This window comes from Paucibacter sediminis, assembly GCF_030254645.1.
In the GTDB taxonomy this organism is placed as follows: domain Bacteria; phylum Pseudomonadota; class Gammaproteobacteria; order Burkholderiales; family Burkholderiaceae_C; genus Paucibacter_B; species Paucibacter_B sediminis.
Genome location: NZ_CP116346.1, coordinates 4,605,447 through 4,717,407 on the forward strand (window position 1 = coordinate 4,605,447; position 111,961 = coordinate 4,717,407).

Consider the following 111,961-nt stretch of genomic DNA (forward strand, 5'->3'; position numbering starts at 1 on the left):
CCCCCATCGTCTGGGCCGATGTTGGACTTGCTGCGCACCAGAATGCGCCGATCCTCGCCGCCGTCCTGCCCCTTCACCTTGGCGGCGCACAGCACCACACGCGCCACCGCGCCGAAGGCCATCGAGCCCACCACCCGCTCGGTCGGGTCGCGCCCGCTCGATCCCTTGCTGAAGTGCGAGATGCCCAGCACCGCCGCGCCCAGCGCTGCGCCAAGATCCACCAGGGGCTGCAGAGCGCGCCGGACCTCGGTGTTCTTGTGGCTGTCGCCGGCCACAGTGGAAACAACCGGGTCAACGATCAGCAGCCGGACATTACCGATGCGCTCGGCCTCAGCCAGCAGTTGGGGCATGTCTCGCGCTGGGTCGAAAGGCAGCACCTCGCCAGCGACATGGGAACCCGTCACAAAGAACACCCGCGCAGGATCTGCCCCCATGGCCACCAGGCGCGGCAGCAGCGTATCGGCGGGGTCATCCTCGCCGCTCCACATCAGGACAGCGCCTGCATCGCAGCGGGAACCATCTGGCCAGCGGCCGGCACTGGTCACGGCCGCCGCCATCGCAAGGGCCAAGGTTGTCTTGCCCTGACCGGGTGCGCCAGCCAGCACATGGAACTTGCCCAGCGCCAGCCAGTCACGCCAGAGCCAGCGCACCGGCTCGGGCTTCAGCGTCGCGGCACAAGTTAGGATCACCCCATCCTCGGGCGGCATCGCTGCCTGGGGCTTCGCATGAGCGGCCAGCACCTTGGCGCGGTCGGCATCCAGTCTGCGCCAATCGGGTTTGTCGATAGCGCTCATGCGGTCGCCTCCAGCATTACGCCCTGAATCGTGCGCGCAGCCTCGATCACTCGTTCCCGATCTGCGGGGTCTTTGATCGCATCGGCTGCAGCCAGCGCCGTGCAAACGATCAGCCAGGCCTCGGCCTGCACTAGCTTCAGCGCGGCGGCGGGGGATAGCGTGGTCTTGCGTGCTGGCTGGGCCGGCTTGCCGTCACCCACGGTTGCGCCCAAGGCTTCGGCCGCCTCAATGAACTCCAGGCCGTGCCACTGCATGACGTAGGCCAGCACATCCCCGCCTTTCTGGTCGCAGGCCATGCAGACCCACGCACCGCTGTCGGTGTTGATGCGCATGGAGTCGCTGCCGCCGTGGAACACGCAGCGGGTCGTTTTCCATCGTCCAGGCCCCTTGAGCGTCAGGCCCTCGCCCTCAAAGAACGCCACAGGATTAGGGAGCATGTCGCGCTCGTATCGCTTGCCCATCATCGGCCCCCGATCTGTGCGAGCAACTGCGCGGCCTGAGTGATGCCGTCGACTGTGCGCGAGTAGCCCCAGCGCTCCACCAGCAGCAGGCCATCGGTCAGGCGGTGCAGCGCATAGCCCTGCAACGCGAACGCGGCTTGTAGGCTGGCAAAGGCCTTGCGCTCGGTGTTCACGCTGGCAAAATCTGTGCGGTCTGCTGATCGCTGTTCACCGAAGCCCTGCACCGCTGCAACGGTCGGGGCTTCTGTCTTTTGTGTTCTCATGCACGCCCCCTCAGCAGCGAATACACGCCGATGCGATGGCATTCGCCGGACTCGGTTTGGACAACGCGCCAGGTCGTCAGCACCGCATAGCCCTGCTTTACAAGGTCCAGCTTGCGGGCGCGAGGGTCGTACAGGTCAAGATAACGTGAGGCTTCGAAGGTGGTGCAGTGCCCCAGCGTCTGCAGAGCCTCCAGCAGGCGGGCGCGCTGCGGCGCCGATGTGTCGCCCTGATGCCGATCACGGATCGCGTGCAGCGCCTTGATGCGCTCGGGTGGGGTCTTCGCCATCATTGCGCACCCCCTTGTGCCCTGATCCAGTCGCGCACAGCAGCAGCCGGCCAGCGGGTACAGCGTCGGCCAAGGCGGACAGGCTCGGGAAAGTCGCCGGATGCTAGGCGGCGATAGATGCTCGGGCGGCTGAGGCCGGTCATGGCCTCCACCGTTGCCATCTTCAGCAAGGCGTCAGGCAGGGTGCCGGCCTCGATGGGCTGGCGCTTCTCAGGTTGTCGCGTGGGGTGCATGGTGCGCTCCATGAGTGAACATGAGCGCATGGTGTCTAGCTGGCAGGTTCAGGGCGAGGCATTTGCTAGCAACGCAAATGCCTTGACGTTAGTCACCGTTTTGCCTGCGGCGACGCTGCGCGACCTTCTTCCGGAGTGTCTCTGGCTCCATCCCATATGCTTCGGCAAGCCTCACAAAGTCCAAACTTTTCGGGCCGCTTCTGTTCCGGGCCAACAGGTCGTTTATCGCCTGAATTGCAGATACTTCTCGGTCACTAAGCGCCGGCTTGCCCGTGCCTCTGCCAACATGAGTCGCCCACTTGGAGACGCTACCGCCCACCCAGTCTGGACGCGTTATCAGTGCCCGGACAATCCGAAGCCTCAACTCTGAGTCATCTGGTAGCGGGTGAAATGAAGTTGGGTTCCCCTGACCATCCGTTGTTGCTGGCGATAGCAGCAACTCAAGCAAAGGGTGAGCGTTGCCACCAGCGCAATGGATCAGAGCGTTTTTCCAGCTCTGATGTGCCCCACCGTCCAGCTCCTGATTCTGATTCTGAGAGTCACTTGAGTCCATGCGCCCCTCGCGCACCCCTGGGCAAAAGGTGCCGCGCCAGCCCGCCAGGGAAACGGGTTTTCGGGGATCAGCCTAGGCGCGGCGGAATAGGTGGAGGAACTAGGTCTGCACCCGCTCAAGTTCGCCAACGGCGATTCGCAGTGCGCGCGCTCTTTTTTCGAGGTCCGCGCACGGAGCATCAAGTAGCCCGCCCAGCAGAGCCGCCGCCGCAGGGATGCTCCACCTAACCCCATCAGCGGCACGAAATTCAAGCAGTTGCGAGCCGTCGAGCGCCCAACTCACACCAAGCCAAGAAACTGGGGCGACCAAATGCAATGATGTGTCCATGCGTCCTCCACTTTCAAAGGCCGAGGGCTACAGCCCCGCCCAACCCCAATTGCCAGCATCCGGCTGACGCGGACTTGCTCAGGCGGCCTTGAACTCGATCACCTTCGCGCCGGCCCGGAGCTGGTCGAGGTAGTCAGCCCAAGTCTGCATTAGGACGCGCCGCTGCTCCATGTATTCGGCGCGGTCATAGGCCATGCCGAGCGGGCCGCTCTTTCCATGCGCGAGTTGGGCCTCGATCACGTCCACCGGGATACCTGGCAGGCGCTCGGCGATGATGGTGCGTGCCATTGAGCGGAAGCCGTGAGCCGTCATGTCGTCCTTGCCGTAGCCCATGCGGCGCAGCGCGGTGTTCACGGTGTTCTCGCTCATTGGCCGCTCACCGGTAATCAGTGAAGGAAACGCGAACCGGCCATGCCCAGTAAGTAGCTGCAACTCCTTGAGGGCCTCCACAGCCTGCTTAGGCAGCGGCACAAGGTGCGGGCGCCCATTGGTCTTGCCATGCACCGTCCGCTTCATCTTGGCGGCCGGGATGGTCCAGAGCGCGCCATCAAGGTCCAACTCGGCCCACTCCATCATGCGGACGTTCGCCGGCCGCTGAAACAGCAGTGCGGACAGCAGCAGCGCCACGCGCGTGCTCGGCTGGCCCGGGTAGCCGGCAATGGAGCGCATCAACTCGCCGGCTTTGCCGGGCTCCAGCAGCGCGGCCATGTGCTTGACCGTCACGGGCTGCAGCGCGCCATGCAGGTCCGGCGCCGGGTTCCGCTCGCAGCGGCCGGTGGCGATGCCGTAGCGGAACACCTGGCCGGCCGTCTGGCGCAGGGTGTGCGCCGTCTCCCGGGCTCCACGAGCCTCGACCCTGCGCAACGTCTGCAACAGCAGCGGCGCGGTCACGTCCGTGAGGGGCAGGCTCCCAATCCAGGGGAACAGGTCTTTCTCCATCCGCTCAAGCCAACGCTCAGCGTACAGGGCGCTCACCGCTCCCTTGCGGGTGCCGTGGTACTCGCGGGCCACCGCCTCAAAGGTTATTGCGCTGGATGCTGCCGCAGCCAGCTTCTTGACGCGGCGGGCCTGAACGGGATTGGTTCCTGCCTGGCGCACCCTGCGCGCCTCATCGCGCGCCAGACGGGCCGCCTTCAGCGTCACCTCGGGGTAGCTGCCTAGGGCTAGGCGGGATTCCTTGCCGTCCGGGTAGAACTTCCAGAACCAGCGCTTGGCGCCGGCCGGCGAAACCTCAAGGTAGAGGCCAGCCGCGTCAGTCAGGCGACGGCGCTTCAGCTCAGGCGGGCAGGAGGCGTTCTTGCAGGCAGCTTCGGTCAGCATGGCAGTGTTCCCCGGTGTCCAGGCCCGGAAAAACCGGGGAACAAGCACCCCGATTTACCCCGGTCTCCCGGTTTATTCCCCGACATGTTCCCCGGTTTTAGGCAGGCTGTAAAGAGCGCTCCTGACTCAACATGGCACAAAAAAGGCCGCTAAGCCTTTGATTTACTTAGCAGCCTGAGCCATCTTGATACTATCTGAAATACCGATATGGCCTGCCCGGAGGGACTCGAACCCCCGACCTGCTGCTTAGAAGGCAGCTGCTCTATCCAGTTGAGCTACGGGCAGTGTGTGTGCGAACAAGGCCTGCGTTCCCACGCAGGCCTTGCCCTTGATGCCCTTGAATTGTGCCATGGGCCTCAGGCAGGCCCAGCAACGGTCAAGAAGGCCGATCAGCCGATCAGCACGTTCACGATGGCGTTGCCGATGCCCATCAGCGCCGCGCCCGAGATCAGGCCAGCGCAGATCGGCTCGCAGCCTTCCACCCAGCGCTTGTAGCCGGCGCTGCGGGCGTCCTTGAAGCGCTTGGAGAGCAGCCAGAAGATCAGCGCGCCCAGCCACATGGCCAGGGTCGACTCGGGCGGCAGCACCACGCCCAGGCCCACCGAGACGGCGGAGAGCTGGAACCGACCCTTGCTGGCGATGCGCGCCACTTCCAGGATGATGGCGCTGACGACCGCGAAGCCCATCGCGATCAGGGCCGAGCTCGGCAGGCCCTTGAGGCCCTTGGCGATGATCTCGGCCACGCCCTTCCACTGGATGGCGGCGGGCATCGCGAACTGCTCGGACACCAGGGTGGCGACCGAGCGCACGCCGTTCACATCCGGCGGCAGGAATAGCAGGAAGAACAGCGGCACGCAGGCCAGCACGCCGGCGATGATGCCGATCAGATGGCCCACCACCTGGTGGCGCGGCTTGCCGCCCAGCATGTAGCCGGGCTTGATGTCGGACAGCAGGTTGGCGGCGTTGGAGGCGATCTCCGAGGTCATGCCCGCGGGCAGCAGATTGCTGGCCGGGTTGGAGCTGTCGATCGCGCCCATGGTGAACTGGGTGATCTTGGAGAGCGAGCCGGTGGGCGTCCACGAGGTCAGCGCCATCGAGTTGGTGCAGATCACCGTCAGCACGAAGATCAGCGGCAGCGAGACCAGAGCCAGCAGTAGGGGCACGCCAAAGAACTCATGCGTGATCCAGGCACCCAGCAGGCCGAACACTGGCACGCCCACGTACGAGACCCACAGCGGCACCTCGATATGCGCCAGCAGATCGGTGCCGGCATCGGCCTTGGTCTTCTTGCCCGTCACGGACTTGAAGGCGGCGGTGAACAGCTCGGGCTTGGCGGCTAGGCTCACCAGCGAGCCCGTCACCATCATCGCCACACCCCACCACATCGACCATTGGTTGACGATCTCGGCACGCGAGATCGGCACGATGGCACCGCTGGGCGCAACGCGCTGCACGATGTCGCCCGCCTGGATCATGATGGGGGCGAGGATCACGAAGTTGATGAAGGCGCCCAGCAGGCAGCTGGTGGCCACGGCAATGCCCATCAGGCCGCCCACGCCCAACATCGCGGCGTCGAGCGTGAAGCGCAGGCCGAGGGCGCGGAAGTCGGTGCCGAGGATCTTGGGGATCCACAGGTCCGCCTTCACCGCCGCCTGGTAGTAGTACTGATCGAGGCGCTCGTGGAAGGTCCAGGGCTCCTTCATGCCGGCCCACTGGTCCATGCGCAGCAGCTTGAACTGCAGCAGCTTCATCCAGCCGTCGCTGACGATGGCCTGGTAGGTGGCGGTGAGCACCGCCACCTTGGCGAGCAGGCGCGCCTTGTACATGCCCTCGCCGGCCTCGCCGGTGTAGAGCGAATCCAGCACCACGCCGCAGGCACGCCCCTCGGGGAAGGGCAGCTGGTCTTCGTTGATGAAGCGGCGCTTCATCGGGAAGGCCACCAGCACGCCCAGGGTGGAGATCACCGCGATCCAGATCATCAGCTGCCACCAGGGGATGATCTTGCCGCTCACCAGCATATAGGCCGCCATGCTGGAGAACAGCGGCGAGACCACATAGCCGGCGGCGGTGGCGATGGACTGGGTGCAGTTGTTCTCCAGCACCGTGTAGTCCGAGGCCCAGCCCGCGGCGTGCATCATGCGGAACATCGCGAAGGCCAGGATCACCGAGGTCAGGCCCACGCCGATGCCGATGCCGGTCTTGGCGCCGATATAGAGGCTGGTGGCGGCCAGCACGCCGCCCAGCAGGAAGCCGGTCAGGCCCGAGCGCAGGCTCAGCTGCGCCATGTCGCCGCGGTAGATGTTCTTGAACCACCACTCGTCTTTCTGGGCGCGCGTCCAGGTGTGGATCTGTTCTTCGCTGAGCTGTTGTATCGCCATGCTGTATCGATCTGTTGAATCTCGGGGGCAGGCCGCGCGCCGGCTTGTGGCCAGGCGGGCGACCGCGCTTGTCGCGGTGCGCGCGGATTGTCCCAGCCGCGGTCAACGCTGGCTGTCCGGGTTGACCTGGGGGCGCAAGCTCGGCGCGGCCCTTTTCAAAAAGCAAAACCCGCTGGGGACGGCGTCCGCAGCGGGTTGGCATGGTGTAAAGACATGGTCGGGGCGGCGGGATTCGAACTCGCGACCCTCTGCTCCCAAAGCAGATGCGCTACCAGGCTGCGCTACGCCCCGACTAAGCCGGCCATTGTAGCCCGGATTTCAGCCCCGCCCGAAAAACAGTTTCAGCCCACCTCGATCAGGCGCCCCTGGGCGGTGATGAAGGCGCTGCGCACCGGCTCGCCCGGCTGCAGCCGCTGCACCGCGGCACGATAGACGCGCAGCTGCTCCAGATACTCGGGCTGGCGCTGTGGCGCGTCGTTGAGCTTGTAGTCCAGCACCCACCATTCCGGCCCGCCGCCCTCGCTAGCGCGCTGCACCAGGCGGTCCAGCCGCAGGTCGCTGCCCTCGTGGCTCACCGGCACCTCGTTGCCGGCCCACAGCAGGGTCGCCGCGTCGAAGAAGGGGGCGCAATCCGCGCTGCCCAGGATCGCCTGCACCGCGCGCGCCAGGCGTTCGCTGCGCTTGGCGTCGAGGCCGTACATCTGCGCCGCCGCGCCAAGCAGCGCTGGCAAGACCTGACCCCGTGCCTGCCCCTGCCCTTGCCCATTTGGGCCGCTGGCCCATTCCAGCACCCGGTGCATGGCCTCGCCCAGGGCGGCCATCTCGTCCAGCTCGGCCGTCCGCACCACCAGTTCGGCAGGCTCGGGCGTGGCCGGCCGGGCCGCGGCGGGCGGCAGCTGGGGCAGCTCGAGCAGGCGGACCTCGGCGCTGCCCAGGTCGGCAGCGGCCGCTGCCGCAGGCACCCAGGCGGGCGCGAGCGCCTGCAGGCGGGCCCACCAACTGCCCGCCGGCCCGGCCTTGGCGGAACGGCTGCGGCTCAGCACCAGGCGCGCCTTGGCGCGCGTCATCGCCACATACAGGGCATTCAGCTCCTCGCGCTGGCGTTCCCCCTGCTCGACGCGCATCAGCTCGGCCAGGGCCGGCGGCGGGCGGCTTTCCGAGCCGAGGAAGGCGACGCGCCGCGGCCAGGGTTGCTGCACCGGCCAGTCGACCAACAGGGTCGCATGATCGGCGCGCGCCGCCACGGCATCGCTGTCCATCAACACCACCACGCGGGCCTCCAGGCCCTTGGCGCCATGCACGGTCAACAACTGCACGGCATCGGCCTCGCTGTAGGCAGGCAGGTTCAGCGCGCGCTGGCGCAGGGCCCGCACAAAGCCATAGACGGTGACATAACGCCCGCCGTCCAGGTCCAGCGCCAGGCCCAGCAGGGCCTGCAGGGCATGCAGGCGCGCGCGCCGCTCGCTGGGCGGCACGCGCGCCGCCACCCGGGCCAGCAGATCGCCCTCGTGCAGGATCTGGTCCAGCAGCTCCTGCGGCGTGCATTGCTGCACGCGCTCGCTCCAGGCCTGCAGCAGCCGGCGCGCGCGCTGCAGCGCCGGCTCCAGCGCCGCCTCGTCGGCGGCCAGCAAGGCCTGCCAGAAACTGCTGCGGACCCGCTCCTGATTCTCCTGCCCGCCCTCCACGTCCTCCACGTCCGGCACGGCATCGCTGAGGCGGCGCACCGCACCGGCGGCGCGCGAGAGCTGCAACAGCCCCGCCTCGCTGACGTCGAACAGCGGGCTGCGCAGCGCGTGGGCGAGCGAGAGGTCATGCGCGGGCGAGGCCAGCGCATCCAGCAGGGCCAGCAGGTCGCGCACATCGGGCGCGTCCAGCAGGTTCTGTTCCTCGGGTGCCACATGCGGGATGCCCAAACCCTTGAGCGCCTGGGCCAGCACGCGCAGCGGCTCGCGCTTGCGCGCCAGCACGAAGACCTCGCCGGGCTTGAGACCCTGGCCATGGATCAGCTCGGCCAGGGCCGCCGCAATGCGCCCGGCCTCGGCGGCACGGCGCTGCAACTCGGGCTCGTGACGCGCCTCGCGCAGGCTGGGGCGCCAGGCCGCGTCGGCCGGGGTAGCGCTGGCGTCCGCGTCGTCTGCATCCTCCGCGCCCCCCTCTTCCGCGTCCAGGCGCAGGAAGCCCTCCAACGCGTCGGCCGCGCCGACCTCGGTGGAGTGCGCGCGGAAGTTCTCGTACTCGCCCAGTCGTTGCGCCTCGGACAGGGCGGCATTCACCGCCGCCAGCACCACCGGCGCATTGCGGCGCGTGTGGTCGCAGGCCAGCACCGCGCCGCCCAGGCCATCGCGCACGAAGTCGCGCGCCGCCGCGAACACGCGCGGCTCGGCGCGCCGGAAGCGGTAAATGCTCTGCTTGGGATCGCCGACGATGAAGACCGACAGCGGGCGCTGCCCACTGCCGCCACCGCCCGCGCCGCTGTAGCCGGACAGCCAGGCATAAAGGGCCTGCCACTGCAGCGGGCTGGTGTCCTGGAACTCATCGATCAGCAGATGGCGCAGCTGCGCGTCCAGGCGCTCCTGCACCCAGCCCGCCAGCTCGGCATCGCCCAGCACGGCCAGGGCGCCGCGCTCCAGGTCGTTCATGTCCACCAGGCCGCGGCCGTGCTTGAGGCGATCGAAGCTGGCAATCAGCTGCAGGCTCAGGCGCGCCAGGCGCTGATGCAGCGCACGCGCACGCTCCTGCTCCAGGCCGCGCAGCACCAGCTCCACCTCGTCGGCCAGGGCCACGGCCAGCGGGCTGCTGGCCAGCGCCTTGACGGGCGTGTTCGACTTGGTCAGCAGCTTGCCGCGCACCAGCTCGAACAGCGCGGCCGGCGCCAGCTGCGCGCTGAGCGCCTGCTCGATGGCGGTGGCGGCCTTGCGCATGGTCTCGTTGCGGCCCTGGCCGAGCTCGATTGCCAGGGCCTGCAGCTGCCCGCGCAGGGCGGCAAACACCTCCAAGGGTGCGGCCGCGGCGAAGCGCGGCGACACCTCGGCGGCGCCACCCACGCTCTCCATCAGCAGGCCCTGCGCCTGCGCCAGGCGCAGCTCCACGCGCTTGTCAAAGCCCGCCAGCAGCCAGCGCAGCACCGTGCTGCGCCCGCACTCGTCGATGAGGGCCTGGTAGTCCGCCAGCAGGTCGGCATCGGCGAGCACCTGCGCATGGAAGCCGCGCCAGATCTCGGGCATCAGCTCGCTCTCGTCCTCCAGCAGCTGCAGCTCGGGCGCGATGCCCAGCTGCTGCAGCAGGGCCATCGGCGCGGCGCGCAGCAGCTGCGAGAACCAGGCGTGGAAGGTGCGTATCTCCACCGGCCGGCCGCCCTCCAGCAGGCGCTGCTGCAGGCCCTGCAGCGCCGGCGCGGCGGCGCGCGCCTCGGCCTCGGCCATGCCCCGCTGCATCAGCGCCTCGACGCGCTGCGCCTCGCTGCCACGCGCAAATTCGGCCAGCCACTCGGCCAGGCGCTGGCGCATCTCGCCGGCGGCCTTGCGCGTGAAGGTGATGGCCACGATCTGCTGCGGATCGACCCCGTCCAGCAAGGCACGCAGGATGCGCGAGACCAGCATCCAGGTTTTGCCTGCGCCGGCGCAGGCCTCGACCACCACGCTGCGGCGCGGGTCGCAGGCGAGCTCGTAAAAGCGCTCGCGCGGCTGCAGCTGGCCGTCGATGGTGTAGGCGGCCTGCCGGCCCTCGTTCATGAGCATCTCCGCCGGCATCAGACCGCGCCCTCCCACCAATCGTCCTTGCGGCACAGGCCGCGCACCGCGCAGAAGCCGCAGGCCTTGCCCTCCCCCAGCGCCGGCAGCGCCGCACCGGCCTGCAGCTCGGCCAGGTCGGCCTCCAGGCCCTGGCGCAGCAGCTCGGCCGTCTGCGCCACCTCGGGGTGCTCGATCATCTGCAGGCCCTTGCTGTCGTCCAGCGCCAGATAGGCGGCGCCCAGCTGTGCCGGCTCGGCCCCATCCACGTCATCTTTCGCGTCATCTTCCGCGCACAGCAAGGCATAGACCGCCAGCTGCGTGTCCTCCAGCGGTCGCTTGAGCTTGGCCTTGAGGCCCTCCACCGAGCCGGTCTTGTAGTCCAGCAGCAGGCGCCGGCCGGGCTGGCCGTCGCGGCGGTCCAGCCGCCCCTGCAGGCTCAGCGCGCGCAGCGCCTGGTGCGTCCAGGGCTGGCACTCGCGCGCCTCTTCGCCGGCCTGGTAGCGCCAGCCCTCGGCCTCATGCGTGTCCAGCCAAGCCAGATAGCGCGGCAGCAGGCGCCGGAAGCTGGCGATATAGGGCAGGAATTCCGCCTCCGAAAGTCCCATGCGCGCGCGCTCGGCCTCGGCCGCGGCCAGCAGGTCGGCCATGCGCGGAGCGCCGGCTTCCTCGCCCTGCGCCAGCCGCTGCTGGTGGAAGCGGTACAGCACGGCATGCAGCCAGTTGCCGTAGTCGCGCTTGTCCAGCTCCTCGCTGAGCTCGTCTTCCTCGCGCAGGCCCAGGATCTGCTGGGCGAAGAACTGGTAGGGGCAGTTTCTCAGCGCATCCAGGCCGCTGGCGCTGAGGCGACGCGGCAACTGGCCCGCGGCCAGGGCCTGGGCCCGGTGCGCGGGCTGGGCCTGCAGCGAGCGGCTGGGCCGCGCGTCGTCCCAGCGCGGCAGCGGCCCGAGGCCGGCGCGCTCGCGCGCGGCCGCCAGGCGCTCCAGCAAGGGGCTGGCCGCCAGCGGCTCGGCCCCGGCAAAGCCGCAGCGCAGCAAGGTCAGCGCGGGCGCGCGCAACAGCTGCACGAAGCCGGCCGCCAATTGCGCGCGACGCGTCGCCTGCTCGGCCATGCCCAGGCTGCGCAGCAGCCGATCCGGCAGCAGCACCGGCCCGGCGGCCACCGCGCCCAGGGTCTGCGCATCCGCGCCGGGCAGCACCACCGCGGCAAAGGGGCGCAGCATGGCACGCGACAGCGGCGTGATCAGCACCTGCAAGTCCTGCGGCAGGGGCGGCACGAACTGCTGCGCCTCCAGCGTCTCGTTCACCCAGGCCAGGAAGTCGGCGCTGCCCAGCTGCGTGCCCTGCAGCGCCAGCTCGTGCGCGGAATCCGGCCAGGGCGCGCGCTGCAGCCACAGTGCCGCCAGCAACTGGCGCCCGCCGGGCTGCTCGTCCAGCCAGACGCTGGCCTGCAAGCGCTCCAGCAGCCAGCCCAGTTGCTCCAGCCATTGCGCCAGGCTGCGCTGTGCGGTGCCGGCGCGCAGCAGGGCCAACTGCTCCTGGGCCTCCCGCCACAGGCCTGCGGCGGCGCCCTTGAGCTTGTCGGCCTGCACGGCGCCCGCCTGCACCCAGCCGAGGCGCCGGCACTGCGCCTCCAGCTGATCGACGGCGGCGGCGCCGCAGCGCTCGCGCAGGCTGCGGCCCAGCGCCCCCTTGAGCCACTGCAGCAACTCGTCCACCGCGGCGCGCGGCTGGGCGGCGCGCAGCAGCCCCATCAGCTGGGCGGCCTCGGGCGTGGTCGCCAGGGTCCAGCCGGTTTCATCGCCCAGGCGCACCGCCTGGCGCTCCAGCAGGGCGCGCACCCGACGCACCAGCACACGGTCCTGCGCGATCAGGGCCACGGGCGCCTCGCGGCGCCCGAGATGTGCCAGCACGGCCGCGGCCGTGCACTGGGCCAATTCCTCGCGATCCTTGCAGACGGCCTCCCGCAGCGCAGCCGGCGGTGCCTGCAGCTCCTCCAGGCTGGCATCGGCATCCAGCAGCAGGCAGGCGACGCCCTGGGCTTCGGCCTCGCGCAGCAAGGCATCGCTGAGCGCATCGGCACCACCGGCACGCAGCAGCAGCCAGGCGCTGGGGCGCAGCCCGAACAAGGCGTCCGCGGCCGGCACCCGGCCGTCACTGGCGGCCCATTCCAACGCCACCAGGCTCAGCGCCTGCTCCAGCTCGGCCGGGCCGCCCGGCTGCCCACCGTTCAGCCCGCCGTTCAGCAGGGCCTGGCGCGCCTGCGGCCAGAAGGCGGCGCGCCCGCCCGGCCCCAAGGTCTGGGCATGGCGGGCGAAGGCCTGCGCCGCTTCCACCAGATGCTGCAGGGCCAGCTGATAGGCACGCGGATCGCGCTGGCGCAGTGTCTCGGCCCAGCTCTGCCCGGCCAGCAGCTGGCGCGCATTGAGGGCATCGATGGCCGCGTCGAAGCTGATCTGCAGGCCTTGCGAGAGCGGGCTGGGGCCCAGCGATGAGGCCAGGCTGGTGGTGGTCTCGATGCGGGGCGGCCAGCTCGCCAGCCGCATCCAGGCCCGGCGGGCAGGCGCGAGATGCTGGGCAAAGGGCAGCAGCAACACCGCGTCACGGCTGGCCAGCCCCTGTTCGGCGAGCCATTGCTCGCCCGCTTCGGCCACGCGCAGCCAGAATTGATCTGCCGCATGGCGCGCGTCCAGCGGCAAGCGCATCGTCTGCATGAATTCCCTCGGTCTTCGGATGGCCCGTGCGGCCCTTGAATCGCCCATCCGCCCGCAGGCCTGCAGGCTTTGTGTCAGAATCATTGTGCACTGATCTCAGACCTCGCCAGCCCGTGCAGACGGCGGCACGAGGTCAACCCTTCAGGCCCAGGCGGCCGTCCGGCCTGCCGACCAAGGACCCATCCATGAGCAGCGAACTGATCAAACACATTTCCGACGCGTCCTTCGAAGCCGACGTGATCCAAGCCGACAAGCCCGTGCTGGTGGATTACTGGGCCGAATGGTGCGGCCCCTGCAAGATGATCGCCCCCATCCTGGACGACGTGTCCAAGGAATATGGTGACCGCCTGCAGATCACCAAGATGAACGTCGACGAGAACCGCGAAGTGCCCGCCAAGTTTGGCATCCGCGGCATCCCGACGCTGATGCTGTTCAAGGGCGGCCAGCTCGCCGCCACCAAGGTCGGCGCCCTCTCCAAGGCCCAGTTGACGTCCTTCCTCGACGCTAACCTATAATCCCCTCAACTGCCGGGCGCGCCTCATACGAAGAGCGCCCGGCAGCAGACTAGCCACCACGCCCGGCCTCACCAGGTTTTGGCGCGTGGACTCGGCACCAAGCTCCCAAGTGTTTTGTTGACGTGCCCCTCGCGCAGATGCGCGAATCCATCGGGCACAGGGCTCTGGTTGCCGCAGTTTGTGTCCTGGGTTCTTGGCTGGCCCTGGACGACCCAACCGGGTTTCCCCCATGCATCTTTCTGAACTGAAAGCGCTTCACGTCTCCGCCCTCATCAAGATGGGCGAAGAGCTGGAGATCGACAACGTCGCACGCCTGCGCAAGCAGGAACTGATGTTCGCGATCATGAAGAAGCGCGCCAAGGCTGGCGAACAGGTCTTCGGCGACGGTGTGCTCGAAGTGCTGCCCGACGGCTTCGGCTTCCTGCGCTCGCCCGATGCCAGCTATATGGCCTCGACCGACGACATCTACCTCTCGCCCAGCCAGATCCGCCGCTTCAATCTGCACACCGGCGACATGATCGAAGGCGAGGTGCGCGTGCCCAAGGACGGCGAGCGCTACTTCGCCCTCGTCAAGGTGGACCGCGTCAACGAGCTGACGCCGGAGGAGAGCAAGCACAAGATCATGTTCGAGAACTTGACGCCCTTGTTCCCCAAGGAGCAGTTCAAGCTGGAACGCGAGATGAAGGGCGACGAGAACATCGTCGGCCGCATCATCGACCTGATCGCACCCATCGGCAAAGGCCAGCGCGCCCTGCTCGTCGCCCAGCCCAAGACCGGCAAGACGGTGATGATGCAGCAGCTCGCGCATGCCATCACCGCCAACCACCCCGACGCCCACCTGATGGTGCTGCTGGTGGACGAGCGCCCCGAGGAAGTGACCGAAATGCTGCGCACCGTGCGCGGCGAGGTCATCAGCTCGACCTTCGACGAACCCGCCGCGCGCCACGTGCAGGTGGCCGAGATGGTGATCGAGCGCGCCAAGCGCCTGGTGGAGCTGAAGAAGGACGTGGTGATCCTGCTCGATTCGATCACCCGCCTGGCCCGCGCCTACAACAACGTGCTGCCCAGCTCCGGCAAGGTGCTGACCGGTGGTGTCGACGCCAACGCCCTGCAGCGCCCCAAGCGCTTCTTCGGTGCGGCGCGCAACGTCGAGGAAGGCGGCTCGCTGACCATCATCGGCACGGCCCTGATCGACACCGGCAGCCGCATGGACGAAGTGATCTACGAAGAGTTCAAGGGCACCGGCAACTGCGAAATCCATCTGGATCGCCGCATGGCTGAGAAGCGCGTCTACCCTTCGATCCTGATCAACAAGTCCGGCACGCGCCGCGAGGAGCTGCTGCTCAAGCCCGAGATCCTGCAAAAGAGCTGGATCCTGCGCAAGCTGCTCTACAACATGGACGAGATCGAGGCGATGGAGTTCATCCTCGACAAGATGAAGGCCTCCAAGAACAACCACGACTTCTTCGACATGATGCGACGAGGCGGCTGAGTCAAAAACATTGCTATAATCCGCGGTTTTCCGCTGTCGGAAAGTGCGCCACATGGTGTGGCCTGGCTCCCGGCACTGCAGCGAGAGGTTCTCCATGAAAGACGGCATTCACCCCAACTACCGCGAAGTGGCCTTCGTGGACCAATCCAACGGATTCCAGTTCGTCACGCGTTCGACCGTGCAGACCAAGGACAGCGTGGAACTCGCGGACGGCCGTAAGCTGCCGCTGGTCAAGCTGGAAACCACCAGCGAATCGCACCCCTTCTACACCGGCCAGCAAAAGAGCATCGACAACCTGGGCGGCCGCGTGGAGAAGTTCCGCACCAAGTTCGCACGCCTCGGCATCAAGAAGTAAGACCAGCGTCGACTCGGGTCGATTCAACATCGACTTGCACAAAGGCAGCCTCGGCTGCCTTTTTTCATGGCGCCTTCATGGTGATTCAGGGTCCGGCTCAGGCATCATGCGGACCGCAACCCCAACGAACAGATCCGCGTGTGACCCTGCCCACCCCTGCCATCGTTCCCGAGCGCGGCGCCCAGCGCATCCCGCGCTGGATCCTGCTGTTGTTCTGCGCCGCCTATGTGTTGCCCGGCCTGGTGGGGCGCGGCCCCTGGCGCAATGCCGATCTGAGCGCCTTTGGCTTCATGGCCAGCGTGGCGCAGGGGCATGCGCCCTGGCATGTGCCGGCGATCGCGGGCATCCCGGCCGAAGGCGGCCTGCTGCCCTACTGGGTCGGCGCGCTGGCGATCAAGCTGCTGCCCTTTCTCTCAGCCGATCTGGCGGCCCGCCTGCCCTTCGGCATGGCGCTGGCGGGCGTGCTGGCCCTGGTCTGGTACGCCACCTTCCATCTGGCACGCACCGAGGCCGCCCAGCCGGTGGCCTTTGCCTTTGGCGGCGAAGCCCATGCCACCGACTATGCGCGCGCGCTCGCCGATGGCGCCCTGCTGGCCCTGATGGCCAGCCTGGGCCTGCTGCAACTGGGCCACGAGACCACGCCCGAGATCATGCAGCTGCTGGCCACGGCCCTGTATGCCTATGCACTGGCAGCCGCGCCGTTCCGGCCGCGCAAGAGCCTGCTCACCAGCCTCGTGGCGCTGCCCATGCTGGCGATGAGCGGTGCGCCGGCCGTGGCCCTGGGCCTGGGCCTGGCGGGCGCGCTGGTATGCCGTGGCAGCCACTATGAAGCGGTGCGCAAGCTGCTGCCCTGGCTGCTGTTGTCCAGCGCCCTCGCCGCGCTAGCCGCCTGGCCGATGGAAGGCTGGGCCTGGCGCCTGCGCGCGCATTGGGCCTGGGAGCTGCTGCCGCGCTACCTCAGCCTGCTGGGTTGGTTCTGCTGGCCGGCCTGGCCCTTGGCGGCCTGGACGCTGTGGCGCTGGCGCGGCCACCTGACGCGCCGCCATATCCGCGTGCCCCTGGTGATCGCGGCCGTGCCCCTGCTCACCAGCCTGCTGATGAACGCCTCCGACCGCGCCATGATGCTGGCGCTGCCGCCCATGGCAGTGCTGGCGGCCTTTGCCCTGCCGACGCTGCGCCGCGGCGTCTCGGCGGCGATCGACTGGTTCTCGGTGTTCTTCTTCAGCGCCGTGGTGCTGTTCATCTGGCTCTACTACCTGTCCATGCAGACGGGCTGGCCGGCCACGCCCCTGGCCAATATCCGCCGCCTCGCCGATGGCTTCGAACCGCAATGGAGCGCCGCCGCCCTCGCGCTGGCCCTGCTCGGCAGCCTGGCCTGGCTGGCCCTGGTGCGCTGGCGCACCGCGCGCCACCAGCATGCGCTCTGGAAGAGCCTGGTGCTGCCCGCCGGCGGCGTGGCGCTGGGCTGGCTGCTGCTGATGACGCTGGGCCTGCCGCCGATCGACTATGCGCGCAGCAACCTGCCCCTGATGCAGCGCCTGGCCGCGCATCTGCCCAGGCAGGCGGGCTGCGTGGCGGCGCCCGGCCTGCCCCTGCATGTGCTGGCGGCGATGGAGTTCCAGGGCGGCTGGGCGGTTGACGCCAGCAAAGCGCTGGCGCAAAGCGATTGCGCCTATGCGGTCGTCAGCGTCGACACCGCCACTCGCGCCGACGCCAACTGGCAGGCGATCGGCACGGTGAAGCGCCCGACCGAGCGCAACGCCAGCCTGGTCGTGCTGGCACGCCAGGCCCAGCGCTGAAGCCTCAGCGGCCTGCGGGCGCCATCGCGGCCTCGGCGCCGATCGCCAGATCGTCGTTCAGCCGCACCCTTGCGGCCGGGAACACCAGCCGGAAGCGCGAACCGGCGCCCAGCTCGCTCTGGATGTCCAGTTCGCCGCCATGGCGTTGCAGCACATGCTTGACGATGGACAGGCCCAGGCCGGTGCCGCCGGTGTCGCGCGAGCGGCTGCCGTCCACGCGGTAGAAACGCTCGGTCAGGCGCGGCAGGTGCTCGCGCGCGATGCCCGGGCCGTTGTCGCTGACGCACAGCTCACCCGAGCCATCCGCCTGGATGCGCCAGCCAAGCGTGATGGCACCGCCCTCCGGCGTGTAGCGCACCGCATTGCTGAGCAGATTGCTCACCGCGCTCAGCACCTCGGCCTCCACGCCGGCCAGCTCCGCATGCTGTTCACCGGGCAGGGTCAGCTGATGGCGGCCCGCCGACAGCGCCAGGGCGTCGGCGCCCACGCGCGCCAGCAGCTTGTCCAGATTGATCCATTGATCGGCGGCCGGCCGCGGGCTGCCTTCCAGCTGGGCCAGGGTCAGCAGATCGCTCACCAGGCTCTGCATGCGATGGGTCTGCTGGCCCATCAGCTGCAGCACGCGGCGGCGTTCGGCCTCGGTGAGGTTGAGCGAACTCATGGTCTCGATGAAGCCGGCCAGCACCGTCAGCGGCGTGCGGATCTCGTGCGAGACATTGGCGACGAAATCGCGCCGCATCGCCTCGGCGCGCTCGCGTTCGGTGACGTCCAGCGACAGCACCAGGCGCATGCCCTCGCCGTAGCCGCGCACGATCACCTGCAGGGTGGCACGGCCGCGCGCATTCGTCAGGGTCAGGCCTTGCGCATACTGGCCCGATTGCAGATGCGCGACGAAGGACGGGTAGCGCACCAGGTTCGTGATGCGCTGCTGCCGGTCGCGCACCGGGTCGAGCGAAAAGTGATCGGCCGCGACGCTGTTGCACCAAAGGATATGGTCCTGCGCATCCAGCAAGAGCACGCCGTTGGGCGAGGCTTCGATGGCGGACAGGAACTGGTCCAGCTGCAGGCGCTCACGCTGCAGCAGGCGCTCGCGGTCGCGCAGCGCGCGCTCGAAGCGGTAACCCAGCTCGCCCCAGAGCCCGGTGTCGCGCGGCGCCTCGCCGTCCTGCGCGCCGCGCAGCCACTGGATCAGGCGATGGGCGCGCACCGCGTCCAGCATCACCAGGGCGCCCACCGCCAGGGCCGCGCCCAGGAGATGCGAGAGCAGCGGAATCCCCAGCCACTGCCCGACCCACAGGCCCAGCAGTCCACCCAGGGCGGCCACGATGGCCGAGACAATGATGCGAGGCAGCAGCCAGGTCACAGCGTGCTCAGGCCGACAGCGCGCCGGCCTGCTGCGTGAGCCGGTAACCGGCGCCGCGCACGGTCTCGATCATGCGCTGGCACTCGACCTTCTCGAGCGCCTCGCGCAGGCGCTTCACATGCACGTCCACCGTGCGCTCCTCGATGAAGACATGGTCGCCCCAGACACGGTCCAGCAGCTGCGAACGGCTGTGCACGCGCTCCGGGTGGGTCATGAAGAAGTGCAGCAAGCGGAACTCGGTGGGGCCCAGCTTCACTTCCACACCCTCGCGGCCGACGCGGCGCGTGCCCGGGTCCAGGCTCAGGCCGCCGACCTCGACCACGCTGTCCAGCGCCTCAGGCGCCTTGCGACGCAGCACCGCGCGGATGCGCGCCAGCAGCTCGTTGGTGGAAAAGGGCTTGGTCAGGTAGTCGTCGGCGCCGGCATCAAGACCCGACACCTTGTCGGTCTCCTCGGCGCGCGCCGTCAGCATGATGATGGGCAGCTCGCGGGTGCGCGCCTGGCCACGCCATTGACGCGCCAGGGTCAGGCCCGAAGCGCCGGGCAGCATCCAGTCCAGCACCACCAGATCAGGCAGCACCCGGTCCACTTCCAGCTGGGCCTGGTCGGCGCTGCCGGCCAGGGTCACGTCGAAACCTGCGTGGCGCAGGTTGATGGAGATCAGCTCGGCAATCGCCGATTCGTCTTCGACCACCAGTACACGACTCATGCGTTTCTCCTCTCCTCGCGGCGCGCCTCAGCGCACCATGTTCTCGACGGCGTCGGGCGTGTTGTGCCGCACGTCCGTGCCCTTGACCACATAGATGATCACTTCGGCCAGGTTCTTGGCGTGGTCGCCCACGCGCTCGATCGCCTTGGCCACGAACACCAGATCGATGCTGGAGGAAATCGTGCGCGGGTCTTCCATCATGTAGGTGATGAGCTTGCGCATCAGGCCCTCGAATTCCTTGTCGATCTGGTCGTCCTGCTTCAGCACTTCCAGCGCGCGCTCCACGTCCAAGCGCGCGAAGGCGTCCAGCGCCTTGCGCAGCTGCGCGATCGCCAGCTCGGCCTCGTAGGAGAGGTCCGACATCGGCAGGCGCAGCCGGCTCGAGATGCCCGAGTTCACCAGGCGCTGCACGGTGCGCGCGATGCGCGCGGCCTCGTCGCCCACGCGCTCGAGATTGGCAATCGTCTTGGAGACGGCGATCAGCAGGCGCAGATCGCGCGCGGTGGGCTGGCGGCGCGCGATGATGGTGGAGAGATCGCGGTCGATCTCCACTTCCATCTGGTTCACGCGCTCTTCCTGCTTGAGCACGGCATCGGCCAGCTCATTGCTGTAGGTGGTGAGTGCCTCCACCGAATGCGCCACCTGGGCTTCGACGATACCGCCCATTTCCAGCACACGGGTGGAGATGCCGCTGAGTTCGGCGTCGAACTGGGTCGAGAGATGCTTGTCAACCATGGGGTGATCCTCCTCTTGATTCAGCCGAAGCGGCCCGTGATGTAGTCTTCCGTGTCCTTGCGCTTGGGCTTCATGAAGAGCTCGGCGGTGGGGCCGAATTCGATCAGGTCGCCCAGGTACATATAGGCCGTGTAGTCCGAGCAGCGCGCCGCCTGCTGCATGTTGTGGGTCACGATGGCCACGGTGTAGTCATTCTTGAGCTCATGGATGAGCTCCTCGATCTTGCCGGTGGAGATCGGGTCCAGCGCCGAGCAGGGCTCGTCCAGCAGGAGCACCTCGGGCTTGATGGCGATGCCGCGCGCAATGCACAGGCGCTGCTGCTGGCCGCCGGAGAGGCCCGAGCCGCTCTGGTTGAGCTTGTCCTTCACCTCGGTCCACAGCGCTGCCTTCTTCAGCGCCCATTCCACGCGCTCGTCCATCTCCACCCGCGGCAGGGTCTCAAACAGCCGCACGCCGAAGGCGATGTTGTCGTAGATCGACATCGGGAACGGGGTGGGCTTCTGGAACACCATGCCCACCTTGGCGCGCACCAGCGAGACATCCTCGCCGCTGGAGAGGATGTCATTGCCATCGAGCAAGATCTGACCCTCGGCGCGCTGCTCGGGGTAGAGCTCGAACATGCGGTTGAGCGTGCGCAGCAGCGTGGACTTGCCGCAACCCGAGGGGCCGATGAAGGCGGTGACCTTCTTCTCGGGGATGTCGAGGTTGATGCTTTTGAGGGCGTGGAAATTGCCGTAATAGAAATTCAGGTCGCGCACCGAGAGCTTGGCTTTCTCACTCACGGGCAGGTCAACTTTGGCGTCCATGGTCGGATCTCGCTTCAGTGCTTGTTCTTGAACAGGACGCGCGCCAGGATATTCAGCAGCAGCACGCCCATGGTGATGAGGAACACCCCCGCCCAGGCCAGCTTCTGCCAGTTCTCGTAGGGGCTCATCGCGAATTTGAAGATGGTCACCGGCAGGCTGGCCATGGGCTCGCTGAGCGAGCTGGTCCAGAACTGGTTGGACAGGGCGGTGAACAGCAGCGGCGCGGTCTCGCCCGAGATGCGCGCCAGCGCCAGCAGGATGCCGGTGATGACGCCGGCACGCGCCGACTTCAGGGTGATGGAGAGAATCACCTTCCACTTGGGCGTGCCTAGGGCATAGGCGGCCTCGCGCAAGGCATTGGGCACCAGGCTCAGCATGTTCTCGGTGGTCCGTATCACCACCGGGATGACGATCAGGGCCAGCGCCAGCACGCCGGCAAAGCCCGAGAAGCTCTTCAGCCGCGCCACCACCACCGCATAGATGAAGAGGCCCACCACGATGGAGGGTGCGGAGAGCAGGATGTCGTTGATGAAGCGCACCGTGCTGCCCAGCCAGGTCTTCTGGCCGTACTCGGCCAGATAGACGCCGGAAAGGATGCCGATCGGCGTGCCCAGCGCGGTGGCCAGGCCCACCATCACGATGGAGCCGAAGATGGCATTCGCCAGGCCACCGCCCTCCGCCTGCGGCGGCGGGGTCATCTCGGTGAAGGTGGCCAGGTTCAGGCCGTCAAAGCCCAGGCGCACCGTCTCGAACAGGATCCAGAACAGCCAGAACAGGCCGAAGGCCATGGCGGCCAGCGACAGCGTCAGCGCGATCGCGTTGACGCGTTTGCGCTTGGCATGCATGCGCAGGCGCGAGGCGGAGATGGTGGCACTCATGCGCGCGCTCCTTCGCTCTTCTTGAGACGGGCCAGCAAGACCTTGGAGCATGCCAGCACCACAAAGGTGATGAAGAACAGCACCAGGCCCAGATAGATCAGCGAGGCCTGGTGCAGGCCCTCGCCGGCTTCGGCGAACTCATTCGCCAGCGCCGAGGTGATGCTGTTGGCGGCCTCGAACACCGAGAGCGAATTCAGCTGATTCATATTGCCGATCACGAAGGTCACGGCCATGGTCTCGCCGAGCGCCCGGCCCAGGCCCAGCATCACGCCGCCCATCACGCCGGTCTTGGTATAGGGCAGCACCACGCGCGAGACCACCTCCCAGGTGGTGGCGCCCAGGCCGTAGGCGGACTCCTTCAGCATCGGCGGCGTGACCTCGAACACGTCGCGCATCACCGAGGCGATGAAGGGAATGATCATGATGGCCAGGATGATGCCGGCCGACAGAATGCCGATGCCCACCGGCGGGCCCGACACCAGGGCGCCCAGATAGGGCACGCCGCTCAAGAGGCTTTGCAGCGGCTGCTGCACATAGGTGGCGAGGATGGGGCCGAACACCAGCAGGCCCCACATGCCATAGACGATGGAGGGCACGGCGGCCAGCAGCTCGACGGCGATGCCCAGCGGGCGCTTGAGCCAGCTGGGTGAGAGCTCGGTCAGGAACACGGCGATACCGAAGCTCACCGGCACCGCGATCACCAGGGCAATCAGCGAGGTCGTGAGGGTGCCGTAAATCATCACCAGGCCGCCGAACTTTTCCTGCACCGGGTCCCAATCGCTGGTCCAGAGAAAGCTCAGGCCGTACTTCTCGATCGCCGGCGCCGCGCCGAACAGCAGCGAGACCAGGATGCCCACCAGCAGCGACAGGGTCAGCCAGGCCGCCCCCTGCGCCAGGGTGGCGAACAAGGCATCGGCCCAGGGCGCCACCACCTTGCGGGTCGGTGGGTTGCCCTGGGGCCGTACGCGCTCCAGGCTGGGGTCACTGCTGATCGGGTTGGCTGGGAGTATGGCGGCCACGGGACCTCCGCTTAGGAAAACAAAGTGGCGCCGTGGTGGCAGCAGGGGCCTTGCGACCCGTCTGCGGGCACCCGGCGCCCGGACATCACTTGAAGCTGACGGCCTTGCCGGCGGCATCCTTCAGATTGTCGGCCCAGAGCTTGCGCACCAGTTCCTTCACCGAGGCCGGCAGCGGCACATAGTCCATGTCGTCGGCGGTCTTGTCGCCATTGGCATAGGCCCAGTCGAAGAACTTCAGCGAGTTCGAGGCATTGGCCGGCTTGTCCTGCTGCTTGTGCATCAGGATGAAGGTGGCACCGGTGATGGGCCAGCTGTCCTTGCCGGGCTGCTCGGTCAGCACCTGGTAGAAGCTCTTGGTCCACTCGGCACCGGCGGCGGCGGCCTTGAAGGCGCTGTCGGCGGGCGCGACAAAGTTGCCGGCCTGGTTCTTCAGCAGCACATGGGACATCTTGTTCTGCTTGGCATAGGCGTACTCGACATAGCCGATCGAGTTGGGCAGGCGCATCACGAAGGCCGACACGCCCTCATTGCCCTTGCCACCCGCGCCGGTCGGCCAGTTGACCGCCGTGCCCTCGCCCACCTTGCTCTTCCACTCGGTGTTGACCTTGGAGAGATAGTTGGTGAACAGGAAGCTGGTGCCCGAGCCATCGGCGCGACGCACCGGGGCGATCGCAGCGTCGGGCAGGGCGACGCCGGGGTTGAGCGCCGTGATGGCCGCATCGTTCCACTTCGTGATCTTGCCCAGATAGATGTCGCCCAGCACCTGGCCGGTCAAGCGCAGCTGGCCGGGGGCGATGCCCTTCACATTGACCACCGGCACCACGCCGCCAATCACGGTGGGGAACTGCACCAGGCCATCCTTGGCCAGCTCTTCATCCTTCAGCGGCGCGTCGGAGGCACCGAAGTCCACCGTCTTGGCCTTGATCTGGCGAATGCCTGCGCCCGAACCGACCGACTGGTAATTGATGCGCGCACCGCTGGCCTTGTTGTAGGCATCGGCCCACTTGGCATAGATAGGTGCTGGGAAGGAGGCGCCAGCACCGGTGACGTCCTGCGCCTGCGCTGCAGGCAGAGCCACGGTGCAAGCCGCAAAGATCAAGCCGACTCGGAGTTGGTTCAAGGTCATACAGGTCCTATCGCAAGGGGTTGGTTGGCGATGGAGCGGATGCTATGACCCCAATATGACATGCCAGTGACAGGCCTGTCACCCGGCGCATCGCGGCGCCAAAGCGTCACATTCGGTTCACGGGCCTGTCACAAAGCCTGCATAAGCTGGCCGCGAAGGGGAAGAAGCGGGGGAATGGGCCCCTGTCAGAACCCGTTTAGCCGAAGGAGACCCCTCATGAACCAGCTTTACCGACTTGCCGCCGCCGCACTGGCCTGCCTGCTCGCCGCCTGCGCCAGCACGCCTGCGCCCGCCCCCCTGGCCGACACCCTGGCCCGCAACCCGCAACTCAGCACCTTCAACCGCCTGGTGCAGCAGGCCGGCCTGCAGGAGCAGCTGCGCGCCGCCGGCCCGCTGACCGTGTTCGCCCCCTCCGACGAGGCCTTCAAGGCCGTGCCGGCCAAGACCCTGGATGCCCTGGCCGCCAACCCCGCCGAGCTGAAGGCGGTGCTGAGCTACCACCTGCTGAACGTCAAGCTGGCCGCCGCCGATGTGCAGACCGGCAACGCCAAGACCGTGCAGGGCGCCCCTGTGGCGCTGGCGCGCGCCGGCGAGTTCGTGACGGTCGAGGACGCGATGGTGCAACAGGCCGACATCATGGCCACCAACGGTGTCGCTCATGTGATCGATCGCGTGCTCACGCCGCCGAAGAAGTAAAGAAGACACCCATGCGAAAGGGCCACCGCAAGGTGGCCCTTCTCGATGCAGTGAGGCGCTCGCTCAGGCGCGCACGGCGTCCACCAGACGCTCGGCGCAGCTCCTGGCCAGCGAGGCGTCGCTGGCCTCCACCATCACGCGCAGCAGCGGCTCGGTGCCCGAGGCGCGTATCAGCACTCGGCCACGCGAGGCCAACTCGGCCGTGACCTCGGCCTGCGCCTGGGCCAGCGCACCATTGCTCTTCCAGTCCTGGCCGGCCTGCAGGCGCACATTGATGAGGGTCTGCGGGAACAGGTCCACCCCCTGCAGCTGCTCGGCCAGACTGCGCCCGGTGCGGCTGATGGCTTGCAGCACCAGCAGCGCGCTGACGATGCCGTCGCCGGTGGTGTGCTTGTCCAGCGCCAGCAGATGGCCCGAGCCTTCGCCGCCCAGTTGCCAGCCGCGTGCGCTGAGCTCTTCCAGCACATAGCGGTCGCCCACCTTGGCGCGCACGAACTCGACGTCGCGGCTCTTCAGCGCCAGCTCCACCGCCATATTGGTCATCAGCGTGCCCACCGCGCCCGGCACGCGCAGGCCCTGGTTGAGGCGGTCGGCCACCATCACATACAGCAACTCGTCGCCGTTGTAGAGCCGGCCCTGCGCGTCCACCAGCTGCAGGCGGTCGGCATCGCCGTCCAGCGCCACACCGTAATGCGCGCCATGCTCCTTGACCGCCTTCACCAGCGCCGCCGGTGCCGTGGCGCCGCAACCGTCGTTGATATTGAAGCCGTCGGGGCTGCAGCCGATCGAGATGACCTCGGCACCGAGCTCATGGAACACATCGGGTGCCACGTGATAGGCCGCGCCATTGGCGGCATCCACCACGATCTTCAGGCCCTTGAGGGTCAGGTCCGAACCGAAGCTGTTCTTGCAGAACTCGATGTAGCGGCCACGTGCATCCTGCAGGCGGCGGGCCCGGCCGAGGTTGGCCGAATCCACCCAGCTCGGCGCCTCCTCCAGCGCCTGCTCCACCGCCAGCTCCCAGGCATCGGGCAACTTCTCGCCCTTGGCGGAAAAGAACTTGATGCCGTTGTCGGCGAAGGGGTTGTGCGAGGCCGAGATCACCACGCCCAGATCCAGACGCAGTGCGCGCGTCAGGTAGGCCACGCCGGGCGTGGGCAGCGGGCCGGTGAGCAGCACGTCGACGCCGGCCGAGGCGAAACCCGCCTCCAGCGACGACTCCAGCATATAGCCCGAAATCCGGGTGTCCTTGCCGATCAGCACGGTGGGCCGGCCACCGCCCTTGCGCAACACGCGGCCAACCGCATGGCCCAGGCGCAGCATGAAGTCCGGCGTGATGGGCGACTGGCCCACGGTGCCACGGATGCCATCGGTTCCGAAATACGTACGGCTCATTGCGAGCGTCCTCCTGAAATCTCTACGGCTGGATTCTCGCCGATCACCGGACCGGTACTGCCACCGGCCACCCCCCAAACCTTGAGGGCATCGACCGTGGCCGCGACATCGTGCACGCGCAGCACGCGCGCGCCCTGCGCCACCGCGGCCAAGGCGGCGGCGATGCTGGCGGCCAGGCGTTGCTCGACCGGCCGGCCGGTGATGGCACCCAGCGACGATTTGCGCGACCAGCCCACCAGCAGCGGATAGCCCAGCTTCAGCAACCGCGCCTGCTCGCGCAGCAGCTGGAAGTTCTGATCCACCGTCTTGGCGAAGCCATAACCCGGGTCCAGCAGGATGCGCTCGGCGGCGGCGCCGAGTTGGCGCAGATGGGCAGCGCGCGCTGCCAGGAACTCGGCCACCTCGCCCGTGATGTCGCCATAGCCGGTCAGGCCCTGCATGCTGGCTGGGTCGCCGCGCATATGCATCAAGCACATGCCGCAACTCGGATGGGCGGCCACCAGTTCGGCCGCACCAGGCAGCTGCAGGGCCTGGATGTCGTTGACGATATCCACCCCCAGATCCAGCGCGCGCTGCATAGTGCTGGGCTTGTAGGTATCGACCGAGACCGGCACCCCCAGGCGCAGCGCGGCCTTCAGGACCGGCTCGACCCGCGCCCACTCTTCCTGCGGGCTCAGCGTCGGCGCCCCCGGGCGGCTGGACTCGCCGCCGATGTCCAGCAGATCGGCGCCTTCGGCCAGCAGCTGCTCGCAATGCGCGATCGCCGCATGCGCCTCGCCATGCTGGCCCCCATCCGAGAAGGAATCGGGTGTGACGTTGACGATGCCCATCACCAGGGGCTTGTCGAGCGCGATGCGAAAGCGGGTGGTCTGCCAGTGAGCCATGCGGTGAGCCATGAAAAAGGGGCCGGTCCTTGCAGACGGCCCCATCGGGAATGTTGATGTTTCTTGCGTCAGGCCGCGGCGTGCGCGTTACCGGCGCTCAGGGCGGCGGCATTGCCATCGCTCTTGCCGCCACTGGGCGGGGTCCAGTCCTTGGGCGGGCGCGGCGGACGGCCGTCCATGATGTCGTCGATCTGGTCGGCATCGATGGTTTCCCATTCCAGCAGGGCCTTGGCCATCGCGTGCATCTTGTCCATGTTTTCCTCGATGTGCTTGCGGGCAATGCCGTATTGCTCATCGATGATGCGGCGCACGACCTGGTCGACCTTGCGCATGGTCTCTTCCGACATGGTGGTGGTCTTGGTGACCGAGCGGCCCAGGAAGACCTCGCCCTCGTTCTCCGCATAGACCATCGGGCCCAGCTCGTCGGTCATGCCGTAGCGCGTCACCATGTCGCGGGCGATCTGGGTGGCGCGCTCGAAGTCATTGCTGGCACCGGTGGTCATCTGGTTCATGAACACCTCTTCGGCGATGCGGCCACCGAACAGCACCGAGATGGTGGAGAGCATGCGCTCCTTGTCCATGCTGTAGCGATCACCTTCCGGCAACTGCATGGTCACGCCGAGGGCACGACCACGCGGGATCACCGTCACCTTGTGCACCGGATCGGTCTTGGGCATCAGGCGCGCCACCAGGGCATGGCCGGCCTCGTGATAGGCGGTGTTCTTGCGCTCTTCCTCGGGCATGACCATGGACTTGCGCTCGGGGCCCATCATGATCTTGTCCTTGGCCTTCTCGAAGTCCACCATCTCCACCACGCGGCCATTGCGGCGTGCGGCAAAGAGGGCAGCCTCGTTGACCAGGTTGGCCAGATCGGCACCCGAGAAACCGGGCGTGCCACGGGCCAGGATGTCGGCACGGATGTCCTGTCCCACCGGCACCTTGCGCATGTGCACGTTGAGAATCTGCTCACGGCCGCGCACGTCCGGCAGAGTCACATAGACCTGGCGATCGAAACGGCCGGGACGCAGCAGGGCGGGATCCAGGATGTCCGGACGGTTGGTCGCTGCCATCACGATGACGCCGAGATTGGTCTCGAAGCCATCCATCTCCACCAGCATCTGGTTCAGCGTCTGTTCGCGCTCGTCGTTGCCGCCACCCAGGCCGGCACCACGGTGGCGGCCGACGGCATCGATTTCGTCCACGAAGATGATGCAGGGTGCACTCTTCTTGGCCTGCTCGAACATGTCGCGCACACGGGCCGCGCCGACGCCAACGAACATCTCGACAAAGTCGGAGCCCGAGATCGAGAAGAACGGCACCTTGGCCTCGCCGGCGATGGCCTTGGCCAGCAGCGTCTTGCCGGTGCCCGGAGGGCCGACCAGCAGCACGCCGCGCGGAATGCGGCCGCCCAGCTTCTGGAATTTCTGCGGATCCTTGAGGAAGTCCACCAGTTCCTTGACCTCTTCCTTGGCCTCGTCGCAACCGGCGACGTCGGCGAAGGTGGTGGAATTGTTGGCCTCGTCCAGCATGCGGGCCTTGGACTTGCCGAAGCTGAACGCTCCGCCCTTGCCTCCGCCCTGCATCTGACGCATGAAGTAGACCCACACGCCGATCAGCAGCAGCATCGGGCCCCAGCTGACCAGCAGGCTCATCAGCAGCGAAGGCTCTTCACGCTGACGCACATCGAACTTGACGCCGTTGTTGATCAGATCGCCCACCAGGCCACGGTCCAGATAGGTGGCCGTGCTGCGCAGCTTCTTGTCGTCATTGGTGGTGGCGATGATCTCGGTACCGCCATTGCCCTCTTGCAGGGTCACCTGCTTGATGCGACGCGCTCTCACCTCTTCGAGGAAATCGGAGTAACCGATCTGGTTCCCCTGGGCCGCGCCCCGATCGAACTGCTTGAAGACGGTGAACAGCACCAGGGCTATCACCATCCAAACAGCTACTTTCGAGAACCACTGATTGTTCACCGCGACTCCTTATTCGATGTCACACCGACCGTCACTGTGCGATCGATGCCCGGCATATGGGGTTGATTCTATTGCAGTCAAGCCCCGAAGCCTGATTGGCTTTCTCAAGCTTGACCATAGTCATGCACAAGCTGCGTGACTATTTGAGGCCTATGCCCACCAGAAAGGTTTCCGAGGAGCGGTCGCGCGAGGCCTTGGGCTTGATCGGCTTGACCTTTTTGAAGTTCTGCTTGAACAGCTCGACCAGCTCGTTGTAGCCGGCGCCATGGAAGACCTTGGTCACCAGTGCCCCTTCGGCCTTGAGGTGATTGCGCGCGAAATCGATGGCCAGCTCGATCAGATGCTCGATCCGCGCCGCATCGGTGGAAGCGATGCCGGACAGATTGGGCGCCATGTCAGACACCACCACATCCACCGCGCGCCCCGCCAGCGCCGCCTCCAACTGCTGCAGCACCTCGTCCTCACGGAAATCTCCCTGGATGAAGTGCACGCCCTCGATCGGCTCCATCTCCAGCAGGTCCAGTGAAATGATGGTGCCGTTGAGCTCGCCGACCGCCGCGCCGCCCACGCCGGCCTCCTTGGGGGCAAAGCGGCGCCGCAGGTATTGGCTCCAGGCGCCCGGCGCCGAGCCCAGATCGACCACAACCTGGCCCGGCCGGAAAAGCTTCAACTCCTCGTCGATCTCCTTGAGCTTGTAGGCGGCGCGGGCCCGATAGCCCTCGCGCTGCGCCAGCTTCACATAGGGATCGGAGATGTGGTCGTGCAGCCAAGCCTTGTTGATCTTCTTGCTTTTGCTATCGATTTTCATGATGTCTGGCGCGAGACGCGATAATGCGACTATGCCTGCGATTCAATTGACCCCTGCCCAGCGCAAGGAAAAACGTTCCGACGCCCATCATCTGGACCCCGTGGTGATGATAGGCGCGGACGGACTCACGCCCGCCGTCGTGAAGGAAACCAACGCAGCCTTGAACGCCCACGGGCTGATCAAGGTGCGCGTGCTGTCTGACGACCGTGCGAACCGCGAGAGCATTTTCGCGGACCTGGCCGACCAGCTCAGCGCGGCGCCCATCCAGCACATCGGCAAGCTGCTGGTGCTGTGGCGCCCGATGCCCGAGAAGGAAGAGGCCGAGCGCGACGACTCCAGGCGCGGCCCCAAGGTCGTGAAGATCGTCAAGTTCTCCAAGAGCGGCAACCACCGCCCGCAGATCAAGAAGGTCCAGGTGCTGGGCAATCAGCGCGTCGCACAAGGCGGCGAGATCAAGCGCGCCAAGCGCCGCATCACCAGCGTGAAGAAGACGGTCGCCGACTGAACTTCTCTTCAGGCCGGCGCGCGGGACGCGCGCCAGGCCAGCAGCAGCACCGCCAGGGTCTTGAGCCCGAACAGCAGGCTGGAAACCGCGTGCAGCGCACCGAAGGACCAAGCCCCCTGCCCTGCGCGCGCGGCCTCCAGCAGCGGCTGCAGGCCGTAATAGCCGGCCACCACGCAGAACAGGGCGACCAGGGGCAGCAACAGCTCAGGCGTGAACACCCGGCCGGGCACGCGGGCGTCGCGCTGCAGGCGGCGCTCCATCATCAGCAGCAAGAGCCCCGCGGCCAGGCCGATCTGGGCATCCAGCTCGAACACGCGCCCCACCAGCTTGCCGGCCTGGGCCCGTTCCAGCACCGCAAACGCACTGGGCGCGGCCACGCCGGCCACGCAAAGCAGAAGGCCGCCCCAGAGGGCGGCCAGCAGCGCGCGAGCGCGGTACAGCATCTTCATCCGCTCAGACGTAGCGGACTTCAACGATTTCGTAGCGCTTCACGCCACCGGGCGCCTGCACCTCGGCCACGTCGCCGGCCTCCTTGCCGATCAGGGCACGCGCGATCGGCGAGCTGATCGAGATCAGGCCCAGCTTCAGATCGGCCTCGTCGTCGCCGACGATCTGGTAGGTCACCTCGGCGCCGCTGGCTTCTTCTTCCAGATCGACGGTGGTGCCGAACACGATGCGGCCGCCGGCATCCACCGAGGCCGGATCAATGACCTGGGCGGCGGCCAGCTTGCCCTCGATTTCGAGGATGCGGCCTTCGATGAAGCCCTGCTTGTCCTTGGCCGCTTCGTACTCGGCGTTCTCGGACAGATCACCCTGGGCGCGGGCTTCGGCAATGGCGTTGATCACGGCGTGGCGCTCAACCGACTTGAGTTGATGCAGTTCTTGCTTGAGCTTTTCGGCGCCGCGTACGGTCAAAGGGATCGTGGCCATGTGTAAACCTTGAGAGACAAAACAAACCGCCGCAGCCGCTCAGGAAGCCTGAGCCGCGGCGGCGGAATCTACTGACGGAGCGGAGTTTAGACGAGTTCCGCGTGCAGTTCCTGCAGGGATTGCACCAGCAGGCCATCCTTGTGCTTCATGCCCTCCACGGCGGCCTCGCAGCCGGCCATGGTGGTGTAGTAGGTCACGCGGTTGGCGAGTGCGGCCTGGCGGATGTGGCGGCTGTCGGCGATCGCGGTGCGGGTCTCGTCCACGGTGGTGAACACCAGCTGGATGTCGCCACCCTTGATCATGTCGACGATGTGCGGGCGGCCGTCCTTGACCTTGTTGACCACGCGCACCGGCACGCCGGCCTCGGCGATCGCCGCCGCGGTGCCCTTGGTGGCCACGACGCCAAAGCCCAGCGCCGCCAGGTCCTTGGCCACGGCCACGGCACGGGCCTTGTCGGAGTTCTTCACCGTGATCAGCACATTGCCCTGGCGCGGCAGGCGCGAGCCCGCGCCCAGCTGGCTCTTCAGCATCGCCTCGCCAAAGCTGCGGCCTGCCCCCATCACCTCGCCGGTGGAACGCATTTCCGGGCTCAGGATCGGGTCCACGCCGGGGAACTTGTTGAAGGGGAAGACGGCTTCCTTGACGCTGAAGTAAGGCGGAATCACCTCGGCCGGCACACGGCCCAGGCGGTCGCGCTGGTCCTTGAGCTTCTGGCCCGCCATGCAGCGCGCCGCGATCTTGGCGAGCTGCTGGCCGGTGGCCTTGGACACGAAGGGCACGGTGCGCGAGGCACGCGGATTCACCTCCAGCACATAGACGGTGGCGGCCTCCAGGCCCTTGGTCACATCGCCCTGGATGGCGAACTGCACATTCATCAGGCCGACCACCTTGAGCGCCTTGGCCATCGCCGCGGTCTGGCGGCGCAGTTCGTCCTGCAGCGCCTTGGACAACGTATAGGGCGGCAGCGAGCAGGCCGAGTCGCCGGAGTGGATGCCGGCCGCCTCGATGTGCTCCATGATGCCGCCGATTATCACGTCCACGCCATCGCTGATGCAGTCGACGTCGACCTCAAGCGCATCCTCCAGGAAGCGGTCCAGCAGCACCGGCGACTTGTCGGAGACGCGCACCGCTTCGCGCATATAGCGCTCCAGGTCCTTGTCGCCGTGCACGATTTCCATCGCGCGGCCGCCCAGCACATAGCTGGGGCGCACCACCAGGGGATAGCCGATTTCCTGCGCCAGTTGCAGCGCGGCCTCTTCGGTGCGCGCGGTGCGGTTGGGCGGCTGCTTCAGGCCCAGCTCGTGCAGCAGCTTCTGGAAGCGCTCGCGGTCTTCGGCGATGTCGATGCTGTCGGGCGTGGTGCCGATGATGGGCACGCCGGCGCGCTCCAAATCCAGCGCCAGCTTCAGCGGCGTCTGGCCGCCGTACTGCACGATCACGCCGACCGGCTGTTCCTTGGCCACGATCTCGAGCACATCCTCCAGCGTCACCGGCTCGAAATAGAGGCGGTCGCTGGTGTCGTAGTCGGTGGAGACGGTCTCGGGGTTGCAGTTGACCATGATGGTCTCGTAACCGTCTTCGCGCATCGCCAGCGCGGCATGCACGCAGCAGTAGTCGAACTCGATACCCTGGCCGATGCGGTTCGGGCCACCGCCCAGCACCATGATCTTCTTCTTGTCGGTGGGCTCGGCCTCGCACTCCTCGTCATAGGTGGAGTACATATAGGCCGTCTCGGTGGCGAACTCGGCCGCGCAGGTGTCCACGCGCTTGTAGACCGGGCGCACGCCCGCGGCCCAGCGCTTTTCACGCACCAGATGCTGGTTGGTAGCCAGCAGCTTGGCGATGCGCCGGTCGGAGAAGCCCTTGGTCTTGAGGAAACGCAGCTCGTCGGTCGAGAGGCTCTCTAGCGCGCGGCCAGCGATGCTCTTCTCGATCTGCACCAGTTGCTCGATCTGGGCCAGGAACCAGGGGTCCACGGCGGTCTCGTCGAACACCTCTTGCAAGCTCATGCCTATGCGGAAGGCGTCCGCCAGGAAGAGGATGCGCTCGGGGCCGGCTTCGCCGATCTCCTGCACGATCTCTTCGCGATCAGTGCTGCGTTCGGTCAGGCCGTCGATGCCGGTCTCGAGGCCGCGCAAGGCCTTCTGGAAGCTTTCCTGGAAGGTCCGACCCATCGCCATCACCTCGCCCACCGACTTCATCTGCGTGGTCAGGTGCGAGTCGGCCATCGGGAACTTCTCGAAGGCGAAGCGCGGGATCTTGGTGACCACATAGTCGATCGAGGGCTCGAAGGACGCCGGCGTCACGCCGCCGGTGATGTCGTTCTTCAGCTCGTCCAGCGTGTAGCCCACCGCCAGCTTGGCGGCGATCTTGGCGATCGGGAAGCCGGTGGCCTTGGAGGCCAGCGCCGAGGAGCGCGAGACGCGCGGATTCATCTCGATCACCACCATGCGGCCGTCGCGCGGGTTGATGGAGAACTGCACGTTGGAGCCGCCGGTGTCCACGCCGATCTCGCGCAGAATCGCGATCGAGGCATTGCGCAGCAGCTGGTATTCCTTGTCGCTGAGGGTCTGCGAGGGCGCCACGGTGATGGAGTCGCCGGTGTGGATGCCCATCGGGTCGAGGTTCTCGATCGAGCAGACGATGATGCAGTTGTCCGCCTTGTCGCGCACCACTTCCATCTCGTACTCCTTCCAGCCGATCAGCGACTCCTCGATCAGGAGCTCGTTGGTGGGCGAGAGGTCGAGGCCGCGCTTGCAGATCTCTTCGAATTCCTCGGGGTTGTAGGCGATGCCGCCACCCGTGCCGCCCAGCGTGAAGCTGGGGCGGATGACCATCGGAAAGCCGTCGCCGCCGATCTCGGCATGGATGCGCTTTTGCACGCCCCAGGCCTCTTCCAGCGAATGCGCGATGCCGGACTTGGCCGAGTCCAGACCGATCTTGGTCATCGCGTCCTTGAACTTGAGGCGGTCCTCGGCCTTCTCGATAGCCTTCTCGTTGGCGCCGATCATCTCGACCTGGTACTTCTCCAGCACGCCATGCTTGTGCAGATCCAGCGCGCAATTCAGCGCGGTCTGGCCGCCCATGGTGGGCAGCACCGCATCGGGGCGCTCCTTGGCGATGATCTTCTCCACCACCTGCCAGGTGATGGGCTCGATATAGGTCACATCCGCCGTGTCCGGGTCGGTCATGATGGTCGCCGGATTGCTGTTGACCAGGATGACCTTGTAGCCTTCCTCGCGCAGGGCCTTGCAGGCCTGGGCGCCGGAATAGTCGAACTCACAGGCCTGGCCGATGATGATGGGGCCGGCGCCGATGATGAGGATGCTCTTGATGTCTGTGCGTTTTGCCATTTTGTGATCTCTACTCCATCCGTGCCGGGTCAGGCCTTGGCCATCAGACCGATGAAGCGGTCGAACAGATAAGCGATGTCATGCGGGCCGGGGCTGGCCTCGGGGTGGCCCTGGAAGCAGAAGGCCGGCTTGTCGGTGCGCGCCAGGCCCTGCAGGGTGCCGTCGAACAGGCTGACGTGCGTGGGGCGCAGGTTCGCGGGCAGCGAGTCGGCGTCCACCGCAAAGCCGTGGTTCTGGCTGGTGATGGAGACGCGGCCGTTGTCCAGATCCTTCACCGGATGGTTGGCGCCGTGGTGGCCGAACTTCATCTTGAAGGTCTTAGCGCCCGAGGCCAGCGCCATGATCTGGTGGCCCAGGCAGATACCGAAGGTCGGGATGCCGGCCTCGATCAGCTGTGCCGCCGCCTTGATGGCGTAATCGCAAGGCTCCGGATCGCCAGGGCCGTTGGACAGGAAGACGCCGTCCGGCTCCAGATCAAACACTTCGGATGCGGGCGTCTGCGCCGGCACCACGGTGATCTTGCAGCCGCGCGAGGCCAGCATGCGCAGGATGTTGCGCTTCACGCCGAAGTCGTAGGCCACCACGTGGAAGCGCGGGTTGGCGAGCTCGCCATAGCCCTTGCCCAGGGTCCATTCGGTTTCGGTCCAGTTCAGGCGCTCACCGGTGCTCACCACCTTGGCCAGATCCTGGCCCGCCATGCTGGGCGCGGCCTTGGCCTTGGCAATCGCGTCGGCGATATGCGCCTCGGTGATGGCTTCGCCGGCGGCCAGCGCCAGGATGCAGCCGTTCTGGGCACCGGTGGTACGCAGCACGCGGGTCAGGCGACGGGTGTCGATGTTCGAGATCGCCACCGTGCCTTCGTCCTTCAGGTACTGGGCGAGGGTGCGGGTCTTGCGGAAATTGGAGTCAAGGATGGGGGCCTCCTTGATGATCAGGCCAGCGGCAAAGATCTTCGTGGCCTCGACATCCTCGTCGTTGACGCCGTAGTTGCCGATGTGCGGATACGTGAGCGTCACGATCTGCCGGCAATAGCTGGGGTCGGTGAGGATTTCTTGGTAGCCGGTGAGCGAGGTGTTGAACACCACTTCGCCAACCGTGTGGCCAGCAGCGCCGAGAGAGCTGCCTTTGAAGACCGTGCCGTCTGCCAGGGCGAGGATCGCGGCAGGCGCCGCATTCATGAATTGAGGCAGGTCGGGCAGCACGGGTAACTCCGTTATTGTGCGCGCGCCCAGCTCTGCTCCTGTACCCACGGCAGATGCCATGGAAGAGCCTGAATCCGGTGGGGGAAACGGGGGAGTTTCGCTAGGTGCGGTGGGTTGCGGGTAAACCTGTTGAGTATACCCGACCAGGGTAATCACCGAGAAGATTTTGCGCAAAGAATCTCGGCGGGCTTGTCATGCCCGCCATCAGCCGCCCTGGCCCGGTCGCCTCAAGCCAAGGCCGCAATGCCCGCCTTGGCGATCTGCGCATCCTCGATGGACTTCACGCCGCTGACGCCCACCGCGCCCACGCAATGTCCATCCACCAACACCGGCACACCGCCCTCCAGCAGGCCGTCGAGGCCCGGCGCGCTCAGGAAGGAGGTGCGGCCCTGGTTGATCATGTCCTCGTAGACCTTGGACTCGCGGCGCCCCAGCGCCGCGGTGCGCGCCTTGGCGGGTGCGATCTGGGCCGATATGGCGGCCGCGCCGTCCAGGCGCTGCTGCCACAGCAGGTGGCCACCGTCGTCGACGATGGCAATGCTCACCGCCCATTGGTTGGCCAGTGCCTCGGCTTCGGCAGCGGCGGCGATGCGCTTGACATCATCCAGGCAGAGATAAGGTTTGGTCTTCATGATCGGGCTTGAAATTGGAGTGGAAGCCACCACTTTACCGACAGGCGTAGCTCGATTCGGTGGCCGCGGCGCAAAACTGTTGCGCGCGCGAAGCCGCCTAGAATTGCGCCACCCAAGGTCCGGAGGACTCCACGATGAACGACAGCTTGAATACCCACTACGGCACGACATTCGGTACCGGCCTGGCAGCCGATCGCCAGCGCGTGCTGCGCAACACTTACTGGCTGCTCGCCCTGTCCATGCTGCCCACCGTGCTGGGCGCCTGGATTGGCGTCAGCACCGGCATCCTCGCCAGCATGGGCACCGGGATGAGCATGATCGTGTTCTTCGCCGGCGCCTACGGCCTGATGTTCGTGATCGAGAAGACCAAGGACTCCAGCACCGGCGTGGCCGCCCTGCTCGCCTTCACCTTCTTCATGGGCCTGATGCTCTCGCGCCTGCTGGCCGCGGTGCTGGGCTTCAAGAACGGCGGCTCGCTCATCATGACGGCCTTTGCCGGCACCGGCGCGATCTTCTTCGCCATGGCCAGCCTGGCCACCGTGATCAAGCGCGACCTCTCCAGCATGGGCAAATTCCTCTTCATCGGCGCCATCATCATCATGGTGGCCGGTATCGTGAATGCCTTCGTGCAGTCCTCGGCGCTGATGCTGACCCTGCTGGTGCTGTGCATGGCGGTGTTCTCCGCCTTCATGCTCTATGACATCAAGCGCGTCGTCGATGGCGGCGAGACCAACTACATCAGTGCCACGCTGGCGATCTATCTGGACCTCTACAACGTGTTCCAGAGCCTGCTGTCGCTGCTGGGCATCTTCGGCGGCGAGCGCGAATAACGAGCCGCGCCAGCACCAAGAATCAACGGGGCCAGCGGCCCCGTTTTCATTTCCGTCGCTATTTCAATCAGTCGCGCTCGAACACCGCGATCGACTCCACATGCGAGGTGTGCGGGAACATGTTCACCGCACCGGCCGACGTGCAGCGGTAGCCCGCTAGATTCACCAACAAGCCGGCATCGCGCGCCAGCGTTGCCGGGTTGCAGCTGACATAGACGATGCGCCTGGGCGGCGTCCAGCCGGGCGCCAGCGAGGGATCCTGCACGACATCGGCCAGGGCCTTGGAGAGCGCAAACGCCCCCTCGCGCGGTGGATCCACCAGCCAGCGGTCCGATTGCCCATCGGCCACCAGAATCTCCGGCGTCATCTCGAACAGATTGCGTGCCACGAAACGGGTCTTGTGGTCCAGCCCGTTGCGCTTGGCGTTCTCGCGCGAACGCGCCACCAGGGCCTCGCTGCCCTCGATGCCCAGCACCTCGCGCGCCTGTGTGGCCAGCGGCAGGGTGAAGTTGCCCAGGCCGCAGAACCAGTCAATCACGCGCTCGCCCGGCTGCACCTGCAGCAGACGCAGGGCGCGCCCGACCAGGGCCGTGTTGATATGGTGATTGACCTGGGTGAAATCGGTGGGCTTGAAGGGCATCACGATACCGAATTCCGGCAGCGTGTAGGCCAGCTCGGGACCACCCTCGTCCAGCAGATGCACCGTGTCCGGCCCCTTGGGTTGCAGCCACCATTGCACGTCGTACTGTGCGGCGAAGGCGCGCAGGCGCGCCTTGTCCGCATCGCCCAAGGGCTCCAGATGGCGCAACACCAGCGCGATCACCAGCGTGCCGCTGGACTCGCCAATGGCCAGCTCGATTTGCGGCAGACGGTCGCGCTCGTCCATGCTGGCGATCAGCTCGCGCAGCGGCACCAGCATGTCGCTGACGCGCGGCGGCAGCACCTTGCAGACCTGCATGTCGGCCACATAACGGCTTTTGCGCTCGTGGAAGCCCACCAGCACATGGCCCTTCTTGGCCACATAGCGCACCGACAGGCGCGCGCGATAGCGATAGCCCCAGGCCGGCCCCTCGATCGGGCGCAGCATCATTTCGGACTTGACCTTGCCGAGGTGCCAGAGGTTGTCCTCCAGCACACGCTGCTTCACCGCCACCTGCGAGGCCACATGCAGATGCTGCATCTTGCAGCCCCCGCAAGCGCCGGCATGCAGACCGAAGTTCGGGCAGCCGGGGCGCACGCGCTGCGAACTCTCGCGCCGCATCGCCACCATCGCGGCCTGCTCCCAGTTGTTCTTCTTGCGGCCGACCTGGACCTGGACCTCTTCACCGGGCAGGGCGCCCTCGATGAATACCACCTTGCCCTCTTCGTTGTGGGCCACACCTTGGGCTTCCAGGTCCAGCGATTCGACCTTGAGCCATTCAGATACTTGCGTCATGGGGCGGCATTATCCCAGCCCCGCGCCCGGACTCACGGCCTCAGAAGATCGCGTCGCGGCTGATGCCGTGACGCATCATGTTGCGCTTGAGCTTGTTGAGCGCCTCGATCTGGATCTGGCGGATGCGCTCGCGCGTGAGTCCGAGGCGGATGGCCAGCACATCCAGGGTCTCGGGCTCGCGGTCGGCCAGGCCATAGCGCCCCGCCAGCACCTCGCGCTCGCGATCGTTCAGCGCCGCCAGCCCATGGGCCAGCAACTCCTCCAGCTCATGGCTGAGCCGCAGGCCCATCGGATCCACGGCCTGCTCGTCGGCCACCAAATCCATCATCGACTCGCCGCCCTCACCGTTGCGGTCCACGGGCGAATCCAGCGAACTCGGCAGCTCGGCATAGGCCAGCAGCTCGGAAACCTCGCTGAGCGGCCGCCCCAGCGCCGCGGCGACCTCGTCGGCACGCACCTGGGCCTCGCCACCATTCTGGCTGGCCAGGGCCTCCAAAGCGCGCCGCGCCTTCAGCACCTGGTTGAGCTCACGCACGATGTGCACCGGCAGGCGCACCAGCCGCGCCTGATGCATCAACGCACGCTCGATGCTCTGGCGTATCCACCAACTCGCGTAGGTAGAAAAGCGGAAGCCGCGCTCGGGCTCGAACTTGCCGATCGCGTGCATAAGGCCGAGATTACCCTCCTCGATGAGATCGCTCATCGGCAGGCCGCGGCCAAGGTAGTTCTTGGCAATGCTGACGACCAGCCGCAGGTTGTGCTGGATCATCGCCTGGCGCGCCGCGAACTCGCCGGCACGCGCACGCACGGCCGTGTCGTATTCCTGTTGCGGCGTCAGCAGCGGCGTGCGGCGAATGTCGCGCAGATAGGCCTGCAGCGCATTGCCAAGTTCGACATCGGCACCATTCGTGATCGGCAGGCGCAGCGCCTGCACGTCATCGTCATCCGGCGCCGGCTTGGCGTCGGCATCAAACTCGGCCAGGTCGATGGGCGGCCGGGTCGGGCTGGTAGAGGCAACGCGATGCAGTGACATGACGCGGCGCCTCCATCCATCAACGGGCCGGCAAGAGCTTGGCCGGGTCTATGGGCTTGCCCTGCTTGCGTACCTCGAAGTGCAGCTTGACCTGGTCCGCATCGCTGGAGCCCATCTCGGCAATCTTCTGGCCCTTGCGCACCGGCTGGTCTTCCTTCACCAGCAGGGTCTGGTTGTGGGCATACGCCGTCAGGTAAGTGGCGTTGTGCTTGATGATGATCATGTTGCCATAGCCTCGCAAACCAGATCCTGCATACATCACGCGGCCGTCGGCGGCGGCAAGCACAGCATCGCCGGCCTTGCCCGCAAAGGCAAGACCTTTGTTCTTGACCTCGTCGAAGCCCGTCAGAATGCCGCCGGCGGCAGGCCAACCGAACTGCGGCTCATCGTCCCCCTCCTTGGCCGCCGCCACGGCCGGCGCTGTCGACTGAGCGGGCGCAGCGGCGCTGGCCGCCGCGGATGCCGCACTTGCGGCAGCCGCAGCCGGCTTGCCGTCCAGTGGCTTGGTTTCGACCTTGGCCGAACTGACCGGGCGGGCATTCACGCCCGCTGCGTCCACCCCTGGCGCCACCACACGCAAGACCTGACCCACCTCGATCAGATTGGGATTCTCCAGGCCGTTCCACTTCACCAGATCACGCCAGCTCTGCCCGTTCTCCAGGGCGACGCGAATCAGGGTGTCGCCCGGCTTGACCGTGTAGTAACCGGGCTTGCCGGCGTTCTCGCTGCCGGCCGGCAGCTTGCCCTCGGGTGTCGTGCTCGCGGCCGTGGTCGGCGAAGGCGTGGCCGCCGGCTTGGCAGGCGCACCCACGGCGCGCTCCTCGACGGGCGCGCGGTGGCTGGGCGAGGCACAGGCGGCCAGCAAAAGCACCAGCGCGCCGGCCGCCAGGGAGGTCCATCGACGATTCAAGATCTGTTGCATGCGCTCTCGATTGCAAAGGCTGAGGGGCAAGACTGAACCAGGGCCCGCGTGGGCTCGGTCAGCGGCCTACAAGACACCGGATTTTAGGGGCACGAAAAGCACCGACTCCTGCAGGCTTCGTATGAATTGGCTAACGCCGGCTTCCACCAGATGGTCCACCACCACCAGCACCTGGCCGCGCCCGCTGGGTGCCGTCATCGGCGCCACCAACCGGCCACCGGGGGCCAACTGGGCCAACCAAGCCGCAGGCAGATCGTCGCCACCGGCGGCGGCGATGATGCTGTCGTAAGGCGCCGCCGGCGCATGCCCCAGCATGCCGTCGCCATAGAGCAGGCGGATGTGCAGCGCCTTGATGGCGGCGAGATTGACGCGGGCCTTGTCGTGCAGGGGCCGCAGCCGCTCGATCGACACCACCTGCCTGGCCAGTTGCGCCAGCACGGCCGCTTGATAGCCGCAGCCGGTGCCGATCTCCAGCGTCTTGCCCAGATGGCCGCGCTGCTGCGCGCCGGGCGCGGCCAGCATCAACTCGATCATGCGGCCCACCACCGATGGCTTGGAGATCGTCTGACCATGCCCGATGGGCAGGCTGGTGTCCTCATAGGCCTGGGTTGCCAGTGCGGTGTCCACGAATTCGTGACGCGGCACTTGCGCCAGCGCGGCCAGCACCCGCTCATCACGCAGGCCATCGAGGCGCAGGCGCTGCACCATGCGCTGACGCACGCCGGCCGAATCCAGGCCAAGCCCGCTCGGCGTGGTCAGGCGCGCCGCATCGGCAGCGGCCTGCTGCAAATGCCGCTGTGGCATCAGCACCTCGCGCGCCACGCCGCCGCCGGCGCGGGCGCCGACCTTGTCGAGCGCCAAAGGAAAGCGCTTGCCGCGGGCTCCGGGCGAGTTCAAGTACGCGCTCCGCCGTTCGACGCCAGGCTGGCGCGCCAGGCAGGCAGCGCCGCATGATCGGTGAGATCAACCTGCAAGGGCGTGATGGAAACGGCGCCCGCCGCGGTGGCATGAAAATCGGTGCCCGCGCCGGCCTCGCGCGCGTCACCCGCCGGCCCGATCCAGTAGATGGGCTCGCCGCGCGGGCTCGATTGCTTGATCACCGGTTCGCTGGCATGGCGACGCCCAAGGCGCGTCACCAGGCGGGGCAGGGCCACGGCATCGGCACGATTGGGGATGTTGACGTTCAAGAGGAAGGGGCGGCCCAGGCCTCCCGCCACCACCTGCTGGATCAGTTCGCGCGCCAGAGCGGCGGCGGCGTCCAATTCCCCCCAGCCCTTCTCCACCTGGGAAAACGCGATCGAGGGGATGCCGAACAGAAAGCCTTCGGTGGCCGCAGCCACGGTGCCGGAGTACAGCGTGTCGTCGCCCATATTGGCGCCATTGTTGATGCCCGAGAGCACCAGATCCGGCTTGTAGTCCAGCAGCCCGGTCAGGGCCACGTGGACGCAGTCCGAGGGCGTGCCGTTCACGTAGCGGAAGCCGTTCGACGCGGTGAACACCGACAAGGGCCGCGTCAGCGTCAACGCATTCGAGGTGCCGCTGGCATTCTGCTCGGGGGCAATCACCTCGATCTGCCCCAGCCCTTCACAGGCTTTCACCAGGGCCTGGAGGCCGGGGGCCAAATAGCCGTCATCATTGGCGATCAGTATGCGCATGCGGCGCATTGTAGGCAGGCGCGGCGTCACCTGAGCGACCACCGGCGTTGCCGCGCCTGCCTATGATCCGCCGTCCCATCATCGAGGAGTGAGCCATGCAAGCTTGGTTGTGCGAGAACCCCACCGGCGTCGACGCCCTGCGCTGGACCGATATGCCCGCGCCCGAGCCACAAGCCGGTCAGCTGCGCGTCGCCATCAAGGCCGCCAGCCTGAACTTTCCGGACCTGCTGATCGTCCAGAACAAGTACCAGATGAAGCCGCCGCTGCCCTTCGTGCCGGGCACCGAATTCGCCGGCATCGTCGAGGCCGTTGGCGATGGCGTGAAGGGTTTCAAACCCGGCGATGCGGTGGCGGCCTTTGCCGGCACCGGCGGCTTCGCCACCCATGCCTGCATCCCCGCCGCATTGGCGATGCCACTGCCTCCGGGCTTTGCGTTCGCCGATGCCGCCGCCTTCATCTGCACCTATGCCACCAGCCATCATGCGCTGATGGATCGCGCGGCCCTGCAGACCGGCGAAACCGTGCTGATCCTGGGCGCCGCGGGCGGTGTCGGCACGGCCGCCATCCAGATCGCCAAGGCCGCGGGTGCCCGCGTCATCGCGGCCGCATCCAGCGACGAGAAATGTGCCCGCTGCATCGAACTGGGAGCAGACGCCAGCATCAACTACAGCAGCGCCAGCCTGCGCGACGAACTGAAGGCACTCACCGGCGGCAAAGGCCCCGATGTGATCTACGACCCGGTGGGCGGCAGCCTGGCCGAGCAAGCCTTCCGCTCCATCGCTTGGCGTGGTCGCTACCTGGTGGTGGGCTTTGCGCAGGGCGAGATCCCTGCCCTGCCCTTGAACCTGGCCCTGCTCAAGGGCGCCTCCATCGTGGGCGTCTTCTGGGGCGAATTCGCCAAGCGCGAACCCGAACGCAATGCGCGCATGCTGGGCCAGTTGGCTGAGTGGTACGCGCGCGGCCTGGTGAAACCGGTGCTCGACCGGGTACTGCCGATGACACAGCTGCCCGCAGCCTTCGAGCGCATGAGTTCGCGCCAGGTGGTGGGCAAACTTGTGGTTACCAACGACTGAACGCGGGCTGCCGGCGGGCGGGGGAGAATGACTTCGAAGCAACACCCCCTCCCTTCTTCACGGGGCATGCAAGCCTGGCCATGTGCGCTAGGATCCGGCAACCAGCTCAATCTCAGGCCATGGCAGTCAAAGTACTCATCATCGAAGACAACCCGGTCGCGCGCAGTTTTCTGTGCCGCGTGGTGCGCGAGAGCTTCAGTGATGCCATGGAAATCATCGAGGTCGGCGACCTGGAGGGCGCTCGCCGTCAGGTCGCCAAGCTGAACCACGAGAATTCCGAGCTCGGCTTCAAGCTGATTCTGGTGGACCTGGAGCTGCCGGATGGCAATGGCATGGAGTTCCTCGCCGAGTTGGTGGGCACACCGGCGGTGAAGATCGTGACCACGCTCTACTCCGACGACGACCACCTCTTCCCGGCACTGCAATGCGGCGCCGATGGCTATCTGCTCAAGGAAGATCGCTTCGAGGTGCTGGTGGAGGAATTGCAGCGCATCGTGCGCGGCCAACCGCCGTTGTCACCCGCGATCGCGCGCCGCCTGCTCTCGCACTTCCGCCCCGGATCCACCGGCGACAGCGGGCCGATGGGCCTGAACTCCGGCTTTGGCAGCCTGTCTTCCAGTGCCGCGACCCACAGCAACCGCGGCGTGGTGTTGGACCCCGCACCGGAATGGGAGCGCCTGACGCCCCGTGAAAACGAAGTGCTGACCTATCTCAGCAAGGGCTTCACCATCAAGGAAATCTCCAACCTGATGGGCATCAAGTGGTTCACCGTGAACGACCACATCAAGTCGATCTACAAGAAACTGAACGTGTCGAGCCGCGCCGAGGCTGCCGTTCTGGCCAGCAAGCAAGGCCTGGTCTAAAGGCGCTCACCCGATCCATCGGCCTGCGCCTGCAGGACCACCAGGTGGCTTGAACCCTCGGTCTGCGCCATGTGCGCCTCTTGCCGCCCCTCGTGCGGATCGAAGACGCCGCCGCACAGCCCCAGCAGCGTCACCACCGCAATCAAGCTGATCCAGTTCTGCGGATCCTTGGCCAAGCTCGCCAGGGAGATCAGTTTGCCCAGTTTCACTCGCACTTGCATCATGTCGCTCCAACGCTAGAGCGGGCCGGCAGCCCACTCGACTTGCCAGGCGGCAAGCATGGATACGAATGTACTGTATAAACGTACAGTGACGCAAGTCCGCAAATTGAGGCGTTGAAACCGCCAATGCAAAAGACCCCGGGGCTTGCGCCGCGGGGCCTTTGAATTATTTGGGGTGGCTGATGGGACTCGAACCCACGACAACAGGAATCACAATCCTGGACTCTACCAACTGAGCTACAGCCACCGCAGAGCCTACGATTATAGGCCGATTTAAATCTTCTTGGGAAGCACTATTTTCAATTGCTCGCCGCGGAGGCTGCCGCCGCTACGGCCGAGACCTTCAGCGTCGCCTTGTGGTGCGCTTTCAAGGCGCCATAGAAGGCCTGGCCCTCGGCGGCGGTCCAGGCTTGCGTGTACTGCGCCTGGGCGCGCTTGGCATCCACCACGGCCGGATCACGCGCCTCGATCTTGCTGATGCGCACCACCAGATAGCTGCCGTCTTCCGTGTCCACACCCACATGGGTCGGCAACTTGCTGACGTCGGCGCGCAGTACCGCCTCAAGGGCCTTGCCACTCAGCTTGCCCGGTTGGGCGCGCGACACCAGCATGGCGGCATCCAGGCCGGCCACATCGTCCGCCTTTTGCAGGGCCGCCAGACGCTCCTGGCCCGCCTTGGCCGCCAGTTCGCGCGACAGCTTGCGCAACAGTTGTTCGCGCACCTGCGGCAGCACATCCGCCAAGGCCTGCAGGCGCGCCGGGTTGTGCTGCACAACGCGCGCAGAAACCAGTTGGCTGGAGCCCGTCTCCACCGCTTCGGTATTGCGCTTGTTGCGCAATGCCTCGACGCCAAACACGGCCTCAAGCAGCTTGGCCGAGGCAAGCGGGCCGGTCGCGCCGGGCGCCGGGCTGCGCTGCACCGTGGCCGTCTGGATCGTCAGCTTGAGCTTCTCAGCCACCGGCTTGAGGCTGTCGGATTGCTCGTAGGCGGTGTTGCTGAACTGCTCGGCCACCTCGGCATAGCGTTTCTGCGCCAGCGCCTTGCGCACCTCGGCCTCGACCTCGGCCCGCACCGACTCGAAGCTGCGCTTGTCGCCACCGCGCACGCCGGTGAGATGGATGATGTGATAGCCGTAGTCCGTCTCGATCACATTGCTGATCTCGCCCTGCTTGAGCGCGAAGGCCGCGTCCTCAAACGGCTTGACCATGGCGCCACGGCCGAAGAAATCGACATCACCGCCGCGCGTCGCCGAACCTTCGTCCTGCGAGTTCGCCTTGGCCAGATCGGCAAAGCCGGCCGGGTTCTTGCGCGCCTGCGCCAGCAGAGCCTCAGCCTTTGCCTTCGCCTTGGCGCGCTCGTCAGCAGCGGCCGACTTCTCGGCCTTGATCAGGATGTGACTGGCGCGGCGCTCTTCCGCCACGCTGTAGCGCGACTGGTTCTCTTCGTAGTACTTGCGCAGATCTTCTTCGCTGAAGCTCGCACCCGCCTTCAGCGCCTCGGCATCCAGCACCACGTATTCGATGTTGGCGCTCTCCGGCAGCTGGAACTGCGCAGAGTTCTTGGGATCCTTGTAGAAGGCTTCCAGTTCCGCGTCGCTGGGCGCCAGCTTGGCCGCGAAATCCTTGGGATCGAAACGCTGCACCTGCACCTCGCGGCGCTGCAGCAGCGCATCGAAGGCCAGTGCGGCGCTGGCGTTGCCGCCCAGGCCGGAAGCGCTGATCGGCTGCAGCACCTGGCGAAGGGTCAGGTCTTGCCGCAAGCGGTAGGCGAAGATCTCGGAGTTCATGCCCTGGGCGGCCAGCATGCCCTTGTTGACGCTGCCGTCCGGGTTGCGCAGAAAAGCGAATTGCGGGTCGCTGCGGAACAGGCTCTGCAGGCGCTCATCGCTGATCACCAGATGTTGTGCCTGGGCGGCAGCCTGCAGCACGCGCTCTCGCACCAGGCCCTCCAGCGCTTCCTTGCGCACCTCGGGCGCATCCAGCAGCTTGGGATCCACATTCGGCGACTGGCGCCGGATGCGCTCGACCTGGTCGCGGTGCGCGGCATCCCACTCCACCTGCGTGATCTTGCGGCCGTCGACGCTGGCCACCCCCGCATTCGAGCCGTCCATGAAGCGGGTGTAACCCTCCACGCCCAGCAGCACGAACGACGGCAGTATCAGTATCAGCAACAGGAACTGAAACAGTCGGTTGTGCTTGCGTACGAAATCAAACATCGAGAACCTCTGACAGGCTTAGCGCCTACGCGTTCAAACGCTGAGTAAACATGGCCCAGGATCGACTGACGGCAGCCAACAGCACCGCCCTCGCCCGGCCTCAAACACGACAAAGGCGAACCATGGTTCGCCTTTGCGTCGGGTGACATTCTAGCCACTGCCCATGCCCGCAACTTGTAGGCATGACTGGTGGGCGCTGACGGGCTCGAACCGCCGACCTACTCCGTGTAAGGGAGCCGCTCTACCAACTGAGCTAAGCGCCCGGTATTCCGGGAATTGCAGCTGACCTGTCGATCAGTTCACCGCGTCCTTGAGCGCCTTGCCAGGGCGGAACTTGGGCACCTTGGCCGACTTGATCTTGATCGTGTCGCCGGTACGCGGATTGCGCCCGCTGCGTGCGGCACGCTTCGTGACGCTGAAGGTGCCGAAGCCTACCAGAGAAACCGAGCCATTCTTCTTCAACGTGGTCTTCACACCACCAATCAGCGCCTCCAGCGCACGCCCCGCCGCCGCCTTGGAAATGTCGGCCTGCTTGGCAATGTGCTCGATCAGTTCGGACTTGTTCACGAAGGTACCCCCTCAGTAGGTTTCACTGCACGACGCGACCGGCTTGCACCACGACGGCGCCATCTCGGCGCACATCAGTCAGCGAAGAGAAATGTCTTGCCCACGGGCTCCGGCACCCGGCAACTGCACGCACGCAGCGCCTGCGAAGCGACGACCGAAACCACCGCGGGAAGCGGATTCTAGACGCAATCAACAGCCCCACCGAGCAGGGAAAAGCCCCGATACAAATCATGGGGGAGGCGGGACTTTTGGCACAGTCGGACGCGGCCAGAGGCGCCGTCTCAGCGCATCACCAGCCGCACTCCCAGGGCGCTCAGGCCCATACCCAGCACCACCGCCCAAGCCAGACTCTCGCCGAACCAGAAATGCGCAATCAGGGCGGCACAGGGCGGGGTCAGAAACATCAGGCTGCTGACGCGCGTGGCCGCGCCATGCTTGAGCATGATGAAGAGCAGCGAGCTACCGCCCAGAGTCAGCACCAGCACCGACCACAGCATGGCCGCCACCAGATCGCCATGCCATTGCATCGACTGCGTCTCGAAGGGCAGCAGCGGCAGGCTCAGCAGACAGGCCGCCGCCAGCTGGATGCCCATGGCGCTGCGCGTGTCGCAGGGCGCCAGAAAGCGGCGCTGATAGATGCTGCCCGCCGTGATGCCGCACAGGCCCAGCAAGCCCAACAGGATGTTGGCCGCCGAGGCCTCGCCGGCGCCGAGCTTGCTCGACACCACCACCAGCACGCCCGCAGCCCCCAGCAGCAGACCCAGCCACTGGCGCGGCCCCAGGCGCTCGGCGGCATCGGCCGACGACAGCGAGAACCAGAGCGCCGTCAATAGCGGCTGCATGCCGGCGATCAGCGCCATCGTGCCCGCCCCCAGCCCGAGCTTGACGGCACTCCAGGAGGACAGCAGATAAACCCCGTGCACGAGCCCACCCACCACGGCCAGATGCCCCCATTGCGCCCGCCCGCTCGGCCATGCCGCGCGGCCCAGCAGCGCCCAGAGGCCAAAGCACAGTGCCGAGAGCGCAAAACGCAGCGCCAGAAAACTGGCGGCAGGCGCGTGGGGCATGCCCAGCCGGGCGGCCACGAAGCCGGTGCTCCAGATCGCCACGAAGACGGCAGGCACATAGGCCTGCCAGCGTTCAAGCCGCGCGTCCATCGCGATCGCGCCAGCGCCTCATCGTGCCTTGGCGCGAATCTCGGGCAGGGCCTTCTGCAGGTAGTAGACCATCGACCAGATCGTCAGCACCACCGCCGCCAGAATCAGGGCGGTGCCCCAGACATGGGTGTTGATCACGCCGAACAAGGGGCCATCGAACAGCAGGAAGGGGATGGCCACCATCTGCACCGTGGTCTTGAGCTTGCCCACCATGTGCACGGCCACGCTGCGCGAGGCACCGATCTGCGCCATCCATTCGCGCAGCGCCGAAATCGCGATCTCGCGGCCGATGATCACCAATGCCACCAGCGCGTTCACACGCCCCAGTTCCAGCAGCACCAGCAGCGCGGCGCAGACCAGGAACTTGTCGGCCACCGGATCCAGGAATGCGCCGAAGGACGAGGTCTGGTTGAGCTTGCGCGCCAGATAGCCGTCCAGCCAATCGGTCAGGGCCACCGCCACGAACAGCACCGTGGCCAGCAGGTTCTGCTGGGCCGGCGAGATCTCAAGGTGGAACACCCCGACAATCAGCGGGATGGCCACGATGCGGGCCCAGGTCAGGATGGTTGGCAGCGTGAAGAACATGCGGGCATTGTGCCCAAAAGCATGCACCACGCCGGGTCGCCCGGACGCTTTGCCTTCGCTTTGCCTCGGCTTTGTCGCTTTATTGCTGATGCAGCCCGTTTCAGTCCAGCGTGCGCGGCTTAAAGCGGCGCTGATCGTTGAACAGGAACACCTCGTTGAACTTCCAGGGCTGCGGCAGACGCGCGACGTTGCCGAAGGGCGCGGCACGGTGCACCGCATCGATGGCCAGTTGCACCGTGTCCAGGGCCTGACCGGGCTTGCGAAGCACATGAATGTTTTTCACGCTGCCATCCTGGCGCAGCTCGATCTCCAGCACCGGGATGGCCAGCAGCACCGCCGGCACCTCGCCCATATAGGTGCGATCCGGATTGGCTTCCACCAAACGCAGCGCGGCCTGCTTGCGCAACTCGTCGTGCGTGCGCACCGGCTTGGGCGGCGCGAGTGCCGCGGTCCCGTTCTTCGCCACGGGTGGCGCAGGCGCCTTGCCATGCGGCTCCGCCGTGGCCGCGGCGGCCGGTGCTGCCGGTGCCGCGGTCTCCCCGGCGGGCGGTGCCGACGGCCCCGAAGAACAGCCCGCCAGCACCAGACCCAGCCCCAGGCAGGACCACAGCCCACGGCCGCCACGCTTGTTCATCAGTACATCAATGCAGGACACGATAGATTTCCTCGGCAAGTTCCTTGGAGATGCCTTTCACGCTGGCAATCTCGTCCACACTGGCGGTGGCCACGCCGCGTACACCGCCAAAGCGCTGCAACAGCTGGGCGCGCTTCTTGGGGCCGACGCCAGGCACATCTTCCAGGCGTGAGCCGCCGGTGCGCACCGCGGCACGTTTGGCCCTCATGCCGGTGATGGCAAAGCGGTGCGCCTCGTCACGGATCTGCGCCACCAGCATCAGCGCAGCGGAGTCACGCCCCAGATAAACCTTCTCGCGGCCATCGGCAAACACCAGCTCTTCCAGGCCGACCTTGCGCCCCTCGCCCTTCTCGACGCCGACGATCAGGCCGAGGTCCAAGCCCAGCTCCTCGAAGACCTCGCGCGCCATCGCCACCTGGCCCTTGCCGCCATCGACCAGCACCAGGTCCGGCAACCGCGCCGTGCCCAGCTGCGCCCCTTCGGCCAGCTTGCTGTAGCGGCGTGTCAGCACCTGGCGCATCGCCGCATAGTCGTCACCGCCGGTGATGCCCTCGATGTTGTAGCGGCGGTACTGGCCGCTCTGCATCTGGTGATCTTCGAACACCACGCAGGAGGCCATGGTGGCCTCTCCCGCGGTATGGCTGATGTCGAAGCATTCGATGCGGAACTTGTCGAGCTCGGGCACGCTCAGATCCAGCGCCTCCGCCAGAGCGAGGGTGCGGGCCTGCTGCGAGCCCTCCTCCGACAGCAGCCGCGCCAGCGCCAGTTCGGCGCCCTTCACGCACATCTCCTGCCAGATGCGACGCTGACCGCGCGGCTGCGCCTGCGTGCTGACCTTGTAGCCGGCCTGCTCGCTCAACGCCACGGCCAGGGTCTCGTCCACCGCCTCGCTGGGAATCAGCAGGGCGGGCACGGCGGCCTCCAGGTAATGCTGGGCGATGAAGGCCTCCAGCACCTGGCGCTCGACGCTGGGGCGCGCGCCACCCGTCTCCTCATCATCCTCCAGCAGCACCGCGGCGGCATCGTCCACATGCTTGGGAAAGTAGGCGCGGTCGCCCAGGTGGCGGCCGCCGCGCACCATTGCCAGATTGACGCAGGCGCGCCCCCCCTGCACCTTGACCGCCAGGATGTCGACGTCGCGGTCGCGGCCGCTGGCGCTGTTCTCGTCCACCGCCTGCTGCTGCAAAACCTTGGACAGCGAGCTGATCTGGTTGCGCACCTCGGCCGCCAATTCGTACTGCATGGCATCCGCATAAGCCATCATCTGTACCTGCAGGCCCTGCATCACCTCGTCGGTCTCGCCCAGCAGGAAGCGCTCGGCATTGGCGACGTTGCGCGCGTACTCGGGCCCCTGCCCCGCGGGCACGCAGGGCCCCGAGCAGCGCCGGATCTGGTACAGCAGGCAGGGCCGGCTGCGGTTGTTGAACACCGTGTCCTCGCAGGTGCGCAGGCGAAACACCTTCTGTATCAGCTGTATCGATTCCTTCACCGCCCAGGCACTCGGGAAGGGCCCGAAATAGCGATGGCGCCGATCCACCGCGCCGCGGTAATAGCTCACGCGTGGAAAGGCATGGCCGCTGAGCTTCAGATAGGGGTAGCTCTTGTCGTCCCGGAACAGGATGTTGAAGCGTGGGTTCAGCGCCTTGATGAGGTTGTTCTCGAGCAGCAGGGCCTCGGCCTCGGTGCGCACCACCGTGGTCTCGAGCCGCGCGATGCGCGCCACCATCAGGCCGATGCGGGTGCCGCCATGGTCCTTCTGGAAATAGCTGGAGACGCGCTTCTTCAGGTTCTTGGCCTTGCCCACATAGAGCACCTGATCCTGGGCATCGAAGTAGCGGTACACGCCGGGCAGCGGCGGCAGTGCCAGCACCTCGGCCAGCACCTGCTCGCGCACCTCGCGGGCCACCTTCTCGACCTCGGCCACGCGCCGCGCCTCGGCCGCCTCGACCTGCTCGCGCTCCTGCGCCCAGCCGGCCAGGGCCTGCTCACCCAGTTCGGCGGCCTGCTCCGGCACCGGTGACAGCGGCGGCGAAGGCTGCGGGGGGCTTGGCGGCTTGACGGGCACATCACTCATGGGCCGGCATTGTGCCGCGGGCACCGCCCATAATCCTGCGCCATGACGTCAGCACTGCAATGGGATGTGTTTTGCCGGGTGGTCGACAACTATGGCGACATCGGCGTGTGCCTGCGGCTGGCGCGCGATCTTGCCCAGCGCGGCCAGCAGCTGCGGCTGTGGGTCGACGATGCCTCGGCCCTGCGCTGGATGGCCGACGATGGCCTGCCGGCGGGCCTGCAGGTGCGGCCCTGGGACGAGGCCGAGCACGAAGCGCTGCCCGGCGACGTGGTGCTGGAGACCTTCGGCTGCGAGCTGCCGGCGGCCTTTGTGCAGCGCATGGCGGCACGCCCCAAGGCGCCCTGCTGGATCAACCTCGAATACCTCAGCGCCGAACCCTATGTGGAACGCTCGCACCGCCTGCGCTCGCCGCAGCTCGCGGGGCCGGGCCGCGGGCTCGACAAATGGTTCTTCTACCCCGGCTTCACCGCACGCACCGGCGGCCTGCTGCGCGAGCCCGGCCTGCTGGACGCCCAGGCGGCCTTCGATGCGCCCGCCTGGCTGGCCGCGCGCGGCTGGCAGCCGCGCGAGGGCGAGCGCGTGCTGAGCGTGTTCTGCTACGCCAACGCCGCCTGGCCTCAGCTGCTGGCCAGTCTGGCCGAGGCGCCCACCCTGCTGCTGCTCTGCCCCGGCGCGCCACAGCAGCAGGTGCCCGCAGCGGCGGCGGTCTTGCAAGCGCTGCGCTGCATCTCCCTGCCCTACTTGAGCCAGGCAGACTACGACCGCCTGCTCTGGTCCTGCGACCTGAATCTGGTGCGCGGCGAAGACTCGCTGGTGCGCGCCCTCTGGGCCGGCAAACCGCTGCTGTGGCATATCTATCCACAAGACGATGGCGCGCATGGCCCGAAGCTGGAGGCCTTCATGAACCAGTATCTGGCCCATGCCGACCCCGACGGGGCGGCCGCGCTGCGCCAGGTCTGGCGTGCCTGGAACGGCCTGGCGCCCTGGTCGCCCGAGGCCGGCAGGGCCTGGTTGACCCGCCTCAAGCCAGGCCGGCAGCAGGCGCTGCGGTGGCGTGACGAAATGAGCAAGGCCGAGGATCTGTGCAGCCAGTTGCTCCGATTCGTCGCCGAATCAGGCTAAAATGCCGGGTTTCGTCGCGCCCGATACCAGGCTTGCGGGTGCGCCTAGGCAGCAATGACGGTGCTGTCGCGCTTGATGCGACGGTAGCCCTGCCCCAATCTGGCCTCCCAATCTCTCGGAATCAACATGAAGATCGCTCAGGAAATTCGCGCCGGCAACGTGATCATGCACGGCAAGGACCCCATGGTTGTGCTCAAGACCGAATACAGCCGCGGCGGCCGCAATGCCGCGACCGTGCGTATGAAGCTCAAGAGCCTGTTGAACAACTCGGGCACCGAAGTCGTCTTCAAGGCCGACGACAAGATGGACCAGATCATTCTGGACAAGAAGGATTGCACCTACACCTACTTCGCCGACCCGATGTATGTGTTCATGGACTCCGAGTACAACCAGTTCGAGGTGGAAGCCGAGAACATGGGCGATGCCATCCAGTATCTGGAAGACAACATGCCCGTGGAAGTGGTGTTCTACGACGGCAAGGCCATCTCGGTCGAACTGCCCACCTCGCTGGTGCGCGAAGTGACCTGGACCGAGCCGGCCGTCAAGGGCGACACCTCGGGCAAGGTGCTCAAGCCTGCCAAGATCTCCACCGGCTTCGAAATCCCGGTGCCCATCTTCGTGGCCCAGGGCGACAAGATCGAAATCGACACGCGTACCCACGAGTACCGCAAGCGCGTCTGAGCCAACGGCTCGGCGCAGCGAAAAAAAGCACCCCGCGGGGTGCTTTTTTCATGCCGGTTCGCGATAGACGCGATCCTTGCTCAACCATACCTCGGCATGGCTGGCACCGGCCGGAATCATCGGGAAGCAGTTCTCCTGCGCCGCCACCGCCACATCCAGAAAATACGGCCCCTCGGCTTGCAGGCAGGTACGCAAGGCCGCGTCGAGTTGCCCGCGCTCGCTGACGCGCTGGGCCTGCCAGCCAAACGCGCGCGCCAGTGCCACGAAGTCCGGCAGCGCCTCGGTATAGCTGTGGCTGTAGCGGCCGCCGTGGATCAGCTCCTGCCACTGCCGCACCATGCCCATATAGCCGTTGTTCGAGAGCACCAGCTTGACCGGCGTGCGGTGCTGCACGGCGGTAGAAAGCTCCTGGATATTCATCAGCACCGAAGCGTCGCCGCTGACGCAGACCACCAGCTTGTCGGGATGCGCAATCTGCGCGCCGATGGCCGCCGGCAGGCCATAGCCCATGGTGCCGGCGCCGCCCGAGGTCAGCCAACGTTGCGGGCGCTCGAAGCGCAGATGCTGCGCGGCCCACATCTGGTGCTGGCCCACATCGGTGGAGACGATGGCATCGCGCCCGGCCAGCGCGGCCTGCAGGCGGCTCATCAGGGCCTGGGGCAGGATGCGATCGCGCTCGTCCTCGAAGCTCAGGCTGTGCTGGGCACGCCAACGCTCGATGCGCGCCCACCAGGGGCCGAGGTCCGGCGCGGCCACCCTGCCCGCCAGCAAGGCACGCAGGCTGGGCAGGCAATCGCCGCGCAAGGCAACGTCGGCGCGCACCACCTTGTGGATGGAGCGCGGGTCGATGTCGAGGTGGATCACCTTGGCGCCGGGGCAGAAGCCGTCCAGCCGGCCGGTCACCCGGTCATCGAAACGCGCGCCGACGCACACCACCAGGTCGGCATGGTGCATGGCCAGGTTGGCCTCCAGCGTGCCATGCATGCCCAGCATGCCCAGGAATTGCGGGTCCGAGGCCGGGAAGGCGCCCAGCCCCAGCAAGGTGAGCGTGCAGGGCGCGCCGCTGCGGCGCACCAGCTGCGTGAACAGTTCGCAGGCGGCCGGGCCGGCATTGATGAGCCCGCCGCCGCCGTAGAACACCGGGCGCCGGGCCTGGCGCAGCAGCGCCAGGGCGGCGTCGATCGAGTCCCCCGCAGGCGGCTCTTCGGCGATCGCGCCATGCACGGGCAGCCCTGCCTGCGGCCGCAGCAGCGGCGCCAGCTGCACGTCCTTGGGCAGGTCCACCAGCACCGGACCGGGCCGCCCGCCCATGGCGCGCGCGCAGGCCTCGGCAACGATGGCCGCCACATCATCGGCGGCGCGCACCTGGGCATTCCATTTGGTCACCGGCCTGGAGATGCCCAGGGCATCGCATTCTTGGAAGGCGTCGGTGCCGATGGCGCTGGTCGCCACCTGCCCGCTGACGCACAGCACCGGCACCGAATCGCACAGCGCATCCAGCAGCCCGGTGGTGGTGTTGCTCATGCCCGGCCCCGAGGTCACGAACACCACGCCCAGCCGGCCGGTGCTGCGCGCATAGCCCTCGGCCGCATGCACGGCAGCCTGTTCGTGCCGCACCAGCACATGGCGCAGGCGCGGCTCGCCATGCAAGGCGTCATAGAGCGGCAGCACGGCGCCGCCGGGGTAGCCAAAAACGGTATCGACGCCCAGGGCCAGCAGGGTGGCGATGAGCGATTGGGCGCCATTGCAGGGCGTAGCGTGAGTAGCAGACATGCCCGAGACTTTGCCGCAATCGCCCCAGCAAAGGCTGCTATTCTTCCGCGCGAATTCGCCGAATTCAGCAAATCATTCTGCGCAACGATCGAACCACAGCATGACCCTGGACAAATTCGACATCGCCATCCTGAGCGCCCTGCAGCAGGACGCGCGCATGAGCCTGCAGCAGCTCAGCGAACTGGTGGGCCTGACAAGCTCACCCTGCTGGACGCGCATCAAGCGCATGGAGGCGGCCGGGGTGATCGAGGGCTATTCGGTGCGCGTGAACCCGGCCCTGATCGGGCTGGGCGACACGGTGATCGTGCAGGTGACGCTGGAGAGCCATTCGGACGAGGCCTTGTTCGAATTCGGCCGTGCCCTCGAGCAGATCCCCGAAGTGCTGGAAGCCTTCCTGGTCTCGGGCGACTACGACTACTACGTGCGCATCGCGGTGGCGGACACGCGCGACTACGAGCGCCTGCTGCGCGAACGCCTCTACAAGATTCCCGGCATCCGGCACAGCAAGTCCAGCTTCGTGCTGCGGCAGCTGAAGCAGAGCCAGCTGCCGCTCAGGCGCTGACGCGCCGGCGTCTCAGGCCTGCAGCTTGTGCTGCTTCTTGGCCTTGGCGCTCAGCTTGCTGCTGTGCTTGGCGTGCGCGGCCAGCGTCTTCTTGGCGCCCTTCTTGGCAGCCTTCTTGGCCTTCTTGGTCTTGTGCTTCACCGCCGCCTTGGCGCTAGCAGCGGGTGCAGCCGGTGCGGCGGTCTCGGTCACCGCCTGGCCCAGCACTGCGGGCGCGGGCGGCTGCACCACCGGGGTGGCCGTCTGGGCAAAGCTGGCGGTGGCGAACAAGGCGGCCAGGGCCAGGCCCAGCATTGATTTCTTCATGTCGGAACTCCAAAAGGGGGCGCCGCAGAACTGCAGCAACAGCGCCAGTCTAGCGCCAGCCGGCGCGTGCCGAGCGGTGCAAGATCAAGTGAACTCGCGTTCGCGCATCCACTTGGTCGCCACCCACTTCTCGCCCGCCAGCACGGGCGAACCGCCGTGCAGGGTCAGGGTCGAGGGGTGCGCGCGCTCGTAGCTGAAGAACACCGCATTGCCCTTGATGGGCGCCACGTCCAGCTTGATGTCGGGGAACACCGTCGAGCCGCCCTGCTCCGGCGTGTTGAGGTACATCACCAGGGTGCCGACGCGCTGGCCGCCACGCGCCAGGATCGCCGGCGTGCTGGCATGGGTGGGATCGAAGTAGTCGTAATGCGGCAGGTACTCGGCTCCGGCGCGGTAATGCAGCACCTGCAAACCCTCGCCGTTCTCCACCGGCCAGCGCAGCAGCTCGGCGATGCGCGCCTCCACGCGGGCGCAGATCTCGTTCTCGGCGCGCTCGAAGAACATGCCCTCGCTGGTGCGGGCCGCGTTGATCTCGCTGCCATCCTTGTCGTTGGCCACGGTCTCGGAGCGCGCCAGCCGCCGCGTGGCGGCCGCCACCATCGCATCGCACTCCTCATGCGACAGCAGGCCGCCGAACACCACCACGCGCGGATGCTCGACGCGCAGCAGCACCTGCACGCGCCGGTCGCTCAGCGGGATCTCGGCCGGCGAGCGGCGCAGATCCGGTTCGGGCACCGGCGATGGCGGCGGCAGTTCGGGGGAGGCCCCGTCCAGGGTCTCGGCGAGGGCCTGCAGGGCCACGCTTTGCGACCAGCCGCTGGCGCACATCGACTGCAGAATCGTCTCGCGCGAGGTGCCCGCCTGGGCATGGTCCTGAATCCAGCGACGCAGTTCGCCGGTGATGGTTTGCGTACTCATGGGCGAACATTCTGCCCAAAGCGCCCGCTACTCGACGCGGCGCCGGAACAACAATCGCTCGGGCGTGGACTGCCCGGCATCGAAACGGTAGCCGTCGGCCGCAAAGGCGCTCAGGCCCTCGGGCCGATCGATGCGCTCGGTGATCGCATAGCGCGCCATCAGCCCGCGCGCACGCTTGGCAAAAAAGCTGATGACCTTGTACTTGCCGTTCTTCCAGTCCTCGAACTGGCACTCGATCACGCGCGGCTTCAGGCTCGGCCGGTCGGCCGCCTTGAAGTATTCCTGCGAGGCCAGGTTGACGATCACCGGCACCTTCTCGGCGGCGGCGCGCTGGTTCAGATGCTCGGCCAGGCGCTCGCCCCAGTAGGCGTAGAGATTGCGGCCCCGCGGGTTGGCAAGACCTGTCCCCATCTCCAGCCGGTAGGGCTGCATCAGGTCGAGCGGGCGCAGCACGCCGTAGAGGCCCGAGAGGATGGCCAGGTGCTGCTGGGCCCAGCGCAGATCCGCAGCGCTGAGGCTGCGCGCCTGCAGGCCGTCGTAGACATCGCCGTTGAAGGCAAGCACGCAGGGCTTGCTGTTGGCGGGCGTGAACGCCGGCGTCCAGGCCGCGTAGCGCGCCACGTTCAGCTCCGCGAGCGCCTGCGACAACTCCATCAACTCGCCCACCTCGGCCGCACTCTTGGGGCGCAGCAGATCGATCAAGGCCTGGGCCTCGGGCACGAATTGCGGCTGGGTCGCCAGCTTGGCGATGGCCGCGGGCACCGGGGTTTCGTAATCGAGCGACTTGGCGGGAGAAAGCAGATAGAGCATGGGCGGGCGGGATGGGAAAGCGCCCGGCATTCTCACCCAAGCGCGGCAGCCTGGATGAACAGCCTTGCTCAGCGCCGCCGCCCCAGCATCAGCAGCACCACCCCCACCAGCACCACCAGGGCCGCCAGCCATTCAAAAGCGCTGATCACCTCGCCCGCCACCGCCACCCCCAGCAGCATCGCGATCACCGGGTTGACGAAGGAGTAGCTGGACGCCAGCGAGGCCGAGGCCTCGGCGAGCAAGAGCATGTAGGCGTTGAAGGCGATCAGCGAGCCGAACACCACCAGATAGCTCCAGGCCAGCACCGCCTCGGCACGCAGCGGCTGGCTCAGGGTCTCGCCGCTGCCCAGGCTCAGCAGCATCAGCACCAGGCCGCCCGCCAGCATCTCGCTGGCAAAGCCCATCGCACCCGGCGCCAGCGGCAGCGCGCGCTGCGACAGCACGCTGCCGACCGCCCAGCAGGCGCAGGCGGTCGTGATCGCCACCAGCCCCGCCGGCGAGGCGCCGAAGCCCTGCCCCAGCGTCAGCATCAGCACGCCCACCAGCCCCACCGCGATGCCGGCCAGCTCCAGGCGCGAGGGGATCACGCGCCACAACAGGTTCAGCGCCGCGATCATCAGCGGCATCACCGCGATGAAGGCCACCACCAGGCCCGAGCCGACGCTTTGCTCCGCGGTGGCCGTGCCGCCCATGCCACCGCCCAGCATCAGCCCGCCCACCACCAGGGCATTGAGCCACTGGCGCCGGTTCGGCCAGGGTGCGCCGCGGCCGCGCATCCAGAGCGCCAGCACCACGCCCGCCACCAGAAAGCGCGAGCCCATCTGGAAGAAGGGCGGGAAGCTCAGCAAGGCGTATTTGATGGCCAGATAGGTCGAGCCCCAGACCAGCCAGGTGGCGGCCAGGCAGGCCAGGATGCGGGGGCTGAGGCCGGTGCCGGCGGGCAGGCTTGCGGTTTGATTCATGGCTCAAATGCTAAGCAAATAGGCCGCACCCTTGAATGCAATCTTCAAGACTTGATCGCGGAATTTCCTTAAACTTCATGGAAATTCCGCCATGCAGCCTTTGAAATCATGATCGATGACCTGGACCACCATGACAGCCGCATTCTTGCCGAGCTCCAGGTGGACGCCCGCCTCAGCATGGCCGAGCTGGGCCGGCGCGTGTTTCTCTCGCAGCCGGCCGTCACCGAGCGGGTGCGCAAGCTGGAGGCGCTGGGCGTCATCACCGGCTACCGCGCGGTGGTGGACAGCGCCAAGCTGGGTTATGCGATCCGCGGCGTGATACGCGTGGGCCGCTGCGACGAGCCGCGCATGCGCCGCGCCATCGAGGCCAGCCCCGAGGTGCTGACCGCCTACAACGTCACCGGCGAGGACAGCTGGATCCTGGAGATCGCGGTGCGCGACGTGGCGCATCTGGAGCAGGTGCTGCAGCGCTATTGCGCGCTCTCCGAGACCTCCACCGCCATCATCCTGCGCAGCCTGCGCGAGCACGCGCCGCTGCGGCCGGCCATGCAAGACCTGACCCCGACGGAGCCCGCGCCCAAGCATGAAAAAACCGCCAGGGCCGGCGGCCGTGGCGGTTGACCGATGCGGGGCCGGCTTACTTGGCGAGCAGATGGTTCACCGCGGCCACGTCATCGGGGCGCAGCTGGCCGGCGGCCTGGCGCAGCGCCAGGCTCAGCAGCACGGTGTCGTAGCGCGCCTTGGCCAGGTTCTGCTGGGTGCTGTAGAGCTGGGTCTGGGCATTCAGCACGTCCAGGTTGACGCGCACGCCGACCTTGTAGCCCAGCTGGGTCGCTTCCAGCGCCAGCTTGCTGGACGACTCGGCCGCCTCATAGGCCTTCACCTGGGCCATGCTGGACTGCCAGCGGAAGAAGGTGCTCTTGGTCTTCTCGGAGACAAAGCGCCGCGCATAGTCCAGGTCGTTGCGCGACTTCTCCTCCAGCTTGAGGGTCTCCTTGATGCGGTTCTGCGTCGCGCCGCCGGTATAGAGCGGGAAGCTCACGGTGACGCCCAGCGAGGCGTTCTTGGTGGTGCCCACGCCCGACTGGGCGGCGGCCAGGCCGCTCAGGTTGTTGTGCAGGTTCTGCGCACCCAGGCTGCCGTTCAGGTCCACCGTCACGCCCTCGGCGGCCTTGGCCTTCTGCGTCTCCAGCTGTGCCACCTCCAGCCCCAGGCGCGCCTTGCGCACGCCGGGGTGCTGCTCGTCGGCCTGCGCCACCCAGGTGTCCACATTGGTGGACGGCAGCGCCGGCAGGGCCACCGGCACCGCCAGGGGCTTGGGTTCCACGCCCACGCGGCCGACGATCTGGTCCAGCGTCACGCGCTTGACGCGCAGATCGTTGTCGGCCGCCAGTTCCTGCGCCGTCGCCAGGTCGTACTTGGCCTGCGCCTCGCGCGTATCGGTGATGGTGGCCGTGCCGACCTCGAAATTGCGCTTGGCCGAGGCCAGTTGCTCGCTGATGGCCGTTTTGTTGGCGCGCGTGGTGGCGAGCGTGTCGCCGGCCGCAAGCACGTCGAAGTAGGCCTGGGCCACGCGGAAGATCAGGTCCTGCTCGGCGGATTCCAGATCCGCCTGCGCCACGCCCAGGGCGCGCTGGGCCTGGTCGATGGTGAGCGCATTGCCGCGGTTGTAGAGCGCATAGCTGCCCTTCAGCCCGGCCTGCAAGGTGTCGGAATTGAGGTTGCCGCCGCTCGGCGGGTCGACACGCTGGTGCGTGGCGGAAGCGCCCAGACCCAGGGTGGGACGCGCCAGCGCGTCGGCCTGCGCCGCCTTGTACTGCGCCGAATCGGCCTGGGCACGCGCGGCCAGGTAGGTGGCGTCATAGGCCCGCGCCGCGTCATAGAGCTCGTTCAGGCTCTGTGCCTGCGCGCCTGCACCGAAGAGGCCGAGCGCCATGGCGAGGGTGCTCAGGCGCAATGCGGTGCGCGCTTTGTTCGACTTGTTCTCACGGACAGCAGGCATGACGCTTCCTTGCAGCATAGTTAGGTCCCAAATAAGGGAGGGTTCGGATCAATATCTGGGCACCATGGGGTCTTGCTCGCAAGACCAGGCCTCGATGCCGCCGGCGAGGTTATAGACGGTTTCAAAGCCCTGGCGCTCAAGAAATGCGACGACTTGCAGACTTCGCATCCCATGATGGCAATAACAGACGACGGGCCGCGCCGGCTCCAGCCGCGCCAGCGCCGCCGGAATCTGCCCCATCGGCACGGCCAGGGTGTCGACGCCGGGCGGGCTGATGCTGGCCAGCGCCACCTCCCAGGGCTCGCGCACATCCAGCAGCAGGGGCGGCGTCGGCGCGTCCAGCATGGCGCGCAGTTCCGTCACCGAGATCTGCTGCATGCGAGGGCTCAAAACACGAAGCCGGAGGCGGCTTCGAAGCCCGGCAGGCGCGGCGCCGCGGTGTCGAACAGCTCGACGCTCTTGTATTCCTTCTCACCCACCCGGGTGGTGAGGGTGGCGCGCATCACCGGCTCCTCGCCCACGATGGCCAGCAGGCGCCCGCCCACCTTCAGCTGTGCCAGCAGGGCCGCGGGCACCTCGGCCACCGAACCCGACAGCAGGATGGCGTCGAACGGCGCCTCGCCGGCCAGGCCCTGGGCGCCGGCCGCTTCGCGCACCGTGACATTGCTGAGGCCGGCGCGGCGCAGGTTCTCGGCCGCCTGCCGCGCCAGCTCGGGGCTGGACTCCAGCGTCACGACGCGCTGCGCGCGGTGCCCCAGCATGGCGGCGAGAAAGCCGCTGCCGGTGCCGATCTCCAGCACCTTCTCATGCCGCGCCACCTTCAGCTCCTGCAGCAGGCGCGCTTCCACGCGCGGGGCCAGCGTGCTGCGCCCCTCGCCCAGCGGCAGCTCGGTGTCGGAGAAGGCCATGGCGCGGTAGGCGGCGGGCACGAAGTCCTCGCGCTTCACCGCGGCCAGCAATCCCAGCACATCCTGGTCCAGCACATTCCAGGGCCGGATCTGCTGTTCGATCATGTTGAAGCGGGCTTGTTCGTAGTTCATGCTCATCCTTGGCTCAAATCTTCCGGCGCGATTCTATTTCCCGGCGCGCGCTGCGCCATTGCCATCCGTCATGCCGCGCGACCATTTGCGCCTGGCCCATTGCGACAGATCGTCCAGGTAGCAGTAGATCACCGGCACCACCACCAGGGTCAGCAGCGAGGAGGTGATGACACCGCCAATCACCGCCTGGCCCATCGGCGCGCGCTGCTCCGAGCCCTCGGAGAGCGCAAAGGCCAGCGGCACCATGCCGAACACCATCGCCAGCGTGGTCATCAGGATAGGGCGCAGCCGCACCCGCGCGGCGTGCAGCAGCGCGGCATCGCGGCTCATCGGCTCGGCATCCACGCCATGGCCATGCTCGCCCTCGCGCGAGCGGATCGCGAAGTCGATCAGCAGGATGGCGTTCTTGGTCACCAAGCCCATCAGCATGACGATGCCGATGATGCTGAACATGTTCAGCGTGGAGCGGAACAGCAGCAGCGCCAGGATCACGCCGATCAGCGTCAGTGGCAGCGAACTCATCAGCGCCAGCGGCTGCAGGAAGCTCTTGAACTGGCTGGCCAGAATCATGTAGATGAAGATGATGGCCAGCCCCAGCGCGCCCACCGCGTACTGGAAGCTCTCGTTCATGTTCTTGGTCGAGCCGCCAAAGGAATAGCGGTAGCCGGGCGGGAACTCGCTTTCCTGCAGGATCTTCTGGATGTCGGCCGAGACCTCGCCCGAGCTGCGCCCCAGGGCGTTGCCGTCGATGGTGATCTCGCGGTTCATGTCGCGCCGGTTGATCTGATTGGGTCCGGTGGAGGGCAGGATATCGGCCACCTGGGCCAGCCGCACCACGCGCGCCGAGCCGTCGCTGGCGGCCGCCACATTGAGGGGCAGGTCTTGCAGATCGGCCAGGCTGTCGCGCTGGCCGGGCGGCAGGCGCACGATGACGTCGTAGTTCTCGCCGTCCGGCGCGCGCCAGTTGCCCACCGTGGTGCCGGCCACCAGGGTGCGCAGCGAGCTCGCCAGGGCGTTCACGTTCAGGCCCACGTCGGCCGCGGCATCGCGCTTCACCTCCACCGAAACGGTGGGCTTGTTGGGCTTGAGCGTGCTGTCAAGGTCCACCAGGCCGGGCACCCGGCGCAGCTTCTCGGTGACGCGGTTGGCGATGCGTTCCAGCTCCTTCAGGTCCGAGCCCTGGATGGAGAACTGCAGGCTCTTGCCGCCGCCCAGATCGGTCTGGCCGATATTGGTGACGGTGATGCCCGGGATGGTGGCGAGCTTCTCGCGCAGCGGCGTGGCGAGATCGGCCACGCTACGCTGGCGGTCCTTGCGGTCCACCAGGCGCACATAGATGGCGCCATAGATCTTGCCGGCGGCAAAGCCGCTGTTGATGGTGGTGACGGTGTAGCGCACCTCGGGCATGGCGCGCAGCACCGCATCGATCTGTCGGGCGCGCGCCTCGGTCACCTCCAGCGAGGAGCCCACCGGGGTGTAGAAGTTCACCTGGGTCTCGGAGAGGTCGGCCTTGGGCACGAACTCCTTGCCCACCCCGCCCAGCAGCACGAAGCTCAGCACCAGGGTCGACAGCGCGATCAGCAGGGTCTTGCCCTTGTGCTGGAGCGACCAGGCGAGGATCAGCTGGTAGACGTCGGACAGCCAGTTGGTGAAGCGATCGAACTGGCCGGTGACGCGGCCCACCGTGCGGTCGTACAGGCTCAGCGGCCCTTCCTTGGGCGCGCCATGGCCGGCATGCGGGTCGTGCCAGACGCTGGACAGCATCGGGTCCAGCGTGAAGCTCACAAACATCGAGATCAGCACCGCGGCGACGATGGTGATGCCGAACTCGTGGAAGAACTTGCCGACGATGCCGCCCATGAAGCCGATCGGCAGGAACACCGCCACGATGGACAGCGTGGTGGCCAGCACCGCCAGGCCGATCTCCTCGGTGCCGTCCAGCGCCGCCTGGCGCGGGCTCACCCCCATCGCCACATGGCGCACGATGTTCTCGCGCACCACGATGGCATCGTCGATCAACAGGCCCACACATAGCGACAGCGCCATCATGGTGATGTTGTTGATGGTGAAGCCGAACAGGTACATGAACAGAAAGGTGCCGATCAGCGCGATCGGCAGCGTCAGCCCGGTGATGACGGTGGAGCGCCAGCTGTTCAGGAACAGGAACACGATCAGCACCGTCAACGCCGCGCCCTCGAACAGGGTGCGCTTGACGTTGGCCACCGAGATGCGCACCGCGCGCGAGTTGTCGCGGTTCACCTCCAGCTTCACGCCCTTGGGGGTCAGGCCTTGCGCGTCCTTGAGCGCCGCCATCAGGCCGTCGACCACCGCGATGGTGTTCTCGCCCTGGCTCTTCTGCACCGACAGCAGCACGGTGCGCTGGCCGTTGTAGAGCGCCAGGCTCTCGACCTCCTGCGGCCCGTCCACCACCTCGGCCACCTGCCAGAGCTTGATGGGGGTGCCGGCACGGCGCGCCACCACGATGTCGCGGAAATCCTCGGGGCGCTTCAGCCGCGCATTGATCTGCACCACGCGCTCCTGCTCGCGCGAGCGCAGATTGCCCATCGGCAGTTCCTGGTTCTCGCTCTTCACCGCGGCCAGCACCTGGTCCACGCCCACGCCCAGGGCCTCCATGGCCTGCGGCTTGAGGAAGAGCTGGATCTGGCGCTGCAGACCGCCCACCACCTGCACCGAGCCGACGCCACGCACGTTCTCCAGGCGCTTTTGCAGCACCTGGGTGGCCCAGGTGGTGAGGTCCTGGGTGCTGGTCTTGCCGTCCTCGGACAGCAGGGCCACGTTGAAGACCGGTGCGCTCTGCGGATCAAAGCGCGAGATGCGCGGCTCCTTGACCTCGTCGCGCAACAGCGGGCGTATCAGCGCCACCTTCTCGCGCACGTCTTCGGCGGCCTTGCGGCCGTCGATGTCGAGGTTGAACTCGATGATCACCACCGCCGTGCCCTCGTAGGAGCGCGAGTACAGCGAGCTGATGCCGGCCACCGTGTTGACGGCCTCCTCGATCTTCTTGGTGACCTCGGCCTCGACGATCTCGGGCGAGGCGCCCGGATAGTCCATTGCCACCACCACGGTGGGCAGATCGATGTTCGGGAACTGGTCGACCGCCAGACGCTGGTAGCTGAACAGGCCCAGCACCACGAAGGCGAGCATGACCATCACGGCCATCACCGGGTTCTGGATGGAGAGTCGGGTGAACCACATGGTCGGGTCCCGCGCTCAGTGCGCCGCACCGCTGGCGGCAGAGGTGGCCGTGGGCGCCACGCGCACGAGGCTGCCCTCCGCAACCGCGCCCGCCGCGGCCGTCAGCACCTGGGCGCCGGCCGCCAGGCCGCCGCGCAGCTCCAGCGCGGGCACACCGCCCTGCTCGCCGGCGGCACCCAGCTGCACCACCTGCGCGCGCACCTTGCCGGCATCGGCCAGCAGCACATAGGGTTGGGCGCGGTCCACGCGCACCGCACCCGTCGGCAGGGCCAGGGCCTCGCGCTCCTCCAGCACCAGGCGGCCGCGTGCGAACATGCCGTGGCGCAGGCCCGCCTGACCGGCCACCCGCAGATAGGCCAGCACCGCGCGCGAGCCCGCCTGGGCGCTCGGGCTGATGCGCGCCACCTGGGCCTGCACCGGCGCGGCCAGCCCCTCCACCTGCAGCAGGGCCGGCGCGCCGATCTTGAGGCCGGCGGCCTGCTCGGCCGGCACCGCGGCCTCGAGTTCCAGCCGCGAAAGATCGACGATCTCGAGGATGCGGCCGTCCACCGCCACGCGCTCGCCCGGCTGGGCCAGGCGCTGCGAGACCTGGCCGGCAATCGGCGCCAGCAGCCGCGTATCCGCCAGCGACTTGCGCGCCAGCTCCACGGCCGCCTCGGCCGCCAGCAGATTGGCCTTGGCATTGGCCTCGCTGGATTGCGCGGCCTCCAGCGCCGTCGAGGAGATGAAGCCCTGCGCCACCAGGGCGCGGTTGTTTGAGGCACTGCGGCTGGCGATGTCCAGCTGGGCCTTGGCGGCCAGCGCGGTCTGCTCGGCCTGGCGCAGGCGCCAATCGAATTCGGTGGCGTCGAGCTGACCGAGCAACTGGCCGGCGTGCACCGTGTCGCCCTCGCGCACCGCCAGGCTCTTCAGCTCGGCGGCCACCTTGGCCTTCAGCAGCGCCATGTCCACCGCGCGCAAGCTGCCCGAGATGTCCAGGCTGCGCGCGAAGCGCTGCGGCTTCAGGGTGACGAGGTCCAGCGCCCCCAGCTCCAGCACCGTGGCGGGCTTGGGCGCGGCGGCCTCGGCCTCCCTGGCCTTCTTGCCCTTGAGATAGCTGGCGCCCAGGCCGCCCACGATGAGCAGGGCCAGCACCGGCACAGCAATCTTCCACCCAGCTTTCATGCGTTCGTCTCCGCGGGAATGTATTGGTTCGTTGGCATCAGGGCGGCGACGCCAGCAGGCCGCGCAGCATCAGATCCAGCTGCACGTCCAGCACCGCCTTGGCATCCAGGGGCGGGCCGTGCAGGGCACAGGCGCCAAAGGAGTGCTTGTGTAACACGAGATGCAGCATCGGCGCGATCAGCACATGCACCGCATGCTCCAGCGGCACCGGGCGGAATTCGCCGCTGGCCACGCCCTTGGCCAGCAGGCCGGCCAGCAGCTCCTGGGTGGGCCGGATCACCTCGTCCACATAGAACTGCGCCAGCTCGGGGAAATTGCGTGCCTCGGCCATCATGATCTTGGTGATGCCGCCGGCCGGGCTCATGCCCATGCGCGCCCACCAGTCCGCCATCAGGGTGCGCAACAGGCTGGCCATGCTGCCGCGATGCTGGGCCGCCAGGGCCACGCTCTCGGTGATCGGCGAGACCAGGCTGGCACGCACCATCGCCTTGAAGAGCTCTTCCTTGGACGGGTAGTAGAGATAGAGCGTGCCCTTGGACACGCCGGCGCGCGCCGCCACTTCCTCCGAACGCGTGGCCGCGTAGCCCTTCTCGACGAACAGGCTCAGCGCCGCGTCCAGCAGCTCCTGCGGGCGGGCTTCCTTGCGGCGTTGACGGGGCGAGGGGGTGGAACTGGCCATGGGCTCATACTGACTGACCGGTCAGTAATGTAGGCGGCTCGTTCCAGCGGGTCAAGACAGCAGGCGGCCGCCTTCGCCGCGCCGGCTATCATCCCGCCCCTGCTTTCATCTGGAGTGCACGTGGACGCCATGCTGTTGATCAAGGCCGCGATCATGGGGATCGTCGAGGGCCTGACCGAATTCCTGCCGATCTCGTCCACCGGACACCTGATCCTCACCGGCTCGCTCTTGGGCTTCAGCGACGACAAGAGCAAGGTCTTCGACATCGCGATCCAGACCGGCGCGATCTTCGCCGTCATCCTGGTCTACTGGCAGCGCCTGGCCGATACCGCCGCCGGCCTTGGCAGCGATGCGCGCGCGCGCCGCTTCGTGCTGAACGTGGCGATCGGCTTCCTGCCGGCCGTGGTGCTGGGCCTCTTGTTCGGCAAGGCCATCAAGGCCCATCTGTTCACGCCCACGGTGGTGGCCAGCACCTTCATCCTGGGCGGCTTCGTGATCCTGTGGGCCGAGAAGCGCCCGCAAAGTACGGTAAAGATCCAGGACGTGGACGGCATGGGCCCGCTGGATGCGCTCAAGGTGGGTCTGGTGCAATGCCTGGCCATGATCCCCGGCACCAGCCGCTCGGGCGCCACCATCATCGGCGGCATGCTGCTGGGCCTGTCGCGCAAGGCCGCCACCGACTATTCCTTCTTCCTCGCCATCCCCACCCTGATCGGCGCCGGCCTCTACAGCCTCTACAAGGAGCGCGCCCTGCTGAGCATGGCCGACCTGCCGCTGTTCGGCGTGGGCCTGCTGTTCTCCTTTGTGAGCGCCTGGATCTGCGTGCGCTGGCTGCTGCGCTACATCTCCAGCCATACCTTCGTGCCCTTTGCCTGGTACCGCATCGCCTTTGGCATCGTGGTCTTGGCCACGGCCTGGAGCGGGCTGGTCGTGTGGGCTGACTAAAATAGCGCCCTATGACGATCACCATCAAGTCCGCGGCCGATATCGCCGCGATGCGCGTGGCGGGCCGCCTGGCCTCCGAAGTGCTGGACATGCTCACCCCCCATGTGAAGCCCGGCATCACGACGGACCAACTCGACAAGCTCGCCTACGATCACATCGTGAACGTCCAGCAGGGCATCCCCGCGCCGCTGAACTACTGCCCGCCGGGCTACACGCCCTACCCCAAGTCCATCTGCACCTCGATCAACCATCAGGTCTGCCATGGCATCCCGAACGACCGGCCGCTGAAGAACGGCGACATCGTCAACATCGACGTCACCGTCATCAAGGACGGCTGGCATGGCGACACCAGCCGCATGTTCATCGTCGGCGAGGGCTCGATCGCGGCCAAGCGCCTGTGCGCCTTCACCTACGAAGCGATGTGGAAGGGCATTGCCAAGGTCAAGCCGGGCGCGCGCCTGGGCGACATCGGCCATGCCATCCAGACCTTTGCCGAGAACGCCGGCTTCGCCATCGTGCGCGAGTTCTGCGGCCATGGCATCGGCCAGAAGTTCCATGAAGAGCCGCAGGTGCTGCATTACGGCCGCCCCGGCACGCTGGAAGAGCTGGTGCCCGGCATGGTGTTCACCATCGAGCCCATGATCAACGCCGGCCGCCGCGAGATCCGCGAGATGGGCGATGGCTGGACCATCGTCACCAAGGACCGCTCGCTGTCCGCGCAATGGGAGCACACCCTGGTGGTGACCGAGACCGGCTACGAGGTGATGACGCTCTCGGCCGGCAGCCCGCCGCCGCCGGCCTTCATCACCGGCTGATCCATGACCGTTCCGGTCATCGGCATTGCCGAACTGAAACAGCACTTCAAGACCGGCAAGGCCGGCCTGCTGCAGGCCTTCCGCGACGCCGAGCCCACCGTGGGGGCCGCCACCGGCCTGATGCGCAAGCTGGCGCGCCATGTCGACGCCACCCTGCAGACCCTGTGGCGCCAGGCCGGCCTGCCCGAGGGTGCGGCGCTGGCCGCGGTGGGCGGCTATGGTCGCGGCGAGCTGTTCCCCTACTCCGATGTGGACGTGCTGCTGCTGCTGCCCGACGGGCTGGAGCCCTACCAGCCCGGGCCGCTGAAGGCCAGCATCGAGGCCTTCATCACCGCCTGCTGGGACATCGGCCTGGAGATCGGCTCCTCGGTGCGCACGGTGGACGAATGCGTCAGCGAGGCCGCCGGCGACGTGACGGTGCAGACCGCGCTGCTGGAGGCGCGCCTGCTGGCCGGCGCCAAGCCGCTCTTCAAGCGCTTCGAGCAGCACATCGCCGCGGCCATGGACGCCAAGGCCTTTCTGCGCGCCAAGGTGCTGGAGATGCGCCAGCGCCATACCAAGTACGACGAGACCCCCTACGCGCTCGAGCCCAACTGCAAGGAAAGCCCGGGCGGGCTGCGCGACCTGCAGTTGCTGATCTGGATCGCGCGCGCCGCCGGCCTGGGCAAGACCTGGACCCAGCTGGCCGCCAAGGGCCTGATCACGCCCTTCGAGAGCCGCCAACTGCAGCGCAACGAGGGCGTGCTCAAGCTCATACGCGCGCGCCTGCATGTGGTGGCGGGCCGGCGCGAGGATCGCCTGGTGTTCGACCTGCAGAACGCCGTGGCCGAGAGCTTCGGCTACCAGGCCAGCAAGGCCCAGCGCGCCTCCGAGGTGCTGATGCGGCGCTACTACTGGGCCGCCAAGGCGGTGAGCCAGCTCAACCAGATCCTCTTGCTGAACCTGGAAGAGCAGATCACCGGCTCGCAGAACGCGCCGATGCGCCGCATCGACGAGCGCTTTCTGGACCGCGCCGGCATGCTGGAGGTGGCGAGCGACGATCTCTACGAGCGCGACCCGCACGCCATCCTCGAGACCTTCGTGGTCTACCAGCGCACGCCCGGCATCAACGGCCTCTCGGCGCGCACCCTGCGCGCGCTCTACAACGCGCGCGAGCTGATGAACAGCGCCTTCCGGCGCGACCCGGTGAACCGCGCCACCTTTGTGCGCATCCTGCAGCAGCCCGAGGGCCAGACCCATGCCTTCCGGCTCATGAACCAGACCTCGGTGCTGGGCCGCTATCTGTGGGTGTTCCGCCGCATCGTCGGGCAGATGCAGCACGACCTGTTCCACGTCTACACGGTGGACCAGCACATCCTGATGGTGCTGCGCAATGTGCGGCGCTTCTTCATCCCCGAGCATGCGCACGAGTACGCCTTCTGCTCGCAGCTGGCGGCGCAGTTCGAGAAGCCCTGGCTGCTCTACATCGCCGCGATCTTCCACGACGTTGCCAAGGGCCGCGGCGGCGACCACTCCGACCTGGGCGCGCGCGAGGTGCGGCGCTTCTGCCGCGAGCATGGCCTGGCCAAGGCGGATGCCGAGCTGGTGCAGTTCCTGGTGCAGCACCACCTGACGCTGTCGCGCGTGGCGCAGAAGGAGGATCTCTCCGACCCCGAGGTGATCGAGACCTTCGCCAAGAAGATGGGCGATGCGCGCCACCTCACCGCCCTCTATCTGCTCACCGTGGCCGACATCCGCGGCACCAGCCCCAAGGTCTGGAATGCCTGGAAGGGCAAGCTGCTGGAAGACCTCTACCGCCTGACCCTGCGCGCCCTGGGCGGCGCCCGGGTGAGCATGGACGTCGAGATCGAGGCCCGCAAGCAGGAGGCCAGGCAAGACCTGGCCCTGCGCTCGATGCTGCCGGGCACCGAGGGCCCCCTGTGGGAAACGCTCACCGTCAGCTATTTCGCCCGCCACGATGCCAGCGACCTGGCCTGGCATGCGCGCTCGCTGTGGCGCCATGTGCAAAGCACCGTGCCGGTGGTGCGCGCGCGCCCCTCACCGGTGGGCGAAGGCCTGCAGGTGCTGGTCTATGCGCCCGACCAGCAGGACCTGTTCGCGCGCATCTGCGGCTATTTCGACAGCGCCGGCTTCAACATCCTGGACGCCAAGGTGCACACCACGCGCCAGGGCTTTGCGCTCGACACTTTTCAAATCATCTCGCCCGACCAGGAGCTGCATCACCGCGATCTGGTCTCGCTGGTGGAGTCCAAGCTGGCGCAGGCGCTGGCGGCCACCGGTCCGCTGCCCGAGCCGCGCCGCGGGCGCCTGTCGCGCCGGGTCAAGTCCTTCCCCTTCACCCCGCGCGTCACGCTGCGGCCCGACGAGCGCGCCCAGCATTGGCTGCTCTCGATCAGCAGCAGCGATCGCGCCGGCCTGCTCTACGCGATCGCGCGCGTGCTGGCGCGCCACCACATCAATCTGCAGCTGGCCAAGATCTCCACCCTGGGCGAGCGCGTCGAGGACACCTTTCTGGTGGACGGCGCCGCCTTGCAGCAGAACAAGCTGCAGCTGCAGATCGAGAGCGAGCTGCTGGACGCGGTCTCGCTGCCGAGCTGATCAGGGCCGTCCTCAGGGCTGGAGGTCGAACACCAGCACCTCGGCGTCGCGGCCCTGCCCCAGGCTCAGCCGCGTCTCCTCGCTGATCTGCAGCGCGTCGCCGGCCTTCAGGGCCTTGCCGTTCACCGTCAGCTCGCCGCGCACCAGGTGTACATAGGCCAGGCGCGCGGCGCTCAGGTTCAGCTGCGCGGCCTCGGCGCCATCGAACAGGCCGGCATACAGCCGCGCATCGGCATGGATGCGCACCGAGCCCTCCGCGCCATCGGGCGAGGCCAGCAGCCGCAGGCGGCCGCGCTTTTGCTCGGCCGGCACATGGATCTGCTCGTAGCCGGGCGCCACGCCGCGCGCATCCGGCTGGATCCAGATCTGCAGGAAATGCGTGGTCTGGTCCTTGGCATGGTTGAACTCGCTGTGCATCACGCCGGTGCCGGCGCTCATGCGCTGCACGTCCCCCGGGCGTATCACGCCGGAGTTCGCGCCACCGGCCTGGCCATTGCCCATGCTGTCCTTGTGCGCCAACTCGCCCTCCAGCACATAGCTGATGATCTCCATGTCGCGGTGGCCGTGGGTGCCGAAGCCGGTGCCGGGGGCGATGCGGTCCTCGTTGATGACGCGCAGCGCGCCGAAGCCCATGCGGCGGGCGTCGTAGTAGTCGGCAAACGAGAAGCTGTGATAGCTCTTCAGCCAGCCATGGTCGGCATAGCCGCGGTCGCAGGATCGGATCAGTTCAAGCATGGTGCGTCGCTCCTTGTTGGCATCCAATGTAGGAGCGCACCCCGGCGGCGTGGCTGGAACGCCTTGAAGCCAGCGTTCAAATAAGATGAAACCATGTCGACCCAGAGCAACAAGAGCAGCAAGAGCACGGACAAGCGCCGCGTCCTCACCCCCGAAGCCCTGTCCATGATGGACAGCATCGCCCGCAGCGGCAGCTTTGCCGCCGCCGCGCGCGAGATCGGCAAGGTGCCCTCGGCCCTGACCTACAGCGTGCGCCAGCTCGAGGAGGCGCTGGACGTGCTGCTGTTCGACCGCAGCTCGCGCCAGGCCGTGCTCACCGCCGCCGGCCAGGAGCTGCTCAACGAGGGCCGCCGCCTGCTGCAGGAAATGGACGCGGTGGCGAATCGCGTGCGGCGCGTCGCCACCGGCTGGGAGAGCCAGCTCACCATCGCCATCGACGACGCGATCGCGCGCCGCGCCGTGTTCGACCTGATGGAGGCCTTCTACAGCCAGCGCCTGCCCGAGGGCGGCGCCCCGCCCACGCGGCTGAAGCTGCGCGTCGAGGTGCTGTCGGGCACCTGGGAGGCGCTGATGTCGGGCCAGGCCGATCTGGCTATCGGCACCTCGGCGCAGCCGCCCGGCACTGCGGTGGTGTGCGAGCCGCTGGCCGAGATGGAGATGATGTTCTGCGTGGCGCCGCACCACCCGCTGGCGCGTCTGCCCGAGCCGCTCTCGGCCGCCACCATGGCCGAGCATCGCATCGTCACCGTGGCCGACACCGCGCGCAGCATGGAGCCGATGACGGTGGGCGTGATGCCCGGCCAGGAGGTACTGACCATGCCCTCGATGGCCGCCAAGCTGGAGGCCTTGCTGCGCGGCCTGGGCTGCGGTTCGCTGCCGGCACCGATGGTGCGCCGCCATGTCGAGGCCGGCCGCCTGGTGCACAAGCGCACCTATGAAAAGCGCCGTGCCTTCCCCCTGCACTACGCCTGGCGCAGCACGGGCCACCCGCCGGCCAAGGCCCTGGCCTGGTGGCTGCAGCAGTTGCAAAGCCCCACCACGCGCCGGGCGCTGGTGGAGCAGCACGAAGGTCTGCTCTTGTGAGCACGGCCTATGTCGGGCGCTATGTTGGTCGATTTGCGCCCTCTCCGACCGGCCTGCTGCATGCCGGTTCGCTGGTGGCGGCGCTGGCCAGTTGGCTGGATGCGCGCGCCCATGGCGGCCGCTGGTTATTGCGCATCGAGGACGTGGACCTGCCGCGCTGCGTGCCCGGCGCCGACCGCCTGATCCTGGGCCAGCTGGCCGCCCTGGGTCTGCTGCCCGACGAGTCACCGATGTGGCAATCGCAGCGCGGCGCGCACTATGCGCAGGCCCTCGCGCGGCTGGAGGCCGAGGGCTGGGTCTATGGCTGCGCCTGCTCGCGCAAGGACATCGCCGCCGCCATCGCCGCCGCCGGCGGGGCGCTGCAGCGTCATGGCGAGCTGGTCTACCCCAGCACCTGCCGCGCCGGCACGCAGGGCCGGCCGCTACGGGCCTGGCGGCTGCGCAGCACAGCGGGCCGGGCCGACGAGCGGCCGCTGCTGATAGCCTGGCACGACCGCCGCCTGGGCGCGCAAGCGCAAGACCTGACCCATGCGGTGGGCGACTTCGTGCTCAAGCGCGCCGACGGCCTGTGGGCCTACCAGCTCGCGGTGGTGGTGGACGACGGCGAGCAGGGCATCAGCCATGTGGTGCGCGGCGAAGACCTGGCCGACAACACGCCGCGCCAGATCCGCCTGCAGCAGCTGCTGGGCTACGCGCGGCCCGCCTATCTGCACACGCCCCTGGTGCTGGGTGCCAATGGCGAGAAGCTCTCCAAGCAGAACGGCGCGCTGCCGGTGGAGCTGGGCGACCCGCTGGCCGCGCTCAAGCAGGCGGCGCTGCCGCTGGGGCTGGCGCTGCAGGCCAGCAGCCTGCCCGAAGCCCTGGCCGAGGCCGTGGCCGCCTGGCCCTACCGGCTGCCGGGCCCGGTTTGATGGCATGATGCCGGCCTCCGCAGAAAAGGAAATGACATGAACACCACCCCCAGCGGCCTGCAATACGACGACACCGTGACCGGCACCGGCGCCGAAGCCAAGTCCGGCCAGGACGTCACCGTGCACTACACCGGCTGGCTCTACAAAGATGGCGTCAAGGGCGCCAAGTTCGACTCCAGCAAGGACCGCAAGGACCCCTTCCAGTTCGAGCTGGACGGCGGCATGGTGATCCGCGGCTGGGACGAGGGCGTGCAGGGCATGAAGATCGGCGGCACGCGCGTGCTGGTGATCCCGCCCGAGCTGGGCTATGGCGCGCGCGGCGCCGGCGGCGTGATCCCGCCCAATGCCACGCTGATGTTCGAGGTGGAGCTGCTGGCCGTCAGCGGCGGCCAAGACGGAGGTGGCGAGATCAGCCTCGAGCTGCAGAGCACCGCCTCCGGCCTGCAGTTCCAGGACGTCACCCTGGGTGAAGGCGCCGAGGCCAAGTCCGGCCAGCGCGTCACCGTGCACTACACCGGCTGGCTCTACAAGAACGGCCTGCGCGGCAAGAAGTTCGACTCCAGCAAGGACCGCGGCGACCCCTTCCGCTTCCATCTGGACCAGGGCCAGGTGATCCGTGGCTGGGACGAGGGCGTGCAAGGCATGAAGGTGGGCGGCACGCGCATGCTGGTGATCCCGGCCGAGCTGGGCTATGGCGCACGCGGCGCCGGCGGCGTGATCCCGCCCAATGCCACGCTGCTGTTCGAAGTGGAACTGCTGGCCGTCTGAGGCCGGCGTTGCAGAATCGAGACGGGGGCCGCAAGGCCCCTTTTTCTTGCCCTCGCCAGGCCCAGGCGCGGGTTTAGCATGGGCCCATGAACCTGCTCGATTTCGACCACCTGCTGCGCTACTGGACCGCCGCGCAGTGGCAGGCCAATGTGCTGATGCTGCTGCACCTGATGGGCGCCATGCTGCTGGGGCTGATACTCGGCTACGAACGTGCCTTCCACGGCCGCGCCGCCGGCATGCGCACCTATGCCCTGGTCTGCATGGCGGCCTGCGCGGTGACGATTCTGGTGGGCTATCCGGACCAATGGTTCGGCGGCCATGTGGCCGGCGGCAGCACGCCGCAGTTCACCGACCCGACCCGCGTCATCCAGGGCGTGGTCACCGGCATCGGTTTCCTCTGCGCCGGCGTCATCATGCGCGAGGGCATGAACATCAGCGGCCTCACCACGGCGGCCTCGCTGTGGGCGGCCTCAGCGATCGGCATCCTGCTGGGCATGGGCTTTTATTTCGCCGCCATCATGCTGACCCTGCTGTGCGCCGGCCTGATGATGTGGGGCGCCAAGCTGGAGGCCAAGCTGCCCTCGCACCCCGCCATCTCGGTGCTGATACGCGGCAAGCCGGGCCGGCATTTCCAGCAGGACGAGCTGGCCGATTTCTCCGAGCGCCTGGGCTTTCGCTTCGCCCCCGGCTCCCTGAGCATCGAACGCAACGGCGAGCGCGAGGAATGGCGCTTCGTCTGCACCGCCAAGCGCAACTACAAGAGCACCACGCTGACGCGTTTCTCCAGCCGTCTGCACGAGCTTGAGGGCGTGGCCGAATACCGCGTCACGCACGCGCGCAACTGACCCCCATGGCCCCGACATCCGTCTGGCGCCTGCTGGCGCTGCTGGCGCTGGCCGGCCCGGCGCTGGCGCAGCGCGCCGAGCATTACAGCCTGCATGTGCGACCCGACATCGAGGCCCAACGCCTGCAGGTCCAGGCCCGGCTGCAGATCAGCGGTGTGCCGCCCGGCAGCCGCGAACTGCTGGTGGCCGCGCCGGGACTGCAGCTCAGCCATGCCGAGCTGGACGGGCAAGACCTGCCCCTGCGCCACAGCGAGGCGGGCTGGCACGTGCAGTTGCCCGCCGGCGTCGGTCCGGGGCTGACGCTGGCGCTGCGCTACCAGGCGCCGGCGGCCGAGGGGCTGGTGTTCGGGCCGAACTATGTCTACACCGCCTACCAGAGCTGCAACTGGCTGCCCTGCGTGGGCCGGCTGCTGGAGCGCGCGACGCTGCACGTCCAGTTCGCGCTGCCACCCGGCTGGCTCAGTGTGGCCAGCGATGCCGAGCGCCCCTACCCGCTCTATGTGCTGGGTTTTGCCGCCGGGCGATTCAAGGAGGCCAGCGAGACCGCCAGCGGCAGGACCCTGCGCTATCTGGGCGCCGTGGACGACGAGGCCGGCCTGCGCGCGCGCTTTGCCAGCACACCGGCGATGCTGGCCTTCTTCGAGGCCAAGGCCGGCCTGCCCCTGCCGCACGCCGAGTACACCCAGCTGCTCGTGCCGGGCGGCGTGGCGCAGGAAGTGAGCCGGCATGCCGTGATCGGCAAGGCCATGCTGGACCCCATCCTGGAGACGCCCGAGGAGGACTGGGTGATCGCGCACGAACTGGCGCACCAGTGGTGGGGCAATCTGATCACCTGCGCCGACTGGAACGAGTTCTGGCTCAACGAGGGCATCACCAGCTTCATGACCGCGGCCTGGAAGCAGCAGCGCTGGGGCGAGGCCGCCTACCAGCGCGAGCTGGAACTGGCCGCCAGGCGCTGGGAGCGCGCCAAGGCGGCGGGCTTCGACAAGCCGCTGAGCTGGCCGGGCGACTACCCCAGCCTCGGGCTGAAGCGCGCCATCCACTACAGCAAGGGCATGCTCTTCATGCATGCGCTGCGCCAGGAACTGGGCGAGGCGGCGTTCTGGCAGGGCTTGCGGCGCTATACCCAGGCGAACGCGGGCCACAGCGTGCGGGCCGCGGATCTGCAAGAGGCGATGGAAGGCGCCGCAGGCATGAACCTGCAGCGCCTGTTCGAGCGCTGGGTGTACTGAGCGCTGGCGCTCAGTGCACCACCCTCTCGAACGCGAACTCGCCCCCCTCCACCCGCACCGGGATCACATCCTTGGGCCCGAAGCGGCCCTGCAGGATGAGCTTGGAGAGCGGGTTCTCGATGCGCTGCTGGATCGCGCGCTTGAGCGGCCGGGCACCGAAGGCGGGGTCGAAGCCGACCTTGGCGAGTTCGGCCAGGGCCTCGTCGCTGACGTCCAGCTTCATCTCCAGCTTCTCCAGCCGCGCCTCGAGCGCCTGCAGCTGGATCTTGGCGATGGAAGCGATGTGCTTGTTGTCGAGCGCATGGAACACCACGGTCTCGTCGATGCGGTTGAGGAACTCGGGGCGGAAATGCGCCTTCACCTCGCCCCACACGGCGTCGCGTATCACCTCGCTCGATTCACCCGCCAGCGCCATGATGTGCTGTGAACCCAGGTTGCTGGTCATCACGATGACGCAGTTCTTGAAGTCCACGGTGCGGCCCTGGCCATCGGTCAGGCGGCCATCGTCCAGCACCTGCAGCAGCACATTGAAGACGTCCGGGTGGGCCTTCTCGACCTCGTCCAGCAGCAGCACGCTGTAGGGCTTGCGGCGCACCGCCTCGGTCAGGTAGCCGCCCTCGTCGTAGCCGACATAGCCGGGCGGCGCGCCGATCAGGCGGCTCACCGAATGCTTCTCCATGAACTCGCTCATGTCCATGCGGATCATGTGATCCTCGCTGTCGAACAGAAAGCCCGCCAGCGCCTTGCACAGCTCGGTCTTGCCCACGCCGGTGGGGCCCAGGAACAGGAAGCTGCCGAGCGGGCGGTTCGGGTCCGAGAGGCCGGCGCGCGAGCGCCGGATCGCGTCCGCCACCGCGGTGATGGCCTCGTCCTGGCCCACCACGCGCTGGTGCAGCTTGGCTTCCATCTGCAGCAGCTTGTCGCGCTCGCCCTGCAGCAGCTTGGAGACCGGGATGCCGGTGGCACGCGCCACCACCTCGGCGATCTCCTCGGCCCCCACCAGGGTGCGCAGCAGCTTGTTGGGCGTGCCGCCGGCGCCCGTGCCGGACTTGCCGGCCTCCTTGGCCTGGGCGTCGCTCAGGCGCTTCTCCAGCTCCGGCAGCTTGCCGTACTGCAGCTCGGCCACCTTGTTGAAATCGCCCTTGCGCTTGAGTTCCTCGATCTGCTGCTTGATGCGGTCGATCTCTTCCTTCACATGCGCGCTGCCCTGGGCCTGGGCCTTCTCGGCCTTCCAGATCTCTTCCAGGTCATTCGCCTCGCGCTGCAGCTTGAGCAGCTCTTCCTCGATCAGGGCCAGGCGCTTCTTGGAGGCCTCGTCCTTCTCGCGCTTGACCGCCTCGGCCTCGATCTTCAGCTGGATCATGCGGCGGTCCAGCTTGTCCATCACCTCGGGCTTGGAGTCCAGCTCGATCTTGATCTTGGCCGCGGCCTCGTCGATCAGGTCGATGGCCTTGTCGGGCAGGAAGCGGTCGGTGATGTAGCGGTGGCTCAGCTCGGCCGCGGCCACGATGGCCGGGTCGGTGATCTGCACGCCATGGTGCACCTCGTACTTCTCCTGCAGGCCGCGCAGGATGGCGATGGTGGCCTCCACGCTGGGCTCATCCACCAGCACCTTCTGGAAGCGGCGCTCCAGCGCGGCGTCCTTCTCCACGTACTTGCGGTATTCGTCCAGCGTGGTGGCGCCGATGCAGTGCAGCTCGCCACGCGCCAGCGCGGGCTTGAGCATATTGCCGGCATCGATCGCGCCCTCGGCCTTGCCGGCGCCCACCATGGTGTGCAGTTCGTCGATGAAGAGGATGATGCGGCCCTCGTCCAGCGCCACCTCCTTCAGCACCGACTTCAGGCGTTCCTCGAATTCGCCGCGGAACTTGGCGCCGGCCAAGAGGCCCGCCATGTCCAGCACCAGCACGCGCTTGCCCTTCAGGGTCTCGGGCACCTCGCCATTGACGATGCGCTGCGCCAGGCCCTCGACGATGGCGGTCTTGCCGACGCCGGGCTCGCCGATCAGCACCGGGTTGTTCTTGCTGCGGCGCTGCAGCACCTGGATGGCGCGGCGGATCTCGTCGTCGCGGCCGATCACCGGGTCCAGCTTGCCCTGGCGGGCGCGCTCGGTGAGGTCGAGCGTGTATTTCTTGAGCGCCTCGCGCTGGCCCTCGGCCTCCTGGCTGTCGACTTTCTGGCCGCCGCGCACCGCTTCCACCGCGGCCTCCAGCGCCTTGCGGGTCAGGCCATGGCCGCGTGCAATGCCGGCCAGATCGCTCTTGGCATCGGCCAGGGCGAGCAGGAACATCTCGCTGGCAATGAAATGGTCGCCGCGCTTGGCCGCTTCCTTCTCGGCGTTCTGCATCAGGCTCACCAGATCGCGGCTGGGCTGCACCTGCTGGCCCTCGCCCTGCACCTGGGGCAGGCCGGCCAGGATCGCGTCCACCGAGGTCTTCAGCACCGCCAGTTTGACGCCGGCACGCTCCAGCAGGGCGCGCGGCCCCTCGGCCTGAGCCAGCATCGCGGCCAGCACATGGGCCGGCTCGATATAGGGGTTGTCCTTGGTGACGGCCAGGCTCTGGGCCTCGGCCAGGGCTTCCTGGAACAGGGTGGTGAACTTGTCGACACGCATGGTTGAAATCCTCCGGGGGGTGCTCGCTTGGGACGCAAGTGGGACCCAGCCCGAGGATTTCAAGACTGGGGCCGCTCGGCAAGGCCCCAGACGCTCAGACCCTGAGCAAGATCAAGTCGCGCATCAGTTTCAGGCCCAGCACCGCGCCGCCCAGCCCGCCCAGCACATGGGCGGCGGTGTGCGCCAGCGCCAGGCCATAGAGGCCACGCTGCAGCAGCGCCAGCGATTCACCGGAAAAGGTCGAGAAGGTGGTCAGCCCGCCCAGAAAGCCCGTCACCAGCAGCAGGCGCAGCCCCTCGTCGGGGAAGCGCGCCAGCCATTCCAGCGCCATGCCTATCATCAGCCCGCCCAGCACATTCACCAGCAGGGTGCCGAGCGGGAAGCCGGCCCAGACCTGGTTGAACAGGATGCCGGCGCGCCAGCGCGCCAGCGCCCCCAGGCTGGCGCCGACCGATACAGCCGCGATCTGGTTCAGCATGCTCAAGCTCATGCGCCGGCGTTCCCGGCATCAATGCCCCAGCGCGCCAGCGCGGCATCGTCGGCCACGCGGGCATCCACCCAATGCGCACCGGCGGGGGTGTGCTCCTTCTTCCAGAAGGGCGCCTGCGTCTTCAGATAGTCCATCAGGAACTCGCAGGCCTGGAAGGCCTCGCCGCGGTGCGCCGAGCTCACCAGCACGAGCACGATCTGCTCGCGCGCCGCCAGGGGCCCGACGCGGTGGATCACGCGCGCGCCGCGGATGTCGAAACGCTGCAAGGCCTGATCGATCATGGCCTCAATGGCCGCCTCGGTCATGCCCGGGTAATGTTCCAGCTCCATCAGGCTGACCTGCTCGCCATCGCTGGCCTCGCGCACGGTGCCCACAAAGCTCACCACCGCGCCCACGCCGCCGTCCTGCTGGCGCAGCGCCAGCGTCTCGGCACCGAGGTCGAAGTCTTGGGTCTGGATGCTGACGCGGCTGTCGTTCATGACACGAATTGTGGCATTGAGTACCCACCCTTCGTGAGGAAGGACATGGGCCCTGCGCTGGTGGATACTTCGCTCGCGGCGGCGAACGCCGCGAACTCACTGCAATATCGGGAGCGCGACCATGGGTTTGATGGACTTCATCAAGAAACAGTTCATAGACATCCTGCAATGGACCGAGGACAGCGATGGCACGCTGGCCTGGCGCTTCCCGATGCAGGATTTCGAGATCCAGTATGGCGGCTCGCTGACGGTGCGCGAATCGCAGATGGCGGTGTTCGTCAACGAGGGCAAGGTGGCCGATGTGTTCGGCCCCGGCACCTACAAGCTGACCACCCAGACCCTGCCGGTGCTGACCTATCTGAAGAATTGGGACAAGCTCTTCGAGTCGCCCTTCAAGAGCGACGTCTATTTCTTCAGCACGCGCCAGCAGGTGGACCAGCGCTGGGGCACGAGCCAGCCGGTCACCATCCGCGACAAGGACTTCGGCGCGGTGCGCCTGCGCGCCTTCGGCAACTTCGCCTACCGCGTGGCCGACCCCAAGCTGTTCCACACCGAGATCTCCGGCACGCGCGAGCGCTACACGGTGCAGGATCTGGACGGCCAGTTGCGCGGCCTGATGCTGCAGCACATCAGCGATGCGGTGGCGCAAAGCGGCATCCCCTTCCTGGATCTGGCGGCCAACCAGATCGAATTCGCCAAGCAGCTGCAGACGGCCACGGCGCCCGAATTCGAGAAGCTGGGCCTGAAGCTGGAGCTGGTGACGCTGCAAAGCGTCTCCCTGCCCGACGAGCTGCAGAAGATCCTGGACCAGAAGATCGGCATGGGCATGATCGGCGGCCAGAACATGGGTCAGTTCATGCAGTACCAGACCGCGCAGGCCATTCCCAAGCTCGCCGAAGGCGTCGCGGGTGGTGGCGCAGGCGGGGGCGGCAGCATTGCCGGCGACGCCATGGGCCTGGGGGCAGGTCTTGCCCTGGGCCAGACCATGGCGAGCCAGCTGGCCCAGGGCCTGGCGGCAGCGCAGGCCCCGCAAGCCGCGGTCACCGGCGAACCCACGCCCACTTCCGAAAGCATCATCGCCCTGATCGAGAAGCTGGGCGACCTGAAGGCCAAGGGCATCCTGACCGACGAGGAATTCGCCGCCAAGAAGGCCGAGCTGCTGAAGAAGCTGGCGTAAATCTTGGCCGGCGAGGAGACCCAGCGCCGCTGGCGCGCCAACTGTCCCAACTGCGGCGCGCCGGTCGAGTTCGCCTCGGCGGCCTCGGCCAGCGCCGTCTGCAGCTTCTGCCGCAGCAGCCTGCTGCGCGAGGGCGAGGCGCTGCGCAAGATCGGCGAGAGCGCCGAGCTGTTCGACGACTATTCGCCGCTGCAGCTGGGTGCCGCCGGCCGCTTTGCCGGCGCAGCCTTTCGCCTGGTGGGCCGGCTGCAGCTGGCCTACGAGGGCGGCAGCTGGAACGAGTGGCACGCCCTCTTCGACTCGGGCCGCAGCGCCTGGCTGGCCGAGGACAACGGCAGCTTCGTGCTGGGCTTCGAGGCCCCGCTGGCCGAGCGCGCACCACAGGCCCATGAGCTGATCCTGGGCGCGCAGCTGCCGCTGGCCGGCCAGGCCTGGCGCGTCGCCTCGCTGACCCAGGTGACGCTGGCGGCCGCCCAGGGCGAGCTGCCCCACCCGCCGGCGCTGGGCCGGCAGTTCCTGGTGGCCGATCTGCGCAATCCGCAGAACGAGGTGGGCACGCTGGAATACAGCCAGGCCGAGGCGCCGCTGTGGTCGGTGGGGCGGCCGGTGCGCATTGCCGAGCTGGCCATGAGCGGCCTGCGTGAGGCCGAGGCCGGCGCCAAGGCGATGGCCTCCAGGACCTATGCCTGCCCCAGCTGCGGCGCCGCTCTGGCACCCAGGCTGCAGGACAGCAAGAGCATCGTCTGCGGCCAGTGCCATGCGGTGGTGGACATCTCGCAGGGCCTGGGTGCCGACCTGGCCCACTACGCGCAGCAGAACGGCATGGCGCCGCAGATCCCGCTGGGCAGCATCGGCAGCCTGGCCGTCGCGGGCGGCGCGCCCCTGCCCTGGCAGGTGGTGGGCTACCAGGAGCGCTGCGATCTGCCCGGAAGTCAGGGTTCTCCGGGCGACGACGACGAAGAACAGACCTTCTGGCGCGAATACCTGCTCTACAACCGCAACGAGGGCTTTGTCTTCCTGGTCGACACCGAGGAAGGCTGGTCCATCGTGCGGCCGCTCACCGGCGTGCCCAAGGGCGCCGGCGCCAGCGTCGAATGGCAGGGCAAGCCCTTCAAGCTGCGCTACAGCTATATGGCCAAGAGCACCTATGTGCTGGGCGAGTTCTACTGGCGGCTGCGGCGCGAGGAGCGCATCCAGGTCAGCGACTACGAATACAAGAGCGGTGCCCGCACCGAGCTGCTGTCGCGCGAGGAGCAGGCGGGCCAGGAAATCAGCTGGAGCCATGGCCGCAAGCTCGACGCCGCCGAGGTGGCGCGCGCCTTTCCCAAGCTCGCGCCGGAGGCGCAGGCCACGCTGGCGCGCGACGCCGGCCCGGCCAGCGAGCACAGCCTGGGCTTCAAGCTGGTGGTGGCGGTGTTTGTCATCATGGTGCTGGTCATGCTGGTACGCGCCTGCAGCAGCGACGATTGCCAGAGCTACAAGGACGCCTATGGCGAAGCCAGCAGCGAATACCAGCAATGCCGGCAGCGCAGCAACGGCAGCGGTGTGCGCATCAACTCGGGTGGCGGCTCCTTCGGCGGCTTCAGCAGCGGCGGCGGTGGACACAAGTAGGCGAACAAGGAGAAGACTATGGACGGACTCGAATGGCTCAAGCCCGGCATCGTGCTGGGTTCCATCCTCTACGCGGTGGTGGGCGTGCTGGTGTTCTGGATCAGCTTCGTCATCATCGACAAGCTCACGCCCTACAAGCTGTGGGAGCAGATCGTCGAGGAGAAGAACCTGGCGCTGGCCATCGTGGTGGCGGCGATGTGCATCTCGATCGGCATGATCGTCTCGGCGGCCATCCACGGCTGAGCGCAGCGCCACGCCATGGCTGGCCTGCCGACCCGCCTGCTGTGCGCGGCCCTGCTGCTGGCCGTGTCGGCCGCGCCGGCCCGGGCCGGCGACAAGATCAGCTGGGGCTGGGCCGATTCGGCCCCCTTCATGATTCCCGAGGGGCCGGATCGCGACCAGGGCATTTACGACCAGATCCGTGCCCTGCTGAAGAAGCGCCTGCCGCAGTACGAGCACGAGGAGGTGGCGGCGCCGATCCCGCGCATCCTCAAGGAGATCAAGGCCGAGAGCCACTGGTGCTGGCTGGCGGCCAGGAAGACGCCGGAGCGCGAGGCATTTGCCTATTTCTCCTTGCCCGCCGCGCTGGTGATGCCGCCCCGCATCATCATCCGCAAGGACCATCGCAAGGCCTACGAGGGCATGGGCGAGCTGTCGCTGAAGACCTTGCTGGAACAGCATCCGGAACGCGCCAGCTTCATGCGCGAGCGCTCCTACAGCCCGGAGGTCGACGCGCTGCTGCTGCAGAACCCGCCCGGCCATCTGCATTCGACGCGCCATGTGGCGGTCCAGCTGATCCTGGCCGAGCGCATCGACTACCTGCTCGAATACCCGGCGATGGCCTTCTACCTGGCCAAGCGTTCCGGCCATGAGGGCGCGCTGATGGCCCTGCCCTTCAAGGAAATGTCCAGCCACAGCCTGGACCGGGTGATGTGCCCCAAGACCGAATGGGGGCGCCAGGTGATCGCGGCCGTCGATGCTGTGCTGCTGGCGGAGCGCCCCACGCCCGCCTACCGCCGCATGCTGGAGAGCTGGCATGACGACGAGGGCGTGCAGCGCATCCGCCAGCTCTACGACACGACCTTCCTGAACGGCCGCTAGCGGGCGTGCCCAGCTGTCGCCGGATGTAAATGTGTTTGGCTGCGCGCCACGGGCGGCCTAGACTCGGCGCGCTTTGATGTTGGGAAAACAACCATGATGATCGCCAAACGCCTGATTGCCTCCACCCTGGTGCTGTCCTGCACGCTGATGAGCATGCCCGTCCATGCCCTCATCGTGCCGACCGAGGCCCTTGTCGAGACCGAGGCCGGCGACACGAGCGGGCAGCGCGCCCGCATCGACGCCTTCTTCGCGCGCGAGGACGTGCGCCTGGCCCTGGTGCAGCAGGGCGTGGACCCGCAGGCGGCGCTGGCACGCGTGGCGGCGATGAGCGATGCCGAGGCCGCGCAGCTGGCCGGCCGCATCGAGCAGGCGCCTGCCGGCGGCGAGGTGCTGGGCATTCTCTTCACCCTCTTCATCGTGCTGCTGGTGACCGACATCCTGGGCTTCACCAAGGTCTTCCCCTTCACCCGCTCGATTCGATGAGCATGGCTGGCGCCGGCCGCCCGCGCCAGCAACACCCCGCCGCGGCGGGGTTTTTCGTTTTCGTCCTTTGCCTGGCCGGGCTGCTGAGCGGCTGCGCCGGCACGCCGCAAGTGCAGGCGCTGCGGGCCGACTGGCCGGCCGGCCTGCCGGCGCGGGCCCAGGTCGGCACCGTGCCCTTCATCGACCAGGACGAGTTCGAGTGCGGCCCGGCGGCGCTGGCGATGCTGCTGCAATCGGCCGGCCTCGCCACCACGCCGGCGCAGCTGCGACCCCAGGTCTTCCTGCCCGGGCGCCGCGGCTCGCTGCAGACCGAGCTGCTGGTGGCGGCGCGCCGCCAGGGCCTGCCGGCCTACCGCCTGGAGCCCAGGCTACCGGCCCTGCTGCAGGAGCTGGCCGCCGGCCATCCGGTGCTGGTGTTCCAGAACCTGGCCCTGCCGGTCTACCCGGTCTGGCATTACGCCGTGGTGCTCGGTTTCGACCGCGAGCGCGACCGCCTCTACCTGCATTCCGGCCACACGCCGGAGCTCGAGATGTCGCTGTCTACCTTCGAGCGCACCTGGGAGCGCGGCGGCTACTGGGCGATGCTGGCCCTGCCGCCGGATCGGCTGCCGGCGACGGCCCAGGCCGCGCCGCTGGCGGCCGCGATCGCGGCGCTGGAACGCGTGCAGCCAGCGCCGGCACGCCAGGCCTACGAGCAGGCGCTGATGCGCTGGCCGGAACAGCCGGCTCTGCTGCTGGGCGCCGGCAACGCCGCCTATGCGCAGGGTGATCTGGCCGGCGCCGAGGCCGCCTACCGGCGCGCGGTGCAGCGCCTGCCGGCCGCCGCCGATGCCTGGAACAACCTGGCCCAGGTGCTGATGGAACGCGGCCAGCGCGAGGCGGCGCGCGAGGCGATCGAACGGGCGATTGCGCTGGGTGGCCCGCGCCTGGCCAGCTACCAGGAACTGGCACTGAAACTGCGCCAACCTTGAGCCGCCGGAGGGTGGGCGCGTGATAGCCTCTCGCCCCATGTCCGACGCGCCCGCCGCCTCTTCCTCCCCTGCTGTCGCCCGCATCTCGCTGCACGAGTTGCTGCTGCTCGCCAGCGTGTTCGTGGTGGCGGCCTGCGGCCTGGTCTACGAGCTGGCCGCCGGCGCGCTTGCCAGCTATCTGCTGGGCGACTCGGTGCTGCAGTTCTCCACCATCATCGGCACCTATCTGTTCGCGATGGGCCTGGGCTCCTGGCTGTCGCGCTACCTGGAGCGCCAGCTGGTGGCGCAGTTCCTCAAGATCGAGCTGCTGGTGGGCCTGATCGGCGGGCTCATGCCGGCCGCGCTGTTCACCGCCCACAGCCTGCTGCCGCCCACCCAGCTGGGCGCCTTCCGCGTGCTGCTGTATGGGCTGGTGCTGCTGGTGGGCGCGCTGGTGGGGCTGGAGATCCCACTGGTGATGCGCATCCTCAAGAAGCATTTCAGCCAGCGCTATGCCTTGCGCGAGCTGGTCTCGCAGGTGCTGACCTTCGACTACCTCGGCGCCCTCGTGGTGGCGCTGGCCTTCCCGCTGCTGCTGGTGCCGCAGCTGGGCCTGGTGCGCACCGGCATCTTCTTCGGCCTCCTGAACGCCTTCGTCGCGGTGTGGGCGCTGTGGCTGTTCCGCACCGAGCTGCGCGCCTGGTCGCGCCATGCCTGGGCCTGCGGCCTCACCGTCGCCGCCCTGCTGGCCGCCATGCTGGGCGCCGACCAGCTCACCACCTGGGCCGAGGACCGCTTCTACGGCGAGCACATCATCCTGCGCGAGACCAGCGACTACCAGCGCGTGGTGCTGACCCAGGGCGGCGCGGGCGTGCGCCTGTTCCTGAACGGCAATCTGCAATTCCATTCGCGCGACGAGTACCGCTACCACGAGGCCCTGGTGCACCCGGCGATGGCGGCCCAGGGCGCGCCCAAGCGCGTGCTGGTGCTGGGCGGTGGCGACGGCATGGCGGTGCGCGAGATCCTGCGCTGGGCCAGCGTCGAGCAGGTCACCCTGGTGGAGCTGGACCCGCACATGACGCGGCTGTTCTCGAGCCTGCCGCTGCTGCGCCAGCTGAACCAGGACGCCCTGCTCAGCCCCAAGCTCCGCATCGTCAATGCCGACGCCTTTGGCTGGCTGGAGCAGCATCCCGACGCGCAGTTCGACGTGATCGTGGTGGACTTCCCCGACCCCAGCAATTTCGCGCTCGGCAAGCTCTACACCACCAGCTTCTACCAGCTGCTGGACCAGCGCCTGGCCGCGGGCGGCTTCGCGGTGGTGCAGACCACCTCGCCGCTGCTGGCGCGGCGTAGCTTCTGGACCGTGGTGACGACGCTGGAGGCGGTGGGCCTCGCCACCACGCCCTACCACGCCCATGTGCCCAGCTTCGGCGAATGGGGCTTCGTGATCGCCAGCCGGCGGCCCTGGCGTGCCCCGACCGCGCTGCCGGCCGGCCTGCGCTTCCTCACGCCCGAGGGCATGGCGGCGCTGCGCGACTTCCCGCCGGACATGGCGCGTGTGCCGACCGAGGTCAATCGGCTCTCGAATCAGGTGCTGGTGCACGAGTTCGAAGCCGAGTGGGGCAAGGTCCATTGAGGCGGCGCGAGCTGCTGGCCGCGGGCTCGGCCCTGCTAGCCGGCTGCCGGGCCGGGCAGCCGCCCCTCCAAGGCGGCTGGGTCGGCGCCAGCGCGGCGCGCGGCCACCGCCTGCGCACGCCGCTGCCGAGCGCGGCACCCGCCATCACGCGCCGCAGCCAGGTGCTGATCGTCGGCGGCGGGGTGTCAGGTCTTGCCTGCGCGCGCGGTCTGGCCGCGGCCGGCATCGACTTCGCGCTGCTGGAGTTGGAAGACGAGGCCGGCGGCAACAGCCGCGGCCATCGCATGGGCGGCATGGCCTGCCCGCTCGGCGCGCATTACCTGCCGCTGCCAGGGCCGCATGCGCATGAGGTGAGCGAGCTGCTGCACGCGCTGGGCCTGGCGCGGCAGGCCCTGGGCCGCACCGTCTACGACGAACGCATGCTGTGCCACAGCCCGCAGGAGCGCCTGTTCTTCGAGGGCCAATGGCATGAGGGCCTGCTGCCGCCGGCGCAGACCGAAGCCACGCGCCGCCAGTATCGCCAGTTCGCCGCCGCCGTGCAGCAGGCCATGCGGCTGGGCTTTGCCATGCCCACGCAGCGCGCACCCTGGACGCCCGCGCACGCCGCCCTCGATGCCCAGAACTTTGCCGCCTGGCTGCAGGCCCAGGGCCTGGACGACGCGCAGCTGCGCTGGTATCTGGACTATTGCTGCCGCGACGATTTCGGCGCCGACGCGGCCCAAGTCTCGGCCTGGGCCGGCCTGCACTATTTCGCCAGCCGGCATGGCTTCCATCCCCCCGAGGACGAGAGCGCCGAGCGCGAGGCCGTGCTGACCTGGCCCGAGGGCAATGCCTGGCTCGCCCGGCGCCTGGCCGAACCCCTGGGCGATGCATTGCAGACGGGCCGCACGGTGCTGCGGCTGCGCGAGGGGCGCCACGAGGTCGAGGTGCTGGCATTCGACGAAGCGACGCAGACGCTGGAGCGCTGGCTGGCCCCGCGGGCGGTGCTGGCCACGCCGCTGCTGATCGCCGGCCGCCTGATCGAGCGCCCGCCGGCGGCGCTGCGCGAGCTTGGCCAGCTGCTGCGCTACGCGCCCTGGCTGGTGGCCAATCTGCAGCTGGCCGAGGCGCCGCTGCAGCGCCTGGGCGCCGCGCCCGCCTGGGACAATGTGCGCTACGGCAGCGCCGCGCTGGGCTATGTGGATGCGATGCACCAGAGCCTGCGCCCCTACCCGGGGCCGACGGTACTGAGCGCCTACTGGGCCCTGCCCGGCCAGCAGCGTGCGAGCCTGCTGCAGGGCGATTGGGCCGAATGGACCGAGCGCGTGCTGGCCGAGCTGCGCCCCCTGCACCCCGAGCTGGACCGCCAGCTGCTGCGCGTGGACCTGATGCGCTGGGGCCATGCGATGAGCATTCCCGTGCCCGGCCTGCGCGGCTCGGCGGCGCTGGCGGCGCTGCGAAAACCGCAGGGCCGGCTGCACTTCGCGCACAGCGACCTGGCCGGCTACTCGGTGTTCGAGGAGGCCTATACCGCCGGCTGCCAGGCGGCCGCGCAGCTGAAGCGCTAGCTAGCTAACTAGCTAGCCACACCAGGCCGGGCCCAGCAGCCACAGCTGCAGCTCGGCGCGCTCCAGATAGGCCGGCAACGCCAGCAGGGCCAACGTCATCAGCATGAGCAGCAGCGCCAGATGCCGCCAGCGCTTCACGACGCCACGGCCAGCGCCGGCCGCGGCCTATCGTCGATGGGCCAGTGCAGCAGCGCCGCCAGCAGGCCCAGGGCCATCGCGATCCACCACATCGGCGCATAGCTGTGGGTGGCGTCGAACACCCGCCCGCCCAACCAGACGCCCAGGAAGGAGCCCAGCTGATGGCCCACAAAGGTGAAGCCGAACAGGGTGGAGAGATAGCGCAGGCCGAACACCTGGGCCACCAGGCCGTTGGTGAGCGGCAGCGTGCCCAGCCACAGCAGGCCCATCGCGATGCAGAACAGCTGCACGCTCCAGTTGCTGAGCGGCAGCAGCAGGAACAGCGCGATCACCGCGGTGCGCAGCAGGTAGAGCAGGGTCAGCAGCTGCTTCTTGCGCCAGCGCCCGCCCAGCCAGCCGCACAGATAGGTGCCGCCGATATTGCTCAGCGCGATCAGGGCCAGGCCGCTGGCCGCCTGGCCGGCCGGCAGGCCGCGCTCCAGCAGATAGGCCGGCAGGTGGGTGGCGATGAAGGCAAGCTGGAAGCCGCAGGCCAGAAAGCCCAGATTGAGCAGCCAGAAGCCCGGCTGGGCAAAGGCGTCGCGCAGGGCCCGGCCCAGCCCGCCATCGCCCACGCCAGCACCCCGCGGCTGGCGGTCGTCCAGCGGCCAGCCCAGCGGCAGGGCCAGCGCGATCAGCACGGCCAGGCACAGCAGGGTGGCCGACCAGCCCAGCCCCTGCATCAAGCCCTGGGTCAGCGGCACGGCGAGGAACTGGCCCAGCCCGCCGACGGCGCCGGTCAGCCCCAGCACCGCCGCACGCTGCGCCGGCGCGACGATGCGGCTCAGGGCCCCATAGACCACGCCGAACGCGGTGCAGGCCAGGCCCAGGCCCACCAGCAGGCCGGAGCCCAGGTAGAGCAGCCACAGGCTCTGCGCCGTGGCCATGGCCCACAGCCCCAGGCCGTAGAGCAGGCAGCCGGCCATCACCACCCGGCGCGAGCCGCAGCGGTCCGCCAGCATGCCGGTGAAGGGCTGGGCCAGGCCCCAGACCAGGTTCTGCAGCGCCAGCGCGAGGGCCACGCTCTCGCGGCCCCAGCCGCGCTCCAGGCCGATGGGCAGCAGGAACAGGCCCTGCACATGGCGCACGCCCAGCGCCAGACCCATCATCAGGCCGCCGCACAGAATCGGCAGGGCCCAGCGTCTCAAATGCTTCATATGAGTTTCCCGATGCGAATGCCATGATTCGAACTGGCACCCAGTCTGTCTTGACGGCACGGCCCTCATCAAGCAATCTCTGCGACACCTTCACATTCGCAACTGGAATGTCATTTCCGCTCACCCGACTGACCCAGCTGGACCTGCTGCGCGGCTTTGTCGCGGTGGCCCGGCGCATGAGCATCACGCTGGCGGCGCAGGACCTGTGCCTGACGCAGTCCGCAGTGAGCCGGCAGATCGCGGCGCTGGAAGCCAACCTGGGCTGCGCGCTGTTCCTGCGCGGCTATCGCAGCATCAAGCTCAGCCCCGAGGGCGAACGCCTGTTCCGCCGCGTCGATCCGGCCTTCCAGCAGCTGCAGGACGGCCTCGCCGAGCTGCTGGCGCCCGCGCAGCGCCGTGGCAGCGTCACGCTGACCGCCAGCATCGGCGTGGCCTCGCTGTGGCTGCTGCCGCGCCTGCGCGGCCTGCAGCAGCGGCATCCGGACATCGATCTGCGCGTGGCCGCCAGCGACCGCGTGATGGACCTGCGCGCCGACGGCATCGACCTGGCGCTGCGCTATTGCGCCATGAGCCAGCCGCCCGCCGGCAGCGCGCGCCTGTTCGGCGAGGCGGTGCTGCCGGTGGCCCACCCCGCCCTGCTGGCCCAGGGGCAGGATCTGGCCGAGCTGTTGCCGCAGCAGGTGCTGCTGGAATTCGACGACGCCCGCCGCCCCTGGCTGCAATGGGCCGACACCCTGGCTGCGCGCGGCCTCAGCGCGCGGCAACCGCGCGCGATGCTGCGCTTCAACCAGTACGACCAGGTGATCCAGGCCTGCCTGGCCGGCCAGGGTCTGGCGCTGGGGCGGGTCGCGCTGGTAGCGCCCATGCTGGCCGATGGCCGGCTGCGCGCCATCGATGCCCAGGCCGTGGCCCAGCCCTGCGAGCACGCCTACTGGCTGCTGCGGCGCCCTGGCAGCAGCACGCCCGCGGTGCAGGCGGTGGTCGACTGGCTGCTGGACGAGGCCGCCCTCACCCCGGCCGACGCCGGCGCGCGCTGAGTCAGGCCAGGCCGCGCCGCAGGGCTTGGCGCGCCGCGCTGGCGGGCGCAAACGCCGCCACCAGCCTGTCCATCAGGGCCTGTGCCTTGCTGCTGTTGTCCTGCCCCAGATTGCAGACATAGACGTCCAGCGTCACCGCACCCAGCTCGGGCCAGGTGTGCACGGCCAGATGCGACTCGGCCAGCAGCACCACGCCGGTGATGCCAGATTGCTCGCTCCCAGGCGTGGGCGTGAAGCGGTGGAACAGCTCGGCCACGGCACCCAGGCCGGCCTCGGCAACCGCCTGCACGCACAGGGCACGCAGGGTCTCGGGCCGCAGCATCAGCGCCTGTGCGGGATCGCAGCCGCGCAGGTCGGCCACGAGGTGGAGCCCCTCCACTCAGCCCCCAGTCACGGGCGGGAAGAATGCGACTTCCGCGCCATCCGGGATCAAGGCGTCTTCCTTGCTGAGTTGCTGGTTCAGCGCGCAGCGCACCGCACGCGTGCGCGCCAGCACGCTGGCATGGGGCTCGCCGCGCGCCAGCAGTTGATCGCGCAGGGCGCCCAGGCTCAGGCCGGCCTGCCAGTCCTGCGTTTCGCTGCTTCCCAGCGCCTCGCGCAGGGAAGCAAAATAGCGGATCGTGATCATGGATGCAGGAGTTCGGAGAAGGGGATGAACTGCACTGTAGCGCCGTCGGCAATGGCCGCGCCGGCCGGGTTGTCGACCAGCCCCTCGCCCCACACGGCCGAGGTCAGCACGCCCGAGCTCTGGTTGGGGAACAGCGCCAGCCCGCCCTGCTCGTTGATGCGCGCACGCAAGAACTCGCGGCGCTTGTCGGGCCGGGGCCAGGCGAAGTCGGCGCGCAGCGGATAGCGCCTGGGCGTGAGCTCGCTGGCACCTTGCAGGCGCAGGATCACCGGACGCACCAGCAGCAAGAAGGTCACGAAGCTGGAGACCGGGTTGCCGGGCAGGCCGATGAACCAGGCATCTCGCACCTTGCCGAAAGCCAGCGGCTTGCCGGGCTTGATGGCGATCTGCCAGAGGTCCAGCTCGCCCTCGGCCTGCACGGCCGGCTTCAGATGGTCTTCCTCGCCCACCGAGACACCACCGGAGGTGATGATCAGGTCCGCCTTGTTCACGCCCTCGGCCGCCTCGCGCAGTGCGGCACGCGTGGCGTCCAGCCGATCCGGCACGATGCCCAGATCCACGACCTCGCAACCCAGGCCCTGCAGCAGGGCCGTGAGCGTGAAACGGTTCGAGTTGTAGATGGCGCCGGGCTTGAGCAGCTCACCGGGCATCTGCAACTCGTCACCGGTGGAGAACAGCGCCACGCGCGGCCGCCTGGCCAGGGTCAGCGTGGCCGCCCCCACCGAGGCCGCCAGGCCCAGAGAGGCGGCGTTCAGCCGCGCCCCGGCGGGCAGCACCACCGCGCCGGCCTGCACGTCCTCGCCGCGGCGGCGTATCCACTGGCCGGGCCGGACTTCGGCATGGATGCGCACCTGCCCCAAGCCCGCGGCGGCGGCCACGGCCTCGCATTGCTCCTGCATCACCACGGCATCGGCGCCCAGCGGAATCTGCGCGCCGGTGAAGATGCGCGCCGCCGTGCCGGGCTCCAGCACCGCCCCGACCACGCCGGCCGGCACGCGCTGCGAAACCGGCAGCGCGGTGCCAGGTCTTGCCAACAGATCGGCGGCGCGCAGCGCGTAGCCGTCCATGGCGGTGTTGTCGGCCGGCGGCACATCCAGCTGCGACACCACCGGCAACGCCAGCACGCGCCCCAGCGCGGCGGCGGTGGGCAGGGTCTCGGTGACGGCCAGCGGGGCGACGCGGCCCAGCAGGCGCGCGAGCGCCTCGTCCAGGCTCTGCAGCGGCGCGCGCGGGGCTTGCGGATCAGACATGGTTGCGGATGAAGTCCTTCACCGCCTGCACATCCACCGGCAGCACGGTGACGCGCTTGGGCAGGTCCTCGATGTGCTCCAGGCCGGCCGGGCGCGGCGGATCGATCCACAGCGCCTCCTTGATGGTGGCGGCGAACTTGGCCGGCAAGGCGGTTTCCAGCACCAGCATGGGGGTGCCGGCGCTGCGCTGCTCCAGCGCCACCTTGAGGCCATCGGCGGTGTGGGTGTCGATGATCTGGCCGTACTGCTTGTGGGTGGCGCGTATGGTGGCGATGCGGTCCGCGTGGGTGCTGCGCCCGGAGACGAAGCCGTAGCGGGCGATGCGCGCGTGCTCGTCGGCCGTCAGCGCGAAACCGCCGGCACCGAACAGGGCCTTGACGCGCGCGCCATCGCGGCCCAGCAGGTCGAACACGAAGCGCTCGAAATTGCTGGCCTTGGAAATGTCCATCGAAGGGCTGGAGGTCTCGTGCGTTTCGGCGCTGCCGCGCACGCGGTAGACGCCGGTGCGGAAGAACTCGTCCAGCACATCGTTCTCGTTGGTGGCCACCACCAGCTTGGCAACCGGCAGGCCCATCATGCGCGCCACATGGCCGGCGCAGACATTGCCGAAATTGCCCGAGGGCACGGTGAAGCTGACCTTCTCGGTGTTGCTCTTGGTGGCCCGGAAGTAGCCGGCGAAGTAGTACACCACCTGGGCCAGCAGGCGCGCCCAGTTGATCGAGTTGACCGTGCCGATCTTGTACTGGCGCTTGAAGTCGAGGTCGTTGGAGACCGCCTTGACGATGTCCTGGCAGTCGTCGAACACGCCTTCCACCGCGAGGTTGTGGATGTTGGCGTCCTGCAGGCTGAACATCTGCGCCTGCTGGAAGGGGCTCATGCGGCCGTGCGGGCTGAGCATGAAGACGTTCACGCCGGCCTTGCCGCGCATCGCGTACTCGGCCGCGCTGCCGGTGTCGCCCGAGGTGGCGCCCAGGATGTTGAGGGTCTCGCCGCGGCGCTTGAGCTCGTACTCGAACAGCTGGCCCAGCAGCTGCATGGCCATGTCCTTGAAGGCCAGGGTCGGGCCATTGGACAGCGCCTGCAGCGCCAGGCCCGGCTCCAGCACCTTCAGCGGTGTGATCTCGGGCGTACCGAAGACCTCGGCCGTGTAGGTGCGGCGCGTGATGGCCAGCAGATCATCGGCCGGGATGTCGTCGATATAGAGCGAGAGGATCTCGAAGGCCAGGTCGGCGTAGGCGAGGCCGCGCCACTTCGTGAGCGTGGCCTCGTCCACCTGCGGATAGGCCACCGGCAGGTAGAGGCCGCCATCGGGCGCCAGGCCTTCCAGCAGGATCTCGCAGAAGGAGCGCTCGGTCTGATCGCCGCGGGTGCTGATGTACTTCATCAGGCGAGTTCCTCTTTGCGCAGCCGCACGATGGGCGCCAGCACGGTGGGCAGGGCCTGCATCTGTGCGAGGGCCTTGTTCATGCGGCCTTCCACGGTTTCGTGGGTGAGGATGATGAGGTCGGTCTGCTTCTCGCCCTCGGCCGATTCGCGCTGCAGCACCGCGTCGATCGAGATGTCGTGCTCGGCCAGGATGGTGGTGATGCGCGACAGCACGCCGGCCTCGTCGGCCACGATCAGGCGCAGGTAGAAGCTGGTGAGCACCTGTTCCATCGGCAGGATGGGGGTGTCGTTCATCGCATCGGGCTGGAAGGCCAGGTGCGGCACGCGATGGTCCGGGTCGGCGGTGTGCAGGCGGGTGATGTCCACCAGGTCGGCGATCACCGCCGAGGCGGTGGGCTCGGAGCCGGCGCCCTTGCCGTAGTAGAGCGTGGTGCCGACGGCATCGCCCTGCACCACCACCGCATTCATCGCGCCTTCCACGTTGGCGATCAGGCGATTCGCCGGCACCAGGGTCGGGTGCACGCGCAGCTCGATGCCATTCTCACGGCGGCGCGTCAGGCCCAAGAGCTTGATGCGGTAGCCCAGCTGCTCGGCGTACTTGATGTCGGCCGCCTGCAGCTGGGTGATGCCCTCCACATGGGCCTTGTCGAACTGCACCGGGATGCCGAAGGCGATGGCCGACATGATGGTGGCCTTGTGCGCGGCATCCACGCCCTCGATGTCGAAGGTGGGGTCGGCCTCGGCATAGCCCAGGCGCTGGGCCTCCTTCAGCACCACGCCGAAGTCCAGGCCCTTGGAGCGCATCTCCGAGAGGATGAAGTTGGTGGTGCCGTTGATGATGCCGGCGATCCACTCGATGCGGTTGGCGGTGAGGCCCTCGCGCAGCGCCTTGATGATGGGGATGCCACCGGCCACGGCCGCCTCGAAGGCCACGATCACGCCCTTGGCGCTGGCGGCGGCAAAGATCTCGGTGCCATGCACGGCCAGCAGCGCCTTGTTGGCGGTGACCACATGCTTGCCGGCGGCGATCGCCTCCATCACCAGGGTCTTGGCGATGCCGTAGCCGCCGATCAGCTCGACGACGATGTCGATCTCGGGGTTGGCGATCACCGCGCGGGCGTCGCTCACCACCACCGCGGCGTCGCCGACGATTTCACGGGCGCGCTCGGTATTGAGGTCGGCCACCATCGCAATCTCGATGCCGCGGCCGGCACGGCCACGAATCTCTGCCTGATTGCGGCGCAGCACATTGAAGGTGCCACTGCCCACGGTGCCAATGCCCAGGAGGCCGACTTTGATCGCTTTCATGGTGTCTCTTTGCTGTCAGTTGTCAGGTGCCGTGACGCTTGCGGTAATGCGTCAGGAAACGCTCGATGCGGCCCACCGCCTCCTTCAGGTCGTCGGAGTTGGGCAGGAACACGAGGCGGAAGTGATCGGGGGCAATCCAGTTGAAGCCCGTCCCTTGCACGATCAGCACCTTTTCCTCGGCCAGCAGCTCGTAGGCGAACTGCTGGTCGTCCTCGATCGGGTAGATCTTGGGGTCCAGGCGGGGGAACATATAGAGCGCGGCCTTCGGCTTGACGACGCTGACGCCCGGGATCTGGGTCAGCAGCTCGTAGGCCAGGTCGCGCTGGCGGCACAGGCGGCCCGTGGGGGCCACCAGGTCCTTGATGCTTTGGTAACCGCCCAGGGCGGTCTGAATGGCGAGCTGGCCCGGCGTGTTGGCGCACAAACGCATCGAGGCCAGCATGTTCAGGCCGGTGATGTAGTCCTTGGCATGGCGCTTTTCGCCCGACACCACCATCCAGCCGGCGCGGTAGCCGCAGGAGCGGTAGTTCTTGGACAGGCCGTTGAAGGTCAGGCACAGCACGTCGTCGGCCAGCGAGGCGATGCTGGTGTGCACATTGCCGTCGTACAGCGTCTTGTCGTAGATCTCGTCGGCCATGATGATCAGCTGGTGCTGACGGGCCAGTTCGATGATCTCCAGCAGCAGGCTCTCGGGGTAGAGCGCGCCGGTGGGGTTGTTGGGGTTGATGACGACGATGGCCTTGGTATTGGGCGTGATCTTGCGGCGGATATCGGCGATGTCGGGATACCAGTCGCTGCTCTCGTCGCAGATGTAGTGCACCGGCGTGCCGCCCGAGAGCGCCACCGCGGCGGTGTAGAGCGGATAGTCGGGCGCCGGCAGCAGCACCTCATCGCCGGTATCCAGCAGCGCGTTCAGCGCCATCACGATCAGCTCGGAGGCGCCATTGCCCAGATAGACATCGTCGATGCCGACGCCGCGGATGTTCTTCTCCTGGCAGTAATGCACCACCGCCTTGCGCGGCGCGAACAGGCCCTTGGAATCGGTATAGCCGGCCGCCGCGGGCAGGTTGCGGATCATGTCCTGCACGATCTCGTCGGGCGGCTCGATGCCGAAGGCGGCGATATTGCCGATGTTCAGCTTGATGATCTTCTGCCCCTCCTCCTCCATCGCTCGCGCCTTGTCCAGCACGGGACCACGGATGTCGTAACAGACATTGGCGAGCTTGGCGGACTTGGAAATCGGCTTCAAGAGGGGCTCCGGTGGTTGACTGGTGCAAAAATGCTGCACTGCAGGCGTGGAATTTAAACACAGGGATCAGGGCATTCCCCCAGACCCGGCGACACTGGGTTCGCAAACCACGCAAGCAGGCTTCGCGCAGACAACGGCACTCATGAAATTCCAACTCGATGAACAGCAGGGCGGCAACAGCATCTCGCGCCACGACGGCAGCCAGGTCTGGGTGAATGGCCAGCGCCACCAGCAGAGCCTGCTGGTGCCCTGGCGCGGCGACGTGCAGGCCTGGGCCCTGCCCAGCTTCGATGCGCTCAGCGAGGCGCATTTCGAGCAGATACTGGCCCTGAAACCCGAGCTGGTGATCTTCGGCAGCGGCGCCAGGCTGCGTTTCCCCCATCCCAGGCTCTACCGCGGCCTGATCGAGGCGCGCATCGGCGTGGAGACCATGGACCTGGCGGCGGCCTGCCGCACCTACAACGTGCTGGCCAGCGAGGGGCGCGCCGTGCTGGCGGCCTTGCTGATCGAGGGCGCAACGTCGACCTGAGCGGGCACAAGCCGGCAATCCCCCGAAGTGGCGACGGGGAGACTTGCGGTTCGACGTATAATTCGCGGCTATGCCCACCCGGGCACACCTCTCTAAAGAACGCCCACATGACGCCAGCGCTCAACAAACCCCTTCCGGAAATTGAAGCTCTTGCTACCGGAGGCGTGAAGTTCACACCCCAGGCCTTCAAAGGTCAAGTGGTGGTGCTGTACTTCTACCCGAAGGACAACACCCCCGGTTGTACCACCGAGGCCATGCAGTTCCGCGATCGCCACAAGGATTTCGTGAAGGCTGGCGCAGTTGTGCTGGGTGTTTCGCGCGACAACATGGTGTCGCATGACAAGTTCAAGCAGAACCTGGAACTGCCCTTCGAGCTGATCGCCGACACCGAAGAGAAGCTCTGTCACATGTTCGGCGTGGTGAAGAACAAGATCATGTACGGCAAGAAGGTCAAGGGCATCGAGCGCTCCACCTTCCTGATCGACGCGACCGGCGTGCTGCGCGAGGAATGGCGCGGCATCAAGGTGGCCGGCCATGTGGACGAGGTGCTGAAGGCCGTCAAGGCCCTGAAGAAGGAAGCCGCCTGATCCTCGGCGCGGGCCTCGGCTGCCACCCGGCAGCATTGCAGTATCCAAGCGAAGCCGGCTCCTGAGCCGGCTTTTTGCGTTTACTGGCATCCGGCGTTGCATGCGCACCGCGCCGCCGGCCCAGGGCTGGCGGTCACGGCGCTTTGTGCATAATGGACTCATGCCCCTGAGTTCCCCGATCCGCATTCCAAGCCAAAGCCGCATCGCTCGCCGTGCGGCTTTTTGCTTTTTCGGCCCGGACCTCTATCTTTTGCTTTCCAACCCAAGCTTGCTCTCTGGCAAGCTGCACTCATGCCACTGCCCAAGCCTCCGACCAAGCGCGCCAGTCGCCTAGAGCCCACCGCATTTGCCGCCAGTCTGGCGGTCAGCAAGAACCAGGCAGTACCGGTGGCTGCCCATGCCCCAGAGAAAACAACCGCCCCTCCGCTCGCCCAGGCCACTCAGGCTGCCCAGGCCGCCCCGGCCGTGACGCGGGCCATGCCCAACGGCAATCGCCGCAGAAGCACCAGCGCCGCACCGGCCGCGCCCGAGATGCGCGCCCCCGCCAACCTGGCCCTGGTGGCACCGGCCACCAGCGCGGCGCCGCTGCGCCCGGTGGCGCCTCCCAGGCCCAAGGCCACCAAGCCCAAGAGCAACGAGGCACCCAAGCTCTTCGTGCTCGACACCAATGTGCTGATGCACGACCCCATGTCGCTGTTCCGCTTCGAGGAGCACGACATCTACCTCCCCATGATCACGCTGGAAGAGCTGGACGGGCACAAGAAGGGCATGACCGAGGTGGCGCGCAATGTGCGCCAGGTCAGCCGCGACCTCGACACGCTGGCGGCCAGCCTGAAGAGCAGCACCCTGGAGGAAATGGCCAAGGGCCTGCCGCTGGACAGCACCGGTCACCGCGAGGCCGGCGGCAAGCTGTTCTTCCAGACCCAGCTGATCGACACCCCGCTGCCGCAGGGCCTGCCCCAGGGCAAGGCCGACAACCAGATCCTCGGCGTGGTGCAGGCGCTGAAGGTCCAGCAGCCGCAGCGCGAGGTGGTGCTGGTGTCCAAGGACATCAATATGCGTATCAAGGCGCGTGCCCTGGGCCTGCCGGCCGAGGACTACCGCAATGACAAGACGCTGGAAGACTCCGACCTGCTCTACACCGGCGTGCAGGCCCTGCCGGCCGATTTCTGGGAGCGCCATGGCAAGACCATGGAGAGCTGGCAGCAGGGTGGCATCACCTTCTACCGCATCAGCGGCCCGCTGGTGCCCTCGCTGCTGGTCAACGAGCTGATCTACCTGGAAGCACCCGGCGCCGCGCCGCTCTATGCCAAGGTCACCGAGATCACCGGCAAGACTGCGGTGCTGCGCACGCTGAAGGACTACGGCCACCAGAAGAACGCCGTCTGGGGCGTGACCGCGCGCAACCGCGAGCAGAACTTCGCCCTCAACCTGCTGATGGATCCGGAGTGCGACTTCGTCACCCTCACCGGCACGGCCGGCACCGGCAAGACCCTGATGACCCTGGCCGCCGGCCTCTCCCAGGTGTTGGATGAGCGCCGCTACAGCGAGATCATCGTCACCCGCGTGACCGTGCCGGTGGGCGAGGACATCGGCTTCCTGCCCGGCACCGAGGAAGAGAAGATGGGCCCGTGGATGGGTGCGCTGGACGACAACCTCGAGGTGCTGGCGCGCGGCGACAGCTCGGCCGGCGAATGGGGCCGCGCCGCCACCAACGACCTGGTGCGCAGCAAGATCAAGATCAAGAGCCTGAACTTCATGCGCGGGCGCACCTTCCTGAACAAGTACGTCATCATCGACGAGGCGCAAAACCTGACCCCCAAGCAGATGAAGACGCTGATCACGCGTGCCGGCCCCGGCACCAAGATCGTCTGCCTGGGCAATCTGGCGCAGATCGACACGCCCTACCTCACCGAGGGCAGCTCGGGCCTGACCTATGCGGTGGACCGCTTCAAGGGCTGGGCCCACAGCGGCCATGTCACGCTGGCGCGCGGCGAGCGTTCGCGCCTGGCGGACTTTGCGTCGGAAGTGTTGTGACGCTCTATGTCAGCGACCTAGACGGCACCCTGCTCGACCCGCAAGGCCGGCTCGCGGATTCCACGCGGGCCGGCCTGACGCGCTTGCTCGACGCGGGCCTGACCTTCACCGTCGCGAGTGCCCGGCATGTGTCATCGATCCGGCAGATCCTGGGCGATCTGCCGCTGCGCCTGCCGGTAATCTCGTCCAACGGCGCCTATATCAGCGAGATGGCGAGCTGCCGGCATGAGCTGGTCAACACCATAGCGCCGGCGCTGGGCGAGGCGATCTTTGCGCTGATACGCCGGCATGGGCTGATGCCCTTCATCTCCACCCATGGCCCCAGGGGCGACCAGCTGTTCTACCAATCGGTGCACAACGAGGCGCAGCAGGCCTTTGTGGACGAGCGCATCGAGAAGGCCGACCCGCGCCTGCGCCACACGCCGCGCCTGCAGGACGCGCTGCGCGACCCGGCCGTGGTGTTCGTGGTGGTGGAGCGCGAGGCGCCGCTGCAAGCCCTGCAGGCCGAGATCGACGCGCTCTGCGGCGATGCCGTCGAGACCCATCTGGCCGAGGATCTCTACAAGCCCGGCTGGCCCTGGCTCACCGTGCACGACCGCCGCGCCACCAAGGACCAGGCCATCAAGACCCTGGCCGAGCGCTACGGCCTGGCCGAGCGCGAGATCGTGGTGTTTGGCGACCATGTCAACGACGTCAAGATGCTGCGCGCCGCGCACCGCGGCATCGCGGTGGCGAACGCCATCGATGCGGTCAAGCGGGAAGCCCATACCGTGATCGGCCCGCACCACGAGGACAGCGTACTGCGCTTCCTGGAGGCCGACTTCAGGGCCGACCTCAGGGGCGACTCCGGGCTCGCCTAACGCCCCAGCAACTGCCCCAGCATGGCGCCCAGGTCGCCGCTGTCGGGCAACTGGCCGTTGGGGCTGAGCTTGTCGACAATCTGCGGCAGCCACTGGCTCAGCTGCGCGCCGGCCTCGGCATGCGAGACGCCCGCCTGACTGGCCAGCTGGCTCAGCGCGTCGCTGCCACCCAGCGCGGCGCTGAGCTGATCGGCCGACACCGGCAGGTTCGCGCCCGTGCCGATCCAGGACTGCACCTGCTCGCCCAGGCCGCCCGCCTGCAGCTGCTGCAGGATGCCGGCCAGCCCGCCCTGCTGATTCAGCAGGCCCGAGACCATGCCGACCCAGTCGCTGCCACCGCCCGCCGCCTGCTGGCCGCTCAATGCCTGCTGGGCCGCGCCCAGCAAAGAATCCATCAGTCCCATGACATGCTCCGGTTGGCGCGATGGGCATCACCGCCGGCCCATTGTGCACGCCTGGCCATGACTACTCCTGCCCCATGGTGTCGCCCGCATCCGCGGCACCCTCGTGGCGGCGCAGCTGGTAGAAGATGAAGGCCGCCAGCGCTGCCATGGCGCCGATGGACAGATAGGTGGCATGGAAGGCGGGCAGCAAGTCCTGACCCCGCGGCAGCTCGCTGGCGCCCGAGAACAGCAGCAGGAAGGCGCTGGAGGTGGCCACCCCCAGGCTCATCGACAACTGCATCACCACCGCCAGCAGGCTGTTGCCGCTGCTGGCGGTCTGCGCGTCCAGATCGCCCAGGGTGAGCGTGTTCATGGCGCTGAACTGCAGCGAGTTCACCATGCCGAAGATGGCCAGGTGGATGGCCAACCAGAGATGGCTGGTCTGGCGGTCCAGCAGCGCGAAGCTGGCGATCAGCGCGCCCAGCAGCAAGGTGTTGGCCACCAGCACGCGGCGGTAGCCCTGGCGCTGGATCAGCCGGGTCGCCAGCGTCTTGGTGAGCATCGCGCCCAGCACCGTGGGCACCATGGACAGGCCCGCCTCCGAGGGGCTGTAGCCCAGGCCCAGCTGCAGGTACATGGGGGTCAGGAAGGGCGTGGCGCCGCTGCCCAGGCGCGCGAACACATTGCCGATGATGCCGATGCGGTAGGTCGGGATGGCGAACAGCCCCATCTGGAACAGCGGCGCCTCGGCGCGCGCCGCATGCAGCCAGTAGGCCGCCATACTGGCCAGGCCGGCCACCAGCAGCACCAGGCTCAGCGCGGTGGACACCATGCGCTCGCCAAAACCCTGCAGGCCCACCGAGAGCAGCATCAGCCCCAGGCTGAAGAGCACGAAGCCGGGCCAGTCGAAGGCCTTCAGCGCCTGCGCCTTCAGCTGCGGCATGTAGCGCAGCGCCGCCAGCACGCCGGCCACGCCCACCGGCAGGTTGATGAGAAAGATCCAGTGCCAGCTGGCGAACTGCACCAGCACACCGCCCAGCGCCGGGCCGATCAGCGGCCCGATCAGGCCCGGGATGGCGATGAAGCTCATCACCGGCAGGAACTGCTCCTTGGGAAAGGCGCGCAGCACCACCAGCCGCCCCACCGGCACCAGCAGCGCCCCGCCCACGCCCTGCAGCACGCGCGCCGCCACCAGCCAGTTCAGCGAGCCCGCCAGCGCGCAGGCCAGCGAGCCCAGGCTGAACAGCGCGATCGCCCACAGGAACAGGGTGCGCGTGCCCAGGCGGTCCGCCAGCCAGCCCGAGGCCGGGATCAGCAGCGCCACGGTGAGCATGTAGGCGATCACCGCCGACTGCATGCGCAGCGGATGCTCGCCCAGCGCCAGCGCCATGCCAGGCAGCGCGGTGTTGAGGATGGTGGTGTCCAGCGTCTGCATGAAGAACGCCAGCGCCACCACCCAGGGCAGGAAGCGGCGGGTGGCCGCATCGAGTGCGGGGCGTGCGGGGTCGGAAGGCATGGCCCGCAGCATATGGAAAAAGCCCGCTGGCCGGGGGCTCAGCGGGCTTGCCTGTGCGCTCGGCGACTACTTATTTGCGCAGATAGTCGAAGAAGGCCTTGGAGTTGGAATCGCGGCCGAGGAAGTCGTGCACCAGCTCCTGCGCCGGCTTCTGGCCACCCTGGCCCAGCACGGTGTTGCGGTAGCGCAGGCCCACCTCGGGGCTCAGCTTGTCGGCCGCGAAGGCGGTGCGCAGGTCCATCGCCACCACCAGGCTCCAGAGGTAGCCGTAGTAGCCAGCACCATAGCCGCCGGCGATATGGGCAAAGCCGGCCGGGAACTTGCTGCCGGGCACATAGCCCAGCGGCGTGGCACCCTGCATCTTGGCCCACAGGGCCAGGGGATCGGGCACCTCCTTGCCATGCAGGGCCAGGTCATAGCTGGCGAACAGGTGCTGGCGGCCATAGGCCGAGCCCTTGCCGAATTCCTTGGCCGCCTTGGCGCGGTCCACCAGCTCGTCGGGCACGGGCTTGCAGCTCGGGCACACATCGGCCATCAGCTTCAGCACCTTCTTGTCCACCACCCAGTCCTCCAGCATCTGCGAGGGGGCTTCGACGAAGTCCAGCATCACGCTGGTGCCGCCCTGCAGCGCATAGCGGGTGTTGCTGAGGTTGTTGTGCACCGCATGGCCCAGCTCATGCAGCAGGGTTTCCATCTCGTCGATGGTGAGGCCCTTGCGGTCAAAGTTCACCACCAGAGCGGCGGTGGAGGTGCGACCGATGCGCGAGGCGCTGGAGCGCAGCGGCCACACCGCCGCATGGTTGTACTTGCCCTCGCGCGGGTACATGTCCACATAGAGGGTGGCGATCGGCTTGCCGCTGGCCGCATCGCTGACGGCAAAGGCCTTGGCCTCGGGGTGCCAGAGCTCGGCCGGCACCTCGGTGTAGCGCACGCCCATCAGCTTCTCGATCACATGCATCGCGAACTTCAGGCTCTCCTGGGCCGGGAAGTACTCGCGGAAGGCCTCCTGGTCGACGCTGAAGCGCTCCTTGCGCAGGCGCTCGGCGTAGAAGCTGCTGTCCCAGCGCTCGATCTTGGTGGCTTCGAGCGGCTGGCCCAGGTGCTTGGCCTTGGCGGCGCGCAGCTCCTCCACATCGCTGCGTTCGCGCGCGTTGACGGTGTCCTTCACCTCGTCGAGGAACTTCCAGGCGGTGGCGGCGTCCTTGGCCATGCGGCGACGCAGATTGAAGTCGACGAAGTTGCTGAAGCCGAACAGCTGCGCGTACTCGTTGCGCAGCTTGGCGATCTCGCCCAGCAGGGCCAGATTGGCGTCGCCGCCCTCGTTCTCCTTGGCGCGCCAGAGGCGCTCGCGCGCGGCGGCGTTCTCGCCGCTTTGCAGCAGCGGGCGCAGCGTCGGGTAGTCCACGCCCAGCAGCACGCGGCCCTGGGCGTCGCGCTTGGCCTTGGCCCACACGCCCTCGGGCACGCCCTTGAGCTCGTCCTCGCTGAAAGCCACCTGCACATTGGCGTCGCGGATGTTCTTGTTGAACTGCTGGTCCAGCTCGGTCAGCTTGTCGAGGATCTGCTTGGCACGCTGGCGCTTGGGCGCCGTCAGGCTCACGCCGCTGTCCTCGAAGCCGCCCAGGGCAATGCGCTGCAGCTCGCGCTCGATCGCCGTGGGCGTGGGGGCGCTCTTGAGCGCGCGGAAAATCTTCTCGTTCTGGTTGAAGCTGGAATTGAAATCCGACCAGCGCAGCGAGCAGGCCTGGGCGGCATCGCGCCCGGCGGCATCCGGGTGCACGTTCAGCACGAAGTCGATCGGGCTCAGCGTGTCCTCGACAAAGGCGTAATAGTCGTCATAAGCGGCAATCCAGCCGGCGTCGACCTTGTGGCGCTCGAGCTGGGCCACGCGCTTCTTGGCGGCGGCCAGGCCGGCATCGCAGGCGGACTTGATCTGCGCGGCGCTCTTGAGCTGGGGAAAGGCCGGGCCGGGCAGGCTGGCTTGCGCCAGCGCGTTGGCGCCGAGCAGGATGGCGCCGGCCGCGAAGGCGGCGGCGCGCAAAGGCTTGGTATTCATGCGGACTCCAGTTGCGGGGCCGCCCCCAACGTTAGGATCCGGGCGGCAAGGGCACGGATTGTGCCCGCGGGTCAAAAATCGGGCCAAAAGGCACAGCGTAGGAACCCTAGGAGGAGCGCATGACAGCAGCACAGACCAGCCGCATCCGCGTGGGCATAGGCGGCTGGAATTTCGAGCCCTGGCGCAACAATTTCTACCCGGCCGGCTGGCCGCAGGCGCGCGAGCTGGAGTACGCGAGCCGCCGGCTCAGCGCGATCGAGATCAACAGCACCTACTACAGCTCGCAATCCCCCGCCAGCTTCGCGCGCTGGCGCGCGCAGACGCCCGACGACTTCATGTTCTCGCTCAAGGCCTCGCGCTTTGCCACCAACCGGCGCGTGCTGGCCGAGGCCGGCGAATCGGTGCAGCGCTTCGTACACAGCGGCATTGCCGAGCTGGGCGACAAGCTGGGGCCCATCGTCTGGCAGTTCGCGCCCAGCAAACGCTTCGATGCCGAGGACTTCGCAGCCTTCCTGGCCCTGCTGCCCGCGGCGGTGGACGGCATTGCGCTGCGGCACGCGCTGGATGTGCGGCATGCCAGCTTTCTGTGCCCCGAGTACCTGGCCCTGGCCAGGCGCCATGGCGTGGCCAGCGTGTTCACCGACTCGGACGACTACCCCAGCTTTGCCGACTTGAGCGGCGACTTCGTCTACACGCGCATGATGCGCACCCAGGCCGAGCTGCCCGAGGGCTGCACGCCGCAGGCCCTGGATGCGATCGCAGCCTGTGCCCAGGCCTGGCATGCCGGCCACGAGCCCGCCGCGCTGCCGCGCGTGCAGGCACCCGCGCCGGCAACTGCGCTGACAACTGCGCCGCGCGATGTCTTCATGTTCTTCATCAGCGGCGCCAAGGAGCGCGCGCCCGCGGCCGCGATGGCCCTGGAGCAGCGGCTCAGGCCGGATTAGGCACCAAGCAGCTCGCTGATCTGGCGCAGCGCCGCCGGGTCGTCCATGGTGCTGAGATCGCCCGGATCGCGCCCCTCGCAGACCGCCTGGATGGCGCGCCGCAGCAGCTTGCCCGAGCGCGTCTTGGGCAGCACATTGACGAAGCGCACGCGCGCCGGGCGCGCCACCGCGCCCAGCTGCTCGTCCACCAGCTTCATGATCTCGCCCTCCTGGGCCAGCGCGGCCTGCGGCGTGGCGGCGCGGCTGGCGTCCTTGAGCACCGCGAAGGCCATCGCCACCTGACCCTTGAGCTGGTCGGCCACGCCCACCACCGCCACCTCGGCCACATTGGGATGGCTGGAGATGCTCTCCTCGATCTCGCGCGTGCCGAGGCGGTGGCCGGCCACATTGATCACGTCGTCGGTGCGGCCGAGGATGTAGAAATAGCCGTCGGCATCGCGGATGCCCCAGTCGAAGGTCGAATACAGCTGCTGGCCCGGGATGCTGGACCAGTAGGTGTTGACGAAGCGCGCATCGTCGCGCCACACCGTCTGCAGGCAGCCGGGCGGCAAGGGGCCGGCGATCGCCACCACGCCCTTCTGGTTCGGGGCCGTCAGCTCCGCGCCGCTGTTCTCGTCCAGCAGCTTGACGTTGAAGCCATACATGGCCACGCCGGGCGAGCCGAACTTGCTGGCCTTGGTCTCCACGCCATTGGCGATCGAGAGGATGGGCCAGCCGGTCTCGGTCTGCCAGTAGTTGTCGATGATGGGGCGGCCCAGCGCCTCGGCGATCCACTTGGCGGTGGGTTCGTCGAGCGGCTCGCCGGCCAGGAAGAGCGCACGCAGCGAGCTCAGGTCGTATTTGCTCAGGTAGGCCGGATCCTGCTTCTTCAGCACCCGCACCGCGGTAGGCGCGCTGAACATCACCGTGACCCGGTACTTCTCCACCAGGCTCCACCAGACGCCGGCGTCCGGCCGGGTGGGCAGGCCCTCGTACATGATGGTGGCCATGCCCGCCAGCAGCGGGCCGTAGATGATGTAGCTGTGGCCCACCACCCAGCCGATGTCGCTGGTGGAGAAATAGGTCTCGCCCGGCCGGCCGCAGTAGATGTGCTGCATGCTGGCGGCCAGCGCCACCGCATAGCCGCCGGTGTCGCGCTGCACGCCCTTGGGCTTGCCGGTGGTGCCGCTGGTGTAGAGCGTGTAGCTGGGCGCGTTGGCCTCCAGCCAGGTGCAGGGTACCTGGGCGTCGAGGTGCTGCTCGCGCAGCGCGGCGTAGTCGAGGTCGCGGCCGGCCACGCGCTCGAAGGGCGCGAGGCCGCGGTCCACCATCAGCACCGCGCCCGGCTTGTGGCGTGCCAGCTGGATGGCCTCGTCCAGCAGATGCTTGTAGGGCACGACCTTGCCCGAGCGGCTGCCGGCATCGGCGCTGACGATCAGCGCCGGCTCGGCATCGTCGATGCGGCTGGCCAGGCTGTGGCTGGCGAAGCCGCCGAACACCACGGAATGGATCGCGCCGATGCGCGCGCAGGCCAGCATCGCAAACGCGGCCTCGGGAATCATGGGCATGTAGATCAGCACCCGGTCGCCCTGGCTCACGCCCTGGGCCAGCAGGATGGCGGCCATGCGCTCGACCTCGCGCTGCAGCGCGCTGAAGCTGTAGATGCGCTCCTGGTCCACCTCGGTGGAGACCCAGATCAGCGCGTTCTGCTCGCCACGGTCGCGCGCATGGCGGTCCACCGCGTTGTGGCAGAGATTGGTTTCGCCACCGACGAACCAGCGCGCAAACGGCGGCCGGCTGTAGTCGCACACCTGCTCGAAGGGGCGATGCCATTCGATCGCCCGGGCCTGCTCGGCCCAGAAGGCATCGCGATCCTCGATCGAGCGGCGGTAGAACTCGGCGTAAGACGAAGTGGACATGCGCGAACTCCCAAACAATGCTTGGCGCGCATTTCATGCAGAGGGACTGACGACAGCCTGACCCGCCGTGCAAAGCTGCACGCGACTTGAGCTTGCGCAAGGCGCCGGCCCCATGAGCCTGTGGTCCAATGCGGGTATTCCCGCATTTTGCAATTTCAAAACCGGCCCCGGGCTTACCCGGAGTTTTACATCCTCTTGCTTGACACCCCGGACAGCCCCTCCTTAAGCTGCGCGCCGGACACCATGACAGTCGCGCGCCGCTTCCCCTCCCCCACCCGCCCTGCCCGTCTCAAGCCACTGGCTTGCGGGCTGAGCCTGTGCGCGGGTCTGCTGGGCAGCGGGGCCTGGGCACAGCAAGCGCCGCAAAACCTGACCCCACCGCCCGGCACGATGACCGGCGCCTATGGCCAGAGCCTGCTGCAACAAGCGCCCGCGGCCGTCGCGCCGGCCCCGGCGACAGCTGGCCAAAATGCCACCAACGCCACCGACGCCGTCTCGCGTTTTCTGCAGGAGCGCGGCCTCCTGAGCCAGGCGCAGCTGGAGTCCAACAAATTCCTCAGCTCGGTGCGCGATACCGCCTCCGACCTGGTGCTGTCGGCGATGAACTTCCTCGGCGTGCCCTACAAGCGCGGCGGCAATTCGATCGACAGCGGTTTCGATTGCAGCGGCTTCACCCGCCACATCTTCGAAAAGAGCGTGGGCCTGGTGCTGCCGCACCGCGCCGACGAGCAGGCCCGGCTCTCCAGCCTGATGCCCATCAAGCAGGACGAGCTCAAGCCCGGCGACCTGGTGTTCTTCAACACCATGCGCCGCACCTTCTCGCATGTGGGCATCTATGTGGGCGAGGGCAAATTCATCCACGCCCCGCGCACCGGCAGCGCCGTGCGCGTGGAAGACATGCGCGAGGCCTACTGGGCCAAGCGCTTCACCGGCGCGCGCCGCGCCGACCTGGGCAGCGCCGTCGACGCCAGCACCTTGCTGCGCTGAGCGCACTCGAAGGGGCCCCCGCGCATGCGGCCAAGGGTTCTCTTGATGACCATCAAGCCGCCTGCCGTGCGAGCATGGCAGCATGATGATCTTCATGCCCAACAAACATACCGAGAAAGCCCTGCAGGAGTCGCGCCGCTTCGGCGTCAAGCCCGTGCCCGTGTTGCGCCCGCTGGGCTGGCTGGCGCGCGGCTGGGCCGATCTGGTGCATTGCCCCGGCCCCTCGCTGCTGCACGGCCTGGTGCTGGCGCTGGCCGGCGCCGCCATCTTCATGCTGGCGCGCCACCGCTTCTGGCTGCTGGCCGGCGCCTTCAGCGGCTTCCTGCTGGTCGCCCCCATCCTGGCCACCGGCCTCTACGCGATCAGCCGTGAGCTGGAGCGCGGCCGGCGCGCGACGCTCGCCACCGTGCTGCAAGTCTGGAAGCCGCGCGACGGCCGCCTGGTGGGCTTCGGCCTGCTGCTGGCCCTGGCCGGCAGCGGATGGGTGCTGACCTCGGCGGCGCTCATCACCGGCTTTGCCGGCGTGCCCATCACCAAGCCGCTGGATTTCGTGCGCCATGTGGTGCTGAACGAGGGCTCGCACCTGTTCGAAGCCTGGCTGGCGCTGGGCGCGGTGCTGGCCGCGCCGGTGTTTGCCTCCACCCTGATTGCCGTGCCGCTGCTGCTGGATCGCCAGATCAGCGTGCTCGGCGCCGTCTTCACCAGCTGGCGCGCGGTGATGGAATACCCGGCGCCGGTGGCGCTGTGGGCCGCCCTCATCATGGCCCTGACCCTCGTGGGCATGGCCACCCTGATGCTGGGCCTGGTGGTGATCCTGCCCTGGCTGGGCCACGCCAGTTGGCATGCCTACCGCGACCTGGTGGATACCTCGGGCATGGCCCGCATCGATTGAAGCAAGACCTGACCCCATGTTCGGATACTCGGAAGAGCAGATCGCGCAATTCGGCCTGACGTTCGGCGTCACGGCCTTCATGCTCTACATGGTGTTCATCATCCTGCAGCTGGCGCGCGAGTCCAAGGCCGGCAAGTTCGGCACCTTCATCCTGCTGCTGGGCCTGGGTTTCGGCCTGGTGGGCTTTGCCGCCAAGGGCCTGATCAAGTACTTCCTGAGTGGCCTGGGCGAATGAGCAATAGCAACAAAGCCGGCACGCGCAGCTTCCGCCACTCGCTGTTCGAGGATGCCCAGGCCCTCATCACCGGCACCCTGTTCGTGGCGCTGGGCGTGGCGCTGTTCAAGCAGGCCGGCATGCTCACCGGCGGCACGGTGGGCATCGCCTTCCTGCTGCACTACGCCAGCGGCCTGCCCTTCGGCGCGCTGTTCTTCTGCCTGAACCTGCCTTTCTACTGGCTGGCCTACCGCCGCATGGGCCTGGCCTTCACGGTCAAGACCGTCTGCGCGGTGACGCTGATGTCGCTGCTGGCCGAGGTGCTGCCGCGCTGGCTGCAGTTTGCGCAGCTGAACATCTGGTTTGCCGCGATTGCCGGCGGCCTGCTGATCGGCGCCGGCATGCTGATCCTGTTCCGCCACAAGGCCAGCCTGGGCGGGCTCAACATCCTGGTGCTGTTCCTGCAGGAAAAGCGCGGCTGGCGCGCCGGCTATGTGCAGGCGGCGCTCGACGCGGCGATCCTCCTGAGTTCGCTCGCCTGGGTGGCGCCGGAGCGCATCGGCCTGTCGCTGATCGGCATGGCGGCCATGAATGCCGCGCTGGCGGTGAACCACCGTCCCGGGCGCTATCTGGCTATTTGAGATCCCCAGCCAGGCTGGCCAGGGTCTCGGCCGGGATCTGGGCATGGATGGGATAGTTGGCGTGGTCGCAGCCCAGCTTGGCGGCCGCGCCGGCGCGCAGCGCCTCGCGCATCGCGGGCGTGAACTCGAAGCGCACGAAATGCACGGCCGAGGTCTTCTCGGCGTTCTCGCGCTCCAGATCCTCGTCGGCGATCGCGTAGACGCGTGCATGGCCCTCGACCTCGACGAACAGGCGGTCCTCCACGCCGATCAGCCGCGCCAGCTCGCGCTTGCGCTCATGCGGGTCGGGATACTCGAGCAGCATGGTGGCCTTCCAGTTCGTGCCATCGGGCACCAAGGGCAGGTAGGCGTCCAGCTCGCCCTGTATGCCCTCCTCCTCGAAGATCTTCTCGATGCGCAGCATCTCCTGGATCTGATAACGGATGGTCTGCTCGTCCTCGAACTGCAAGCTCATGTGCTCGCCCAGGGCCACGCTGCGCAGGCGGCGGTGTGCGATCACCGCGCCGTGGTGCTGCTTGCGGTGCCGGGCATAGGCCTCCAGGGTCATGAGGCTGTCGCGGGTGATGGTCATGTGCTCGCTCGTCTTCCTAGGTCAATCCATAGGCCATGCGCAAGAGGCTCAGCGGGTGAGCCAGATGCCTGGCCGGCGTACCGGCCTGCTGCATGCCCTGGGCGATGTGGTGGCCGGCCAGCGCGCAATCGCTGGCGATATGGTCGGGCTCGTCCTTGGCCATGGCCTTGAAGACCGGCTTGCCGATCTTCATCGCCACCGGGTGGTAGGGCGTCTTCACGCCATAGGTGCCGGCATGGCCCGAGCAACGCTCCACGGTGTTGAGCTGCACGCTCACCGTCTGGCCGATCAGCTTGAACATCTCCTCGGTCTTGCGGCCGATCTTCTGCACCCGGCCATGGCAGGGGATGTGGTAGCTGACCTTGCCCAGCGCCGCCTTGAAATCGGTTTTCAAGAGGCCGTCCTTGTGGCGCGCGATCAGGTACTCGAAGGGGTCCCAGACCGCCTCCATCACCAGCTGCACATCGGCCTCGTCCGGGAACATCAGCGGCAGCTCCTGCTTGAACATCAGGGTGCAGCTGGGGATGGCCGAGAGGATGGCATAGCCCTCGCGCGCATAGCGCGCCAGCACCGGGATGTTGGCGTCCTTGTGCTTCTCCACCGTGGCCAGATCGCCCAGCTCCAGCTTGGGCATGCCGCAGCATTTCTCCTTCTCGACGATCACGTAGGGGATGTCGTTGTGGGCCAGCACCTTGAGCAGGTCGTGGCCGATGCCGGGCTCGTTGTAGTTGATGTAGCAGGTCGCGAAGATCGCCACCTTGCCGGGCGTGCGCTCGCCATGCGTGGCCGGGCCCTCACCTGCACTTTTGGCCGCGCCCCAGCGAAAGCGCTGGCCGGCCAGCTCGGGCATCCAGGCCTCGGGATGCACGCCCAGGGCCGCGTCCATGGCCTGGCGCGCCAC

Annotated in this window: 105 protein-coding genes, 4 tRNA genes and 1 pseudogene (2 of these 110 only partly in view); 40 read left to right on the forward strand and 70 right to left on the reverse strand. The window is 67.7% G+C overall.

The genetic code is table 11. The annotated features are described in order from the left end of the window. The 11 genes from PFX98_RS21360 to PFX98_RS21410 all read right to left on the reverse strand — a co-directional run. Window positions 1-794, reverse strand: the 5' portion of a protein-coding gene (locus tag PFX98_RS21360) for an AAA family ATPase (RefSeq protein WP_342399160.1). It extends 445 nt beyond the left edge of the window; the window shows 794 of its 1,239 coding nt (coding positions 1-794); it begins with the start codon at window positions 792-794; its stop codon lies beyond the left edge, outside the window. Next, entirely contained in the window at window positions 791-1,258 is a 468-nt protein-coding gene (locus tag PFX98_RS21365) for a CHC2 zinc finger domain-containing protein (RefSeq protein WP_285232500.1), read from the reverse strand. The genes PFX98_RS21360 and PFX98_RS21365 overlap by 4 nt, the downstream gene beginning before the upstream one ends. Next, window positions 1,255-1,518: a hypothetical protein gene (locus tag PFX98_RS21370; protein ID WP_285232501.1), complete on the reverse strand. Its 264-nt coding sequence runs from the start codon at window positions 1,516-1,518 to the stop codon at window positions 1,255-1,257. The genes PFX98_RS21365 and PFX98_RS21370 overlap by 4 nt, the downstream gene beginning before the upstream one ends. Then, the gene (locus tag PFX98_RS21375) at window positions 1,515-1,808 is read right to left on the reverse strand and encodes a helix-turn-helix domain-containing protein (protein ID WP_285232502.1); all 294 of its coding nucleotides are present in this window, start codon (window positions 1,806-1,808) and stop codon (window positions 1,515-1,517) included. Before PFX98_RS21375 ends, PFX98_RS21370 begins: the two co-directional genes overlap by 4 nt. Then, complete coding sequence (locus PFX98_RS24685) at window positions 1,805-2,068, reverse strand: helix-turn-helix transcriptional regulator (RefSeq protein ID WP_342399161.1); 264 nt, start codon at window positions 2,066-2,068, stop codon at window positions 1,805-1,807. The genes PFX98_RS21375 and PFX98_RS24685 overlap by 4 nt, the downstream gene beginning before the upstream one ends. Before the next feature lie 928 nt (window positions 2,069-2,996). Then, window positions 2,997-4,238 (reverse strand): tyrosine-type recombinase/integrase, encoded by a 1,242-nt coding sequence (locus tag PFX98_RS21385; RefSeq protein ID WP_285232503.1) that lies wholly within the window; start codon window positions 4,236-4,238, stop codon window positions 2,997-2,999. Between the two features lie 208 nt (window positions 4,239-4,446). After that, window positions 4,447-4,523: transfer RNA gene (locus tag PFX98_RS21390), tRNA-Arg, on the reverse strand. A gap of 104 nt (window positions 4,524-4,627) precedes the next feature. After that, window positions 4,628-6,616, reverse strand: coding sequence for an OPT family oligopeptide transporter (locus tag PFX98_RS21395; protein ID WP_285232504.1), 1,989 nt, complete (start codon window positions 6,614-6,616; stop codon window positions 4,628-4,630). Between the two features lie 214 nt (window positions 6,617-6,830). Further along, window positions 6,831-6,907 (reverse strand) — tRNA-Pro (locus tag PFX98_RS21400). A 50-nt stretch (window positions 6,908-6,957) separates the two neighbouring features. Beyond that, window positions 6,958-10,347 (reverse strand): UvrD-helicase domain-containing protein, encoded by a 3,390-nt coding sequence (locus tag PFX98_RS21405; RefSeq protein WP_285232505.1) that lies wholly within the window; start codon window positions 10,345-10,347, stop codon window positions 6,958-6,960. Window positions 10,348-10,364: 17 nt separating this feature from the next. Next, window positions 10,365-13,058 (reverse strand): PD-(D/E)XK nuclease family protein, encoded by a 2,694-nt coding sequence (locus PFX98_RS21410; protein ID WP_285232506.1) that lies wholly within the window; start codon window positions 13,056-13,058, stop codon window positions 10,365-10,367. A 185-nt stretch (window positions 13,059-13,243) separates the two neighbouring features. On the opposite strand from PFX98_RS21410, the gene trxA reads away from it, so the two are divergent. From trxA to PFX98_RS21430, 4 genes are all read left to right on the forward strand, one after another. Then, entirely contained in the window at window positions 13,244-13,573 is a 330-nt protein-coding gene (gene trxA / locus PFX98_RS21415) for a thioredoxin TrxA (protein ID WP_285232507.1), read from the forward strand. Between the two features lie 229 nt (window positions 13,574-13,802). Further along, window positions 13,803-15,065, forward strand: a complete 1,263-nt coding sequence (gene rho / locus PFX98_RS21420) for a transcription termination factor Rho (RefSeq protein WP_285232508.1) — start codon at window positions 13,803-13,805, stop codon at window positions 15,063-15,065. Window positions 15,066-15,159: 94 nt separating this feature from the next. Then, on the forward strand, window positions 15,160-15,420 hold the full coding sequence (locus PFX98_RS21425) for a type B 50S ribosomal protein L31 (protein WP_285232509.1): 261 nt from the start codon (window positions 15,160-15,162) through the stop codon (window positions 15,418-15,420). A 140-nt stretch (window positions 15,421-15,560) separates the two neighbouring features. Further along, window positions 15,561-17,219, forward strand: a complete 1,659-nt coding sequence (locus PFX98_RS21430; protein WP_285232510.1) for a hypothetical protein — start codon at window positions 15,561-15,563, stop codon at window positions 17,217-17,219. 4 nt (window positions 17,220-17,223) lie between these two features. Here PFX98_RS21430 and phoR read toward each other — a convergent pair whose 3' ends face one another. From phoR to pstS, 7 genes are all read right to left on the reverse strand, one after another. After that, on the reverse strand, window positions 17,224-18,582 hold the full coding sequence (phoR, locus tag PFX98_RS21435) for a phosphate regulon sensor histidine kinase PhoR (protein ID WP_285232511.1): 1,359 nt from the start codon (window positions 18,580-18,582) through the stop codon (window positions 17,224-17,226). 7 nt (window positions 18,583-18,589) lie between these two features. Next, window positions 18,590-19,291, reverse strand: coding sequence for a phosphate regulon transcriptional regulator PhoB (gene phoB, locus PFX98_RS21440; protein WP_285232512.1), 702 nt, complete (start codon window positions 19,289-19,291; stop codon window positions 18,590-18,592). 27 nt (window positions 19,292-19,318) lie between these two features. After that, window positions 19,319-20,026 (reverse strand): phosphate signaling complex protein PhoU, encoded by a 708-nt coding sequence (phoU, locus tag PFX98_RS21445; RefSeq protein ID WP_285232513.1) that lies wholly within the window; start codon window positions 20,024-20,026, stop codon window positions 19,319-19,321. 20 nt (window positions 20,027-20,046) lie between these two features. Continuing rightward, the gene (gene pstB / locus PFX98_RS21450; RefSeq protein ID WP_285232514.1) at window positions 20,047-20,832 is read right to left on the reverse strand and encodes a phosphate ABC transporter ATP-binding protein PstB; all 786 of its coding nucleotides are present in this window, start codon (window positions 20,830-20,832) and stop codon (window positions 20,047-20,049) included. Between the two features lie 14 nt (window positions 20,833-20,846). Then, window positions 20,847-21,710: a phosphate ABC transporter permease PstA gene (pstA, locus tag PFX98_RS21455; RefSeq protein WP_285232515.1), complete on the reverse strand. Its 864-nt coding sequence runs from the start codon at window positions 21,708-21,710 to the stop codon at window positions 20,847-20,849. Further along, complete coding sequence (gene pstC / locus PFX98_RS21460; protein ID WP_285235666.1) at window positions 21,707-22,684, reverse strand: phosphate ABC transporter permease PstC; 978 nt, start codon at window positions 22,682-22,684, stop codon at window positions 21,707-21,709. Before pstC ends, pstA begins: the two co-directional genes overlap by 4 nt. A gap of 130 nt (window positions 22,685-22,814) precedes the next feature. Beyond that, window positions 22,815-23,855 (reverse strand): phosphate ABC transporter substrate-binding protein PstS, encoded by a 1,041-nt coding sequence (pstS, locus tag PFX98_RS21465; RefSeq protein WP_285232516.1) that lies wholly within the window; start codon window positions 23,853-23,855, stop codon window positions 22,815-22,817. 216 nt (window positions 23,856-24,071) lie between these two features. On the opposite strand from pstS, the gene PFX98_RS21470 reads away from it, so the two are divergent. Continuing rightward, the gene (locus tag PFX98_RS21470) at window positions 24,072-24,551 is read left to right on the forward strand and encodes a fasciclin domain-containing protein (RefSeq protein ID WP_285232517.1); all 480 of its coding nucleotides are present in this window, start codon (window positions 24,072-24,074) and stop codon (window positions 24,549-24,551) included. A 63-nt stretch (window positions 24,552-24,614) separates the two neighbouring features. On the opposite strand, the gene glmM is transcribed toward PFX98_RS21470, so the two are convergent. The 4 genes from glmM to PFX98_RS21490 form a co-directional block, all read right to left on the reverse strand. After that, window positions 24,615-25,946 (reverse strand): phosphoglucosamine mutase, encoded by a 1,332-nt coding sequence (gene glmM, locus PFX98_RS21475; RefSeq protein ID WP_285232518.1) that lies wholly within the window; start codon window positions 25,944-25,946, stop codon window positions 24,615-24,617. Continuing rightward, window positions 25,943-26,830, reverse strand: coding sequence for a dihydropteroate synthase (gene folP / locus PFX98_RS21480; protein ID WP_285232519.1), 888 nt, complete (start codon window positions 26,828-26,830; stop codon window positions 25,943-25,945). The genes glmM and folP overlap by 4 nt, the downstream gene beginning before the upstream one ends. Window positions 26,831-26,898: 68 nt before the next feature. After that, the gene (gene ftsH / locus PFX98_RS21485) at window positions 26,899-28,803 is read right to left on the reverse strand and encodes an ATP-dependent zinc metalloprotease FtsH (RefSeq protein ID WP_285232520.1); all 1,905 of its coding nucleotides are present in this window, start codon (window positions 28,801-28,803) and stop codon (window positions 26,899-26,901) included. Window positions 28,804-28,942: 139 nt separating this feature from the next. Beyond that, on the reverse strand, window positions 28,943-29,611 hold the full coding sequence (locus PFX98_RS21490; RefSeq protein ID WP_285232521.1) for an RlmE family RNA methyltransferase: 669 nt from the start codon (window positions 29,609-29,611) through the stop codon (window positions 28,943-28,945). Window positions 29,612-29,642: 31 nt separating this feature from the next. Between PFX98_RS21490 and PFX98_RS21495 the strand changes: the two genes are divergently transcribed. Continuing rightward, the gene (locus PFX98_RS21495) at window positions 29,643-30,116 is read left to right on the forward strand and encodes a YhbY family RNA-binding protein (protein ID WP_285232522.1); all 474 of its coding nucleotides are present in this window, start codon (window positions 29,643-29,645) and stop codon (window positions 30,114-30,116) included. A gap of 8 nt (window positions 30,117-30,124) precedes the next feature. Here the strand turns inward: PFX98_RS21495 and PFX98_RS21500 are convergent, their stop codons facing one another. From PFX98_RS21500 to PFX98_RS21520, 5 genes are all read right to left on the reverse strand, one after another. Next, entirely contained in the window at window positions 30,125-30,559 is a 435-nt protein-coding gene (locus tag PFX98_RS21500; protein ID WP_285232523.1) for a DUF4149 domain-containing protein, read from the reverse strand. Window positions 30,560-30,569: 10 nt separating this feature from the next. Continuing rightward, complete coding sequence (gene greA, locus PFX98_RS21505) at window positions 30,570-31,046, reverse strand: transcription elongation factor GreA (RefSeq protein WP_285232524.1); 477 nt, start codon at window positions 31,044-31,046, stop codon at window positions 30,570-30,572. 86 nt (window positions 31,047-31,132) lie between these two features. After that, the gene (gene carB, locus PFX98_RS21510) at window positions 31,133-34,399 is read right to left on the reverse strand and encodes a carbamoyl-phosphate synthase large subunit (RefSeq protein ID WP_285232525.1); all 3,267 of its coding nucleotides are present in this window, start codon (window positions 34,397-34,399) and stop codon (window positions 31,133-31,135) included. A gap of 29 nt (window positions 34,400-34,428) precedes the next feature. Next, window positions 34,429-35,577 carry a glutamine-hydrolyzing carbamoyl-phosphate synthase small subunit gene (gene carA / locus PFX98_RS21515; protein ID WP_285235667.1) on the reverse strand — a complete coding sequence of 383 codons (1,149 nt, stop codon included), beginning with the start codon at window positions 35,575-35,577 and terminating at the stop codon, window positions 34,429-34,431. A gap of 251 nt (window positions 35,578-35,828) precedes the next feature. Beyond that, window positions 35,829-36,233, reverse strand: coding sequence for a GlcG/HbpS family heme-binding protein (locus PFX98_RS21520; protein WP_285232526.1), 405 nt, complete (start codon window positions 36,231-36,233; stop codon window positions 35,829-35,831). A 134-nt stretch (window positions 36,234-36,367) separates the two neighbouring features. Between PFX98_RS21520 and PFX98_RS21525 the strand changes: the two genes are divergently transcribed. After that, window positions 36,368-37,063, forward strand: a complete 696-nt coding sequence (locus PFX98_RS21525; RefSeq protein WP_285232527.1) for a Bax inhibitor-1/YccA family protein — start codon at window positions 36,368-36,370, stop codon at window positions 37,061-37,063. A gap of 67 nt (window positions 37,064-37,130) precedes the next feature. On the opposite strand, the gene rlmD is transcribed toward PFX98_RS21525, so the two are convergent. From rlmD to surE, 5 genes are all read right to left on the reverse strand, one after another. Further along, window positions 37,131-38,498, reverse strand: coding sequence for a 23S rRNA (uracil(1939)-C(5))-methyltransferase RlmD (gene rlmD, locus PFX98_RS21530; protein ID WP_285232528.1), 1,368 nt, complete (start codon window positions 38,496-38,498; stop codon window positions 37,131-37,133). A gap of 40 nt (window positions 38,499-38,538) precedes the next feature. Then, window positions 38,539-39,531, reverse strand: a complete 993-nt coding sequence (rpoS, locus tag PFX98_RS21535; RefSeq protein ID WP_285232529.1) for an RNA polymerase sigma factor RpoS — start codon at window positions 39,529-39,531, stop codon at window positions 38,539-38,541. A gap of 19 nt (window positions 39,532-39,550) precedes the next feature. After that, window positions 39,551-40,453: a peptidoglycan DD-metalloendopeptidase family protein gene (locus PFX98_RS21540; RefSeq protein ID WP_285232530.1), complete on the reverse strand. Its 903-nt coding sequence runs from the start codon at window positions 40,451-40,453 to the stop codon at window positions 39,551-39,553. A 66-nt stretch (window positions 40,454-40,519) separates the two neighbouring features. Continuing rightward, the gene (locus PFX98_RS21545) at window positions 40,520-41,350 is read right to left on the reverse strand and encodes a protein-L-isoaspartate(D-aspartate) O-methyltransferase (protein ID WP_425334633.1); all 831 of its coding nucleotides are present in this window, start codon (window positions 41,348-41,350) and stop codon (window positions 40,520-40,522) included. Then, complete coding sequence (surE, locus tag PFX98_RS21550; RefSeq protein ID WP_285235669.1) at window positions 41,347-42,108, reverse strand: 5'/3'-nucleotidase SurE; 762 nt, start codon at window positions 42,106-42,108, stop codon at window positions 41,347-41,349. Before surE ends, PFX98_RS21545 begins: the two co-directional genes overlap by 4 nt. A gap of 95 nt (window positions 42,109-42,203) precedes the next feature. Between surE and PFX98_RS21555 the strand changes: the two genes are divergently transcribed. Both PFX98_RS21555 and PFX98_RS21560 read left to right on the forward strand, forming a co-directional pair. Continuing rightward, the gene (locus PFX98_RS21555; RefSeq protein ID WP_285232531.1) at window positions 42,204-43,181 is read left to right on the forward strand and encodes an NADPH:quinone oxidoreductase family protein; all 978 of its coding nucleotides are present in this window, start codon (window positions 42,204-42,206) and stop codon (window positions 43,179-43,181) included. Between the two features lie 119 nt (window positions 43,182-43,300). Then, window positions 43,301-44,044 carry a LuxR C-terminal-related transcriptional regulator gene (locus PFX98_RS21560; protein ID WP_285232532.1) on the forward strand — a complete coding sequence of 248 codons (744 nt, stop codon included), beginning with the start codon at window positions 43,301-43,303 and terminating at the stop codon, window positions 44,042-44,044. Here the strand turns inward: PFX98_RS21560 and PFX98_RS21565 are convergent. The 9 genes from PFX98_RS21565 to uvrC form a co-directional block, all read right to left on the reverse strand. After that, window positions 44,041-44,253 (reverse strand): hypothetical protein, encoded by a 213-nt coding sequence (locus PFX98_RS21565; RefSeq protein WP_285232533.1) that lies wholly within the window; start codon window positions 44,251-44,253, stop codon window positions 44,041-44,043. The two genes, PFX98_RS21560 and PFX98_RS21565, sit on opposite strands and share 4 nt — an antisense overlap. 183 nt (window positions 44,254-44,436) lie before the next feature. Then, window positions 44,437-44,512 (reverse strand) — tRNA-His (locus PFX98_RS21570). A 52-nt stretch (window positions 44,513-44,564) separates the two neighbouring features. After that, window positions 44,565-46,481 (reverse strand): SurA N-terminal domain-containing protein, encoded by a 1,917-nt coding sequence (locus PFX98_RS21575; protein ID WP_285232534.1) that lies wholly within the window; start codon window positions 46,479-46,481, stop codon window positions 44,565-44,567. A gap of 187 nt (window positions 46,482-46,668) precedes the next feature. Continuing rightward, window positions 46,669-46,744 (reverse strand) — tRNA-Val (locus PFX98_RS21580). Between the two features lie 31 nt (window positions 46,745-46,775). Then, a complete protein-coding gene (locus PFX98_RS21585) occupies window positions 46,776-47,048 on the reverse strand; it encodes an HU family DNA-binding protein (RefSeq protein WP_282825557.1) in 273 nt (90 codons plus the stop codon). Window positions 47,049-47,329: 281 nt separating this feature from the next. After that, window positions 47,330-48,205: a DMT family transporter gene (locus PFX98_RS21590; protein WP_285232535.1), complete on the reverse strand. Its 876-nt coding sequence runs from the start codon at window positions 48,203-48,205 to the stop codon at window positions 47,330-47,332. A gap of 18 nt (window positions 48,206-48,223) precedes the next feature. Beyond that, entirely contained in the window at window positions 48,224-48,790 is a 567-nt protein-coding gene (pgsA, locus tag PFX98_RS21595; RefSeq protein ID WP_285232536.1) for a CDP-diacylglycerol--glycerol-3-phosphate 3-phosphatidyltransferase, read from the reverse strand. A 100-nt stretch (window positions 48,791-48,890) separates the two neighbouring features. Then, on the reverse strand, window positions 48,891-49,424 hold the full coding sequence (locus PFX98_RS21600) for a hypothetical protein (RefSeq protein WP_285232537.1): 534 nt from the start codon (window positions 49,422-49,424) through the stop codon (window positions 48,891-48,893). 7 nt (window positions 49,425-49,431) lie between these two features. Then, window positions 49,432-51,498: an excinuclease ABC subunit UvrC gene (gene uvrC, locus PFX98_RS21605; RefSeq protein ID WP_285232538.1), complete on the reverse strand. Its 2,067-nt coding sequence runs from the start codon at window positions 51,496-51,498 to the stop codon at window positions 49,432-49,434. 42 nt (window positions 51,499-51,540) lie between these two features. Here uvrC and earP point away from each other — a divergent pair, with 42 nt between their 5' ends. Both earP and efp read left to right on the forward strand, forming a co-directional pair. Beyond that, complete coding sequence (earP, locus tag PFX98_RS21610) at window positions 51,541-52,620, forward strand: elongation factor P maturation arginine rhamnosyltransferase EarP (protein ID WP_285232539.1); 1,080 nt, start codon at window positions 51,541-51,543, stop codon at window positions 52,618-52,620. Window positions 52,621-52,746: 126 nt separating this feature from the next. Beyond that, window positions 52,747-53,301, forward strand: coding sequence for an elongation factor P (gene efp / locus PFX98_RS21615; protein WP_285232540.1), 555 nt, complete (start codon window positions 52,747-52,749; stop codon window positions 53,299-53,301). A 48-nt stretch (window positions 53,302-53,349) separates the two neighbouring features. Here efp and ilvB read toward each other — a convergent pair whose 3' ends face one another. Beyond that, window positions 53,350-55,074: a biosynthetic-type acetolactate synthase large subunit gene (gene ilvB / locus PFX98_RS21620; protein ID WP_285232541.1), complete on the reverse strand. Its 1,725-nt coding sequence runs from the start codon at window positions 55,072-55,074 to the stop codon at window positions 53,350-53,352. A 100-nt stretch (window positions 55,075-55,174) separates the two neighbouring features. Between ilvB and PFX98_RS21625 the strand changes: the two genes are divergently transcribed. Continuing rightward, window positions 55,175-55,636: an Lrp/AsnC family transcriptional regulator gene (locus PFX98_RS21625; protein WP_285232542.1), complete on the forward strand. Its 462-nt coding sequence runs from the start codon at window positions 55,175-55,177 to the stop codon at window positions 55,634-55,636. A 12-nt stretch (window positions 55,637-55,648) separates the two neighbouring features. Here the strand turns inward: PFX98_RS21625 and PFX98_RS21630 are convergent, their stop codons facing one another. From PFX98_RS21630 to PFX98_RS21645, 4 genes are all read right to left on the reverse strand, one after another. Then, window positions 55,649-55,942, reverse strand: coding sequence for a hypothetical protein (locus tag PFX98_RS21630; RefSeq protein WP_285232543.1), 294 nt, complete (start codon window positions 55,940-55,942; stop codon window positions 55,649-55,651). A gap of 84 nt (window positions 55,943-56,026) precedes the next feature. Continuing rightward, window positions 56,027-56,860: a 2OG-Fe(II) oxygenase gene (locus tag PFX98_RS21635; RefSeq protein ID WP_285232544.1), complete on the reverse strand. Its 834-nt coding sequence runs from the start codon at window positions 56,858-56,860 to the stop codon at window positions 56,027-56,029. A gap of 27 nt (window positions 56,861-56,887) precedes the next feature. Continuing rightward, complete coding sequence (gene yaaA, locus PFX98_RS21640; RefSeq protein ID WP_285232545.1) at window positions 56,888-57,670, reverse strand: peroxide stress protein YaaA; 783 nt, start codon at window positions 57,668-57,670, stop codon at window positions 56,888-56,890. 68 nt (window positions 57,671-57,738) lie between these two features. After that, window positions 57,739-58,632: an EamA family transporter gene (locus PFX98_RS21645; RefSeq protein WP_285232546.1), complete on the reverse strand. Its 894-nt coding sequence runs from the start codon at window positions 58,630-58,632 to the stop codon at window positions 57,739-57,741. Window positions 58,633-58,740: 108 nt separating this feature from the next. Between PFX98_RS21645 and PFX98_RS21650 the strand changes: the two genes are divergently transcribed. Beyond that, complete coding sequence (locus tag PFX98_RS21650; protein ID WP_285232547.1) at window positions 58,741-59,253, forward strand: Lrp/AsnC family transcriptional regulator; 513 nt, start codon at window positions 58,741-58,743, stop codon at window positions 59,251-59,253. A gap of 16 nt (window positions 59,254-59,269) precedes the next feature. Here the strand turns inward: PFX98_RS21650 and PFX98_RS21655 are convergent, their stop codons facing one another. From PFX98_RS21655 to PFX98_RS21680, 6 genes are read right to left on the reverse strand one after another with little or no spacing between them, the layout of a single operon-like run. Then, window positions 59,270-60,634, reverse strand: a complete 1,365-nt coding sequence (locus PFX98_RS21655) for a TolC family outer membrane protein (RefSeq protein WP_285232548.1) — start codon at window positions 60,632-60,634, stop codon at window positions 59,270-59,272. 48 nt (window positions 60,635-60,682) lie between these two features. Beyond that, window positions 60,683-61,012 carry a rhodanese-like domain-containing protein gene (locus PFX98_RS21660; protein WP_285232549.1) on the reverse strand — a complete coding sequence of 110 codons (330 nt, stop codon included), beginning with the start codon at window positions 61,010-61,012 and terminating at the stop codon, window positions 60,683-60,685. An 8-nt stretch (window positions 61,013-61,020) separates the two neighbouring features. Beyond that, complete coding sequence (locus PFX98_RS21665; protein ID WP_285232550.1) at window positions 61,021-61,674, reverse strand: protein-L-isoaspartate O-methyltransferase family protein; 654 nt, start codon at window positions 61,672-61,674, stop codon at window positions 61,021-61,023. A gap of 33 nt (window positions 61,675-61,707) precedes the next feature. Continuing rightward, a complete protein-coding gene (locus PFX98_RS21670; RefSeq protein WP_285232551.1) occupies window positions 61,708-64,890 on the reverse strand; it encodes an efflux RND transporter permease subunit in 3,183 nt (1,060 codons plus the stop codon). A gap of 15 nt (window positions 64,891-64,905) precedes the next feature. Next, window positions 64,906-66,054, reverse strand: a complete 1,149-nt coding sequence (locus PFX98_RS21675; RefSeq protein ID WP_285232552.1) for an efflux RND transporter periplasmic adaptor subunit — start codon at window positions 66,052-66,054, stop codon at window positions 64,906-64,908. A gap of 37 nt (window positions 66,055-66,091) precedes the next feature. Beyond that, a complete protein-coding gene (locus tag PFX98_RS21680) occupies window positions 66,092-66,733 on the reverse strand; it encodes a TetR/AcrR family transcriptional regulator (protein ID WP_285232553.1) in 642 nt (213 codons plus the stop codon). Between the two features lie 120 nt (window positions 66,734-66,853). On the opposite strand from PFX98_RS21680, the gene PFX98_RS21685 reads away from it, so the two are divergent. From PFX98_RS21685 to PFX98_RS21695, 3 genes are read left to right on the forward strand one after another with little or no spacing between them, the layout of a single operon-like run. Next, window positions 66,854-67,678 (forward strand): undecaprenyl-diphosphate phosphatase, encoded by an 825-nt coding sequence (locus PFX98_RS21685; RefSeq protein WP_285232554.1) that lies wholly within the window; start codon window positions 66,854-66,856, stop codon window positions 67,676-67,678. Between the two features lie 11 nt (window positions 67,679-67,689). Further along, window positions 67,690-68,493, forward strand: coding sequence for a type I methionyl aminopeptidase (gene map / locus PFX98_RS21690; protein ID WP_285232555.1), 804 nt, complete (start codon window positions 67,690-67,692; stop codon window positions 68,491-68,493). Between the two features lie 3 nt (window positions 68,494-68,496). Beyond that, a complete protein-coding gene (locus PFX98_RS21695) occupies window positions 68,497-71,091 on the forward strand; it encodes a [protein-PII] uridylyltransferase (protein WP_285232556.1) in 2,595 nt (864 codons plus the stop codon). 12 nt (window positions 71,092-71,103) lie between these two features. Here PFX98_RS21695 and PFX98_RS21700 read toward each other — a convergent pair whose 3' ends face one another. Next, window positions 71,104-71,826 (reverse strand): pirin family protein, encoded by a 723-nt coding sequence (locus PFX98_RS21700; protein WP_285232557.1) that lies wholly within the window; start codon window positions 71,824-71,826, stop codon window positions 71,104-71,106. 93 nt (window positions 71,827-71,919) lie between these two features. Between PFX98_RS21700 and PFX98_RS21705 the strand changes: the two genes are divergently transcribed. The 6 genes and pseudogenes from PFX98_RS21705 to PFX98_RS21730 all read left to right on the forward strand — a co-directional run bounded on the left by PFX98_RS21705 (window position 71,920) and on the right by PFX98_RS21730 (window position 76,665). Next, window positions 71,920-72,909, forward strand: a complete 990-nt coding sequence (locus tag PFX98_RS21705; RefSeq protein WP_285232558.1) for a LysR family transcriptional regulator — start codon at window positions 71,920-71,922, stop codon at window positions 72,907-72,909. After that, on the forward strand, window positions 72,906-73,820 hold the full coding sequence (gene gluQRS / locus PFX98_RS21710; RefSeq protein ID WP_285232559.1) for a tRNA glutamyl-Q(34) synthetase GluQRS: 915 nt from the start codon (window positions 72,906-72,908) through the stop codon (window positions 73,818-73,820). The genes PFX98_RS21705 and gluQRS overlap by 4 nt, the downstream gene beginning before the upstream one ends. A gap of 36 nt (window positions 73,821-73,856) precedes the next feature. After that, window positions 73,857-74,201: pseudogene (locus PFX98_RS21715) on the forward strand (FKBP-type peptidyl-prolyl cis-trans isomerase); the annotation flags it as partial. A 39-nt stretch (window positions 74,202-74,240) separates the two neighbouring features. After that, window positions 74,241-74,588 (forward strand): FKBP-type peptidyl-prolyl cis-trans isomerase, encoded by a 348-nt coding sequence (locus tag PFX98_RS21720; RefSeq protein WP_285235670.1) that lies wholly within the window; start codon window positions 74,241-74,243, stop codon window positions 74,586-74,588. A gap of 86 nt (window positions 74,589-74,674) precedes the next feature. After that, window positions 74,675-75,433 (forward strand): MgtC/SapB family protein, encoded by a 759-nt coding sequence (locus tag PFX98_RS21725; protein WP_285232560.1) that lies wholly within the window; start codon window positions 74,675-74,677, stop codon window positions 75,431-75,433. A 5-nt stretch (window positions 75,434-75,438) separates the two neighbouring features. Further along, window positions 75,439-76,665 carry a M1 family metallopeptidase gene (locus tag PFX98_RS21730; RefSeq protein ID WP_285232561.1) on the forward strand — a complete coding sequence of 409 codons (1,227 nt, stop codon included), beginning with the start codon at window positions 75,439-75,441 and terminating at the stop codon, window positions 76,663-76,665. A gap of 10 nt (window positions 76,666-76,675) precedes the next feature. Here PFX98_RS21730 and clpB read toward each other — a convergent pair whose 3' ends face one another. The 3 genes from clpB to PFX98_RS21745 form a co-directional block, all read right to left on the reverse strand. Next, entirely contained in the window at window positions 76,676-79,279 is a 2,604-nt protein-coding gene (clpB, locus tag PFX98_RS21735) for an ATP-dependent chaperone ClpB (protein WP_285232562.1), read from the reverse strand. Between the two features lie 94 nt (window positions 79,280-79,373). Then, on the reverse strand, window positions 79,374-79,757 hold the full coding sequence (crcB, locus tag PFX98_RS21740; protein WP_285232563.1) for a fluoride efflux transporter CrcB: 384 nt from the start codon (window positions 79,755-79,757) through the stop codon (window positions 79,374-79,376). Between the two features lie 8 nt (window positions 79,758-79,765). Next, window positions 79,766-80,248, reverse strand: a complete 483-nt coding sequence (locus tag PFX98_RS21745) for a molybdenum cofactor biosynthesis protein MoaE (protein WP_285232564.1) — start codon at window positions 80,246-80,248, stop codon at window positions 79,766-79,768. A 121-nt stretch (window positions 80,249-80,369) separates the two neighbouring features. Between PFX98_RS21745 and PFX98_RS21750 the strand changes: the two genes are divergently transcribed. The 8 genes from PFX98_RS21750 (at window position 80,370) to PFX98_RS21785 (ending at window position 88,753) form a co-directional block, all read left to right on the forward strand. Further along, complete coding sequence (locus PFX98_RS21750; protein WP_285232565.1) at window positions 80,370-81,425, forward strand: SPFH domain-containing protein; 1,056 nt, start codon at window positions 80,370-80,372, stop codon at window positions 81,423-81,425. Between the two features lie 3 nt (window positions 81,426-81,428). Then, window positions 81,429-83,036 carry a DUF4178 domain-containing protein gene (locus PFX98_RS21755; RefSeq protein WP_285232566.1) on the forward strand — a complete coding sequence of 536 codons (1,608 nt, stop codon included), beginning with the start codon at window positions 81,429-81,431 and terminating at the stop codon, window positions 83,034-83,036. An 18-nt stretch (window positions 83,037-83,054) separates the two neighbouring features. Further along, window positions 83,055-83,279, forward strand: a complete 225-nt coding sequence (locus PFX98_RS21760; RefSeq protein ID WP_285232567.1) for a DUF350 domain-containing protein — start codon at window positions 83,055-83,057, stop codon at window positions 83,277-83,279. A 15-nt stretch (window positions 83,280-83,294) separates the two neighbouring features. Further along, window positions 83,295-84,137 carry a TIGR02285 family protein gene (locus PFX98_RS21765; protein ID WP_285232568.1) on the forward strand — a complete coding sequence of 281 codons (843 nt, stop codon included), beginning with the start codon at window positions 83,295-83,297 and terminating at the stop codon, window positions 84,135-84,137. Between the two features lie 93 nt (window positions 84,138-84,230). Further along, window positions 84,231-84,620, forward strand: coding sequence for a PA2779 family protein (locus tag PFX98_RS21770; RefSeq protein WP_285232569.1), 390 nt, complete (start codon window positions 84,231-84,233; stop codon window positions 84,618-84,620). Then, window positions 84,617-85,591 carry a PA2778 family cysteine peptidase gene (locus tag PFX98_RS21775; RefSeq protein WP_285232570.1) on the forward strand — a complete coding sequence of 325 codons (975 nt, stop codon included), beginning with the start codon at window positions 84,617-84,619 and terminating at the stop codon, window positions 85,589-85,591. Before PFX98_RS21770 ends, PFX98_RS21775 begins: the two co-directional genes overlap by 4 nt. A gap of 37 nt (window positions 85,592-85,628) precedes the next feature. Continuing rightward, on the forward strand, window positions 85,629-87,206 hold the full coding sequence (locus PFX98_RS21780) for a polyamine aminopropyltransferase (RefSeq protein ID WP_285232571.1): 1,578 nt from the start codon (window positions 85,629-85,631) through the stop codon (window positions 87,204-87,206). Then, a complete protein-coding gene (locus PFX98_RS21785; protein ID WP_285232572.1) occupies window positions 87,188-88,753 on the forward strand; it encodes a flavin monoamine oxidase family protein in 1,566 nt (521 codons plus the stop codon). The genes PFX98_RS21780 and PFX98_RS21785 overlap by 19 nt, the downstream gene beginning before the upstream one ends. Before the next feature lie 12 nt (window positions 88,754-88,765). Here PFX98_RS21785 and PFX98_RS21790 read toward each other — a convergent pair whose 3' ends face one another. Further along, window positions 88,766-88,891 (reverse strand): hypothetical protein, encoded by a 126-nt coding sequence (locus PFX98_RS21790; RefSeq protein WP_285232573.1) that lies wholly within the window; start codon window positions 88,889-88,891, stop codon window positions 88,766-88,768. Beyond that, the gene (locus PFX98_RS21795; RefSeq protein ID WP_285232574.1) at window positions 88,888-90,087 is read right to left on the reverse strand and encodes an MFS transporter; all 1,200 of its coding nucleotides are present in this window, start codon (window positions 90,085-90,087) and stop codon (window positions 88,888-88,890) included. The genes PFX98_RS21790 and PFX98_RS21795 overlap by 4 nt, the downstream gene beginning before the upstream one ends. A 107-nt stretch (window positions 90,088-90,194) precedes the next feature. On the opposite strand from PFX98_RS21795, the gene PFX98_RS21800 reads away from it, so the two are divergent. Next, window positions 90,195-91,124 carry a LysR substrate-binding domain-containing protein gene (locus tag PFX98_RS21800; protein ID WP_285232575.1) on the forward strand — a complete coding sequence of 310 codons (930 nt, stop codon included), beginning with the start codon at window positions 90,195-90,197 and terminating at the stop codon, window positions 91,122-91,124. Window position 91,125: 1 nt separating this feature from the next. On the opposite strand, the gene PFX98_RS21805 is transcribed toward PFX98_RS21800, so the two are convergent. Genes PFX98_RS21805 through PFX98_RS21830 form a run of 6 tightly spaced genes read right to left on the reverse strand, consistent with a single transcriptional unit; the run spans window position 91,126 to window position 96,945 of the window. Beyond that, window positions 91,126-91,485: an S-adenosylmethionine decarboxylase family protein gene (locus PFX98_RS21805; RefSeq protein ID WP_342399162.1), complete on the reverse strand. Its 360-nt coding sequence runs from the start codon at window positions 91,483-91,485 to the stop codon at window positions 91,126-91,128. Window positions 91,486-91,503: 18 nt separating this feature from the next. Beyond that, a complete protein-coding gene (locus PFX98_RS21810; RefSeq protein WP_285232577.1) occupies window positions 91,504-91,752 on the reverse strand; it encodes a MoaD/ThiS family protein in 249 nt (82 codons plus the stop codon). Beyond that, window positions 91,749-93,002 (reverse strand): molybdopterin molybdotransferase MoeA, encoded by a 1,254-nt coding sequence (locus PFX98_RS21815; RefSeq protein ID WP_285232578.1) that lies wholly within the window; start codon window positions 93,000-93,002, stop codon window positions 91,749-91,751. The genes PFX98_RS21810 and PFX98_RS21815 overlap by 4 nt, the downstream gene beginning before the upstream one ends. Then, window positions 92,995-94,386 (reverse strand): threonine synthase, encoded by a 1,392-nt coding sequence (gene thrC, locus PFX98_RS21820; RefSeq protein ID WP_285232579.1) that lies wholly within the window; start codon window positions 94,384-94,386, stop codon window positions 92,995-92,997. The genes PFX98_RS21815 and thrC overlap by 8 nt, the downstream gene beginning before the upstream one ends. Beyond that, complete coding sequence (locus PFX98_RS21825; protein ID WP_285232580.1) at window positions 94,386-95,696, reverse strand: homoserine dehydrogenase; 1,311 nt, start codon at window positions 95,694-95,696, stop codon at window positions 94,386-94,388. Before PFX98_RS21825 ends, thrC begins: the two co-directional genes overlap by 1 nt. A gap of 22 nt (window positions 95,697-95,718) precedes the next feature. Further along, complete coding sequence (locus PFX98_RS21830; protein ID WP_285232581.1) at window positions 95,719-96,945, reverse strand: pyridoxal phosphate-dependent aminotransferase; 1,227 nt, start codon at window positions 96,943-96,945, stop codon at window positions 95,719-95,721. A 142-nt stretch (window positions 96,946-97,087) separates the two neighbouring features. On the opposite strand from PFX98_RS21830, the gene PFX98_RS21835 reads away from it, so the two are divergent. The 4 genes from PFX98_RS21835 (at window position 97,088) to PFX98_RS21850 (ending at window position 100,958) form a co-directional block, all read left to right on the forward strand. Beyond that, on the forward strand, window positions 97,088-97,474 hold the full coding sequence (locus PFX98_RS21835) for an Mth938-like domain-containing protein (protein WP_285232582.1): 387 nt from the start codon (window positions 97,088-97,090) through the stop codon (window positions 97,472-97,474). A gap of 107 nt (window positions 97,475-97,581) precedes the next feature. Beyond that, window positions 97,582-98,061, forward strand: a complete 480-nt coding sequence (locus tag PFX98_RS21840) for a peroxiredoxin (protein WP_285232583.1) — start codon at window positions 97,582-97,584, stop codon at window positions 98,059-98,061. A 291-nt stretch (window positions 98,062-98,352) separates the two neighbouring features. After that, window positions 98,353-100,098, forward strand: a complete 1,746-nt coding sequence (locus tag PFX98_RS21845) for a PhoH family protein (RefSeq protein ID WP_285232584.1) — start codon at window positions 98,353-98,355, stop codon at window positions 100,096-100,098. After that, entirely contained in the window at window positions 100,095-100,958 is an 864-nt protein-coding gene (locus PFX98_RS21850; protein WP_285232585.1) for an HAD family hydrolase, read from the forward strand. The genes PFX98_RS21845 and PFX98_RS21850 overlap by 4 nt, the downstream gene beginning before the upstream one ends. Here the strand turns inward: PFX98_RS21850 and PFX98_RS21855 are convergent. The 3 genes from PFX98_RS21855 to PFX98_RS21865 form a co-directional block, all read right to left on the reverse strand. Continuing rightward, window positions 100,955-101,362, reverse strand: coding sequence for a YidB family protein (locus tag PFX98_RS21855; RefSeq protein ID WP_285232586.1), 408 nt, complete (start codon window positions 101,360-101,362; stop codon window positions 100,955-100,957). The genes PFX98_RS21850 and PFX98_RS21855 overlap by 4 nt on opposite strands. 61 nt (window positions 101,363-101,423) lie before the next feature. Then, the gene (gene mdtD / locus PFX98_RS21860; protein ID WP_285232587.1) at window positions 101,424-102,857 is read right to left on the reverse strand and encodes a multidrug transporter subunit MdtD; all 1,434 of its coding nucleotides are present in this window, start codon (window positions 102,855-102,857) and stop codon (window positions 101,424-101,426) included. Between the two features lie 70 nt (window positions 102,858-102,927). Further along, on the reverse strand, window positions 102,928-104,913 hold the full coding sequence (locus PFX98_RS21865; protein ID WP_285232588.1) for a M3 family metallopeptidase: 1,986 nt from the start codon (window positions 104,911-104,913) through the stop codon (window positions 102,928-102,930). A gap of 119 nt (window positions 104,914-105,032) precedes the next feature. Between PFX98_RS21865 and PFX98_RS21870 the strand changes: the two genes are divergently transcribed. After that, a complete protein-coding gene (locus PFX98_RS21870) occupies window positions 105,033-105,857 on the forward strand; it encodes a DUF72 domain-containing protein (RefSeq protein WP_285232589.1) in 825 nt (274 codons plus the stop codon). Here the strand turns inward: PFX98_RS21870 and PFX98_RS21875 are convergent. Then, window positions 105,854-107,755, reverse strand: a complete 1,902-nt coding sequence (locus tag PFX98_RS21875; RefSeq protein ID WP_285232590.1) for a propionate--CoA ligase — start codon at window positions 107,753-107,755, stop codon at window positions 105,854-105,856. The genes PFX98_RS21870 and PFX98_RS21875 overlap by 4 nt on opposite strands. Before the next feature lie 243 nt (window positions 107,756-107,998). On the opposite strand from PFX98_RS21875, the gene PFX98_RS21880 reads away from it, so the two are divergent. The 4 genes from PFX98_RS21880 (at window position 107,999) to PFX98_RS21895 (ending at window position 110,489) form a co-directional block, all read left to right on the forward strand. Continuing rightward, window positions 107,999-108,742: a C40 family peptidase gene (locus PFX98_RS21880; protein ID WP_342399163.1), complete on the forward strand. Its 744-nt coding sequence runs from the start codon at window positions 107,999-108,001 to the stop codon at window positions 108,740-108,742. Between the two features lie 94 nt (window positions 108,743-108,836). Then, window positions 108,837-109,634 (forward strand): DUF2189 domain-containing protein, encoded by a 798-nt coding sequence (locus PFX98_RS21885; RefSeq protein ID WP_285232591.1) that lies wholly within the window; start codon window positions 108,837-108,839, stop codon window positions 109,632-109,634. Window positions 109,635-109,650: 16 nt separating this feature from the next. Continuing rightward, window positions 109,651-109,869, forward strand: coding sequence for a DUF2788 domain-containing protein (locus PFX98_RS21890; RefSeq protein WP_285232592.1), 219 nt, complete (start codon window positions 109,651-109,653; stop codon window positions 109,867-109,869). Beyond that, window positions 109,866-110,489 (forward strand): YitT family protein, encoded by a 624-nt coding sequence (locus tag PFX98_RS21895; RefSeq protein ID WP_285232593.1) that lies wholly within the window; start codon window positions 109,866-109,868, stop codon window positions 110,487-110,489. Before PFX98_RS21890 ends, PFX98_RS21895 begins: the two co-directional genes overlap by 4 nt. On the opposite strand, the gene PFX98_RS21900 is transcribed toward PFX98_RS21895, so the two are convergent. Together PFX98_RS21900 and PFX98_RS21905 are read right to left on the reverse strand one after the other, a co-directional pair. Beyond that, window positions 110,482-111,060: a DUF3501 family protein gene (locus PFX98_RS21900; protein ID WP_285232594.1), complete on the reverse strand. Its 579-nt coding sequence runs from the start codon at window positions 111,058-111,060 to the stop codon at window positions 110,482-110,484. The genes PFX98_RS21895 and PFX98_RS21900 overlap by 8 nt on opposite strands. Window positions 111,061-111,076: 16 nt before the next feature. Then, a protein-coding gene (locus tag PFX98_RS21905) for a (Fe-S)-binding protein (protein ID WP_285232595.1) crosses the window boundary here: on the reverse strand, window positions 111,077-111,961 show its 3' portion. Its footprint extends 471 nt past the window's final position; the window shows 885 of its 1,356 coding nt (coding positions 472-1,356); its start codon lies beyond the right edge, outside the window; it ends in the stop codon at window positions 111,077-111,079.

Coding starts and splice junctions, on each gene's coding strand:
- PFX98_RS21365 (WP_285232500.1), bottom strand. CDS start 1,258: ATGATGGGCAAGCGATACGAGCGCGACATGCTCCCTAATCCTGTGGCG.
- PFX98_RS21370 (WP_285232501.1), bottom strand. CDS start 1,518: ATGAGAACACAAAAGACAGAAGCCCCGACCGTTGCAGCGGTGCAGGGC.
- PFX98_RS21375 (WP_285232502.1), bottom strand. CDS start 1,808: ATGATGGCGAAGACCCCACCCGAGCGCATCAAGGCGCTGCACGCGATC.
- PFX98_RS24685 (WP_342399161.1), bottom strand. CDS start 2,068: ATGCGCTCATGTTCACTCATGGAGCGCACCATGCACCCCACGCGACAA.
- PFX98_RS21385 (WP_285232503.1), bottom strand. CDS start 4,238: ATGCTGACCGAAGCTGCCTGCAAGAACGCCTCCTGCCCGCCTGAGCTG.
- PFX98_RS21395 (WP_285232504.1), bottom strand. CDS start 6,616: ATGGCGATACAACAGCTCAGCGAAGAACAGATCCACACCTGGACGCGC.
- PFX98_RS21405 (WP_285232505.1), bottom strand. CDS start 10,347: ATGAACGAGGGCCGGCAGGCCGCCTACACCATCGACGGCCAGCTGCAG.
- PFX98_RS21410 (WP_285232506.1), bottom strand. CDS start 13,058: ATGCAGACGATGCGCTTGCCGCTGGACGCGCGCCATGCGGCAGATCAA.
- trxA (WP_285232507.1), top strand. CDS start 13,244: ATGAGCAGCGAACTGATCAAACACATTTCCGACGCGTCCTTCGAAGCC.
- rho (WP_285232508.1), top strand. CDS start 13,803: ATGCATCTTTCTGAACTGAAAGCGCTTCACGTCTCCGCCCTCATCAAG.
- PFX98_RS21425 (WP_285232509.1), top strand. CDS start 15,160: ATGAAAGACGGCATTCACCCCAACTACCGCGAAGTGGCCTTCGTGGAC.
- phoB (WP_285232512.1), bottom strand. CDS start 19,291: ATGAGTCGTGTACTGGTGGTCGAAGACGAATCGGCGATTGCCGAGCTG.
- phoU (WP_285232513.1), bottom strand. CDS start 20,026: ATGGTTGACAAGCATCTCTCGACCCAGTTCGACGCCGAACTCAGCGGC.
- pstB (WP_285232514.1), bottom strand. CDS start 20,832: ATGGACGCCAAAGTTGACCTGCCCGTGAGTGAGAAAGCCAAGCTCTCG.
- pstA (WP_285232515.1), bottom strand. CDS start 21,710: ATGAGTGCCACCATCTCCGCCTCGCGCCTGCGCATGCATGCCAAGCGC.
- pstS (WP_285232516.1), bottom strand. CDS start 23,855: ATGACCTTGAACCAACTCCGAGTCGGCTTGATCTTTGCGGCTTGCACC.
- PFX98_RS21470 (WP_285232517.1), top strand. CDS start 24,072: ATGAACCAGCTTTACCGACTTGCCGCCGCCGCACTGGCCTGCCTGCTC.
- glmM (WP_285232518.1), bottom strand. CDS start 25,946: ATGAGCCGTACGTATTTCGGAACCGATGGCATCCGTGGCACCGTGGGC.
- folP (WP_285232519.1), bottom strand. CDS start 26,830: ATGGCTCACTGGCAGACCACCCGCTTTCGCATCGCGCTCGACAAGCCC.
- PFX98_RS21490 (WP_285232521.1), bottom strand. CDS start 29,611: ATGAAAATCGATAGCAAAAGCAAGAAGATCAACAAGGCTTGGCTGCAC.
- PFX98_RS21495 (WP_285232522.1), top strand. CDS start 29,643: ATGCCTGCGATTCAATTGACCCCTGCCCAGCGCAAGGAAAAACGTTCC.
- PFX98_RS21500 (WP_285232523.1), bottom strand. CDS start 30,559: ATGCTGTACCGCGCTCGCGCGCTGCTGGCCGCCCTCTGGGGCGGCCTT.
- greA (WP_285232524.1), bottom strand. CDS start 31,046: ATGGCCACGATCCCTTTGACCGTACGCGGCGCCGAAAAGCTCAAGCAA.
- carB (WP_285232525.1), bottom strand. CDS start 34,399: ATGGCAAAACGCACAGACATCAAGAGCATCCTCATCATCGGCGCCGGC.
- carA (WP_285235667.1), bottom strand. CDS start 35,577: ATGAATGCGGCGCCTGCCGCGATCCTCGCCCTGGCAGACGGCACGGTC.
- PFX98_RS21520 (WP_285232526.1), bottom strand. CDS start 36,233: ATGAAGACCAAACCTTATCTCTGCCTGGATGATGTCAAGCGCATCGCC.
- PFX98_RS21525 (WP_285232527.1), top strand. CDS start 36,368: ATGAACGACAGCTTGAATACCCACTACGGCACGACATTCGGTACCGGC.
- rlmD (WP_285232528.1), bottom strand. CDS start 38,498: ATGACGCAAGTATCTGAATGGCTCAAGGTCGAATCGCTGGACCTGGAA.
- rpoS (WP_285232529.1), bottom strand. CDS start 39,531: ATGTCACTGCATCGCGTTGCCTCTACCAGCCCGACCCGGCCGCCCATC.
- PFX98_RS21540 (WP_285232530.1), bottom strand. CDS start 40,453: ATGCAACAGATCTTGAATCGTCGATGGACCTCCCTGGCGGCCGGCGCG.
- surE (WP_285235669.1), bottom strand. CDS start 42,108: ATGCGCATACTGATCGCCAATGATGACGGCTATTTGGCCCCCGGCCTC.
- PFX98_RS21555 (WP_285232531.1), top strand. CDS start 42,204: ATGCAAGCTTGGTTGTGCGAGAACCCCACCGGCGTCGACGCCCTGCGC.
- PFX98_RS21560 (WP_285232532.1), top strand. CDS start 43,301: ATGGCAGTCAAAGTACTCATCATCGAAGACAACCCGGTCGCGCGCAGT.
- PFX98_RS21575 (WP_285232534.1), bottom strand. CDS start 46,481: ATGTTTGATTTCGTACGCAAGCACAACCGACTGTTTCAGTTCCTGTTG.
- PFX98_RS21590 (WP_285232535.1), bottom strand. CDS start 48,205: ATGGACGCGCGGCTTGAACGCTGGCAGGCCTATGTGCCTGCCGTCTTC.
- pgsA (WP_285232536.1), bottom strand. CDS start 48,790: ATGTTCTTCACGCTGCCAACCATCCTGACCTGGGCCCGCATCGTGGCC.
- PFX98_RS21600 (WP_285232537.1), bottom strand. CDS start 49,424: ATGAACAAGCGTGGCGGCCGTGGGCTGTGGTCCTGCCTGGGGCTGGGT.
- uvrC (WP_285232538.1), bottom strand. CDS start 51,498: ATGAGTGATGTGCCCGTCAAGCCGCCAAGCCCCCCGCAGCCTTCGCCG.
- earP (WP_285232539.1), top strand. CDS start 51,541: ATGACGTCAGCACTGCAATGGGATGTGTTTTGCCGGGTGGTCGACAAC.
- efp (WP_285232540.1), top strand. CDS start 52,747: ATGAAGATCGCTCAGGAAATTCGCGCCGGCAACGTGATCATGCACGGC.
- ilvB (WP_285232541.1), bottom strand. CDS start 55,074: ATGTCTGCTACTCACGCTACGCCCTGCAATGGCGCCCAATCGCTCATC.
- PFX98_RS21625 (WP_285232542.1), top strand. CDS start 55,175: ATGACCCTGGACAAATTCGACATCGCCATCCTGAGCGCCCTGCAGCAG.
- PFX98_RS21630 (WP_285232543.1), bottom strand. CDS start 55,942: ATGAAGAAATCAATGCTGGGCCTGGCCCTGGCCGCCTTGTTCGCCACC.
- PFX98_RS21635 (WP_285232544.1), bottom strand. CDS start 56,860: ATGAGTACGCAAACCATCACCGGCGAACTGCGTCGCTGGATTCAGGAC.
- yaaA (WP_285232545.1), bottom strand. CDS start 57,670: ATGCTCTATCTGCTTTCTCCCGCCAAGTCGCTCGATTACGAAACCCCG.
- PFX98_RS21645 (WP_285232546.1), bottom strand. CDS start 58,632: ATGAATCAAACCGCAAGCCTGCCCGCCGGCACCGGCCTCAGCCCCCGC.
- PFX98_RS21650 (WP_285232547.1), top strand. CDS start 58,741: ATGATCGATGACCTGGACCACCATGACAGCCGCATTCTTGCCGAGCTC.
- PFX98_RS21655 (WP_285232548.1), bottom strand. CDS start 60,634: ATGCCTGCTGTCCGTGAGAACAAGTCGAACAAAGCGCGCACCGCATTG.
- PFX98_RS21660 (WP_285232549.1), bottom strand. CDS start 61,012: ATGCAGCAGATCTCGGTGACGGAACTGCGCGCCATGCTGGACGCGCCG.
- PFX98_RS21665 (WP_285232550.1), bottom strand. CDS start 61,674: ATGAACTACGAACAAGCCCGCTTCAACATGATCGAACAGCAGATCCGG.
- PFX98_RS21670 (WP_285232551.1), bottom strand. CDS start 64,890: ATGTGGTTCACCCGACTCTCCATCCAGAACCCGGTGATGGCCGTGATG.
- PFX98_RS21675 (WP_285232552.1), bottom strand. CDS start 66,054: ATGAAAGCTGGGTGGAAGATTGCTGTGCCGGTGCTGGCCCTGCTCATC.
- PFX98_RS21680 (WP_285232553.1), bottom strand. CDS start 66,733: ATGGCCAGTTCCACCCCCTCGCCCCGTCAACGCCGCAAGGAAGCCCGC.
- map (WP_285232555.1), top strand. CDS start 67,690: ATGACGATCACCATCAAGTCCGCGGCCGATATCGCCGCGATGCGCGTG.
- PFX98_RS21695 (WP_285232556.1), top strand. CDS start 68,497: ATGACCGTTCCGGTCATCGGCATTGCCGAACTGAAACAGCACTTCAAG.
- PFX98_RS21700 (WP_285232557.1), bottom strand. CDS start 71,826: ATGCTTGAACTGATCCGATCCTGCGACCGCGGCTATGCCGACCATGGC.
- PFX98_RS21705 (WP_285232558.1), top strand. CDS start 71,920: ATGTCGACCCAGAGCAACAAGAGCAGCAAGAGCACGGACAAGCGCCGC.
- PFX98_RS21725 (WP_285232560.1), top strand. CDS start 74,675: ATGAACCTGCTCGATTTCGACCACCTGCTGCGCTACTGGACCGCCGCG.
- PFX98_RS21730 (WP_285232561.1), top strand. CDS start 75,439: ATGGCCCCGACATCCGTCTGGCGCCTGCTGGCGCTGCTGGCGCTGGCC.
- clpB (WP_285232562.1), bottom strand. CDS start 79,279: ATGCGTGTCGACAAGTTCACCACCCTGTTCCAGGAAGCCCTGGCCGAG.
- crcB (WP_285232563.1), bottom strand. CDS start 79,757: ATGCTGAACCAGATCGCGGCTGTATCGGTCGGCGCCAGCCTGGGGGCG.
- PFX98_RS21745 (WP_285232564.1), bottom strand. CDS start 80,248: ATGAACGACAGCCGCGTCAGCATCCAGACCCAAGACTTCGACCTCGGT.
- PFX98_RS21750 (WP_285232565.1), top strand. CDS start 80,370: ATGGGTTTGATGGACTTCATCAAGAAACAGTTCATAGACATCCTGCAA.
- PFX98_RS21760 (WP_285232567.1), top strand. CDS start 83,055: ATGGACGGACTCGAATGGCTCAAGCCCGGCATCGTGCTGGGTTCCATC.
- PFX98_RS21765 (WP_285232568.1), top strand. CDS start 83,295: ATGGCTGGCCTGCCGACCCGCCTGCTGTGCGCGGCCCTGCTGCTGGCC.
- PFX98_RS21770 (WP_285232569.1), top strand. CDS start 84,231: ATGATGATCGCCAAACGCCTGATTGCCTCCACCCTGGTGCTGTCCTGC.
- PFX98_RS21775 (WP_285232570.1), top strand. CDS start 84,617: ATGAGCATGGCTGGCGCCGGCCGCCCGCGCCAGCAACACCCCGCCGCG.
- PFX98_RS21780 (WP_285232571.1), top strand. CDS start 85,629: ATGTCCGACGCGCCCGCCGCCTCTTCCTCCCCTGCTGTCGCCCGCATC.
- PFX98_RS21795 (WP_285232574.1), bottom strand. CDS start 90,087: ATGAAGCATTTGAGACGCTGGGCCCTGCCGATTCTGTGCGGCGGCCTG.
- PFX98_RS21800 (WP_285232575.1), top strand. CDS start 90,195: ATGTCATTTCCGCTCACCCGACTGACCCAGCTGGACCTGCTGCGCGGC.
- PFX98_RS21810 (WP_285232577.1), bottom strand. CDS start 91,752: ATGATCACGATCCGCTATTTTGCTTCCCTGCGCGAGGCGCTGGGAAGC.
- PFX98_RS21815 (WP_285232578.1), bottom strand. CDS start 93,002: ATGTCTGATCCGCAAGCCCCGCGCGCGCCGCTGCAGAGCCTGGACGAG.
- thrC (WP_285232579.1), bottom strand. CDS start 94,386: ATGAAGTACATCAGCACCCGCGGCGATCAGACCGAGCGCTCCTTCTGC.
- PFX98_RS21825 (WP_285232580.1), bottom strand. CDS start 95,696: ATGAAAGCGATCAAAGTCGGCCTCCTGGGCATTGGCACCGTGGGCAGT.
- PFX98_RS21835 (WP_285232582.1), top strand. CDS start 97,088: ATGAAATTCCAACTCGATGAACAGCAGGGCGGCAACAGCATCTCGCGC.
- PFX98_RS21840 (WP_285232583.1), top strand. CDS start 97,582: ATGACGCCAGCGCTCAACAAACCCCTTCCGGAAATTGAAGCTCTTGCT.
- PFX98_RS21845 (WP_285232584.1), top strand. CDS start 98,353: ATGCCACTGCCCAAGCCTCCGACCAAGCGCGCCAGTCGCCTAGAGCCC.
- PFX98_RS21855 (WP_285232586.1), bottom strand. CDS start 101,362: ATGGGACTGATGGATTCTTTGCTGGGCGCGGCCCAGCAGGCATTGAGC.
- mdtD (WP_285232587.1), bottom strand. CDS start 102,857: ATGCCTTCCGACCCCGCACGCCCCGCACTCGATGCGGCCACCCGCCGC.
- PFX98_RS21865 (WP_285232588.1), bottom strand. CDS start 104,913: ATGAATACCAAGCCTTTGCGCGCCGCCGCCTTCGCGGCCGGCGCCATC.
- PFX98_RS21870 (WP_285232589.1), top strand. CDS start 105,033: ATGACAGCAGCACAGACCAGCCGCATCCGCGTGGGCATAGGCGGCTGG.
- PFX98_RS21875 (WP_285232590.1), bottom strand. CDS start 107,755: ATGTCCACTTCGTCTTACGCCGAGTTCTACCGCCGCTCGATCGAGGAT.
- PFX98_RS21880 (WP_342399163.1), top strand. CDS start 107,999: ATGACAGTCGCGCGCCGCTTCCCCTCCCCCACCCGCCCTGCCCGTCTC.
- PFX98_RS21885 (WP_285232591.1), top strand. CDS start 108,837: ATGCCCAACAAACATACCGAGAAAGCCCTGCAGGAGTCGCGCCGCTTC.
- PFX98_RS21890 (WP_285232592.1), top strand. CDS start 109,651: ATGTTCGGATACTCGGAAGAGCAGATCGCGCAATTCGGCCTGACGTTC.
- PFX98_RS21895 (WP_285232593.1), top strand. CDS start 109,866: ATGAGCAATAGCAACAAAGCCGGCACGCGCAGCTTCCGCCACTCGCTG.
- PFX98_RS21900 (WP_285232594.1), bottom strand. CDS start 111,060: ATGACCATCACCCGCGACAGCCTCATGACCCTGGAGGCCTATGCCCGG.